The 115,343-nt window shown below is 37.1% G+C and carries 112 protein-coding genes, 1 pseudogene, 1 riboswitch and 1 other annotated feature (2 of these 115 cut by a window edge); of the genes and pseudogenes, 31 read left to right on the top strand and 82 right to left on the bottom strand.

Going from position 1 to position 115,343, the window contains the following annotated elements:
• From IGJ93_RS01180 to rlmH, 15 genes are all read right to left on the bottom strand, one after another.
• On the bottom strand, nucleotides 1-253 hold the start of the coding sequence (locus IGJ93_RS01180) for an NADPH-dependent FMN reductase (RefSeq protein ID WP_373270166.1). 353 nt of this gene lie to the left of the window's left edge; only the first 253 of its 606 coding nucleotides appear in the window; the start codon lies at nucleotides 251-253; its stop codon lies beyond the left edge, outside the window.
• 48 nt (nucleotides 254-301) lie between these two features.
• Nucleotides 302-1,234 (bottom strand): FAD:protein FMN transferase, encoded by a 933-nt coding sequence (locus tag IGJ93_RS01175; protein WP_067483233.1) that lies wholly within the window; start codon nucleotides 1,232-1,234, stop codon nucleotides 302-304.
• 425 nt (nucleotides 1,235-1,659) lie between these two features.
• Nucleotides 1,660-2,517, bottom strand: coding sequence for a helix-turn-helix domain-containing protein (locus tag IGJ93_RS01170; protein ID WP_095803370.1), 858 nt, complete (start codon nucleotides 2,515-2,517; stop codon nucleotides 1,660-1,662).
• A gap of 285 nt (nucleotides 2,518-2,802) precedes the next feature.
• The gene (locus tag IGJ93_RS01165; protein WP_285603237.1) at nucleotides 2,803-5,421 is read right to left on the bottom strand and encodes an alpha-mannosidase; all 2,619 of its coding nucleotides are present in this window, start codon (nucleotides 5,419-5,421) and stop codon (nucleotides 2,803-2,805) included.
• 20 nt (nucleotides 5,422-5,441) lie between these two features.
• Nucleotides 5,442-6,491, bottom strand: a complete 1,050-nt coding sequence (locus tag IGJ93_RS01160) for a PTS fructose transporter subunit IIC (RefSeq protein WP_270607931.1) — start codon at nucleotides 6,489-6,491, stop codon at nucleotides 5,442-5,444.
• A gap of 22 nt (nucleotides 6,492-6,513) precedes the next feature.
• A complete protein-coding gene (locus IGJ93_RS01155; RefSeq protein ID WP_067483241.1) occupies nucleotides 6,514-6,828 on the bottom strand; it encodes a PTS fructose transporter subunit IIB in 315 nt (104 codons plus the stop codon).
• 19 nt (nucleotides 6,829-6,847) lie between these two features.
• On the bottom strand, nucleotides 6,848-7,294 hold the full coding sequence (locus IGJ93_RS01150) for a PTS sugar transporter subunit IIA (RefSeq protein WP_067483242.1): 447 nt from the start codon (nucleotides 7,292-7,294) through the stop codon (nucleotides 6,848-6,850).
• Nucleotides 7,295-9,217 (bottom strand): BglG family transcription antiterminator, encoded by a 1,923-nt coding sequence (locus IGJ93_RS01145; protein WP_071868560.1) that lies wholly within the window; start codon nucleotides 9,215-9,217, stop codon nucleotides 7,295-7,297. It abuts the gene before it with no gap.
• A gap of 395 nt (nucleotides 9,218-9,612) precedes the next feature.
• The gene (gene msrA, locus IGJ93_RS01140) at nucleotides 9,613-10,404 is read right to left on the bottom strand and encodes a peptide-methionine (S)-S-oxide reductase MsrA (RefSeq protein WP_270607929.1); all 792 of its coding nucleotides are present in this window, start codon (nucleotides 10,402-10,404) and stop codon (nucleotides 9,613-9,615) included.
• 190 nt (nucleotides 10,405-10,594) lie between these two features.
• Nucleotides 10,595-11,230, bottom strand: a complete 636-nt coding sequence (locus tag IGJ93_RS01135) for a DUF998 domain-containing protein (RefSeq protein ID WP_002331196.1) — start codon at nucleotides 11,228-11,230, stop codon at nucleotides 10,595-10,597.
• A 265-nt stretch (nucleotides 11,231-11,495) separates the two neighbouring features.
• A complete protein-coding gene (locus IGJ93_RS01130; RefSeq protein WP_002291912.1) occupies nucleotides 11,496-12,548 on the bottom strand; it encodes a PTS sugar transporter subunit IIC in 1,053 nt (350 codons plus the stop codon).
• 12 nt (nucleotides 12,549-12,560) lie between these two features.
• Nucleotides 12,561-13,499 (bottom strand): 2-dehydropantoate 2-reductase, encoded by a 939-nt coding sequence (locus IGJ93_RS01125; RefSeq protein WP_071868556.1) that lies wholly within the window; start codon nucleotides 13,497-13,499, stop codon nucleotides 12,561-12,563.
• 451 nt (nucleotides 13,500-13,950) lie between these two features.
• Entirely contained in the window at nucleotides 13,951-14,601 is a 651-nt protein-coding gene (locus tag IGJ93_RS01120; RefSeq protein WP_285701205.1) for a hypothetical protein, read from the bottom strand.
• 99 nt (nucleotides 14,602-14,700) lie between these two features.
• Complete coding sequence (locus tag IGJ93_RS01115; protein WP_270492931.1) at nucleotides 14,701-15,210, bottom strand: DUF1456 family protein; 510 nt, start codon at nucleotides 15,208-15,210, stop codon at nucleotides 14,701-14,703.
• Between the two features lie 84 nt (nucleotides 15,211-15,294).
• Nucleotides 15,295-15,774 carry a 23S rRNA (pseudouridine(1915)-N(3))-methyltransferase RlmH gene (gene rlmH / locus IGJ93_RS01110; RefSeq protein ID WP_071868554.1) on the bottom strand — a complete coding sequence of 160 codons (480 nt, stop codon included), beginning with the start codon at nucleotides 15,772-15,774 and terminating at the stop codon, nucleotides 15,295-15,297.
• A gap of 433 nt (nucleotides 15,775-16,207) precedes the next feature.
• On the opposite strand from rlmH, the gene IGJ93_RS01105 reads away from it, so the two are divergent.
• A complete protein-coding gene (locus IGJ93_RS01105; RefSeq protein ID WP_067483253.1) occupies nucleotides 16,208-17,488 on the top strand; it encodes a S1C family serine protease in 1,281 nt (426 codons plus the stop codon).
• Nucleotides 17,489-17,558: 70 nt separating this feature from the next.
• On the opposite strand, the gene ytpR is transcribed toward IGJ93_RS01105, so the two are convergent.
• The 4 genes from ytpR to pepA form a co-directional block, all read right to left on the bottom strand.
• The gene (gene ytpR / locus IGJ93_RS01100) at nucleotides 17,559-18,164 is read right to left on the bottom strand and encodes a YtpR family tRNA-binding protein (RefSeq protein ID WP_071868553.1); all 606 of its coding nucleotides are present in this window, start codon (nucleotides 18,162-18,164) and stop codon (nucleotides 17,559-17,561) included.
• A 195-nt stretch (nucleotides 18,165-18,359) separates the two neighbouring features.
• Nucleotides 18,360-18,821, bottom strand: coding sequence for a universal stress protein (locus IGJ93_RS01095; protein ID WP_071868552.1), 462 nt, complete (start codon nucleotides 18,819-18,821; stop codon nucleotides 18,360-18,362).
• A gap of 21 nt (nucleotides 18,822-18,842) precedes the next feature.
• The gene (locus tag IGJ93_RS01090; RefSeq protein ID WP_071868551.1) at nucleotides 18,843-19,163 is read right to left on the bottom strand and encodes a thioredoxin family protein; all 321 of its coding nucleotides are present in this window, start codon (nucleotides 19,161-19,163) and stop codon (nucleotides 18,843-18,845) included.
• Nucleotides 19,164-19,315: 152 nt separating this feature from the next.
• Entirely contained in the window at nucleotides 19,316-20,395 is a 1,080-nt protein-coding gene (gene pepA / locus IGJ93_RS01085) for a glutamyl aminopeptidase (RefSeq protein WP_067483260.1), read from the bottom strand.
• A gap of 195 nt (nucleotides 20,396-20,590) precedes the next feature.
• Between pepA and IGJ93_RS01080 the strand changes: the two genes are divergently transcribed.
• Together IGJ93_RS01080 and IGJ93_RS01075 are read left to right on the top strand one after the other, a co-directional pair.
• Nucleotides 20,591-20,953 (top strand): PepSY domain-containing protein, encoded by a 363-nt coding sequence (locus IGJ93_RS01080; RefSeq protein WP_071868550.1) that lies wholly within the window; start codon nucleotides 20,591-20,593, stop codon nucleotides 20,951-20,953.
• Nucleotides 20,954-21,141: 188 nt separating this feature from the next.
• The gene (locus IGJ93_RS01075) at nucleotides 21,142-22,095 is read left to right on the top strand and encodes a glycosyltransferase family 2 protein (protein WP_067483264.1); all 954 of its coding nucleotides are present in this window, start codon (nucleotides 21,142-21,144) and stop codon (nucleotides 22,093-22,095) included.
• 78 nt (nucleotides 22,096-22,173) lie between these two features.
• Here the strand turns inward: IGJ93_RS01075 and pepV are convergent, their stop codons facing one another.
• The gene (pepV, locus tag IGJ93_RS01070; RefSeq protein ID WP_067483273.1) at nucleotides 22,174-23,598 is read right to left on the bottom strand and encodes a dipeptidase PepV; all 1,425 of its coding nucleotides are present in this window, start codon (nucleotides 23,596-23,598) and stop codon (nucleotides 22,174-22,176) included.
• 147 nt (nucleotides 23,599-23,745) lie between these two features.
• Between pepV and IGJ93_RS01065 the strand changes: the two genes are divergently transcribed.
• The 4 genes from IGJ93_RS01065 (at nucleotide 23,746) to IGJ93_RS01050 (ending at nucleotide 26,810) form a co-directional block, all read left to right on the top strand.
• Entirely contained in the window at nucleotides 23,746-24,573 is an 828-nt protein-coding gene (locus IGJ93_RS01065; protein ID WP_075491901.1) for an NAD(P)H-hydrate dehydratase, read from the top strand.
• 16 nt (nucleotides 24,574-24,589) lie between these two features.
• Nucleotides 24,590-25,033: an acyl-CoA thioesterase gene (locus IGJ93_RS01060; RefSeq protein WP_067483277.1), complete on the top strand. Its 444-nt coding sequence runs from the start codon at nucleotides 24,590-24,592 to the stop codon at nucleotides 25,031-25,033.
• 73 nt (nucleotides 25,034-25,106) lie between these two features.
• The gene (locus tag IGJ93_RS01055; protein ID WP_172843716.1) at nucleotides 25,107-25,274 is read left to right on the top strand and encodes a hypothetical protein; all 168 of its coding nucleotides are present in this window, start codon (nucleotides 25,107-25,109) and stop codon (nucleotides 25,272-25,274) included.
• Between the two features lie 142 nt (nucleotides 25,275-25,416).
• Nucleotides 25,417-26,810, top strand: a protein-coding gene (locus tag IGJ93_RS01050) for an IS3 family transposase (protein ID WP_095803321.1) whose coding sequence is annotated in 2 segments (ribosomal slippage) — nucleotides 25,417-25,957 and nucleotides 25,957-26,810 — 1,395 coding nt in all. Because the reading frame shifts where the segments join, the coding sequence is not laid out codon by codon here.
• Nucleotides 26,811-26,946: 136 nt separating this feature from the next.
• Here IGJ93_RS01050 and IGJ93_RS01045 read toward each other — a convergent pair.
• The 10 genes from IGJ93_RS01045 to infC all read right to left on the bottom strand — a co-directional run bounded on the left by IGJ93_RS01045 (nucleotide 26,947) and on the right by infC (nucleotide 35,225).
• Entirely contained in the window at nucleotides 26,947-27,369 is a 423-nt protein-coding gene (locus IGJ93_RS01045; protein WP_075491903.1) for a PTS sugar transporter subunit IIA, read from the bottom strand.
• Nucleotides 27,370-27,390: 21 nt separating this feature from the next.
• Nucleotides 27,391-29,196: an alginate lyase family protein gene (locus tag IGJ93_RS01040; protein WP_430596968.1), complete on the bottom strand. Its 1,806-nt coding sequence runs from the start codon at nucleotides 29,194-29,196 to the stop codon at nucleotides 27,391-27,393.
• A gap of 263 nt (nucleotides 29,197-29,459) precedes the next feature.
• A complete protein-coding gene (locus IGJ93_RS01035) occupies nucleotides 29,460-30,275 on the bottom strand; it encodes a PTS system mannose/fructose/sorbose family transporter subunit IID (protein WP_071868546.1) in 816 nt (271 codons plus the stop codon).
• Nucleotides 30,265-31,080: a PTS mannose/fructose/sorbose/N-acetylgalactosamine transporter subunit IIC gene (locus IGJ93_RS01030; protein WP_067483285.1), complete on the bottom strand. Its 816-nt coding sequence runs from the start codon at nucleotides 31,078-31,080 to the stop codon at nucleotides 30,265-30,267. Before IGJ93_RS01030 ends, IGJ93_RS01035 begins: the two co-directional genes overlap by 11 nt.
• 19 nt (nucleotides 31,081-31,099) lie before the next feature.
• Nucleotides 31,100-31,603 carry a PTS sugar transporter subunit IIB gene (locus tag IGJ93_RS01025; protein WP_067483287.1) on the bottom strand — a complete coding sequence of 168 codons (504 nt, stop codon included), beginning with the start codon at nucleotides 31,601-31,603 and terminating at the stop codon, nucleotides 31,100-31,102.
• A gap of 22 nt (nucleotides 31,604-31,625) precedes the next feature.
• Nucleotides 31,626-32,813: a glycoside hydrolase family 88 protein gene (locus IGJ93_RS01020; protein ID WP_075491907.1), complete on the bottom strand. Its 1,188-nt coding sequence runs from the start codon at nucleotides 32,811-32,813 to the stop codon at nucleotides 31,626-31,628.
• 194 nt (nucleotides 32,814-33,007) lie between these two features.
• On the bottom strand, nucleotides 33,008-33,745 hold the full coding sequence (locus IGJ93_RS01015) for a GntR family transcriptional regulator (RefSeq protein ID WP_075491909.1): 738 nt from the start codon (nucleotides 33,743-33,745) through the stop codon (nucleotides 33,008-33,010).
• A 266-nt stretch (nucleotides 33,746-34,011) separates the two neighbouring features.
• Nucleotides 34,012-34,371 (bottom strand): 50S ribosomal protein L20, encoded by a 360-nt coding sequence (rplT, locus tag IGJ93_RS01010; protein ID WP_067483295.1) that lies wholly within the window; start codon nucleotides 34,369-34,371, stop codon nucleotides 34,012-34,014.
• Nucleotides 34,372-34,428: 57 nt separating this feature from the next.
• Nucleotides 34,429-34,629: a 50S ribosomal protein L35 gene (gene rpmI / locus IGJ93_RS01005; RefSeq protein WP_067483297.1), complete on the bottom strand. Its 201-nt coding sequence runs from the start codon at nucleotides 34,627-34,629 to the stop codon at nucleotides 34,429-34,431.
• 71 nt (nucleotides 34,630-34,700) lie between these two features.
• Nucleotides 34,701-35,225, bottom strand: a complete 525-nt coding sequence (gene infC, locus IGJ93_RS01000; protein WP_067483298.1) for a translation initiation factor IF-3 — start codon at nucleotides 35,223-35,225, stop codon at nucleotides 34,701-34,703.
• 43 nt (nucleotides 35,226-35,268) lie between these two features.
• Nucleotides 35,269-35,395 (bottom strand) — a sequence feature (ribosomal protein L20 leader region).
• 141 nt (nucleotides 35,396-35,536) lie between these two features.
• Between infC and IGJ93_RS00995 the strand changes: the two genes are divergently transcribed.
• Nucleotides 35,537-36,169 (top strand): pentapeptide repeat-containing protein, encoded by a 633-nt coding sequence (locus IGJ93_RS00995; RefSeq protein WP_067483301.1) that lies wholly within the window; start codon nucleotides 35,537-35,539, stop codon nucleotides 36,167-36,169.
• A 1-nt stretch (nucleotide 36,170) separates the two neighbouring features.
• Here IGJ93_RS00995 and IGJ93_RS00990 read toward each other — a convergent pair whose 3' ends face one another.
• On the bottom strand, nucleotides 36,171-37,076 hold the full coding sequence (locus IGJ93_RS00990) for a magnesium transporter CorA family protein (RefSeq protein ID WP_075491333.1): 906 nt from the start codon (nucleotides 37,074-37,076) through the stop codon (nucleotides 36,171-36,173).
• Nucleotides 37,077-37,165: 89 nt separating this feature from the next.
• Nucleotides 37,166-37,825, bottom strand: coding sequence for a deoxynucleoside kinase (locus IGJ93_RS00985; protein WP_172843715.1), 660 nt, complete (start codon nucleotides 37,823-37,825; stop codon nucleotides 37,166-37,168).
• 329 nt (nucleotides 37,826-38,154) lie between these two features.
• Between IGJ93_RS00985 and mvk the strand changes: the two genes are divergently transcribed.
• From mvk to fni, 4 genes are read left to right on the top strand one after another with little or no spacing between them, the layout of a single operon-like run.
• Entirely contained in the window at nucleotides 38,155-39,105 is a 951-nt protein-coding gene (mvk, locus tag IGJ93_RS00980; RefSeq protein WP_086270548.1) for a mevalonate kinase, read from the top strand.
• Nucleotides 39,098-40,075, top strand: a complete 978-nt coding sequence (gene mvaD, locus IGJ93_RS00975; protein ID WP_086270547.1) for a diphosphomevalonate decarboxylase — start codon at nucleotides 39,098-39,100, stop codon at nucleotides 40,073-40,075. The genes mvk and mvaD overlap by 8 nt, the downstream gene beginning before the upstream one ends.
• A gap of 12 nt (nucleotides 40,076-40,087) precedes the next feature.
• The gene (locus IGJ93_RS00970; RefSeq protein ID WP_067483309.1) at nucleotides 40,088-41,173 is read left to right on the top strand and encodes a phosphomevalonate kinase; all 1,086 of its coding nucleotides are present in this window, start codon (nucleotides 40,088-40,090) and stop codon (nucleotides 41,171-41,173) included.
• The gene (fni, locus tag IGJ93_RS00965) at nucleotides 41,170-42,213 is read left to right on the top strand and encodes a type 2 isopentenyl-diphosphate Delta-isomerase (RefSeq protein WP_071868715.1); all 1,044 of its coding nucleotides are present in this window, start codon (nucleotides 41,170-41,172) and stop codon (nucleotides 42,211-42,213) included. Before IGJ93_RS00970 ends, fni begins: the two co-directional genes overlap by 4 nt.
• A 104-nt stretch (nucleotides 42,214-42,317) precedes the next feature.
• Here fni and IGJ93_RS00960 read toward each other — a convergent pair whose 3' ends face one another.
• The 9 genes from IGJ93_RS00960 to tgt form a co-directional block, all read right to left on the bottom strand.
• Entirely contained in the window at nucleotides 42,318-43,121 is an 804-nt protein-coding gene (locus IGJ93_RS00960; protein WP_067483314.1) for a gluconate 5-dehydrogenase, read from the bottom strand.
• 22 nt (nucleotides 43,122-43,143) lie between these two features.
• Nucleotides 43,144-43,986, bottom strand: a complete 843-nt coding sequence (gene kduI / locus IGJ93_RS00955) for a 5-dehydro-4-deoxy-D-glucuronate isomerase (RefSeq protein WP_067483315.1) — start codon at nucleotides 43,984-43,986, stop codon at nucleotides 43,144-43,146.
• A gap of 14 nt (nucleotides 43,987-44,000) precedes the next feature.
• The gene (locus tag IGJ93_RS00950; RefSeq protein ID WP_067483318.1) at nucleotides 44,001-45,008 is read right to left on the bottom strand and encodes a sugar kinase; all 1,008 of its coding nucleotides are present in this window, start codon (nucleotides 45,006-45,008) and stop codon (nucleotides 44,001-44,003) included.
• 6 nt (nucleotides 45,009-45,014) lie between these two features.
• Nucleotides 45,015-45,659 carry a bifunctional 4-hydroxy-2-oxoglutarate aldolase/2-dehydro-3-deoxy-phosphogluconate aldolase gene (locus IGJ93_RS00945; RefSeq protein ID WP_067483320.1) on the bottom strand — a complete coding sequence of 215 codons (645 nt, stop codon included), beginning with the start codon at nucleotides 45,657-45,659 and terminating at the stop codon, nucleotides 45,015-45,017.
• Between the two features lie 98 nt (nucleotides 45,660-45,757).
• The gene (locus IGJ93_RS00940; protein WP_086270545.1) at nucleotides 45,758-46,519 is read right to left on the bottom strand and encodes an IclR family transcriptional regulator; all 762 of its coding nucleotides are present in this window, start codon (nucleotides 46,517-46,519) and stop codon (nucleotides 45,758-45,760) included.
• Between the two features lie 69 nt (nucleotides 46,520-46,588).
• Nucleotides 46,589-46,687 (bottom strand): L-rhamnose mutarotase, encoded by a 99-nt coding sequence (locus IGJ93_RS00935; protein ID WP_071868761.1) that lies wholly within the window; start codon nucleotides 46,685-46,687, stop codon nucleotides 46,589-46,591.
• A 361-nt stretch (nucleotides 46,688-47,048) separates the two neighbouring features.
• Entirely contained in the window at nucleotides 47,049-49,646 is a 2,598-nt protein-coding gene (gene adhE, locus IGJ93_RS00930; RefSeq protein ID WP_086270544.1) for a bifunctional acetaldehyde-CoA/alcohol dehydrogenase, read from the bottom strand.
• Nucleotides 49,647-49,959: 313 nt separating this feature from the next.
• Nucleotides 49,960-50,337, bottom strand: coding sequence for a preprotein translocase subunit YajC (gene yajC, locus IGJ93_RS00925; RefSeq protein ID WP_067483326.1), 378 nt, complete (start codon nucleotides 50,335-50,337; stop codon nucleotides 49,960-49,962).
• Between the two features lie 99 nt (nucleotides 50,338-50,436).
• Nucleotides 50,437-51,582, bottom strand: a complete 1,146-nt coding sequence (tgt, locus tag IGJ93_RS00920) for a tRNA guanosine(34) transglycosylase Tgt (RefSeq protein ID WP_067483328.1) — start codon at nucleotides 51,580-51,582, stop codon at nucleotides 50,437-50,439.
• Nucleotides 51,583-51,793: 211 nt separating this feature from the next.
• On the opposite strand from tgt, the gene IGJ93_RS00915 reads away from it, so the two are divergent.
• Complete coding sequence (locus IGJ93_RS00915; RefSeq protein ID WP_067483330.1) at nucleotides 51,794-52,507, top strand: DUF975 family protein; 714 nt, start codon at nucleotides 51,794-51,796, stop codon at nucleotides 52,505-52,507.
• Between the two features lie 63 nt (nucleotides 52,508-52,570).
• Here IGJ93_RS00915 and IGJ93_RS00910 read toward each other — a convergent pair whose 3' ends face one another.
• From IGJ93_RS00910 to queA, 3 genes are all read right to left on the bottom strand, one after another.
• Nucleotides 52,571-55,213, bottom strand: a complete 2,643-nt coding sequence (locus IGJ93_RS00910) for a cation-translocating P-type ATPase (RefSeq protein WP_285701188.1) — start codon at nucleotides 55,211-55,213, stop codon at nucleotides 52,571-52,573.
• A 698-nt stretch (nucleotides 55,214-55,911) separates the two neighbouring features.
• Nucleotides 55,912-56,295 (bottom strand): DUF7006 family protein, encoded by a 384-nt coding sequence (locus IGJ93_RS00905; protein WP_067483334.1) that lies wholly within the window; start codon nucleotides 56,293-56,295, stop codon nucleotides 55,912-55,914.
• A gap of 412 nt (nucleotides 56,296-56,707) precedes the next feature.
• On the bottom strand, nucleotides 56,708-57,739 hold the full coding sequence (queA, locus tag IGJ93_RS00900; RefSeq protein ID WP_095803357.1) for a tRNA preQ1(34) S-adenosylmethionine ribosyltransferase-isomerase QueA: 1,032 nt from the start codon (nucleotides 57,737-57,739) through the stop codon (nucleotides 56,708-56,710).
• A 212-nt stretch (nucleotides 57,740-57,951) separates the two neighbouring features.
• On the opposite strand from queA, the gene IGJ93_RS00895 reads away from it, so the two are divergent.
• The 4 genes from IGJ93_RS00895 to IGJ93_RS00880 are packed head-to-tail and all read left to right on the top strand — an operon-like array spanning nucleotide 57,952 to nucleotide 61,353.
• Nucleotides 57,952-59,127 carry a betaine/proline/choline family ABC transporter ATP-binding protein gene (locus IGJ93_RS00895; protein WP_067483338.1) on the top strand — a complete coding sequence of 392 codons (1,176 nt, stop codon included), beginning with the start codon at nucleotides 57,952-57,954 and terminating at the stop codon, nucleotides 59,125-59,127.
• Between the two features lie 3 nt (nucleotides 59,128-59,130).
• Nucleotides 59,131-59,772, top strand: a complete 642-nt coding sequence (locus tag IGJ93_RS00890; RefSeq protein WP_067483340.1) for an ABC transporter permease — start codon at nucleotides 59,131-59,133, stop codon at nucleotides 59,770-59,772.
• Nucleotides 59,769-60,689: an osmoprotectant ABC transporter substrate-binding protein gene (locus IGJ93_RS00885; RefSeq protein WP_071868719.1), complete on the top strand. Its 921-nt coding sequence runs from the start codon at nucleotides 59,769-59,771 to the stop codon at nucleotides 60,687-60,689. The genes IGJ93_RS00890 and IGJ93_RS00885 overlap by 4 nt, the downstream gene beginning before the upstream one ends.
• A 4-nt stretch (nucleotides 60,690-60,693) precedes the next feature.
• Entirely contained in the window at nucleotides 60,694-61,353 is a 660-nt protein-coding gene (locus IGJ93_RS00880; RefSeq protein ID WP_067483344.1) for an ABC transporter permease, read from the top strand.
• Nucleotides 61,354-61,570: 217 nt separating this feature from the next.
• Here the strand turns inward: IGJ93_RS00880 and IGJ93_RS00875 are convergent, their stop codons facing one another.
• The 4 genes from IGJ93_RS00875 to IGJ93_RS00860 all read right to left on the bottom strand — a co-directional run bounded on the left by IGJ93_RS00875 (nucleotide 61,571) and on the right by IGJ93_RS00860 (nucleotide 67,909).
• Nucleotides 61,571-63,394 (bottom strand): amino acid permease, encoded by a 1,824-nt coding sequence (locus IGJ93_RS00875; RefSeq protein WP_067483346.1) that lies wholly within the window; start codon nucleotides 63,392-63,394, stop codon nucleotides 61,571-61,573.
• Between the two features lie 211 nt (nucleotides 63,395-63,605).
• On the bottom strand, nucleotides 63,606-66,311 hold the full coding sequence (locus IGJ93_RS00870) for a YhgE/Pip domain-containing protein (protein WP_218658036.1): 2,706 nt from the start codon (nucleotides 66,309-66,311) through the stop codon (nucleotides 63,606-63,608).
• 308 nt (nucleotides 66,312-66,619) lie between these two features.
• Entirely contained in the window at nucleotides 66,620-66,934 is a 315-nt protein-coding gene (locus IGJ93_RS00865; RefSeq protein ID WP_067483350.1) for a hypothetical protein, read from the bottom strand.
• A 30-nt stretch (nucleotides 66,935-66,964) separates the two neighbouring features.
• Nucleotides 66,965-67,909 carry an NADP-dependent oxidoreductase gene (locus IGJ93_RS00860; RefSeq protein ID WP_270346072.1) on the bottom strand — a complete coding sequence of 315 codons (945 nt, stop codon included), beginning with the start codon at nucleotides 67,907-67,909 and terminating at the stop codon, nucleotides 66,965-66,967.
• Between the two features lie 184 nt (nucleotides 67,910-68,093).
• Between IGJ93_RS00860 and rpsN the strand changes: the two genes are divergently transcribed.
• Nucleotides 68,094-68,363 carry a 30S ribosomal protein S14 gene (gene rpsN / locus IGJ93_RS00855; RefSeq protein ID WP_067483353.1) on the top strand — a complete coding sequence of 90 codons (270 nt, stop codon included), beginning with the start codon at nucleotides 68,094-68,096 and terminating at the stop codon, nucleotides 68,361-68,363.
• Nucleotides 68,364-68,676: 313 nt separating this feature from the next.
• On the opposite strand, the gene IGJ93_RS00850 is transcribed toward rpsN, so the two are convergent.
• The 4 genes from IGJ93_RS00850 to cshA all read right to left on the bottom strand — a co-directional run bounded on the left by IGJ93_RS00850 (nucleotide 68,677) and on the right by cshA (nucleotide 72,181).
• The gene (locus IGJ93_RS00850) at nucleotides 68,677-69,039 is read right to left on the bottom strand and encodes a type II toxin-antitoxin system PemK/MazF family toxin (RefSeq protein ID WP_067483355.1); all 363 of its coding nucleotides are present in this window, start codon (nucleotides 69,037-69,039) and stop codon (nucleotides 68,677-68,679) included.
• A gap of 10 nt (nucleotides 69,040-69,049) precedes the next feature.
• Nucleotides 69,050-70,171, bottom strand: a complete 1,122-nt coding sequence (gene alr / locus IGJ93_RS00845; RefSeq protein WP_270346071.1) for an alanine racemase — start codon at nucleotides 70,169-70,171, stop codon at nucleotides 69,050-69,052.
• A 15-nt stretch (nucleotides 70,172-70,186) separates the two neighbouring features.
• Nucleotides 70,187-70,537, bottom strand: coding sequence for a holo-ACP synthase (gene acpS, locus IGJ93_RS00840; protein ID WP_067483359.1), 351 nt, complete (start codon nucleotides 70,535-70,537; stop codon nucleotides 70,187-70,189).
• 129 nt (nucleotides 70,538-70,666) lie between these two features.
• Entirely contained in the window at nucleotides 70,667-72,181 is a 1,515-nt protein-coding gene (gene cshA, locus IGJ93_RS00835) for a degradosome RNA helicase CshA (protein WP_067483362.1), read from the bottom strand.
• A 438-nt stretch (nucleotides 72,182-72,619) separates the two neighbouring features.
• On the opposite strand from cshA, the gene IGJ93_RS00830 reads away from it, so the two are divergent.
• The gene (locus IGJ93_RS00830; RefSeq protein ID WP_075491326.1) at nucleotides 72,620-72,910 is read left to right on the top strand and encodes a hypothetical protein; all 291 of its coding nucleotides are present in this window, start codon (nucleotides 72,620-72,622) and stop codon (nucleotides 72,908-72,910) included.
• A gap of 37 nt (nucleotides 72,911-72,947) precedes the next feature.
• On the opposite strand, the gene IGJ93_RS00825 is transcribed toward IGJ93_RS00830, so the two are convergent.
• The 11 genes and pseudogenes from IGJ93_RS00825 to IGJ93_RS00775 all read right to left on the bottom strand — a co-directional run bounded on the left by IGJ93_RS00825 (nucleotide 72,948) and on the right by IGJ93_RS00775 (nucleotide 82,206).
• Nucleotides 72,948-73,157: a helix-turn-helix domain-containing protein gene (locus IGJ93_RS00825; protein WP_067483366.1), complete on the bottom strand. Its 210-nt coding sequence runs from the start codon at nucleotides 73,155-73,157 to the stop codon at nucleotides 72,948-72,950.
• Nucleotides 73,158-73,210: 53 nt separating this feature from the next.
• Complete coding sequence (locus tag IGJ93_RS00820) at nucleotides 73,211-73,684, bottom strand: DUF2975 domain-containing protein (protein ID WP_067483370.1); 474 nt, start codon at nucleotides 73,682-73,684, stop codon at nucleotides 73,211-73,213.
• Nucleotides 73,685-73,821: 137 nt separating this feature from the next.
• Entirely contained in the window at nucleotides 73,822-75,171 is a 1,350-nt protein-coding gene (locus tag IGJ93_RS00815) for a UDP-N-acetylmuramoyl-tripeptide--D-alanyl-D-alanine ligase (RefSeq protein ID WP_270346068.1), read from the bottom strand.
• A gap of 114 nt (nucleotides 75,172-75,285) precedes the next feature.
• Nucleotides 75,286-76,362, bottom strand: a complete 1,077-nt coding sequence (locus tag IGJ93_RS00810) for a D-alanine--D-alanine ligase (RefSeq protein WP_067483374.1) — start codon at nucleotides 76,360-76,362, stop codon at nucleotides 75,286-75,288.
• 260 nt (nucleotides 76,363-76,622) lie between these two features.
• On the bottom strand, nucleotides 76,623-77,072 hold the full coding sequence (locus IGJ93_RS00805) for a YaiI/YqxD family protein (RefSeq protein ID WP_067483376.1): 450 nt from the start codon (nucleotides 77,070-77,072) through the stop codon (nucleotides 76,623-76,625).
• Nucleotides 77,056-78,429: a hypothetical protein gene (locus IGJ93_RS00800; protein WP_349702632.1), complete on the bottom strand. Its 1,374-nt coding sequence runs from the start codon at nucleotides 78,427-78,429 to the stop codon at nucleotides 77,056-77,058. The genes IGJ93_RS00805 and IGJ93_RS00800 overlap by 17 nt, the downstream gene beginning before the upstream one ends.
• 332 nt (nucleotides 78,430-78,761) lie before the next feature.
• Nucleotides 78,762-79,256, bottom strand: a pseudogene (locus tag IGJ93_RS00795) (N-acetyltransferase family protein).
• Between the two features lie 55 nt (nucleotides 79,257-79,311).
• Nucleotides 79,312-79,911, bottom strand: coding sequence for a TVP38/TMEM64 family protein (locus tag IGJ93_RS00790; RefSeq protein WP_075491322.1), 600 nt, complete (start codon nucleotides 79,909-79,911; stop codon nucleotides 79,312-79,314).
• A gap of 151 nt (nucleotides 79,912-80,062) precedes the next feature.
• Entirely contained in the window at nucleotides 80,063-80,692 is a 630-nt protein-coding gene (gene udk, locus IGJ93_RS00785) for a uridine kinase (RefSeq protein ID WP_067483384.1), read from the bottom strand.
• A gap of 84 nt (nucleotides 80,693-80,776) precedes the next feature.
• Nucleotides 80,777-81,472 carry a YjjG family noncanonical pyrimidine nucleotidase gene (locus tag IGJ93_RS00780; RefSeq protein WP_430596967.1) on the bottom strand — a complete coding sequence of 232 codons (696 nt, stop codon included), beginning with the start codon at nucleotides 81,470-81,472 and terminating at the stop codon, nucleotides 80,777-80,779.
• A gap of 17 nt (nucleotides 81,473-81,489) precedes the next feature.
• Nucleotides 81,490-82,206: a 16S rRNA pseudouridine(516) synthase gene (locus tag IGJ93_RS00775; protein WP_067483388.1), complete on the bottom strand. Its 717-nt coding sequence runs from the start codon at nucleotides 82,204-82,206 to the stop codon at nucleotides 81,490-81,492.
• A gap of 319 nt (nucleotides 82,207-82,525) precedes the next feature.
• Here IGJ93_RS00775 and IGJ93_RS00770 point away from each other — a divergent pair, with 319 nt between their 5' ends.
• The 3 genes from IGJ93_RS00770 (at nucleotide 82,526) to IGJ93_RS00760 (ending at nucleotide 85,422) form a co-directional block, all read left to right on the top strand.
• Nucleotides 82,526-83,137, top strand: coding sequence for a 50S ribosomal protein L25/general stress protein Ctc (locus IGJ93_RS00770; RefSeq protein ID WP_067483390.1), 612 nt, complete (start codon nucleotides 82,526-82,528; stop codon nucleotides 83,135-83,137).
• A 439-nt stretch (nucleotides 83,138-83,576) separates the two neighbouring features.
• Complete coding sequence (locus IGJ93_RS00765) at nucleotides 83,577-83,900, top strand: DUF960 domain-containing protein (protein WP_067483392.1); 324 nt, start codon at nucleotides 83,577-83,579, stop codon at nucleotides 83,898-83,900.
• 157 nt (nucleotides 83,901-84,057) lie between these two features.
• A complete protein-coding gene (locus IGJ93_RS00760; protein WP_218658029.1) occupies nucleotides 84,058-85,422 on the top strand; it encodes an MATE family efflux transporter in 1,365 nt (454 codons plus the stop codon).
• A 39-nt stretch (nucleotides 85,423-85,461) separates the two neighbouring features.
• Here the strand turns inward: IGJ93_RS00760 and IGJ93_RS00755 are convergent, their stop codons facing one another.
• The 4 genes from IGJ93_RS00755 to rpsO form a co-directional block, all read right to left on the bottom strand.
• Nucleotides 85,462-87,408, bottom strand: a complete 1,947-nt coding sequence (locus IGJ93_RS00755; protein ID WP_086271069.1) for a KUP/HAK/KT family potassium transporter — start codon at nucleotides 87,406-87,408, stop codon at nucleotides 85,462-85,464.
• 283 nt (nucleotides 87,409-87,691) lie between these two features.
• Nucleotides 87,692-87,946, bottom strand: a complete 255-nt coding sequence (locus IGJ93_RS00750; protein ID WP_067483398.1) for a GlsB/YeaQ/YmgE family stress response membrane protein — start codon at nucleotides 87,944-87,946, stop codon at nucleotides 87,692-87,694.
• A gap of 175 nt (nucleotides 87,947-88,121) precedes the next feature.
• Nucleotides 88,122-90,245 (bottom strand): polyribonucleotide nucleotidyltransferase, encoded by a 2,124-nt coding sequence (gene pnp / locus IGJ93_RS00745; RefSeq protein ID WP_067483400.1) that lies wholly within the window; start codon nucleotides 90,243-90,245, stop codon nucleotides 88,122-88,124.
• A gap of 184 nt (nucleotides 90,246-90,429) precedes the next feature.
• Nucleotides 90,430-90,699, bottom strand: coding sequence for a 30S ribosomal protein S15 (gene rpsO, locus IGJ93_RS00740; protein ID WP_010734375.1), 270 nt, complete (start codon nucleotides 90,697-90,699; stop codon nucleotides 90,430-90,432).
• A 251-nt stretch (nucleotides 90,700-90,950) separates the two neighbouring features.
• On the opposite strand from rpsO, the gene def reads away from it, so the two are divergent.
• The 3 genes from def (at nucleotide 90,951) to IGJ93_RS00725 (ending at nucleotide 93,180) form a co-directional block, all read left to right on the top strand.
• Complete coding sequence (gene def, locus IGJ93_RS00735) at nucleotides 90,951-91,514, top strand: peptide deformylase (RefSeq protein ID WP_067483402.1); 564 nt, start codon at nucleotides 90,951-90,953, stop codon at nucleotides 91,512-91,514.
• 256 nt (nucleotides 91,515-91,770) lie between these two features.
• Nucleotides 91,771-92,274 (top strand): RNA polymerase sigma factor, encoded by a 504-nt coding sequence (locus IGJ93_RS00730; RefSeq protein ID WP_067483404.1) that lies wholly within the window; start codon nucleotides 91,771-91,773, stop codon nucleotides 92,272-92,274.
• Between the two features lie 18 nt (nucleotides 92,275-92,292).
• Entirely contained in the window at nucleotides 92,293-93,180 is an 888-nt protein-coding gene (locus IGJ93_RS00725; protein ID WP_075491320.1) for an RsiV family protein, read from the top strand.
• Nucleotides 93,181-93,245: 65 nt separating this feature from the next.
• Here the strand turns inward: IGJ93_RS00725 and IGJ93_RS00720 are convergent, their stop codons facing one another.
• The 3 genes from IGJ93_RS00720 to IGJ93_RS00710 are packed head-to-tail and all read right to left on the bottom strand — an operon-like array spanning nucleotide 93,246 to nucleotide 95,333.
• On the bottom strand, nucleotides 93,246-93,767 hold the full coding sequence (locus IGJ93_RS00720; RefSeq protein ID WP_067483408.1) for a transcription repressor NadR: 522 nt from the start codon (nucleotides 93,765-93,767) through the stop codon (nucleotides 93,246-93,248).
• 2 nt (nucleotides 93,768-93,769) lie between these two features.
• Nucleotides 93,770-94,615, bottom strand: a complete 846-nt coding sequence (locus tag IGJ93_RS00715) for a chorismate mutase (protein ID WP_430596966.1) — start codon at nucleotides 94,613-94,615, stop codon at nucleotides 93,770-93,772.
• Nucleotides 94,602-95,333 carry an NAD-dependent protein deacylase gene (locus IGJ93_RS00710; protein ID WP_067483413.1) on the bottom strand — a complete coding sequence of 244 codons (732 nt, stop codon included), beginning with the start codon at nucleotides 95,331-95,333 and terminating at the stop codon, nucleotides 94,602-94,604. The genes IGJ93_RS00715 and IGJ93_RS00710 overlap by 14 nt, the downstream gene beginning before the upstream one ends.
• A gap of 323 nt (nucleotides 95,334-95,656) precedes the next feature.
• Here IGJ93_RS00710 and IGJ93_RS00705 point away from each other — a divergent pair, with 323 nt between their 5' ends.
• The 4 genes from IGJ93_RS00705 (at nucleotide 95,657) to IGJ93_RS00690 (ending at nucleotide 100,514) form a co-directional block, all read left to right on the top strand.
• Nucleotides 95,657-95,950, top strand: a complete 294-nt coding sequence (locus IGJ93_RS00705) for a hypothetical protein (RefSeq protein ID WP_270344490.1) — start codon at nucleotides 95,657-95,659, stop codon at nucleotides 95,948-95,950.
• Nucleotides 95,951-96,232: 282 nt separating this feature from the next.
• Nucleotides 96,233-96,407: riboswitch (Lysine riboswitch) on the top strand.
• A 147-nt stretch (nucleotides 96,408-96,554) separates the two neighbouring features.
• The gene (locus tag IGJ93_RS00700) at nucleotides 96,555-98,147 is read left to right on the top strand and encodes an ABC transporter permease subunit (RefSeq protein ID WP_067483417.1); all 1,593 of its coding nucleotides are present in this window, start codon (nucleotides 96,555-96,557) and stop codon (nucleotides 98,145-98,147) included.
• Between the two features lie 12 nt (nucleotides 98,148-98,159).
• Nucleotides 98,160-98,900, top strand: coding sequence for an amino acid ABC transporter ATP-binding protein (locus tag IGJ93_RS00695; RefSeq protein ID WP_067483419.1), 741 nt, complete (start codon nucleotides 98,160-98,162; stop codon nucleotides 98,898-98,900).
• A gap of 261 nt (nucleotides 98,901-99,161) precedes the next feature.
• Nucleotides 99,162-100,514: an amino acid permease gene (locus IGJ93_RS00690; protein ID WP_285700769.1), complete on the top strand. Its 1,353-nt coding sequence runs from the start codon at nucleotides 99,162-99,164 to the stop codon at nucleotides 100,512-100,514.
• Between the two features lie 46 nt (nucleotides 100,515-100,560).
• On the opposite strand, the gene IGJ93_RS00685 is transcribed toward IGJ93_RS00690, so the two are convergent.
• Entirely contained in the window at nucleotides 100,561-101,169 is a 609-nt protein-coding gene (locus IGJ93_RS00685; RefSeq protein ID WP_071868734.1) for a TMEM175 family protein, read from the bottom strand.
• Between the two features lie 152 nt (nucleotides 101,170-101,321).
• Here IGJ93_RS00685 and brnQ point away from each other — a divergent pair, with 152 nt between their 5' ends.
• Complete coding sequence (gene brnQ / locus IGJ93_RS00680) at nucleotides 101,322-102,683, top strand: branched-chain amino acid transport system II carrier protein (RefSeq protein WP_285700767.1); 1,362 nt, start codon at nucleotides 101,322-101,324, stop codon at nucleotides 102,681-102,683.
• Between the two features lie 276 nt (nucleotides 102,684-102,959).
• Here the strand turns inward: brnQ and IGJ93_RS00675 are convergent, their stop codons facing one another.
• The 7 genes from IGJ93_RS00675 to treR form a co-directional block, all read right to left on the bottom strand.
• A complete protein-coding gene (locus IGJ93_RS00675) occupies nucleotides 102,960-103,334 on the bottom strand; it encodes a hypothetical protein (protein WP_071868736.1) in 375 nt (124 codons plus the stop codon).
• Between the two features lie 131 nt (nucleotides 103,335-103,465).
• Nucleotides 103,466-103,933 carry a low molecular weight protein-tyrosine-phosphatase gene (locus IGJ93_RS00670; protein WP_075491316.1) on the bottom strand — a complete coding sequence of 156 codons (468 nt, stop codon included), beginning with the start codon at nucleotides 103,931-103,933 and terminating at the stop codon, nucleotides 103,466-103,468.
• Nucleotides 103,934-103,970: 37 nt separating this feature from the next.
• The gene (locus tag IGJ93_RS00665; protein WP_218658025.1) at nucleotides 103,971-104,552 is read right to left on the bottom strand and encodes a TetR/AcrR family transcriptional regulator; all 582 of its coding nucleotides are present in this window, start codon (nucleotides 104,550-104,552) and stop codon (nucleotides 103,971-103,973) included.
• A 37-nt stretch (nucleotides 104,553-104,589) separates the two neighbouring features.
• Nucleotides 104,590-105,591 (bottom strand): Holliday junction branch migration DNA helicase RuvB, encoded by a 1,002-nt coding sequence (gene ruvB / locus IGJ93_RS00660; RefSeq protein WP_067483426.1) that lies wholly within the window; start codon nucleotides 105,589-105,591, stop codon nucleotides 104,590-104,592.
• A 12-nt stretch (nucleotides 105,592-105,603) separates the two neighbouring features.
• Nucleotides 105,604-106,206 (bottom strand): Holliday junction branch migration protein RuvA, encoded by a 603-nt coding sequence (gene ruvA, locus IGJ93_RS00655; protein WP_067483428.1) that lies wholly within the window; start codon nucleotides 106,204-106,206, stop codon nucleotides 105,604-105,606.
• Between the two features lie 177 nt (nucleotides 106,207-106,383).
• Nucleotides 106,384-106,833, bottom strand: a complete 450-nt coding sequence (gene msrB / locus IGJ93_RS00650) for a peptide-methionine (R)-S-oxide reductase MsrB (RefSeq protein WP_284591121.1) — start codon at nucleotides 106,831-106,833, stop codon at nucleotides 106,384-106,386.
• Between the two features lie 78 nt (nucleotides 106,834-106,911).
• The gene (gene treR, locus IGJ93_RS00645; protein ID WP_430596965.1) at nucleotides 106,912-107,625 is read right to left on the bottom strand and encodes a trehalose operon repressor; all 714 of its coding nucleotides are present in this window, start codon (nucleotides 107,623-107,625) and stop codon (nucleotides 106,912-106,914) included.
• Nucleotides 107,626-107,858: 233 nt separating this feature from the next.
• On the opposite strand from treR, the gene treP reads away from it, so the two are divergent.
• Nucleotides 107,859-109,841 (top strand): PTS system trehalose-specific EIIBC component, encoded by a 1,983-nt coding sequence (gene treP / locus IGJ93_RS00640; protein WP_285603383.1) that lies wholly within the window; start codon nucleotides 107,859-107,861, stop codon nucleotides 109,839-109,841.
• 78 nt (nucleotides 109,842-109,919) lie between these two features.
• Here treP and IGJ93_RS00635 read toward each other — a convergent pair whose 3' ends face one another.
• The 4 genes in view from IGJ93_RS00635 to IGJ93_RS00620 are tightly spaced (at most 21 nt apart) and all read right to left on the bottom strand, a layout consistent with a single transcriptional unit that may run on beyond the window.
• Nucleotides 109,920-110,480, bottom strand: coding sequence for a Maf family protein (locus IGJ93_RS00635; RefSeq protein ID WP_071868738.1), 561 nt, complete (start codon nucleotides 110,478-110,480; stop codon nucleotides 109,920-109,922).
• Between the two features lie 21 nt (nucleotides 110,481-110,501).
• Nucleotides 110,502-112,604, bottom strand: coding sequence for a DNA mismatch repair endonuclease MutL (gene mutL, locus IGJ93_RS00630; protein WP_071868739.1), 2,103 nt, complete (start codon nucleotides 112,602-112,604; stop codon nucleotides 110,502-110,504).
• A 17-nt stretch (nucleotides 112,605-112,621) separates the two neighbouring features.
• A complete protein-coding gene (gene mutS, locus IGJ93_RS00625) occupies nucleotides 112,622-115,240 on the bottom strand; it encodes a DNA mismatch repair protein MutS (protein WP_285700762.1) in 2,619 nt (872 codons plus the stop codon).
• A protein-coding gene (locus tag IGJ93_RS00620) for a YlbF family regulator (protein WP_067483441.1) crosses the window boundary here: on the bottom strand, nucleotides 115,188-115,343 show its end. Its footprint extends 264 nt past the window's final position; the window shows 156 of its 420 coding nt (coding positions 265-420); its start codon lies beyond the right edge, outside the window; it ends in the stop codon at nucleotides 115,188-115,190. Before IGJ93_RS00620 ends, mutS begins: the two co-directional genes overlap by 53 nt.

The following is a 115,343-nucleotide window of genomic DNA, read 5'->3' as shown; positions in this document are numbered from 1 at the left end:
TCAATGAAGCAGGAGCCGCATGGTCATACTCTGGTGTGCTGATGATTACGCCATCTGCTTGTTCAATTTTTCCAGCAATTTCTTTAACAACATTTGGTAGTTCTGTGTTTTCAGGTTTGTTAAATAGTGGCAGCTCCTTGATTTCGACAATTTCGATTTCTGCCTCATTTACAAAATAATTTTTCATAAACTGTAATAATTCACGGTTTGTTGACCGCGTTGAATTTGTTCCTACTAATCCAATAAATTTCATCTTCATTCTCTTTCCTTTCTAACATCGATTTCTGACTGTTCGCACGTACTAAATTTTTTCAAATCCTTTTGTATACAAGAATTGATTCTCTTTTGTTACAACTGCTCCCTCGATACCCGGCTGTTCTTCAAGCGCTTTCAACACTTCTAAAGAAGATGCTCCAAATAAACGTGTAGTCCAGATTTCTCCATCTACAGAAGAATCAGACAAAATAGTCAGGCTTGCTACGTCATTTTTAACTGGAAAGCCAGTTTTCGGATCAATGATGTGATGATACACTGACGAACCATTTTGTAGATAACGTTCGTAGATTCCAGAGGTAACTAAAGATTGGTTGCTTAATTTAACCACCGCAAGCGACTCTTCACGTGAACCTTTAGGATTTCGCAAACCAATACGCCAAGCACCATCCGAACGTCTTGGTGATTCACCAAAAACAACGATATTTCCTCCTAAGTTAACTAAAGCAAACGCTGCATTTCGCTCTCGGCAATGTGTAATTAATTTATCTGCAATGTAACCTTTTGCTAACGCCCCCAAGTCAATCATCATTCCTGGTTTGGTTAAAAAAACGGTTTTCATTTTTTCATCTAATTGAATTTGGTGTGGATCCGTTAGCGGAAGTAACTCAGTTATCTCTGCTTTTGTTGGAACCAATGCATCTTCAAACCCAATGTGCCATTTTTGTACAACCGGACCAATAGCAATATTCAGATAACTATTTCTTGCACAACTATGTGCTTTTCCTAATTTGATGAGCTCAAAAAGTTCAGGATGTACAATCACAGCTTGTCGTCCAGCAGCTTGATTGATGGCCATTAATTCAGATGTTGCATCATGTGCGCTGAAGCGATGTTCATAAACGTGCAACCATTCGCCTAACTCTGCTAGTAATCGACTAGGCTCTTCATGCCCAACTTGTAATGTAATTGTTGTCCCCATCATTTGCCAGATTTTCGTTTCTTCGATCACCTGATTCATTTTTGTACCTTCTTTACTTGAACTACGGATTACATGAGTAATTAGTTTTTATTTTTGTTACTGTTTTCACAATCAGAGGATACGCCTGCTAGATTTATTTGTCAACCAATTTTATATATTTTTTTATATAATAAGGTAATTTTAATATAAAATTTTATATTGTAAAAAAACAAATAAGGGAAACAAACAACACATTTTTGTGTGTTGCTTATTTCCCTCTAACTATCGTTTTCTATTTGATGGTTAACCTACTTAAAATAAATACTGCAACGACAAACGGAGATCAAGCATGCTTTATAACGTATTTTACGAGAATTACGACTTTATTTTATTACTCTATCTTGCTGCCATACCCGTCTATCCCTAATCATCTTTGGTGAATTTTTTCAAAGTTAGCATAACAAAAATAAGTATTTTTTCCTTCGTTAATCAATAGTATCATTTTTTTTCATACGATTTAATTCATCAATTAATTTTTTGTTTTTATTAATTTTAGCAAAAGCTAGTGCATCTTGAATCAATTCGATCACTTCTGCCTTCGACTTATTTTTAGCCTGTGCGTTCTTCGCTAATTGGGCAGCAGCTCGTGCTAAGTAATAAGTCAAATGGTTATCCGAACAAATATCGATTGCGTAATTTAGTAGTGCATCACTTGTTTCCAAATCACCGTCTTGCGCAAAAAAAACACCACAATGAAAGACGATATTTAACACCCGCCAGATATCTTCTGTTGTACGAATCGGATACGTATAAATTTTTTCAAACACTCGATTGAAATAAACTTCTGCTTTTTCCAACTCTTTTTCTCTAGCATAGACCATTCCAATACCTGTATATGCCAATAAACGAAACAACGTGTTGGCTGTTTCTGCCATCAACAACTGATCAAAATGGAACAACACATCCGTAATTGGTGCATTCGTAAAAATCATTTCAAATCCTTTTAGATAGTAGTAACGTGCAATCAGCTCAGACTCGTCAATTACCTTGGGATCAATGGCTGCTAAAATCTGTGTCAATTGTTCATATTCACTCGTAATCAATGAAAACTCTGCTTTTTCTAGCTGTTCATCAAGTTGTGTATTGATCACGTTCATCGAAGAAAAAAGTTCAACTAACGGAAGATTGATTCGATTACATAATTTGATTAAAATTTTTAACGAAGGGACTTGACCATTGTTCTCAAATTTACTTAATGTTGCTTGTGTACAAATTCCTTCAGACACTTCTTTTTGAGATAAGTTGGCAGCCTTTCTTGCCGTAATAAATTTTTCAATGTTCATTATTTTCTCTCCAATCAGACCTCACACGAAAATCATTTCTGTCTCGATTTTAGCATGTTTTCTTTGGGAATGCTTTAATTGGTTAAGATATCAATAGTTTTTTGCTTTTGTTTATTCAACAGCATAATTTTTCAGCCATACTGAAAAATTCAAGAATATCAATCTTTTTATCAGTCAGTCTTCTAGAAAACTGACTGAGAAAAAGAACAAATACAAACCAAAAAAAGGCTCTGCAGTCATCCCCACAGAGTCCTTTGTTGCTATTCATTTTTAAATGATGTTTACTTATTTTTCAGTTGTTTTTTCTATAGTTATTAAAAGAGATAAATAGTCATAAGGTTGGATCGTTGTTGACGCTTGTTTTCTTTCAATAGCATTCACCACGTCACCCATTTCCAGAATTTCTTTTGGCAAAATCACTTCCTTCGCTGTTGGATTGGCAAAACGAACCACATAATAGCCTTCATTAAAATAGGAGGGATAAATTGCTGACACGAGTAGCTCTTCGGGAAACTCAACCAATGAAAATTCTGTTGGAATAGTTAATTCATTTTGCAACGGCCAAATCTTATTATCTATCCGCTGAATAAAAACGTTTAAGTTTTGTTTTTGATAGGAAATTGATTGGTCTAATCGTGATTCGGATAGTTTCGCGACTTTCCATTCATCAAACACACCATTTCTTACCGTAAATCCAAAAGTAAAATGATATTCACCTATTTCCTGTGCTAATGGTGTTTGCATCATGATATGTCCTTCATTAGTCGTATCTCCGGAAGCACGCCCTGGACGCCATGCAAGGTTTGGCTTTCCAAGTTCACCAGTTGTTGCCATTAATGTGATGTACAATTTTTGGCCAATCCGTTCGTATTCCTTCAAACCATCTGCGTAAAAAGTTAGATAAGAATCATCCTTGACAACTGACACACTTTTATCAAAAATTTCTAAATTCACTGGCTTCTCAACCATTCGTTCTTGCCAATCTTCAGGAATAATGTCCGGTTTATTTTCGATAAAGCCATTTTGAATTTGGGCAATTGATTTTTCAGAGTCATCCAATACATTTACTACCATTCGAATACGATGTGAGTAAATAGTATTTTTTATTTTAATGGAACCTTCCACAACTTCCCCAGCACCAATGCTCAGAGTAATTTGATAGTCCACTTCTGCTTCCTCTGGATGTTTTGCTAGTCGATCTTCCAAGTTTTTCGGTAGCTTAGTCTTTCCATTAATAATCAAGGTTTCTTTAGAAGAATCAAGTAACACTTCTGCTTTGTCGAAGTTCAACGGTACCTCGTGATCTCCTTCAAGAGGTGAATAATCATAAGTGTCACCCGCATTCCCTGAATCAACCAAACGAATAAAATCAGGGTATTCAACGCTCCCGACTATCAGTTTCAGAGAACCTTTGCTGAAGGTAATTGTTAGTGCATCATTTTTGATTTCTGTCTTATTCATTTTCACAGCTGCTTCTAATTCTTCTTCGCTCTCCTCGAATTCAACAATTGTGTATCCTAACGCGGGGACTTCTACTTCTATTTTGACATCTAACTCATAGTAAGCTGGTTCGTCAAAATATTCATAGCCAATGGCGGTCATCCGATAAGCATTCTGACGTTCAGGATAAAATATTTCTTTTTCAACAATGGCATAAGAGCTTCCTTTGAATTGAATTTTTTTTGAATTAGCAACAATATGAACTGTCTTAGGACCTTGATACTGTGCAGTTGTCGTATTGAAGACCAAAACTTGATTTGCATTTAAATCTAAAGCATCTGCAATTCTTTTGACAATGAGATTTTCTATCCCATCTGCAATCTCATTAGCTTCTTTGATTCTATGGTTGATGTCCTCCATAACATTATCAGAAACACAGCCGCCGATACTGTCATGCGCTTGATTTTCTAATACCTTTTTCCATAGACGGCGTAGTAAACCTTTTCCGATACGAATTCCATTTTTTTCAGCAATCAGCATCAATGGCTCAATTCGTTTCAAAATCTTTTGCTCCAGTTTAAAATTAGCTAATTTCATCTGTGTTCGAACAGAACCAATTGAACGATGAACCCGAGAATAAACTGGTTGTCTCAACTCTCCTTCATATTGTGGTAAGTCTTTTTTACTCCGAATGACTTCCACATAAGAAGGATAATCCGAAATTACATTGTCATACTTACTCGAATGATTCATTTCATTGATGATTTGGTCAAAGTTAAGTACCATTGACTTTTGATCCACACCAGATGGAACCAAAATATCTTCATTGTTCCCATGCGTATGAAGCATTTCTACAGCAACATCCAACTTATCTTTCACAAACTTCGGCACATCATTAATGGCATCAAGATTCATCATGCCAGTCATATAACCGTATGGGAAGTTCATCGCATAAACAATTTTATCCCCTAAACCTTTCCAAATAAAATATGGTGACGATACCATCGTTTCAAAATTCAATCCCCGCCAGCACATAAAATTATCAATTTCTGCTTGATGCAACAATGTTGGTAAGTTTGCATTAAATCCAAATGTATCTGGTAAGTAGCCTACCATCATTGGTTCACCATATTTATTAATTGTGTCGCTGATGCCAATCATTAAATTACGTAAAATAGATTCTGCGTCAACTAACAAAGCATCTGTTTGCGCGTACCAAGGGCCAACAAAAAGCCGACCTTCTTTCATTAATCGTTGAATTGTTTCTAGTTTCTCTGGATTGATTTCTACATATTCATCAACAATAGATGTTTGACCATCCAAACAAAAATTCACGTTTGGATTACGCTCTAACTCATCCAAAACTTCAGTAAATACTTGATCGGATAACACGATGGCATCTTCTTTTGTAAAATACCATTCACGATCCCAATGAGTATGCTGAATAACGTGTGCTTTTACCATTTACGATTACCCTACTTTCTTTATTCTACTGATGTTTCTTGTGTCGTTTTTAGATCTTTCTTGTATTTAATTGATTTCAAAGCATTTACCATTAACGCAGTAATGATTCCGCCAACTGCAATAGATACTAGGTATAATGGAATATTTGTGACAAATGGAATCGCCATGAAAGTAGAAAGCATCGTTTCTTGCGTAATTCCAAAGAAACCACTCAATCCACAGCCGATTGAAGTTCCGACTACAATACTTGGAATAACACGTAATGGATCTTTCACCGCAAAAGGAATCGTTCCTTCTGTAATACCAACTAATCCCATAATCATGGCAGTCTTAGCGTTATCAAGTTCTGCATCATCATATAATTTTTTATTTAATAAAGTTGCTAAAAACATGCCAAACGGGGGAATGGCAATAGCTAACAGCATTGCTGTACTTGGTCCAAAACTTCCACTTGAAAATGATGCAACACCAAAAGCATACGCAATTTTATTGATTGGTCCACCCATATCAAAGGCCATCATGGCACCTAATATTGCGGACATTAGTGCTGCATTAACACCAGACATTCCTTCTAACCAAGCCGTTAAGCCAGCTGTCATTCCTTGAATTGGTGCTGCTAATACATACCATAAAACTAGCCCTACTACTAAAGTTGTTACAAAAGGAATCAGCATGATTGATTTTAAACTGATTACTTGCATCGGAACTTTCACTTTTTTCAACGCATTTGCTAAGTAACCACAGGCTAAACCAGCAACCATCCCTCCAATAAAGCCCATTCCTAAGTTTTGACACATCATACCTGTAATAAATGCAGGTGCTAAACCAGGACGATCAGCAATCGAGTACGCGATATAGGCGGAAATCATTGGCACAATAAATTGTAACCCTGTTTGACCAATCATTCGCAAGACACCCCAGAAAGTATCCGTCTGATCCCAAACACCGGTTCCACCAAATATTACAGCAATTGAAGTCAACAAACCTGCAGCTACTACTAGTGGAATCATATAGGAAACTCCACTTTGGAAATGGTTTAATATTTCTTTTCCCTGTTTCTTGATATCCATTGATCCTACCCCCAAAAAATTATTAGTTATTGATTCGTGCAATTGCTTCCTTGATTGTTTCTTCTCCATCTTTTACCACTTCGGAAGTGCTCACGGTAAGAATTTTTTTTCCGTCAAACCGGCTACGTTCTGCCACATTCGTATCTACCGCAAAGATGACTACGTCGGCGTCGGCAATTTCTGCTTCAGACAATTTATTTTCCATTCCCATTGCGCCTTGTGTTTCAACTTTGATTTCAATACCATTTTTCTTAGCAAATTTTTCCAAGTTTGCTTTCGCCATATAAGTGTGCGCGATTCCTGCGATACATGCTGTTACTGCAACCATTTTTGTCATATTCCTTCTCCTCCAATTGTTAAAAAGTCAATGCTTTGATTAACTCCTCTTTATTTTTTGATTCTTTGATTTCCTTCACAAAATCATCATCCATTAATTTCCCAGATAGCTCTGCAAGAACACGTAAATGCTCGTTTCCCTTATCAGCTTCTTTGATAGCTAATAAGAAAACGATGTTTACTGGCTGATTGTCCAATGAACCCCAGTCGACTTCATTCTTTAGTTTGGCAACTGCAACCGTTGAATCAATCACTGCTTGGCTTTTTCCGTGCGGAATCGCTATGTTGTGACCAATTCCAGTTGTCATATGTTCTTCTCGTTCAAAAACATCTTTTTTAAATTGATTAACTTCAGAGACAAACCCGTTAGTTGTCAGTAACGTTGCTAATTGATCTACTACTTCTTCTTTAGAGCCAGCCTCTAAGTCTAATACGACATTTCGTTCGTCGATTTTTTCACGTATCATCTATACCGCCTCTTTCAATATTTTTACTAATTCTTCAAAAGAGGAACTAGCTCTTAGTGTTGTTAGGGCTTGTTGATTCGAAACAATTTCATTAAATGTTTCATACAAGCTATTTAATTCTGGTTTTACTTGCTCATTTAACGCGAAGAAAAACACTGAATGTACAACAGTTCCGTTCCAGTCGATGCCTTGTGGATTAACATAGATGCTAATAACAGGTTCATTGACATAGGCTATCTCCGCATGCGGCATTGCAAAATCATTTAGTGCAGTAGAAGACAACTGCTCTCTACGGGTTGCACTTTCTAAGATACCTATCTTCGCATAGCCCATTTCTTGAAGGGTGCAAGTAATCATTCTAAGAACATTTTTCTGTGTATCCCCTTTTTGTTTGCTAAAAAAGCAAAATTTCTTATCAAGTAATGCGAAAAATGTACTTTCTGGATCTAATGAAACTTTCAAGTATCGTTGAACTCTTTTGATATCTGTTTCAAGCATCAATGGGCTAACGACTACTACCGGAAATTTAGCGTTCTTAATTGGAATCGTACTGATTACTAATTCATCTGTGATATATTCTTCCTGAAGTTCATTGATGCTCAGGACTTTTTTGATTTTTATCGAATCTGCAAAGTTTCTATTGATTCGTTGTTCCAATAATTTTGAAGTTCCATATCCACTGCTGCAAACTAACAACACTTCAGATTTATTAGGTCTGTACCTGTCCAAAAAAGATTGGATATGAAGTGTCACATAAGCAATTTCGTCATCATCAAACCTCACCAAAAATTGTTCTTCTATTTTTTCGAGTAAATCGACACTAAGAAAGAAGGCTTGTTTAAATGATGATTTAATTTTTTCTGTATATGGATTATGGATGTTCACGCCTAAACGTAATCGTTTAACAGCTGCATTGAGATGAAGCACAAGATTGTTAATGAGCTCTGCATCTGCATGAAACTCATTCAGCTCATCAAGTACCAGTTGCTTAAGTTGCTCTCCCAGATCAAGATTAGGTAAAGTGGTCTCACTCAAGTTATGGTTCATGGCATTTTTTTCGATCGCTGAGATATGAATATCAATATATTCTTGCTCATACTTTGGAATGTTAAAATGAAAGGCTTGTTCTAACATGTCAATCAAGTAGCTAGTGTTTTCTAAAATTTCTTTTTCTGTCCCGCCTTCTTGTAATAAAAAATTATTGGAATCAATTCGTTCCAGCGCAATTGCTAGATGAATAGCTAGCGTTTGAAATTCGTAATCCGTAAATTGTAACTGGGTTTCTTCCATGAAGCGATTAAGAATCATTGCTACTTTTTTCAAAATTTCTTTATCCAAAAAATTATTTGCTTCACCCAAGAGATTAATATTCAAATCCAATAAATCTGATTTATTACTAGACGCCGTAAAACCACCCCAATAATAATTCAATACTTCTGACATTAGCTTACGTTTGCCCTTCTCACCCGCATTGATTTTCAATCCATTGCGGTCAGAAATTACTGCCATACCGTGCTTCATCACTCTCTTTTTTACTTCCTTGATCGTACTTTCCATCGTTGATCTGCTAACAAAAAGCTCATCTGCAAGATCTTGTATTTTCAAAGAGCCAGTTGTATTCAGTAACTTAGCAAAGACATAAGTGATACGATCTTCTGATGTATCAACTTTAGTAATCTCAAAATCTGGCAGTAGTTTTCTTAAATCTTCTTTATCACCTACTAACGAAACACCTTTTTTTGGTTGAACAACAATTTGTAGATTTATCTCCTTTTCAACTACAGTTTTTAAATTAGCAATAGCTTTACTAATTGTTTTCGTCGAAACTTGAAGTTGCTCAGCTAATTCTTGATAAGTGGTGTGATCATTTTCCAATAGAAAATTTAAAATTCTCATTTGACGATCGTCTAACTTGATACTCACATAAGCACCTCCTGAATACATTTTTATTTTATAGTTATTGTTTGCGCTTTCATACGGAATTTAGTTCATCATTAATGTGGAATTCGATTAGGTGTCTATTAATTATCAAGATGATTCTCTACAAAATTCCATAGAAAAATCAAGATTCTACAATTCGAATTCTCTTTCACATGGAAATAAAGGCTAGTAAAAAAACAGGAGTTGTGACAAAAGACTTGTCATACCTCCTGTTTCCTTGCGACTTGAAGCTGAATGCTTTGCGCCACAACCTTTTCCTCGGTGTTCCCAAAGCAACTCCTCGAAATAATTCATAACTGTCCAAAAATATGAAAAGCTATTTTTGTCAGTTGCTCATTATTTTGTCGGAGCTGAACGCTTTGCGCCACAACCTTCCTCTATCTATGTCGCTGAAAAAATAAATGAAGCTGATGCGAATGCTTGATCTTTTTATATCTTTTAGGTTGCTTCTGATAAAATTGTTGATGATGATTTTCAGCTGGCCAAAAAGTCTTTGCTTGGCGAATCTCTGTAACGATAGGACGGCTAAATCGGTTAGATTGAATCAGTTGTTCTCTTGATTTTTCAGCCAATTGCCTTTGCTTTTCATTAACAACAAATAGAATTGAACGATATTGTTTCCCCCGATCTTGAAATTGACCAAAGGCATCTGTAGGGTCTGAAATTTGCCAATAAATCTCCAACAGCTCTTCATAGGTTATTTGACGTGTATCAAATATGATCTCAACAGCTTCAACATGCCCAGTATATCCACCACTGACTTGATCGTAATTTGTTTTTTTGGTCTCTCCACCTGTATAACCAGATAACACTGAGATTACACCTGGTTTTGTTTCAAAAGGCTCAACCATACACCAGAAACAGCCACCGGCAAAAATCGCCCGTTCTTGATATAAGGGTGAAGTTATCTTATGTTTGGCATAATCATAAACTTTTGCACTCGCTGACTCCCCTGTGATTCTTAAATAAAAATCCATCGCATCTGGTGTCAAATTATCTCGTAGTGCTAGCGGACGCAAGTTGACCTCTAGTTTTTCTATCACCTGCTTTATCGACATTTTTGCTAGGTCTTCTTTTGCCTCTTCAAATTGTGTTCTTTCCCATTCTCTTGTATTTCGATTTAAAATAATATTATAAAGGTCTATTTCCATCTGCTCCACATCTAACATGAAGTCACCCTCTTTCAAGTTTTCTTCTTATTCATTCAAAAAATGACTACCTGAAATTTAGCACAACGCATAACAAGTTAAGACTAACTTGCTTTTCGCTCTCCTCATCTCTATTCTTAGTCGAACACATCCACACGAATGGTTACCCATAGAGAAGTTCTTTTACTTAATCAGCTTCACACTGCTTTTTCTACTTTCGTAGTTGAAAAAAACTTAAACAAATCATCGGCAAATAGTTAAAGAAAAAACTTAAGCGTTGAAAGAAGCCCAATTGCTTAAAGAAGGCAAACTGACTAATCGACGGAATCCGTGCTAATCCGTAAAGACCTGCAATTAGTAAACTAATAACTGTTAAAACAAGATAAAAATGGCTAAGCGTACCTTGACCACTTTGACGATAAAGCAGAACAAGTAACAATGGGAAAAGTAGAAAGCCTGCATAGCCTAGCCCAGAACCTATATTATGGATCCAAGTCGATAGATTCCAAGAGCTTTCATTCGTATTGATACTGAATAACCCAGTAAAAATACAATCACCTATCCCATATAAACCAACTGTTGCAACAGCAAGTATTGCAAGTGTTTTTGATGTTCCAACAAATAGGTGATACAACGCAGGCAACGAAAGAACAAAAAAAAGTCCAGATACAACTGACCAGACCAAGAAAGCACGTCTGACTGGACTATCTACGTCACCAAACACACTAATTACGGTAGTCATTTGATTCAGTTTGGGATAAAAAAGGCCAAGGATATACGGTGTCGATAAATCACTAATCACACCTAATAATAAAAAATAAAAACCATATTTTTGCAAAAAAATCATTTTCTTCCCCTACTTTTTAGTGATTATTCGATACATCCAACAATCAAATTTTTTCTCATTTTAACACATATTTTTATTCTAGTTGCCTTTTGAACAACCAATAACATAAAGGTGAGTTTCTTCTACATTTTAAAAAATCGAATGGCACTGAAGAGTTCAGTTGTCAGCATCAATCTCCTACTCAAAAAAGCAAAAAAACGTAAGTCAGATGTTGTTGACATCTCACTTACGCATCCATTGATTGAAAATTTCTTAGTAAAATCTACTAGCCTAAAAATTTGAAGACTTCTTCTCGATCATACAGTTTAAATACTTTCTCGCATAAAAATTGAGTAATTAGTGCCGCAAAAACAGGGATGACTAACCAACAAAGAACAACAAGAAAGCCATTTAACCCTGCATCTAAAGAAGCCAACGGACCAACAAGTCCGACCACGCCGAAACCAGCAGAAGCAGGCGTACCTGAAATAGAAAATAGAGCGACAGGAATAGCTGTAATCACTGCACTAACTAAACAAGGAATAAGAATCACAGGTTTTCTAAATAGATTAGGCATCATCATCTTCATAGCGCCTAAAGCAATCGCAATTGTCACACCTGACTTATTAACCTTCCAAGAGTTCACTACTAAAACAAAAGTGGTTGCAGCTACGCCCATCGCAGCCGCACCAGCAGAAACACCATCTAGTTGGATTGCCATTCCGATTGCTACTGTTGAAATAGGAGAGATAATCAAAAAGGCAAAGGAACAACCAATCAAGATAGACATTAACAGCGGTTGTAAGGTAGTGAAGTTATTAATCAATGATCCAATTGCAGAAGTAATTGCTGTTACAAAAGGGAATAAATAAAAACCAAGTAAACCTGCACCTACACCTACAACAATCGGTGTTAACACAATCGACACTGACCCAAAACTATTTCCAATCAGTAAAATCAGCCCGACAGCAATCGACGCTGTCAGCATCGTATTAATAATATCGCCTGTACCAGCACCAACGTAAACACCTGTTTCACCCAAATCAGGTGTGAATTTGACTACACCAGAACCAACAAAAGAAGCTCCGGCTACAACCATCATTCTCATCGGATCAAATCCAAATTGTAAGGCAATCAAACCACCAATGATCAAAGGTGTTGCTAGTTGAAAAATAACTGCTAACTGTGCGATCGTTACCGCAAAGGGATACGCACTAAAATATTTTAAAATGGCACCTAATACTGCATTAGGAATCAATCCGATAATGATTCCTGTTGCTGTACCAGCGAGGACTTTATTCAGAAAAATTTTCGGTGATATTTTTTGTGAAGTTTCCATTCAATCTCTCCTTTATTTTACGTTCAAGCTATCTTCTTTTGCATGGACAAGCTCAGTCAAGAAATCACAATAAGGCGTCGCAACACCATATTTCTTCCCTTTTCTAGAAATTGCGCCATTGATATAATCGATTTCTGTTAATCGATGGTTCTTAATCAAGTCTTGATACATTGAAGGATAATGTAACCCAATTGTTTCCGGGTCAAAACAAGATTCACAATGTGCAATGACTTCTGGGACATCTAGTTCAATCTTCTCTACTGCTGCTACTTTGGCAAACTCATTGACAATCGTCGCCACCATTTTATGAGCAGTCGATGTTTTTCCTAGCTCAGCCATATTAACGTCTAAGATTGTGCATAGTCCGTTCATTGTTCCGTTCACACATGCTTTGCGATAAATAGAATAGTGAATATTATCAGAAAAATGAGCATTTAATCCTGATTCAGACAATTTGTCTGCTAATTTTTTTGCAGCTGCTTCTTTTCCATCACCTAAATTTTGTAATTCTACTGAACCACTTCCAAATAATTTGACCTGACCAGGACCTTCAAGACCTGCCGTCCACATGGTATTTCCAATATAGATATTTTCCATTGGTACAAATTTCTCAATAATATCTTCATGCCCGATACCATTTAATAGACATAAGACCTCTGTATCTTTTTTGATTAATGATTGGATATCCTGCAGCATTTTTTCCAGCTGCATCGCTTTGGTAAACAGAATAATCAGATCAACTTGATCTTCTTTTTCTACTTCGGATTGAAGAACGATTGGTAGTTTTGCTTCTACCTCTTTACCATTAAAATTTGCTTGTAATCCATGTTCTTTGATTTGTTGGACATGTTCTGCCCAGCCATCGATTAATAATACTTCGTTCCCACCTTGGTGAAGCATTAACCCAAAGCGACTTCCCATTGCGCCAGCGCCTGCAATTGCTATTTTCATTGATTCTTCCTCCTTTTTCTTTCTATTATACTCATTTGAGAATCATTTCACAATCTTGTTTTGTTATTCTTCTCTTATTTATCATGTTTATATCCACTATTCAAGTTATTTTATCAGCAAATCAATAAAAACTGGAATAGAATCCCAATTTCATCGTAAGAGAAACTAGACTAGCAATAAGAAAATAGAAACATTCATAGAAAAAACCTCACTCCTCTGATTATAAAAGAGTGGGGCATTAACCTCGTGTATACTAAAACCTTCCATTCATTCGATGGATGATTTTCTTTTTGTGAAAAACTATTCATTTTAGTACGATGTTGCGCAACACAGACGGATGGTATTGCTTATTATTTATTAAAATCGAACAATACACTTATTTAAAAAGTTCTTTCCCAGATTTTCTTCCATTTTTACAGTTATAACTAGTATTATCATGAAAAATAGCCTTTTATTGTCTATGGGAATAATAATTTAAAATTGGTACTTTTTTATTAATTAGTTCATCGCCCAATAATCTCTCCAGTTTCTTAGCATCTCCTGACTCAACCGGAATTATCCAAGCCCAGTCCAAATAATTTTTTAAAAGCTCATCATATTTGGCAAATATTTCATTGCCATATTCCGCCCTTAAAATTATATTTTCAGTGCCAGACAAGTGATTTGTATTGAGTTGATAAAAAAGATCTCCATCTAAAAAAATATCATTAGAAGAAGATTTCCCCACAGTAATGACCATTCCATCAGCTCTATGTGTTACATACAAATAATTGTATGACCTCATTTCACCTAATGAATCAATTATTTCTTGCCCTTTAGCTCTAATATATTGATCTCTACTATCTATCGCACTCTTATTTAACAAAAGTTTTTTCATATCAAATTTAATCGGCTGTTTTATTTTTGTAAATTCGCTTCTACTACTAATCCAATCCGAGATTAATTTTTCAACATGTCCCAGAGTAAACTCTGATTTATTCGCTAAATACTTTTTTTGTTGTATTAAAGACATCTTTCCCCGAAGCTCAAAATTGAGCCTACATCGATTCTCTATCTCTTCAAAAAGCATCTTATCTTCATCATTCTTATATTCATCATTCATAGAACCAATCCAGCTCCTCGATTAAGATAATATTTTAATCTCATACAAAAACTAGCTCTCATCGAAACAACCATTGTTTTGATTTATCATGAAATTTCTTTATACTTTTCTCCGATTATAAATTCCTAACCCCTTGAGAAAATTACGCATATATTTATCTCCGCAAGGCTTAAAATTTCGTTGGCCTTCTTTTCTCAAAAATGCCCCGATTTCGCCTTTTGATGGATAGATTTCTGCCTCAGCAAAAACGTCTAAAATATCATCAGTGGTCATAGACAAGGCGATTTTTAATTTTTTTAGCAACACATTGTTGATATATTTGATTTCCTTGCTTTTTTGCGGCGTGTCTACTATCGGCTTATCTTTTTGCATACCACGCGCCAAGAGAATCAGGCCATTTAGGAATGCGTCAAAAACTTGGTTGTTGATGGTTTTTTCATACACATTATTTTCTGCATTATCTTTGTTCTTATCCTGTACTTTGGTCAGTACCGCCTGAGCTTCTTCTTTAGTCAGTGGTACACCGCCTAGCTCAAAAGCTTTAATCAAATCCGTATCTTTCAAATCAATCGCATAACGCAATCGCAATAACCTATCATTGTTATTCATTTGTTCCTCCGAAGTATTTAGTCTTTATTTTCTTACGTACTTTTTGTCTTGCTAAGATTTTTAGGATCAATGATAACAATCGCATCACTTATGATAAGGTGCCCCAGCATTAATCCGAAACACACGATAGATTTGCTCCACTAAAATCAGGCGCATCAATTGATGTGGATAAGTCATTTTTCCAAATGAGATTTGCGTATTGCTCCGTTTCATGACAGATTCGCTTAGTCCAAGCGACCCACCAATCACAAATGTTAGATGGCTCTTCCCTTGAATACCTAACTGATCAATTTGTTTTGCAAATGCTTCACTCGTTGGATTTTTCCCTTCAATTGCCAATGCAAAGACATAATCATGTTCCTTAATCTTTGAAAGAATACGCTCGCCTTCCTTATCTTTGACCTGTTGCATCTGTGCATCGCTTAAATTTTCTGGTGCTTTTTCATCAGGTACTTCAATCAATTCCATTTTTGCATAAGCACCAAGACGTTTTACATATTCGTTGATTCCTTGAATGAGATACTTTTCCTTTAATTTCCCAACAGATATTATTTTAATATTCATGTTCTACTCCTTTATCAACACAAAATTGCTACTATTAGCACTTCACCTTAGTTTATCATGCTTCTTTCTTTTTTTCTTCAGCCCAAGTGGAAAAGTTTTACACACATACTTATGCACAACATCCACAGGTTTATCCACAGAAACTGCGCTTTTTTTCCTTATTTTATCACTATTTCTTATACAAACATATGTTTCCACCTTTTTTATCCCCTTTATCAACAACCTGTGGATAACTTTTTTATCTGAGTTTTCCTCAATAAAATGAAAAAGTTTTACACAGATACTGTGGAAAAATAAAACGCGATTTTTTCATCTGAAAACAGATATTTTTCCTAAAGTTTTTCATAAAAAGTTCACAGTCTAAAAGTAGACTAAATTTATCAAATGAGTCTATACTAATGATAGATAAAAAAGTGAACGGAGGAGGAAACACATGGATAAAAAAGATGTGACACCTAAAATGAAAAAAAATAAGTATGGATTTTGGAAGAAGTTAGGCCTCGGACTTGTTGGTGGCGTCCTTGGTGGATTGATTACTGCAGGAATTTTTTACGGCGCTATGGGATCGTCTTTTACAACTTCTTCGACAAGCGCAAGTGGAAATCAAAATTCTGCTGGTGAGACAGTCGTTGAGAATGTCAAAGTAAACGTTGAATCAGATATTACTAGCGCTGTTGATAAAGTACAAGGCGCTGTTGTTTCAGTAATCAATTTACAAAATCAAAATCAATCAAGTGAATTCGGTCAGCTCTTTGGACAACAGGAACAAAGCAGCTCTGATGAAGCTTTAGAAGCTTATAGTGAAGGCAGTGGTGTCATTTATAAGAAAGATGGCGACTCTGCCTACATCGTTACAAATAATCACGTGGTTGATGGGCAACAAGGCTTGGAAGTTTTACTGAAAGATGGCAGTAAAGTGAAGGCTGAACTAGTTGGAACAGACGCCTACTCTGACTTAGCTGTATTAAAAATCAGTGCTGACAAAGTCGACACAGTCGCTTCATTTGGCGACTCTGAATCCTTAAAAGTTGGTGAACCTGCTATTGCGATTGGCTCACCATTAGGCTCAGCTTATGCTAACTCAGTAACTTCAGGTATCGTGTCTTCTTTAAATCGTCAAGTAACTAGTACGAATGAATCAAACGAAACAGTCAACATCAACGCAATCCAAACAGATGCTGCAATCAATCCTGGTAATTCAGGTGGCCCATTAGTAAACATTGAAGGACAAGTAATCGGAATCAATTCAAGTAAGATTGCTAGTACCTCAGAATCTTCCTCTGATGTGAATGTGGAAGGAATGGGTTTTGCAATTCCAAGTAATGATGTAGTAAATGTAATCAATCAATTAGAAAAAGACGGAAAAGTAACCCGTCCAGCTCTTGGAATTACGATGGTCGATTTATCTGCTGTTTCTACACAACAACAAGAACAAGTCTTGAAGATTCCAACTTCTGTAACAAATGGTGTCATTGTAACCAATGTTCAAGCAGCTACTCCTGCTGAAAAGGCGGGATTGAAACAATACGATGTTATCACTAAGATTGATGATACCGAAGTTTCTTCTGGTGTTGAGTTACAAACTGCACTTTACAAGAAAAAAGTCGGCGACAGTGTCAAAGTGACTTACTACCGAGGATCTGAAGAAAAAACTGCTACGGTAGAGTTGACAATCGATCAATCTTCATTGAAACAAAATAATTCGAATGAGTAATGAAGTGTAACAAAAAAGGTGGGACAAAACGAAACACGTTTTGTCCCACCTTTTTCTATTCATTTAATTTCTATTTAGGAAATGCTTCACCAACAACTGTATCTTCTGGTAAGACTAAAATTCCTTTTTCTGTTGGTGCATCCGGTAAATGCAATTCACGAGCTGAGCAGATCATCCCATAGCTCTCTACGCCACGTAATGAGCCTGGCCAAATCATCAAGCCATCAGGCATCATTGCACCTGGTTTTGCTACAACTACTTTTTGACCCGCTTCAATATTTGGCGCACCACAAACGATTTGTAAGACATGTCCATTATCAACTTCTGTTTCAGTAATAGATAAATGGTCAGAGTCTGGATGTGGAACACACGTTTTGACATAACCAACAACGATTTTAGGTTCGTTATCTGCAATCAAAGTTTCAGTAAAACCAGCCTCTTTAATCAAACGATTTAATTCCGTTAATTGTTCTTCATTAATTGTTACTTGTCCATTACCTTCAATGGTCAAATGATCAGAAATATGGAAAAAGTTCCAAGCAACGATTTGACCAGAGGCATCTTTCACTTGAGCTACATTCCATTTTCGTTCAACCGTGTTCTCAGTTCCTTTATCGTCGGCTACAACTACCATTAAGGTATCTCCGACATGTGCTTTGTTATAAGCAAAAATCATGTTCTTTCCTCCATTATCTCTTGCTGAGGTTTATCTTAACAAAAAAAAATATACTCCTGCATGAGATTTTTTTCATTCGTGTCATGAAAAATGACCAAAAAAAGGGAGTGACAAAAGTCAACTTTCGAGTTTGCCACCCACTTCTTTTCAACATAATACTTTACAACAATTATTAACTAAAAGAAAGCAAAGATTCTATTCCTCGGCCTCTTTTGTTTCTGTCACAATCAAAACATCACAAGGTGCACGACGAATGACGTGGCTAGCCACACTACCAGTCATAAAACGTTCAACAGCATTTAAGCCAGATTGTCCAACCATGATCAGATCAATCTGATATTTTTTTGGTAAATTAACAGCCATTGCTTCTTTGACTGAGCCATAGGCAATAATTCCTTCAATTTTTGTGTAGTTTACAGATTTACCATAGTCTTTACAACTTTGAATCATTTCTTTGGCATTTTCTGTTCCTTGATCGATCAAGTTTTGATCCATTGGTGCATAACCCATAAAATTATAAAATTGTTGGTCAATCACATTGGCAACGTAGACTGTCCCGTTATTTCGACGAGCGACTTCTACTGCTTTTTTAAATGCTGCACTCGCTTGTTCACTACCATCAATACCTACTAAAATATTTTTATACTCTTGATCCATTTTGACCCCTCCTAATAGATGCTAATCAACTGTGACACTTTTTAGGAAATCTTCAATCTCTTGCTTGGTTTTACGATTTTTATTAACTAATCGTCCTAATTCTTTGCCATCTTCAATGACTACAAAGCTAGGGATACCAAAAATACTCCAACTTGCAGCAAGATCGATATATTTATCACGATCGACTTCAATGAAGCGCCAATCAGAAAAATCTTGTTCAATTTCTGGCATTTTTGGTTTGATAAATCGACAATCACCACACCAATCAGCTGTGAAGAAAAAAACATTTTTTCCTTTTTCTACATATCCTGCTAATTCCTCTAAATTTTCTGGAATAATCATCCGTTTTCGTTCCTCCTACTGTCACATTCTTTACCTAAATTATACACCTTTCTCACAAAGTGACAAACGTTTGAAGTTTTTTATTCTGATATAAAAAAATCTGATAAAATAGAAAGTTTCTATCTTATCAGATTTCTTATTTTAAGCTTCAATTATTTCCCGTAAACAATCGTGTTCACTGTTGATTTGTCTAAGCCTTTCAATGTTTGAATCAACATTTCTCTTGCTGCTTCAAAGTCGCTGATGCTAAACATTGTTTGATGTGTATGAATATAACGTCCAACTACTCCAATAACTGTACTTGGGATTCCTTCATTTTGAGTATGAGCAGCGCCTGCGTCTGTTCCACCTTTTGAAACGAAGTATTGGTATGGAATATTATTTGTTTCTGCTACATCTAATAAATATTCACGCAAACGTGGTAACATGATCAAGCCCGGATCTTGGATACGCATCAAAGTGCCTTCACCTAAGTGTCCAAATGTTCCTTTTTTCGTTACAGTATCATCTGCAGCAGAACAATCTACTGCAAAGAATAAATCAGGTTTAAATTTATTGACAGATGCTTTTGATCCACGCAAGCCAACTTCTTCTTGCACGTTTGCCCCTGCAATCAATGTGTGCCCTAATTTTTCATTTTGTAACGCTTCTAGTGCTTCTAAAACCATTGTACAACCATAACGATTGTCCCAAGATTTGCTAATGATATTTTTTCCATTTGCTGTTTTGATTGTTTCAGCAAAAGGTACGATTGTATCACCAGGTAAAACGCCATAGCTTATGGCTTCTTCACGTGATTCAAATCCTGCATCAAATAAAATATCTGTTACTTCAACTGATTTTTGACCGCTTGTTCCACGTAACAAATGTGGTGGAACAGATGAAGAAATACAAGGATAGTTTTTACCAGATGATGTCTTCAAAGTAAAACGTTGTGCTGAAACAACGTAAGGATTCCAGCCACCTAAAGGAACTACTTTAAATAAACCATTATCTTGGATTTGAGTTAGCATAAACCCAACTTCATCCATGTGTGCCGCAACCATTACTCGTGGTGCATCTGCATCTTCATGGTTACGTAACCCAAAAATGCCACCAAGACCATCTAATTGTAACTCATCAACTAATGGTTCCATGTGGCCTTCCATGTATGCACGAATATCTTGTTCAAATCCGCTTGTTCCTTGTAACTCTGTTAATTCTTTAATACGTTGAAATGTTTTTTCTTCCATAATACATCGTCTAAATTTCAGACTAAACTCCTCTCAGACTTTTATTTGATCCATTCAAAAAAAGTTTTCTCCGAATAAATCGACGTTTTCATTATAACTTATTTTGCTAAAGTTTGGTTATTTATTTCTGAGAAAAACAGAGAGTATGGTAGAATAAACCCAGATACATGAAGTCAAAGAAGGAGGGTTACCTGAATGTCCAAAGAAAAAGACTACAATTATTTTAAAGGCGGACTAGCGCTTGGTGTTGGCCTTGGTCTCTTGACTGGCGTTGCTTCGACAGTCTGGTATCATCGCAAAAAATCATTGACCGCTGATCAAGTCCTTTCCAAAATTAAAAATGCCTTTTTAAAAGAAGGTTCTATCGAAGGTTCATGGATTTCTTTTGAAAAAGAACCAATCAGAAAATTTGCTATCCATTCAAATGGTTATCGCGGGGGAATTTCTCGAATGGAAGATGGCGAAATCGTCTACTATGAGTTTTTAGCTGATGCTTATACTGGAACTGTGTTAGATATTTCCCGAGAGAAGTATGAATCCACAACGTCAGTTTTCTAAACTAAATAAAAGCAAAAAATAACCCACTAAAATCATGTAGTGACCCCAAAAAGTTAGACTTTTGGGCGTCTTTACATCATAGTAGGTTATTTTTTAGCACTATTTGAGCAACACATATGAACTTAACTAGCATTCTATGAAAGAATAAGCTATTCTTAAACTAGCTTTTATTCTAAGGAGAGTGCAACATGAAGCAACGCGAAAAAATTGCCGTACTGATTCCCTGCTACAATGAAGAAGCAACGATTTCAACAGTTATTGCTGATTTTAAACGGGAATTACCTGAGGCAGATATTTATGTCTATGATAATAATTCAACCGATAAAACATATGAGCTTGCCGTTCAAGGTGGCGCTATCGTCAAAAAAGAACCACGCCAAGGTAAAGGAAACGTGATTCGCCAAATGTTTTTTGATATTGATGCTGATTATTACATGATGGTCGATGGCGATGATACGTATCCAGCCGAAGCTGTTCATGGCTTATTAGAAAAATTACGTTCAGCCGAAGCTGACATGGTAATCGGCGACCGTTTATCAAACGGTACGTATTTCGACGAAAACAAACGACCTTTTCATGATTTTGGTAATAACTTAGTCAAAAACTCGATTGCAAAATTGTATAAAACAGACATTAAAGATGTTATGACTGGCTATCGTGGGTTCAATCGAATTTTCGTCAAGAGTTTTCCAATTATGAGTTCAGGTTTTCAAATCGAAACGGAGTTAACAATCCACGCTTTGGATAAAAAATTCAAACTGGTCGAAGTGCCGATTGATTACCGTGACCGCCCAGAAGGTAGCGAATCAAAGCTAAATACTTTTTCGGATGGTTTTAAAGTGATCATGATGATTATCAAAATGTGTAAAGACTATAAACCTCTATTGTTTTTTGGTATCTGGACCACACTGTTTTTCCTTTTTGGACTCTTGGTTGGTATACCAGTCATTCGTGAATTTATGCTAACAGGTCTCATCAGTCGAATTCCTTCTGCTATTTTGAGTACTGGGTTAATGACAATGGCTATGCTTTCTTTGATCACCGGTATGATTTTAGATACTGTCGTGTCTAATGCAAAAAAAGAATACGAACTGAACTTATACCATGTCTATCATGAATATCATAAAGATCGATCCGTATGATTTTATAAATATCATTAATAAAAAACAGATGCAAGACAACATTGTCTCGCATCTGTTTTTTTATGACCATACCAACTCTTACTTAGCCAAACGATAAATTGCATCCGCATAAATCGCAGTTGCTCTGAACAAGTCATCAAGACTCATAAATTCATTTGCTTGGTGCATTGTATCTGTATAGCCTGGGAACATTGCGCCATAGGCAACACCGCGTTTTAGCAAGCGACCATACGTTCCACCACCAATGATTTGTTCATAGCCTTTTTCACCAGTGTGATCTTCGTATACTTGTAATAGCGTTGCAACCAATGGATCATCCATTGGCACATAATGTGGTTCCATTACGCGTGCACCACGCGTAACAGTGGCACCTTCCATTCCAACTGTTTTTTCTACGCCAATTTCTAGCCCTTCAACAGTTACTCCTTTAGGGAAACGGAAGTTCATATTGATAAAGTTTTCTGCTTGTGTGCTGTCATCATCTGCCTTAAATGCAAACAACCCAGCATTCATTGTTAATTTACCCATTTTTTCATCTTCATAAGCCACGCCTAATTTTTCACCATAGAAATCTTCATGGACATAAGCAGCAGCTACATGGATAAATTGTTTTGCAGCACCACCAAAAGCGTAAGTGTCTAAGAATGTTGCTAAGAATGTTCCCGCATTGATTCCAGATTGAGGACTTGCACCGTGAGCCCCTTTTCCGACTAATTCGATTGATACAAATGTTTCATCCGCTTCAATCATTCCGCTAACAGGATTTGCTTCAATAAATTTAAAGAATGCTTCTTCCATCGCGATGGCAGCATCAACATTCGGTACTTCAAGTTTTGCTTCAGCTGTTCCTGGGACCATGTTTTCACGCAAACCAGAAGTGAAAGATTTTAAGACATAGTCGCCTCCGTTATTTCCTTGGAAGTGTAGTCCTAAAGAAACATTTCCTTTTTCACCATTGATAATTGGAAATTCTGCATCTGGTGAGAAACCAAAATCAGGCTCTTCTTCATGTTCGAAGTAATAAGCCATGTCGCCCCAGCCACTTTCTTCATCACTACCAACAACAAAGCGAACTTTTTTAGATAATTTTAAATCTAAATCTTTGATAATTTTCATTGCATAATAAGCTGCCATACTTGGTCCTTTATCATCACTTGAACCACGAGCAAAAATTTTGCCATCTTTGATTACTGGTTCATAAGGATCTGTATCCCAACCGTCGCCAGCAGGAACAACATCCATGTGTCCAAAGATACCTAACGTTTCATCGCCTTCACCCATATCAATGTGCCCAGCATAATTATCAACGTTTTTCACTACGAAACCATCACGTTCACCATAAGCAAGCATGTGTTTTAGTGCATCACGTGGTCCAGGGCCAAACGGTGCATCTGCAGTCACCTTAGAATCATCGCGTTCACTGTTGACGCGTAACAAATTTTTTAAATCTTCAAGTAAGTCTTCTTTACGTGCTTCTACTTCTTTTTGCCAATCAATTGTCATAAAGTTAATCCTCCACCTTATTAAGTCTTCGTGTTTTATGATACCATAAAATCAAGAAAAAAATAGTTCAAAAAGTCTGACAATTTCGTCAGCTTGTAGTTCTTTTGTGAATGCTCAAGGCATTCAACTTATTGGAGGGGATACTGAATGATTCTTGATGAGCAACTGTTACGAGAGGTAATTACAAAACGACCTAAGCACTCTCACAAAGGTACTTTTGGTCGAGTTGTGTTGATTGGCGGAAATCAACAGTATGGCGGCGCAATCATCATGAGTGCTTTAGCTGCAGTTAACAGTGGTGCTGGATTGACCACAGTGATAACGGACAAGAAGAACCATGCCCCACTCCATGTTCAGCTCCCCGAAGCAATGGTTGTTGACTGGTACGATCAAGCAACCTGTCTAACAGTCATTCAACAGGCAGATGTGTTATTGATTGGTCCAGGATTAGGTACTTCCACTTTCAGTCTAGGCTTACTCCAAATGGTCTTGAAGGTGCAAACAAATCAGCAATGGTTAGTCATTGATGGTTCAGCATTAACTTTGCTTGCCAAAGCAAAACTTTCTTTACCTTATCCGGAACATACTGTATTAACACCACATCAAATGGAATGGCAACGCCTAAGCGGAATTGCTATCGCTACGCAAACAGATCAATTGAATCAGGAGAAGCAACACGAATTAGGTGCAATTCTTGTCGTTAAAAGTCACCAAACTACTATTTATAATAAAGAAAATATCTATTATAATCAGTCTGGATCTGCCGCAATGGCAACTGGAGGAACTGGTGATACCTTGGCAGGAATGATTACGGCTTTTCTTGCCCAATTTCCTCAAAACGATCACACGGTCGCAGCCGCCGTTTACTTACACAGTTTCATTGGTGATCACTTAGCACAAACACACTATGTCGTACTGCCGACATTGATTAGCCAAGCCATTCCACAATGGATGGCACATTTTTGTACAGAATAAAAAGAGGAGTTTGATTATGGAAAAATTTACAGGATATCTGCGCACACCTTTTTATTATGAAACGGATCAAATGGGAATCATTCATCACAGCAATTATATTCGCTGGTTTGAAGAAGCACGTGTCGCACTACTTGATCATCTTGATTTTAGTTACCAAAAAATTGAAGAAACAGGGATTATTATTCCAGTTCTTGAAGTCAATTGCCAATACAAAGAAATGATTCGCTATGGCGAGTCAGTCATTATTTATCCAACAATTGAAAAATATACGGGGACACGTTTAGATTTTAGTTATCAAATTTATGGTGCTGAGGATCAAAAACTACGCACGATTGGCAGCAGTAAACATTGTTTCCTCTCCGCGGAAAATCAGCGTTTATTAAAGCTTAGCCGATTTTATCCAGAGTTGGATGCACTATTTAAAAACTATGCACAATTAGACAACGCGAAAGAAAAATAAAAAAGGATCAAGCATTTTTCTTGTTTTACGGCGTCAAGTTCGTATAATTATAAGAAAAAAGCAGGTGATGAGCATGTACGTTGTTAAAGTATTACATGGTTATATCGACAAAACTGGCTGCCGCACTCGTGAAAAGAATCCTGACAACCTACTCGTTTTTAAAGACAAAAAGAAATCTGAAACTTTCGCCAAACAAATCGGTGGTCGTGTGAAGCTTTTACAAGAAATGCGACCTGACTAAAGAAATACTTAAATCTGTCCATCAAGCAACACTCCCAGCTACTGGATGTTGCTTTTTTCTCACTTATAAAAAGCAAAGAGCCCGCTCAATGAAGTGCGCCCCCTAAGTTAGACCCAAAAATCTAACTTAAGGGGTTTTTTTAGTGGTCAAATATGATTATGAGTTTAAAAGAATCGTCGTCGAAGCTTATCAGAATGGTGAAGGTGGCTATGGAATCTTGGCTCGTCGCTTTCATATTCCAGCAGATTCAACTGTAAAAAAATGGGTAAAAACTGTTGAACGACTTGGCTTCAGCGCTCTAAATCGAAGGAAAGGCAAACAAACTTATTCTTCTCAATTCAAGCAAGATGTCATACACTATTATTTGACTAGTGGTGACTCTTACCTTGATGTTGCGTTGAACTATGGATTGCCATCTGGAGACCTACTCCAGCACTGGCATCAAGTATTTCTACGCGAAGGCATGGAAGGTCTTTCACCAAAACCGAAAGGAAGACCGTCTATGACAAAGAAAAAGAAGATGAAAACACCAAAGAAACCATTGACGCGCGAGCAGGAACTGGAACGAGAGAATGAACTGCTTCGTGCAGAACTGGCCTTCATAAAAAAGCTCCGAGCTTTAGGGATGACTATCCCGGATCGACTCAAGAACGAGACGCACGAATCATCCACGAACTCCGAAAAGAGTTCCGATTAGGGATTCTCCTTGAAGCGACGAAATTTCCTAAAGCAACGTATATGTATTGGCAACAGCGCTTTGACCGTGAAAATCCAGACGCCGCATTAGAAAAAATGATTACAGAAATTTTCGAAGAAAACAATGGCAATTATGGCTATCGTCGGATTCAAATTGTCTTGAATGAGCGTGGACTAAAAGTGAACCAAAAGAAAATCCGCCGATTGATGTGTAAGCTTGGACTGAAATGCGCGAAGTTCACACGAAAATCTCGTAAGTACTGTTCTTACAAAGGAACGGTTGGACAAGTGGCGAAAAATCGTATTCATCGCCGTTTTTATACATCGGTTCCACATCAAAAAATCACTACAGATACCTCTGAATTTAAGTATTACGAAAGGGACAATACGAAGGGAATCGTAATCAAAAAACTGTACCTTAACCCGTTCCTTGATATGTTTAATGGGGAAATTTTGTCTTACCGAATTTCAGAGACACCAACGTTAAAGGCCATTCTTGAGGCTCAAAAAGAAGCGATTGACTACACCGCAGATTGTCCATATCGTCGGACATTCCACTCTGACCAAGGTTGGGCTTACCAGTTGAAGCAATATAGAAAACCATTATCAAATAAGAATATTTTTCAAAGCATGTCCCGAAAGGGAAACTGTTTGGACAACTCACTGATAGAAAACTTCTTCGGTTTATTAAAGCAAGAAATGTATCATGGTGTTGAATATACCAGTCTTGAAAGCTTAAAAAAAGCAATTGAGGATTGGATTGATTACTACAACCATCGTCGAATTAAGACGAGGCTTGGCTGTAGCCCAGTTCAGTATCGAGAACGAATAACAGCATAATAAAAATACCGACCAGATTTTCTAGTCGGTATGTGGTCTAACTATTGGGTCTCACTTCACAATGAGCAGGCTTTTTTATTTATCAAAACAAACTCCACCAGGTTGTTTATTAAAAATCAATTTCCCATAAACAACACTAGATTCCTGCTTCAGAAATTTCTTCTACTAAGGTATCCTTGTTCTGACTAAACAATGTGATATTCTCTTTACCCGACTGCAACACTAACTGGCACAATTCAGCTGGTTCTTTAACCAATTTTCTTAACAGACTTGCTTCAAGTAACATCCCTAAATTCGTGCCACTCAATACAAAAACCTGATTTTTTGAAATGGCTAATTCTACACAGGTTTTAAACGGTGTTCCTCCTAATAAATCGGTAAAACAGATGACGCTATCATTTGTCTGTAATTCTGAATCAATTTTTGTACGATAAGCCTCAAGTTGTTCTTCTGCCTTGAAAGGAACTATTACTACATCATCAAGTGTTCCCGCAATCATCGTAAGTGCACTTTTCAATCCAATTGAAAAGTCATCATGTCCGGTTACTAAAAATTTCATATGCTGCCCCCTGTGTTTCTTCTATTTTATTCTCGTTGTTCGCTCATTCTGGTCAATCAGAATAATTTGGCCATAAAAGAATTGGTTGAACTCACTAACTAGCAGTTTATTTCCGCAAACAATATCCTCTTGCAACATAAACAGATCAAACTTCTCCTTTTGATTTTTCAATCTTAAGCCAATTGCTTGATCAAATTTTTTCGTTTCACCAACCTGTTTGACTTCTATTGGAGAAACTTCGACGTCTGTGGTGCTGATTACAGTTACCCAAGTGGTAGCTGTTTCTTGACACTGAATTTTATTTTCGATTCGTTGATGTGTAGTGAGTTGATTATATATTTCTGAACTTTCAGCAATTCCTTGCATCGTTTGTCCTTCAGTAAAATGAATCTTGTACTGTTGGGCGTTCATTTTTAAATGAAATTGATTGTTAATTTTTTGAGAAGTAACTTTCGGCGATAAATTATAGCTAGAAGTTATCTCAGTATTTTCTTGACCAGAAAAGTTATCCAAAATGATTAAAGAATTTATTTCTTTCAAATATAAAAAACGTCGTTCAAATATTGTCCATCCTTGCTTATTCCATGAAGACCAAGCACATTCAGCAAAAAAACCTTCTGAAATTTCTCGGATTTTATGAAATAACGGCTTTGGTAGTCTATCATATCCCCATGTATCCTTAATTATGGTATGTGGCTCTTTAGCAATAAATAATGTATTGTGGGCAGCCATTTCCTTTAATTGAATCCTCTTTTTGTTGTTTACATAAGTATAACGACCACTGTCAATAATCATGTCTTGTCCATGTAATTGTAAGGTAAAGCTTCCTACAGATGCATGGCCGTGTCCACTACCATGCAGACCGTTAAAGAGCGTAAAATAAATGTCTTGGTCTTTATACACCATCATTCCACTATCTTGACCAGCAAAAATAGGAGGCATTTTTGTCGCTACTGATGGAGAACTAGTATACAAGCTTCCTGTCCAAAGTACTGCCAGATTTGAATCCCTTTTGTCCTTTTTTAAGAAGCCTAAACTTTGATAAATAGCGTAAACGTAGTGAAAATCCACATGATCGCTATCATTTAAGGGAAGAAGCATCTCTTGATTATCAGCTAGATAATAGGTGGCTTGAATAGGCTGAGTTAATTTTTCCCTTAAATTTATAGGGAGTGGTTGTTCAAGATACTCTGAAATTTGTAATAAATAGGCATACATTATGATAACTTCATGTTGATAGAGTGGGCTTTGCTCCCAGTGCACCCCATCATCATAAAATTGTAAATCTAGTTGTTCTACTAATCGCTTCCAAATTAACGTTCTTTGTTCCTCTGTTACTAAATCGGGGAAAAACAAATCTACCGCAGCCATACCGCCGATTGCTAGAACACCCCAATTACTCAGACGATATTTATCAATATAACTATTCTCTAAAAATACCAAATGATCTTGAATTGATTTCTGTAACATTCTCTCGATTTTTGTATTTTTCAGGTGTGCAACAGGCAAATAAGTTAGGCTCTTCATCCAGTTAGTTAAACGTAGCCCAGTATCTAGTGGACGCCAACTATTTTCATTCGCTGGATTAGCTCTTTCACAGCTCGTGATGAAATCCAACAGTAGCGTTGTCCACTTTTCTATGAAATGCTTCTCTTTTGTTAATAGATAACCTTGCGCTAAATCTACCATAAACCCATGTCTACTCAACATAAATAGCCATTCTGGATCTTCTTCTGGGAACTTATTCCAACCAAAGTCCTTCAATGAGTAAGGCGTCGAGCATGCTTCCATGTCCATCGCATCTGTGTAAACAATTTGATCTTTCATTAAAAAATCCACTCGATCAAAAAGTGGCTCTAAAAATTTTTCCTGTTGCTCAACATAATTTGAAACCCAATCATCTTTAAAAAATTTCTGTTGGTATATCTCAATTCTTTGAAAGTCCACTATCTTCTCCTTTTTAACTTTAACCACCTAAACATAAATAATTTTTATAGCTAATCACTTGAAGAACTTATGGCGAAAGAAAAACAATATTTTCTAAAATAAAAGGAAACTTCTCGCCTTTTCCTTAAGAAACTTCAATTTATCTATGCCAAAATACCAAATACAGATGCCAAGATACCAATTGCAAATAACAGTATTAATAGCTGATACGTGTTCCATTTTTTCTTTTTAATCAGATAAAATACAAGGATAGTAAGTAGAACAGCTAACATATTGGGCATAATTTTATCCAAGATGTCTTGAATAGCAATTACTTGTTTTTCTCCTGACTCCACTTTACTAGCATACTGAATAGCAATATTAGCTTTTACAAAAGATGTAGCTAAACCCGAAATTACTGTTACCCCCACAATATTTGCCGCAGCAGAGATTTTTCCAATTCGGTCACTTAATGTTTCGATAACACTAGTGCCTAATTTGAATCCCAGATACCCCATGAGGATTTTAATTGCTAACATTGTTACAACCATTGAGAACCAGAAGCCCATTGGAGCAAAACCTAGGCCGTCTAAGGCTAAGCCCGCAAATAACGTTGAGAATAAGGGCGCAATCCCAAACTGAGCAATAGAATCTCCAATTCCTGACATCGGGCCCATGAGCGCCATTTTAATACTACGCGTATCTGAAATACTTTGATCATTATCATACATTGCTAACTGCATACTAGTAATAAATGGCACCATTTGAGGATTTGTATTATAAAATTCTAAATTTGCAGTGGCCGTTTCTTTTAACTTTTCTGGATCATCTTTATAGATTTTCTTTAACGCAGGCATAATTGTATTTAAATAACTCACACCTTGATAAGAGGTATAGTTGAACGCATTTTGTAAAAAGTATGACCGAAGAGCAGTCGTCATATAATCTTTTTGTGTCAATTTAAGTTTTTTAGATTCCATTACTGAAGTCCTCCTCTTCATCCAACAAAGTTTGATTATTCGCTACTAAGCTTTTTTCCCCAACAGGTGTCTTATCTTTCCCATAATACTGAATCAGTGCAAAAACTGCACCGACCATCGCGACTGCCATTGTGGGTAACTCAAGATACGCTACACAGACATAGCCTAACAACACATACGGAATCAAACTCTTTTCTAACATAACCGACATAATCATTGCAAAACCAATCGCTGGGATAAGTCCGCCAGCTACTGAGAAGCCATTAATCAGCCATTCGGGTAGCGCTTCCACAAATGCTTGTAATCCAGGTCGGCTTAATGCTGCAAGTATCCCAATGAGAAAACCTGCTAAAGCAAAAGCAATGTAGGTTGAGTGAGCGATAAGCGTGAATTTTTTAAATTGTCCACTTTCAATAGCATTTTTAGACCACTTAGCACTTCCTGAAAAGAATGTATATAATGCAGTCGTCACTAATTGAAATAAAACGGCAAATGGAAATGACAATGCCAACGCAGACTCAGCGGTTACGCCTTGATCTTTCAACGTGATTGCCATAATCGTTCCAACAATTCCCGGACCAACTGGATTTGGCGGAACTGTTCCACCCGCACCTACGCCAAATCCCATATAAGCTAGCTCAGCTAGTGCCCCAAATTTCAAAGCAGTCGGAATATCACCTAAAACAACGCCAACAAAAAAGGACATGACCAATGCTCGGTTCGTATAGATTCCCAATAATTGCCCAGAATAGCAAAACGCAGTAATTAATCCTATAAGTATTCCTTGTACTAATGTAATCTCCATTTTTTATTTCCTCTCTAAATTAACTGTTTTTAATTTTTTCCATTAATGTATCTAAATGCTGAGAGCCATCATTAGACATCGGTGAAGTTTTGGTAGTAAACGTCACATGGTGTTCATTCTTCAATTTTCTCAAGTCGTTTTTATCTTCTTCACCCAAATAGATAAATTGAGAAATTTTTTCTTTTCCTTCAGCAGCATGAATATTGCCAATATTTAATTGTTCCATTGGAAAACCCAACTCACAAAGTTTTAGTGCATCATGGAGATTTTCGACAACTACAAAAATCGTTTGATGAGGCGCTGCTTTCCAGATCACTTCAGCAGTACGTGCAATGGTCCAAAAGCGGACATTGATATCTTGAGGTAAGACTGTTTTCATTAACATTTGTTGTACGTTATCTTCAGCTGCCTTATCATTCGCGCAAATAACTAAATTAACTCCTAAACTTTTAATCCATAATTGCCCTTGTCCATGGATTAAACGCGCATCTACTCGTACCATTTTTACATTTGGTTTATCCATATTTTCCCCTCCTATTCTTGCTTTACCAATACATTTTCCAATCTTTTTTGAATCGAACTAAAGCCTCCAAGTAAAAATAATCTCCCCAAATATTCCCTTCATTTACTCCTTTGCCACTATGCCATGAATACACACCTTCATTCATTAAAGCTGTAATCCCTTCCGTTTTAGAATCTGTGTAATGTTCTATTAAACTTTTCAGCATTGAATGTTGCGCATACTTGTAAACTAATTTGGATTGATTTGCTTCGGGTAAAAACCTATCCATCAAATTCATTCCACAAATCGCAATGGCTGTTGCAGAAGTATCTCTAGGCTGATTGGATCCATCTGTAAAAATCAAATCCCAATAACTAACGAAATCTTTTGGTAGCCGATTTAAGAAATAATTTGTGACTGCTTCAAATAATTCAGTATTCTGTTCATTCGAACAATATGAACGAAAAAGTGCAATTCCATAAATTAACCAAGATTGTCCACGTGCCCAACTCGACGAATCTGAATAGCCTTGACGTGTTTTTCCATACAAAGGTAGTCCTTCTTTCGTATCAAAAAAGAACGTATGATAGGCAGAAGAATCTTCACGAATCGCGTGTTCAATGGTCGTATGATAGTGTCTGACTGCAACTTCACGATACTTTTTATCTTCAGTAACTTCTGTCGCCCAAAAAAGTAAGGGAATATTTAAAAGGCAGTCGACAATCAAGCGATAATTATCTTGTTTCCCTAGCTCTCCCCAAGCTTGAATAAATTGACCTTTTTCTTGGTAACGTGACAATAATTTTTCTGCCGCCTTTAAAGACACTTGCTTTGCTTGCTCATCACCTACAAGTTTGTAGGCACTCACACAAGATAGGCTATACAGGAAACCTAAATCATGATGATCAATTTCAATATCCTGATCCATTCGATGAATAAAACTTTGAACATTTTTTTCTGCAATTTTTTTAAAGTCTTCATCTTGCGTGACCTCATAGCAAAGCCAGAGAATACCTGTCCAAAAACCATTTGTCCATTCCGTATTAGCCATTGGCATATATGAATTATTTTTAGTCGCTGGTGTAGGATACTGGTCCTTCAATTGAAAAATATTTTTTTTAACTTTTTTCACCGCATCAGCTATCGCTTGATCAATCACTTCTTCCGAAAGTAACCCTTGACCAAAGTATCTCTCACTAGACAATAACTTTTCTTTCTTTTTTTCTTTCAAAAAAATCCCTCCATCACTTAACGTGTTAACCGGTGTAAAAATATCTTAGCTTATTTTTCATTTTTTGTAAACCCTTTCTTTTTTTGAAACTAAAAATAGTTTACGTATTTTATTTTTTGATACACAAAAAAGCACTGAAGAAGATTGTTAACTTCTCAGTGCTTGAGTCATTTAACTATTTTAAAAATAAAAAGTTATTCCCCAACAATTTCAATTTGATAAAAATCTGGATGAATAAAGCTTCGACTGTACTCAATCGGTACGCCATCCTTTCCTGAAATCAAACGTCTAATATCAAATAACGAATAGCTCTCCTCTTCACCAAAACGTTTCTCAATCAGTTTTAGTGGTTCAAGTTCTTCCATTCCTTCTCTTAATAAAATTGTTCGAACTTCCATCGACATCGGAAGATTCGACATGTGCCCAACCAGTCCAAGTTCTTCTGACAGGCTTGCGCCATTGACCCAGCGTTCCAAAGAATCTTTTGCTAATTTATCTCGGAAAAGATAACGGTTTTGTATTTTCCATGGACGACCATTAGTCAGTGCAATTTGGCTTATTTTCACTAACGATCTTTGCCCCGTTTTATCCCCTAATTGTTGTGCGATAAACTTGTCCTTCACTTGACCAAAATTCAAGGTGATTGTTTTTTCAACTGATTTTTTCTTAGCATCATTTGATAAAGAAAGCTGTTCAGAAAAAAAGACCTTTCTGTGTTTCAAATTTTTTCTAACAAAGGTTCCTTCTCCTTGGCGACGAATCAAGTAACCCTCATTTACCAAATCATTTAGTGCTTTTACAACCGTTGTGTTACTGACACTATAGATTTTTTTTAAATCACCTTCGGAGTAAATTTTTTCACCTGCACTAAATTCTCCTGATTCAATTTTCTTGATAATATCCTGTTTGATTGTTTCGTACTTGGATGCCATTTTATTCTCCCTTAACCTGTTAACCGTTTATTTACATAATAAATAATTTTTTGTTTTCTGTAAATAGATTGCTTGACTGTAAGAACATATCGACTGATACTTTCCCACAATTTTTACACAGCTTAACGGTTATGTAAAAATAACAATTCACATTAATTGGTAAAAAAATACAAAAAAAAATCAATTTAAGCAGTATCTGCCTAAATTGATTTTCAACTTAGTTATTTAACTAGAATTTCATCAATAAATCTTAACGAAAATCTGAATTATTTAGCTAAAGCGTCTTTTGCTTGGTCAGCTAATGCAGTAAAAGCTGCTGCATCGTTAACAGCAAGGTCAGCTAACATTTTACGGTTGATGTCGATTTCAGCCAATTTCAAACCGTGCATTAATTTTGAGTAGCTTAAGCCATTCATACGAGCTGCTGCGTTGATACGAGCAATCCATAATTTGCGGAAGTCGCGTTTCTTTTGACGACGATCGCGATATGCGTAGTTGTATGAATTCATTACTTGTTCTTTTGCTGTTTTAAATAAAGTGTGTTTTGAACCGTAGTAACCTTTTGCTAATTTTAGCATTTTTTTACGACGTTTACGAGTTACTGTTCCACCTTTAACACGTGCCATGTTTAATTCCTCCTAAAAATAAATCTTCTCATTGAAATTTTTCTAAATTTGCGTTGCTTATTTCATTTTTGCTAGTTGTTGACGGATACGTTTAAAATCGCCACTAGCAACCATACGTGCTTTACGCAATTGACGGCGTTGTTTTTTTGTTTTGCCGTGGAAACGGTGACTTGTAAACGCGCGGTAACGTTTCAATCCGCCTTTACCAGTACGTTTGAATCGTTTTGCTGATCCGCGGTGTGTTTTTTGTTTTGGCATGACTATATTTCCTCCTCAAAATCTTTCGTTATCCGACCATTGACTGTTCAACAATCAGTTAGTCATTCAAATTACTTACTGTCGTTTTTCGGTGCCAGCGTCAAGAACATGCTGCGTCCGTCCATTTTCGCTTTTTGTTCCACTGTTGCAATATCAGCAGTTTCTTCAGCTAAGCGATTTAAGACTTTTTGACCAATCTCTTTATGGGTAATGGCACGGCCTTTAAAACGGATAGAAGCTTTCACTTTATCGCCTTTTTCTAAGAACTTACGTGCATTACGAAGTTTTGTATTGAAGTCATTTACGTCAATTGTCGGACTTAAACGTACCTCTTTAACATTGATCACTTTTTGTTTTTTACGCGCTTCACGGTCTTTTTTCTGTTGTTCAAAACGGAATTTCCCGTAATCCATGATTCGCGCAACTGGTGGTTTCGCACCTGGGGCAACTAACACAAGATCCAAGTTTGCTTGTTCAGCAATCTGTAATGCTTCTGCTTTTGTTTTAACACCTAACTGCTCGCCTTCTGAACCGATCAATCGTAATTCTCGTGCACGAATGCCGTCGTTAACCATCATATCCTTTGCTATGGTCATTCACCTCCAAATATTATGAGAGAAAGAAAAGCTTACCGAATTTTCGGTAATAAAAAAACGAGTTCTTTTTATCAGAACCCGCGCATAATCCACCTAAAGAATCGGCGAAAACTATCTAGCCCAGCGACTATATCAACTAAGGCGAGAAGCGCGTGCTTCTGCTTTTATTTCTCAACTTCACTAGTTTATCAAATTTACTTGAACATGTCAACTCTTTATCTAAAATAAAGGACCTATTTTAAAAAGATATCCTAGCATTTTCTCTTTATTTTATTTATCTTTAAGATAAGAAAATAATTTGGAGGCAACCTATGAAAAAGAATGATCCTATTGCACCTATCTTATCTCACCTAGAGGAAGGCGACTTTTATTTAGAAGATGAAGAACTCTTTTCAAATCTTTTAGTCAAAGATAGCGACCAAAGTTATTTATCCGCAAAAAATTTGATTATAAGAGACAGCCACATTCAAAAATTAACCATGCAAAAAACTATTTTGGAAAGTTTTGAATGTAGCAATGTCATTTTCGACCACTGTGATTTTTCCAATTTAGAATGGATTGGTGCCAGTTTTCACCAAGTAACTTTTCAACAATGCAAGTTAACCGGAACAAATTTTGCGGAAGGCTATCTTCGTGATTGCTCATTCAATGAATGTTTAGCTTCGATGGCCTCTTTCAGCAACACGAATTTGAAAACTGTCCGCTTTTCTGACTGTCAACTAGAAGACACCGAATTTTATGAAGTTCGATGGAAAAACTTATCCCTGCTCAACAATCAGCTTACGGGATCTAATTGGTTCCGTACACCTCTAAAAGCATTGGATTTTAGAACAAATGACTTTACTAAAATTGCACTTTCTCTAGAAAATCTCTCTGGTTTATCAGTCGACCAAGAACAAGCTTTAGTCATCGCAGCTAGTTTGGGACTTATCATTGAAGAATAATTTATTTAATTCGGCGCCATAAAGCAATTAACATCCAAACGGATAAAATCAGACTGATGACCAGCGCAATTCCCCAACCAAACACAGAGTGAGTAAATGGTAACTGTAAGTTCATTCCAAAAAAACCAGTGACGATCGTCGGAACGGTCAACAATAATGACCAGACAGTTAAGAATTTCATCGTGTCATTTAGGTTGTTATTCAACAAGTTATTATAAGTTCCAGATAACTGGTCTAAAATTTGTGATGCCAGATTCGTCATCTCGACTGCCTGCTTGGCTTCAATCAATGCGTCATCCAATTGTTCCTTTTCGCCTTCAGACATTTTACGATAAATAGCTAAAGCTTTTATCTGCTCAATCAACACAGCATTTTGTTTTGTCCCTGTGACTAAATAAACTAGTCCGATTTCTAAGTCAGATAATTGCAATAAGTTTTGATTACTTGTTTTTTCTCGTAACTTTTGATTTAAGCGTTGTCGCTCGCTATTCACTTCTTCAACTAATGGGAAAAAGGAATCTGAAATCAAAAATAAAGTTTGAAATAGCAAGCTATAGACACTCATGTTAGGTGTGCGTTGTAGCAATGATTCCATGAGACGTACTACATAACCAGTATTTTCTGTAGTAAATGTAAAAATACCGTTCTCTTTCAAAATAAAGGCCATCGGTGTTGTTTCATAATGATTTTCACTTTTCCTTTGGTGAGGAACATTGTAGACAAGAAGCATTGCCTCATCAAGCACATCATATTCTACCCGTGCGCGTTCGTTTTTATCGAGAGAGTAAGTTAGCATCTCGTCGCTTAATTTATACTCTTCTTTTAAGTTTTTAACACCAATAACATTGTCACGTTGAATATTTAGCCAAAAATTTTGGTCAGAATTAAAAAAACGTTTATTACTCATTATTGACCTCCTCATAACACTTTCTCTTAACAGTATAAAGAAAAAAACTATTCAAACAAGGTAAAAGCCATTGCTTGAATAGTATTTATTTAATATACAAATTGTTCTTGACGGATTTCGGCTAATTTTTCTTTCACGATTCGGACCACTTCATCTTTTGCTTGTGGATCTTCGACAAAATTGTAGCGATCTCCATCAATTTGAATTTTAGGACTTTCATTGTAGTTTTCGTACCATTGATCATAACGACGATTCAATTCTTGATAATAATCATATAACGATGGGTCAAAAGATAATTGCTCATATGAACGACCACGTTTCTCGATTCGTTCCAACATTGTATCAAAAGAAACTCGAATATGAATCAGTAAATCAGGATTTTTTTTGTGGGCTGCATAAGGTAGCTCTTCCATCATATTTTCTAGTAATTCATCATAGACACGCACTTCTGTTTCTGTCGCTCTTCCTAAATCTGCATTCAAATGGAATAATAAAGAATCTTCATAGATTGAACGGTCCAAAACGTTGTTATCATCTTTCATTGCTTGTTTAATACTTGCAAAACGTTTATTTAAAAAATAAATTTGTAATAAAAAAGCATATTGCTCAGGGTTAGCATAAAACAAAGGTAACACTTCATTATCATCAATTGATTCATAAAAAGCCTGACTATTAAATTCTTCAGCTATCATTTCTGTTAAACTTGACTTTCCTGCACCAATTGTACCAGCTAAAACGATCACGCTCATTTACCTCCAACTCACTTCATTACTAAATATTGTATGTGTTTTTCAATCTTTCTAAATATACCCCCAATATCTAGTAGTGTCAAATGGAATTTATTGAACGCCCTTCGAAAAAAAACTCAAAAAAATTCTTAAGAAAACAGTGATTTTTTGACAGAAAACGCATTCTTGGTTTTACTTATTGAGCGGATTTAGTAAAATAGGGAGGAAATGATTTTTGGTTTGCTCTTTTTCACATCATCAAACCAAATTCTCGTTGAGTAGCGCAACTATTTAGGGCGCTTTATTTTTTGTCTAAAAGTTACTGTTATGTGAGGAAAAGGAGTTAAGTTATGGCAAACTATGGCCAAGGGGAATCAAGCGGAAAAATTATCTTGATGGGTGAACATGCCGTTGTATACGGCGAACCAGCAATTGCCTTTCCATTTTATGCAACGAAAGTCACTGCAAAATTTGAAACGTTAACTGAAGATGTTACCCAAGATCAATTGTTTTCAGCCTATTATGTAGGAAAGTTGATTCATGCACCACAAGCACTCAAAAATATCAAAGCTTTAGTCACACATTTAAAACAGGATCATGGTGTCAAGGAATCAGTCAGCCTCACCATTGAAAGTACCATTCCTGCTGAACGCGGAATGGGTTCTAGCGCTGCTGTTGCAGTAGCAATCACACGCGCCTTTTATGATTATCTTTCACTTTCACTAGCACATGAAACATTGTTAAGCTATGTTCAGATTTCTGAAAAAATTGCTCATGGCAACCCAAGTGGAATCGATGCTGCCGCTACAAGTAGTCATAACCCAATCTATTTTATCAAAGGGCAACCTTTCGAGTATTTCACAATCAACTTGGATGCTTTTTTGATTGTTGCTGATACTGGGATCAAAGGACAAACGCGGGAAGCTGTTAAAGACGTCGCTCATTTATTTGAAAAAGACTCACACAAGACTGGACAAAAAATTCAACAATTAGGACAACTCACACAAAAAGCAAAACAAGCAATCATCCAAAACAATCCCGAAAATTTAGCGCAAGTCATGAATCAGGCACAAGTTACATTAAGAGAATTAACAATCAGTAATCATTTTCTAGACCTATTGATTGAAACAGCGTTAGATGCTGGTGCTCTAGGAGCGAAATTAACTGGAGGCGGACGCGGTGGTTGTATGCTCGCTCTTGCCAAAACAAAAACAGAAGCCCAAGCGATTTGTACAGCTCTGGAAGATGCCGGTGCTGTAGCTACTTGGATTCAAGGATTAGGAGTACATACCCATGTTTAAAGGAAAAGCTCGTGCTTACACGAATATTGCACTCATCAAGTATTGGGGGAAAAAAGATGAGGAATTCATTTTACCAATGAATAATAGTTTATCTCTTACACTAGATGCTTTTTACACCGAAACAGAAGTCATCTTCTCTGATACTTTTACTAAGGATAAATTTTATTTGGATGGTGAGCAACAAGACGAAAAAGCAACGAAAAAAATCAGCACTTTTCTTGATCTTGTACGAGAAAAAGGCCAAACAACGCTCAATGCGCAAGTTATCAGTCAAAATTTTGTTCCTACAGCTGCTGGACTTGCTTCCTCCGCAAGTGGCTTAGCTGCATTAGCTGGTGCTTGTAATGAGGCACTTCAATTAGGCTTAGATAACGCAGGATTATCTCGATTAGCTCGTCGGGGCTCTGGTTCAGCGTGTCGTAGTATTTACGGCGGATTTGTGGAATGGGAAAAAGGGGTTGACGATTTTACCTCCTACGCAAAGCAAATCCCTTCCGATCATTTTGAAGATGATTTAGCCATGGTCTTTTTATTACTAAACGATCAGCAAAAAGACGTTTCTAGTCGTGATGGCATGCGTCGCACAGTTGAAACTTCAAGCTTTTATCAAGGCTGGCTTGACTCCCTAGATGCAGATTTAGCGCAGTTAAAGCAAGCCATTACTGACAAAAATTTTCAATCTTTAGGGGAAACAATGGAACGAAACGCATTAAAGATGCATGGCACTACACTAGCAGCGAACCCACCGTTTACTTACTGGTCTCCTGATAGTTTAAAAGCAATGCAAGCAGTCCGTGATTTGAGAAAGCAAGGCGTTCCGTGTTACTTTACAATGGATGCTGGACCAAATGTAAAAATTTTAGTCGAGAAAAAACATTTAGCTGCAGTTAAAACAGCTTGTAATCATTTATTTAGTGAAAAACAAGTAGTTTCAGCCCAAGCAGGTTCTGGAATTACGATTATCAAGTAAAGGGAGATTTTTATGATTGAAGTATCTGCACCAGGAAAGCTTTACATTGCTGGTGAATATGCAGTTGTAGAAACTGGGCACCCTGCCATCATCGTGGCGGTTGACCAATTTGTCACGGTAACAGTCGAAGCGGCTAGAAAAGTGGGAAGTATCCAGTCTGCACAATATAGTGAGATGCCGATTCGTTGGACTAGAAGAAATGGTGAATTAGTTTTAGATATTCGAGAAAATCCATTTCACTACATTCTGGCAGCAATTCGGTTAACTGAAAAATACGCACAAGAAAAAAATAGTTTGCTTTCTTTTTATGACTTGAAGGTAACCAGCGAGCTAGATAGTTCAAATGGCCGAAAATATGGTCTTGGTTCAAGCGGTGCTGTTACGGTCGCAACTGTTAAAGCATTAAATATTTTTTATGATTTGCACCTAAGCCAGTTAGAAATTTTCAAAATTGCTGCTTTAGCAAATCTAGCTGTTCAAGACAACGGTTCTTGCGGAGATATTGCCGCTAGTTGTTATGGTGGTTGGATTGCTTTTTCTACTTTTGATCATCGTTGGGTTCAGCAACAAGAAAAACAGCAGACAATTAGTGAGTTACTTGCAATGGATTGGCCAGGACTTTCGATTGAGCCCCTTGAGGCACCAAAAGATTTACGATTGCTTATTGGTTGGACAGGTAGTCCAGCTTCTACTTCTGATTTAGTTGACCAAGTCCATCGTTCACGAGAAGATAAAAAAACGGCTTACGAAACATTTCTTAGAAATAGTGAAAATTGTGTCAATCAAATGATTCAAGGATTCAAACAAGATGATGTGGCTCTGATTCAAAAACAAATTCGGCAAAATCGCCAATTGCTACGCAACCTATCTACCGTTACCGGTGTGGTCATCGAAACACCTGCGTTAAATGAATTGTGTAACTTAGCAGAAGAATATGAAGGAGCCGCTAAGTCTTCTGGTGCTGGCGGTGGTGATTGTGGAATCGTGATCGTGGATCAAAAATCCGGCATCTTACCTCTCATGAGTGCATGGGAAAATGCAGAAATCACACCACTTCCACTTCATGTTTATAGTTATCGCAGAAAGGATCAATCATGAATCGAAAAGACGAACATGTTTCATTAGCCAAGGCTTTTCACAATAAGCAAAAAAATGAATTTGACGCTGTTCACCTCATTCATAATGCGTTGCCCCAGCTAGCAACAACTGATGTCGACTTATCGACGACTGTTGCTGGCTTTACGTTGACCAGTCCGTTTTATATCAACGCTATCACTGGTGGCAGTGAAAAAACAAAAAAAATCAATCGTGACCTTGCAATTGTTGCACGCGAAACTGATTTGATGATCGCAACAGGTTCAGTGAGTGCTGCTTTGAAAGATTCCAGCTTAGCTGACAGTTATACCGTGATGCGTGAAGAATACCCTGAAGGAAAGATTCTTGCTAATATCGGTGCTGGAACTTCTGTTGAAAAAGCCCAAGAAGCTATTCAATTGTTCCATGCAGATGCTTTACAAATTCATCTCAACGCCCCACAAGAGTTAGTTATGCCTGAAGGTGACCGTGATTTTTCAAACTGGTTGGAATTGATTCAAGAAATCCAACAAACAATTGCTGTACCTTTAATCGTAAAAGAAGTCGGTTTTGGCATGACACGTGAAACAATTGAGCAACTTGCACAAATTGGCGTCAAAACAATTGATGTCAGTGGACGTGGTGGGACTAGCTTTACTCAGATTGAAAATGCGCGCCGAGAAAAGCGTGAATTAACTTATCTCGCTGATTGGGGACAATCAACCGTCACCTCATTACTCGAGGCACATGAAGCAAATGCCACTGTTGATATCCTTGCCTCTGGTGGTATACGTTCTGCCTATGATATTTTCAAAGCTCTTTGCTTAGGGGCTCAAGCCGTTGGTACTTCTGGTACAGTTTTAACACATCTAATGAATCATGGCGTAGAAGAAACGATTTTATTGATTAAACAATGGCAAGAAGAACTACGTTTGCTCTATACTTTAGTTGGTGCTAGAACAACAAATGAGTTAAAATATCAATCACTTATTTTTTCTGGTGCTGTTAAAGATTGGTGTGAAGCCAGAGAAATATCCTTAGTAAAATATGGCAGACGAAACTAACTGTTGCTAAAAAAAGTGACTGGGACATAATCATTTTGATTAATGTCCCAGTCACTTTTTTGTTTATATTGAAGGAAATACTCTTTTATCTCACGACTATTTTCCTATGGTTGCTTTCCAATGTATGCCAAAATACCGCCATCAACATACAGGATGTGTCCATTAACAAAATCTGAAGCACCTGAAGCAAGGAAAATTGCTGGTCCAGCTAAATCACTTGGTTCACCCCAACGCGCAGCTGGTGTTCTTCCTACGATAAATTGATCGAACGGATGGCGTTCACCATTTTCTTGTTGCTCTCTCAGAGGTGCTGTTTGTGGCGTCGCAATATATCCAGGGCCAATGCCATTACATTGAATGTTGTATTGTCCATACTCAGAAGCAATGTTCTTTGTTAGCATCTTCAAGCCGCCTTTTGCAGCAGCATAGGCACTAACTGTTTCACGACCTAACTCACTCATCATCGAACAAATATTGATAATTTTTCCGCCACCCTTTTCAATCATATCTGGGATAACGGCCTTTGCTACGATAAATGGTGCATTCAAATCAACATCAATGACTTGACGGAAATCAGCAGCACTCATTTCGATCATTGGTGTCCGTTTGATGATTCCGGCATTGTTCACCAAAATATCTACCGAGCCAACCTCTTCTTTGATTTGCTTAGTCATCGCTTGAACAGCTTCTTCATCCGTCACATCACAAACATATCCTTTTGCTTCAATACCAGCTTCTTGATAGTGTTTGATTCCTTCATCGACAGATTCTTGCGTCAAATTATTAAAAACGATTGTTGCGCCTGCAGATGCTAATGAACGGGCAATTTCAAAACCAATCCCATAAACTGCACCTGTAACAAGTGCAACTTTTCCATCTAATCGAAAATTATCCATTGTAAAATCCATAATGATTCTCCTTTATATTGGTTTATTTTAATTGATCCATTTGAACCATATCCATGTCCGTATAAGTGATATTTTCGCCACACATTGCCCAAATAAATGAATAATTACTTGTACCAACACCTGAATGGATTGACCAACTTGGTGAAATGATTGCTTGTTCATTCGCAACCACTAAATGTTTTGTTTCATCTGGTTTACCCATCATATGGAATACACGCGTGTCTTCATTTGCATAATCAAAATAAACATAAGCTTCCATTCGACGTTCATGCGTATGACAAGGCATGGTATTCCAAGCACTACCTGGCTCTAAAATTGTATAACCCATTTGAAGTTGACAACTTTCGCAAACATTTGGGTGAATGTACTGATAAATTTTTCGTTCATTCAAGGTAACACCTTCACCAGTTTCCATTGGCTTGATTTGGTCGATACTAATTTTTACATTTGGATATTTATGGTGGGCTGGTGCGCTACTCAAATAAAATTTTGCTGGGTTTTCAGCATCTTCTGAAGAAAAAATCACTTCTTTCGTTTCTTTCCCAATATAGTAGCCATCTTGTTTTTGCATTGGTTCTTTTTGTCCATCAATTTCAATAAAACCTGGACCACCAATATTGATGACACCTAGTTCACGACGTTCTAAGAAATAGTCAACGCCGAGTTCTTTATCTAATTTGACTTCTAAAGTAGTTGTTGTAGGCGTCACTCCGCCAAAGATCATGCGATCATTGTGAGTATAAGTTAAACGAATTTCTCCAGGAACAAATACTTTTTCAACTAAAAATTCATTTCTTAATTGTTCAGTTGAATAATGACGGATATCTTCCGGACTATGTGTATAACGTGTTTTCATTTCTTGCATAATAAATACTCTCCCTATCGTATAATTTTTCCAGAGCCACAGGTTAAAAATTGTGTGACTTCTTCTTGACTGAATTGATTGCAATCACCATGAACCGTATGTTTTAACGCGGACGCAGCTGTCGCAAAGTTGATTATTTCCTGCGGCGGCATGTCCGTTAACATACCATGTAGTATTCCGCCAGCAAAAGCATCACCACCTCCAACACGATCAACGATCGGTTCGATTTCATGAACTTGTGATTCAAAATAAGTTTCATCCATCCATAAGGTTCCCACTAATTGATTTGCGCTAGCTGAATAAACTTTTCTTTTGGTTGAATAGAATGCTTTAATCATGGGAAATTTCTCTTGCATTTTTTGATAATAATAAATCAGGGATTCTGTTTCTTCTTCTGGTGCTTTATCTACTCCCAACAAGTAAAGCGCATCCATTTCTCCAGCTGAACAAATGTCTACTAAAGGTAACAATTGCTTGATTACTCGGCTTGCTTCTGCTTGTGTCCATAGTTTCCCGCGATAATTGATGTCAAAACTAATCAAACAGCCTGATTCTTTCGCAGCTTCCATCAATTTTTTTGTCATCTGCTGCCATTCGCTAGACAAAGCAGGTGTGATTCCAGAAACATGAAAGATGTCAACGCCTTCAAATAAATTTTCTAATGACCATTCGATTTCCGTCATTGTCGCAAAGCTGGAACCTGCTCGATCATAAATTACCGAGGCCGCTCGTTCTCCAACCCCAGCCTCCATGTAATATGTCCCTAATCGCTTACCACCGCGTAACAAGTAATTAGTTGACACCCCATAACTTTGAAGATGTTTCTGAACTGCATCGCCTAATGCATGAGTCGGAACTTTACTAGCAAAAATAGTTTCATGTCCATAGTTTGCTAATGAAATAGCGACATTAGCTTCACCGCCACCATAATCAGCTCTGAACTGCTCACTTTTAATGATACGCGTTCCTTGAGTTGTAGATAATCGCAACATGATTTCTCCAAGAGTTACCACTTTTCCCATCATGAATTACCCCGCGATTTCTTTCATTTTCGCCGCGTACTGCTTAGCTACTTCTGTCACTTTCTCAAAATCACCTGTAGCAGCCGGCGCAAGTAAATTGCCACCCACACCAACAGTTACCACACCTGCATCAAACCAATCCTGCATATTTTCTAAGCTTACACCACCAGTTGGCATAATGTTGACTTGTGGCATAGGTGCTTTGAATGCGGAAACAATACTTGGACCAAATGCACTGCCAGGAAATAATTTCACAATATCAACCCCACTCTTCAGTGCTGTTTTGATTTCATCAATCGTCATACAACCTGGTAAATAAGGTACTTGGTACAAATTACATAGCTCTGCTGTTTCTTTATCAAAACATGGGCTCACAATATATTCTGCACCAGCTAAAATTGCTAAACGAGCAGTAACCGCATCTAACACTGTTCCAGCACCAATGACAATCTCTTCTCGTTCTTGATAAGTTGCTAAAAGTTCTTTGATTACTTGGTCAGCTTGTGGCACGGTAAACGTAAGTTCGATGCCCGTTAAGCCACCTTTGATAATTGCATGACAAGCATTCAGTGCTTCTTCACTCGTTTTTCCACGAACTACAGCAATCACACCAGCATTTTTCAATCGAGATAAAATTTCAATTTTTTTCATTTTCTCCACCCCTTATTTCCTATTTAGAAATTAAGTTTTATAATTTGGAAATCTATACTCGTATTATAAAGGAGAAAAGAAAAAATGCAAACGCTTTTTCATTTTTTTGTTAATGTTTCTTCTATTTTTTGTTTCGTTTGCTTTACTGCTGCAACAATTTGATTTTTAATTTCGCCTGTTAAACGATATTTAGGCATACTGATACTAAATGCACCAATAATTTCATTATTTTTGACAATAGCTGCACCGATACAAAAAATATCTTGTTCCATTTCTTCATCATCGTAAGCAATTTTGGACTGCTGTACTTTTTCAATCTCGCTTTTTAAACGCAGTGGATTAGTAATCGTGTATTCAGTAAATGGAACTAGCGGATGTTTCGTTAAGTATGTATCATATTGGTTCTCATCAAACTCAGCTAATACAGCTTTTCCCATAGCAGAACTATAGAGTGGTCTAGTCACACCGATTTTGGACGACATTCGGATCGTTTGGTTTTTCGCTTCTAGTTTATTGACATATAAAATTTCTTCATTATTTAAAATTCCTAGATGAATGGTTTCATCAATCGTGTCTTGGAGTTGTTCAAGATACGGACGCGTTGCTTCCACTAAATCTTGTTCCTCAATACTTTTGTTCGCATAACGGATAAATTTACTACCTAAACGATAATTTTTCTCCGAGTTTTTATTTGTATATCCTATTAAAGTTAATGTATCTAAAATTTTTAAAGCAGTTGAAGCAGTCATTCCCGTGCCTTTAGCAATTGCTTGTAATGAAGAATCTGGCGCTTCTGCTAAGTAATCTAAAATAGTTGATGCCTTAATCAAAACAGTTCCGTAAGGTTTTTTATTTTCCATATTGCACACTCCCGTTTCTTTATAGGAAAATTATAACGGAAAACTTTTGATTTTAATAGTACGACTGATTCAAACTTCAAATACAGGAGTTAGTTCTTGTGCCACAGGCGAATCCTCGTCATTGGTTTCCATAAAAGGAGCCATATACGTCCACCATTTTTGGTTAATCGGCGTTCGAGCAAAGTCTTCCTATAATTTTTCATCTGCGATTTCTAATTGAGAAAAAATATCTAAAATTGCTCTTATGTTTTAAATTTTTACATATCCTAATAATTTATAGCTAAGTGATCCTTGAAATGTTTCTCTCTTTTTTGTTAGACAAGGATTTTTTCAAAGTAATTCTAAAGGTACATATTGGAACACATATTTTTATCTTTACATAAAAAAATTGTCTGAATGAGAGAATCATCCAGACAAACTTATATGAATCAATATGATTTTAAATCCCCCACACAAATTTGAGCGGAAATTTGTGTGGGGGATTCATGTAGCGAACAGCTGCCAGCCGTACGCTAACTAGTGGTAATTATTAAGCTTTGTAAGCATCAATAATGATTTGTTTTAATTCACTAATTAATGGTTCTTTTGGATTAGCAGTTGTACATTGGTCTTCGTAAGCTAATTCAGCCATACGATCAACTGTTGTATCAAGTGTTTCTTGTGTCACACCTTGTGCTTTCAAGTTCATATCGATACCTACGTTTTGACCTAATTCATAAACAGCTTTTGCTAATGCATCTACTAATTCAGCAGTTGTTTCGCCTTTTAGACCTAAGAATTTAGCAATATCTGCATAATCTGTATCTGCACGGAAGTAGTCATATTTAGGGAACATTGCGTGTTTTTGTGGATCTTTCGCATTGTAACGAATAATGTGTGGTAACAAGATTGCATTTGTACGTCCATGAGGAATACCATATTCTCCACCAATTTTGTGGGCGATTGAATGACAAATTCCTAGGAACGCATTTGCAAACGCCATACCAGCCATCGTTGACGCATTATGCATTTTTTCACGTGATTCCATATCAGGTGTTTTTACTGATTTTTCTAAATAATCAAAGACTAACTTGATTGCTTGCAAACTTAAACCACGAGTGTAATCAGATGCCATGACAGATACATATGATTCAATTGCGTGAGTCAAGACATCCATACCAGTATCTGCAGTTACAGAGGCAGGAACTGACATAACAAATTGTGGATCAACAATTGCAACATCTGGTGTTAATGCATAGTCTGCTAATGGGTACTTAACATGTGTGTCGCTATCAGTGATAACTGCAAATGGCGTTACTTCTGAACCTGTTCCTGAAGTTGTTGGAATACATACAAATTGAGTTTTTTCAGGTTTTGCAATTTTGTACGTACGTTTACGAATATCCAAGAATTTTTGTTTTGCTCCAAAGAAAGAAGTATCTGGGTGTTCATAGAACATCCACATTCCTTTGGCAGCATCCATTGCAGATCCACCACCTAATGCGATTACTGTATCAGGTTTAAAATCAGCCATTAGTTTTGTTCCAGCGTAAACAGTATCTGTTGAAGGGTTTGGCTCAACATCAGAGAAAACTTCAATTTTTACGTCGTTTTTACGGCGAGCAAGTACTTCACGAACTGTATCACAGTAACCAAATTGGACCATTCCTGGGTCACAAACGATCATGACACGTTCAACATTTTCCATTTTTTCTAAGTAAAGTAATGAATTCTTTTCAAAGAAGATTTTTGGTGGTAATTTGAACCATTGCATGTTATTTCTCCGTTTCGCTACAGTTTTGACGTTGATTAAGTTGACAGCAGATACATTACGAGAAACAGAATTTTTACCATAAGAACCACAACCTAAAGTTAATGAAGGAATCATTTCATTGTAGATATTACCAATTCCGCCTTCAGCTGATGGTGTGTTAACTAGAATACGACAAGCTTTCATTCGTAAACCAAATTTCACGTGTAAATCTTCATTTTCTGAATGAATAACAGCTGTATGTCCTAGTCCACCAAGATTTAACATACCTTCACATAATTCAAATGCATGGTCTGTATTGTTTGCTTTAACCATTGCTAAAACTGGTGATAATTTTTCACGTGAAAGTGGGTAATCAGCACCTACACCTTCTAATTCAGCAATTAACATTTTTGTTCCTTCTGGTACTTTGATACCTGCTAATTTAGCAATTTCCATTGCTGAATGTCCAACGATTGCTGGGTTAACAGCATACTTACCTTCATTCATCACTGCATCTTCTAATTTTGCTAGTTCGCTTGGTTTTACGAAGTACACTTGATGCGCTTGAAATTCTGCTTTTACAGCTGCATAAATTTCTTTATCAACAATTACTGCTTGTTCAGACGCACAAATCATTCCGTTATCAAATGTTTTTGATACGATCAAATCGTTCACTGCACGTTTTACTTTTGCTGTTTTTTCAATGTATGCTGGCACGTTACCTGGTCCAACTCCTAAAGCTGGTTTCCCAGTTGAATAAGCAGATTTAACCATTCCTGCTCCACCTGTTGCTAAAACAATTGCAATTCCAGGATGGTTCATCAACATTGAAGTTGCATCAATTGATGGATGCTCGATCCATTGGATACAGTTTTCTGGTGCACCAGCTGCGATTGCCGCATCACGAACAACACGTGCTGCTTCTGCAGAAGATTTTTGTGCACTTGGATGGAAAGCAAACACGATTGGATTTCTTGTTTTCAATGCAATCATTGATTTGAAAATCGTTGTTGAAGTTGGGTTAGTCGTTGGTGTTACACCACAAACAACTCCGACTGGTTCAGCAATTTCGATTAATCCTTTTTGAACGTCCTCATTAATTACACCAACTGTTTTATCATGTTTAATGCTATTCCAAATATACTCTGAAGCATACATATTTTTAATTGCTTTATCTTCATAAATACCACGACCAGTTTCTTCAACTGCCATTTTTGCTAGAGGCATATGTTGATCTAAGGCAGCCATTGCCATTTCATGTACGATATGGTCCACTTTCGCTTGATCAAAGTCTTCCATTTCCTTTAGGGCTACATTTGCTTTTGTTGCAAGATCATCGATCATTGCTTGCACGTCGATCGTTTTTACTTGTTCTTTTTCCAATGTCTTAGCCATTGTCTTCCTCCTAGTGGGTATCACATTTGTTTGTTAATTATTTCACATATGTATCATACAATAATTTATTTTAGTTGTAAATAGTTTTTTGTGATTTTTTTCACAGTTTTAAAACCAAAGATAAACCTTGATATTATAAAGTTATTTAGCTATAAGCATTTTTTGAACTATCTAAGAAAAAAATATTTTTTATTTATCAATCACGTTCACTATTGAACTTATTTTCTCGCTTTTGATTTTCAAATAAAAAAAGAGACACAACTAATTAATTAGTTGTGTCTCTTCAGATGAAAAATAATTATAGAATCTATGCTTATTTCTCGTCTTTGTTTTCTTCAGAAACTTCTTCTGTTACTTCTTCAGTGATTGTTTCTTCTTTTGTTTCAACTGGTTCTTCGATAGTTGTCACTGTAGCATCGTTTTCTACAGTCACTCCTGGTTTAACCGTTTTGATTGACGCACGGTCAAACTCTAAGAAGATACCTTCACAGTCTAAAACGACTGTGCGTTTGTCTTCATCGATTTCTGAAATTACGCCATGCAAGCCACCAATTGTAACAACTGCATCGCCTGGTTTCATACTATCTAACAAGTTTTGACGTTCTTGTTGTTGTTTCTTTTGTGTACGTGACATAAAGTACCACATTGCTAACAACGCAACGAACATCACAATCATTGGTAATGATCCCATTTTTTTCACCTCACTCAATCTATCTACAAAAAACACTTTAGCATAAAAAGTACTATCTACACTAGCTTTTTACCTAAATTTCACATAAAAGTCATGAATTTAGAAACTCTTAGCATTTTCTTTGTTAAATCCGTATTCTTCAAAGAAGGCTGCTCTGAATTCTAATAAGTTATCATCCATGATTGCTTGACGAACTTGTTTCATCAAATTCAATAGGAAATAAAGATTATGATAAGAAGTTAAACGAATACCGAATGTTTCATCACACTTGATTAAATGACGAATATAAGCACGAGTATAGTTTTTACATGTATAACAATCACATTTTTCATCAATTGGACGAAAATCATGTGCATATTTTGCATTTTTAACAACTAAACGACCTTGCGAAGTCATACAAGTTCCATTACGTGCGATTCTTGTTGGCAATACACAGTCAAACATATCTACTCCACGAATTACTCCATCAATCAAGGAATCAGCTGCACCAACCCCCATTAAGTAGCGTGGTTTGTCTTCTGGAATTAATGGTGTCGTAAATTCTAAAACACGGTTCATGTCTGCTTTTGGTTCCCCAACAGATAATCCTCCGATTGAATAGCCTGGGAAATCCATGCTAACTAAATCTTTCGCACTTTGACGACGTAAATCTTCAAATCCTGCCCCTTGGATAATTCCAAATAGACCTTGTGTTGCTGGATTTGCGTGAGCTTTTAGTCCACGCTCTGCCCAGCGTGAAGTACGCTCTACAGATTTTTTCACGTAGTCATAGCTTTCATCGAATGGTGGACATTCATCAAAACTCATCATGATATCTGAACCCAATTTATTTTGGATATCAATTGCTTTTTCAGGTGATAAAAACATCCGAGAACCATTCAAATGATTTTTAAAATGGACCCCTTCTTCTTCAATGTTACGCATATCACTTAATGAAAATACTTGGAAACCACCAGAATCGGTTAAAATCGGTTGATCCCAATTCATAAATTTATGCAAACCACCAGCTTCAGCGACTAGATCTTCTCCAGGTCGCAACCACAGATGGTACGTGTTACTTAAAATGATTCCTGCACCCATCTCCTTTAATTCTTCAGGAGACATAGTTTTTACTGTCGCCAATGTTCCGACAGGCATGAACATGGGAGTTGGAAAAGTACCGTGTGGCGTAATAATTTCACCTAAGCGGGCACCCGTATGTTTTTCTTTTTTGATTAAACGATAGCGAATGGCAGGTTGTGACATTCAATTCCCTACTTTCTCTATAAAATAGCGTTGACAACTCACACAATCATAATCGTTTCGGCACTTTTTTGCAAGAGTTTATCTATTGTTTCTGTTCTATTTAATCCTCTTTTTTTAGAGACATTTCCGGAATAATCAATGCAAGATGAAAGGCAAAAAAGTGAATCTTTGTTATAATAATTTTAACTTATGGAAAAGGAGTGAAAAATAGATGAAATCTTCTGCTGAATTAAAATCACAAGCTAAGGCTAGTTTGAAAGGTCGTTGGGGGCAAGCGGTATTATTGAATTTGATTCCGTCGTTAATTGCTATTGCACTTATTCTTTTGATTCTTGTACCATTCATCTTGTTTATTGCAAGTATGTCAGATGTTTCAAGTATCCAGGAAACGATTGCTAATGATAATGGTGGATCTGGTGCTGGCGGTGGTAGTGGTGGCGGAGTTGTTTCCGGCATTATTAGCGCATTGTTCATGAGTGGTATTTCTTGGACTTATCTTGATGTATTACGTGGACAAAAATCACAAATCGAACCATTTAAAGATGCATTTCGTGGATTTTCAGGTATCTTTATCGGTGGCGTAATCGGTTTAGCCATTTTAATTTGGTTATTCACCACATTATGGACATTGTTGCTTATTATCCCTGGGATTATCAAAAGTTATTCTTACTCTCAAAGCTACTTTATCTACTACGACACGATTCAAGAAACAGGTCAAAAACCTCGTGTGCTTGATACGATTACAGCAAGTCGTAAGCTAATGGATGGTTACAAAGGGAAATTGTTCTGGTTGGATTTGTCGTTTATCGGATGGCACATTCTTGCATTAATGACTGCAGGAATCGGCTATTTATGGTTGAATCCATATATTACAGCAACAAAAGCTGCTTTCTACAATGAATTGCCTAAAGATGTTGCTTACTAAACTAAACAGGTACACAAAAAAAGCTGCGGTCAATACCGCAGCTTTTTTGCTACACTTTTTTATTTATTCTTCTTCATCATCCACATCTGGCAGTTGATGGAACTTAATCAGCTCACTCACTGCAATTGGTGTGACTGATAAAATGAAGACTAGCAACCAATGATTCAAACTAATATGAACAAGTCCAAAAAGTTCTTGTGTGAATGGGAACAGTGCCATTGCTGTAGTAATTACTACAGCTAAGACGGCCATTTCTAATAGCGATTTATTGGAGGATAGACTTACCTTAAATATTGATTGACTACTTCTCACATTAAAAACATGCAAAATTGAAGAATAGGCTAAGACTAGGAAAGCAACCGTTTGACCAACTTCTTGACTAGCATCAACCCAAGGGCTAATTGTGTCAACAAAACTTCCTAGATAGTAACCAAAAAGTGTTACAACGGTAAACACACTTGCGTTCACTGCAATTTTTTGCCACAATCCACGTGCAAAAATCCCCTCATTTCGCGGTATTGGCATTTGATCCATAATTCCTGCTTCCGCCGGTTCCCTTCCTAGTGCAAATCCTGGTAGCCCATCAGCTACTACGTTGACAAATAGTAATTGAACTGCCGTAAATGGCGCACCCCAACCTAGAAGCATCGCAATCAACACAATGAAAATTTCTGAGATATTACAGCTCAAAAGAAAATTAATCGCTTTTCGAATATTTTGATAAACAGAACGGCCTTGGCTAACTGCATCAACAATCGTTGCAAAATTATCATCCGTTAAAATCATATCTGAAGCACTTTGAGCTACATCCGTCCCAGTGATTCCCATGGCACAGCCAACGTCACTTGCTTTCAACGCAGGGGCATCATTTACTCCATCACCAGTCATCGCTACAACTGCGCCTGTTCGTTGCCATGATTTAACAATCCGAATCTTGTCTTCTGGCGTTACTCGTGCATAGACAGACAATTCTTTTACACGTTCATCTAGTTCTTCATCAGTCAACGCGTGCAATTCTGCGCCTGTTAAAGCTTCTGAAGAATGCTCCAAAATTCCAAGTTCTTTTGCAATCGCACTCGCTGTCACCACATGGTCACCAGTAATCATTACTGTTTTGATCCCAGCTTTTTTCGCGCGAGCAATTGCTCCTTTACTTTCTGGGCGAGGTGGATCAATCATGCCAATCAACCCGATTAAACGTAAATCTTTTTCTAACGCTTCTGAACTAATGTCTTGTGGCTCTTCGTCATAGACAGCAAAACCAACTGCAATCACGCGAAGCGCACGTTTTCCGAAACGGTCATTGACAACTGTGGCTTGTTCGATGTCTCCATAACGAAAGCGTGGAGCTAATACGTCAAAAGCACCTTTGGTAATGGAAATATATTTTTTTCCCATCTTATGTACCGTTGTCATCATTTTTCGCTCTGAGTCAAACGGCAATTCTCCAATTCGAGGATAATTTTCTTCCAACTCTGCTTTTGTATGATAGTTTTCTTCCACAGCACGCACAATTGCGCCTTCTGTTGGGTTCCCTTTGATAATCAATTCATCATTTTCTTTTTCAACACTTACATCTGTACATAAGGCTGCCATCTTCAAGACTTCCATTGCACTATCTGTCATAGCATCTTCTGTATCAGTAACTTCATCGCCGCGACTCCAAACTCGACGCACGCGCATTTTATTTTGGGTTAGCGTTCCCGTCTTATCAGAACAAATTACGTTAGCTGTTCCTAATGTTTCAACTGCAGGCAGTTGACGAATAATTGCATGTTTTTTTGCCATTTTCTGAACGCCAAATGCTAAAGTTAATGTCACGATAACTGTCAATGTTTCTGGAACTGCCGCAACTGCTAAAGATACAGAAGTCATAAACATTTCCAGTAGCGGTTCTCCTTGCAACTCACCGATAATAAAAACTAATGCAGCCGCTCCTAATGCAATAAAACTAATTCGTTTACCTAACTGATTCAAGCGAACTTGCAAAGGTGTTTTCTGCATCATATCGCCACTTAATAGTCCAGCGATTTTTCCCATTTCAGTTTGCATCCCAATTGCTGTAACAATTGCTTGACCACGACCGGCAGCTACACTGCACCCTTTAAACACCATATTAATCTGATCGCCTAAAGGTACCTCTTCTTTACTAACATAAGTAGCATCTTTCTCAACCGCTTCACTCTCACCAGTCAAAGCTGATTCTTCTACTCGGAGTTGTGAACTTTGAATCAACCGAGCATCTGCAGGAATGGTTGCACCTGATTCTAAAATCAAAATGTCCCCAACAACTAATTGTTCTGCATCAATTTGTTCTCGTTTGCCATCACGTAAAACCAGTGCCGTCTGCTTATTCATATCCTGCAACGACTCTAATGCTTTTTCTGCATTTCCTTCTTGAACAATTGTAAGTGCGGAGTTGATAACAACGATAGCGATAATCAACAGACCTTCAAATAAATCTCCGTGTTCTGTTGCAAAGGCCGTATAAAAAGAGATCACAGCAGCAACCAATAAAATAATCGTCGTAAAATCTGCTAAACTTCTAAAAAATTTTCTGGCTAATGATTCTTTCTTTGCCTCATCAAAACGGTTAAGTCCCTGCTCCTTGCCCCGCTTAGTTGCTTCTTGCGAAGACAATCCTTGTTCTAGGTTTGCATTTGTTTCTTCTTGGACTTCCCTCACCGTTTTTTTATATTCTTCCATCCTATTCCTCCTTCAATCTTCATTAAATAATAATCCTATATTAAATATAACATCATTTTTTTATTTTTTTCAACTTAATAAACTATTTCAGACAATTTATGAATTTTGTTCATAAAAAAGGCATAGAATCGCAAGCATCTCATTTGCAAACGCTAACATTTCGTGCTACTATATAGGTGTAAGGAAGGAGGATAACATCAAATAAGTTGAAGGATTTCTCGATGAAGTATTGTAAGCAAACAAAGTTGTTAGAAGTACAGGTTTCACCAAGTATACGTGTGAAGTACAAAGCGTCAAACTGATGAAAATAGTGAATGCGTATAAAGAGTTTGGATGATTCGTTTCCCAAAACCAGAAGTAACAAAGATACGTAAAATAAACAATGAACATCTGAAAATTGAATACTAGTAAAAGATGTGTCAATGAGTGTTGAAGATGTAACGAAAACAAGATTTTTTGTTTATCAAGAAGAAATTCAACAAGGTACTTTACATGTATCATGGAAAGTAACAAAAATTCTACTTATTTGATTCCTTCCGAAATACAGAGGCTGGACTTGTCGAGAGTCCAGCTTTTTTGTGTTGTCTACTTCCAATTATCCATGCGTTCTTTTCTCCTTACTAGTACTTCGAAAAATTTGATAGCTAAGAATATTTAGCAAAATAAACACTTCGATTCAGCCACTCTCTACAAAAAATTTAATCACGGCTACCCTCGTCTTCTGCCAAAACATAATTAAGTAACGTGTGAGGCACTGTTTCATTTAATCGGTAGCCCGCTGCTTCTTTATAAAACGTCCAGCTATCTGTTTTAGCTAATTCGAGAATCTCTGCCTCAGTAGTTTTTTCTGATTCCAATTCAAGTAAACTTTGAATGATTTGTATCCGAGCATCTAATATCAGTAGTTGTTTCAACTTGGAGAAAAAATTTTCTGAAGAAATTTGGTCAACCAGATAATAGGCTTCTTTTTTTATTTTATCGTATTCGCGATAAATGAGTGGATACTCGTATTCAGTCATCAACGAAAAATATTGGTCGTATTTATCAAAATAATGGTCGAGGCTTTTATTGGTCAAAAGCATTCCATCAGCTCCTGTCTTTTTTATTTTATTTTTTATAATCGTACCTTTTTCATTTGTATTTTTATTTACCTTTTTCCTAAAAAAAAACTAAATTCATAAAAATTATTATCAAAAAATGGCGGTTGAACAAGCAATTTTTGATACTCTCTGCACAAAAGAAACATTTATATTGAAAATGAAAAACAGACCATTTATTTGATCCAAAAAATACTGTCTTAACATTGATTGATTATTAGCCAAGGAAAATTACTCCAGCTAATTCAATTGCTCAGAGCTAGTTTAAAATTCGGAAAGTAAGCCTCACCTTGCTTATGTGATTCATTAAAAGTGGAAAATAAAAATAAGAGAGTGAATGATCGCTAAGGATCATTCACTCTCTTATTTTTATTCAAACATGTAATTGTCAACCCATTTATTTGACAAACATCGCATCTCCAAAACTAAAGAAGCGGTAACGTTCGTCAATCGCATGTTGGTATGCAGACAGAATTAATTCGCGACCTGCAAAGGCACTTACTAACATCACTAAGGTTGATTTTGGCAAATGGAAATTTGTTGAGAACGCTTGGACGACTTTAAATTCATAACCTGGTGTAATAAAAATTTCTGTCCAACCACTGTCAGCTTTGATTTCACCATTGAACTTTGTCCCAATCGTTTCTAATGTCCGAATAGAAGTTGTCCCTACCGCTACGATTTTCCCGCCATTCTCGCGAACTTGGTTCAAACGTTTCGAAGCATCCTCTGTTAACCGATAAAATTCACTATGCATATGATGATCTTCAATCTTATCTACGCTAACTGGACGGAATGTTCCTAGGCCAACATGAAGTGTCAAGTAGATTAATTCAATTCCTTTGGCTTCGATTTCTTCCAATAATTCTTTTGTAAAATGTAATCCTGCTGTTGGGGCTGCCGCAGAACCATTTTCTTTCGCGTACACTGTTTGGTAACGATCTGGATCTTCTAGGCGTTCTTTGATATAAGGTGGCAAGGGCATTTCGCCCAGCGATTCTAAGATTTCAAGAAAAATTCCGTCATATTTAAACGTAATGATTCGTCCACCATGCTCTAGTTCTTCTTCCACCACAGCTTTTAGTCGACCATCACCAAATGAAATCGTTGTCCCTACTTTGGCACGTTTAGCTGGCTTGATCAACGTTTCCCATGTATCACCTTCTGTATTCGTTAAAAGCAATACTTCTAAATGAGCGCCAGTATCTGGTTTTTCTCCATATAAACGAGCGGGTAGCACGCGTGTGTCATTCATGACCAAGGCGTCCCCCGGGTTCAATTCATCAATAATATCATGAAAATGTTTATCTTCTAACTCCCCTGTTGTACGATTGACCACTAACAAACGTGACTGGTCACGATCTTTTAACGGTGTTTGTGCAATGAGTTCTTCTGGCAAATCAAAATCAAAATCCTCTGTTGTTAACATCTTATCCACTCTTTCTAGTCATTTATCTCAAGCTATTCTAACACTTTTTTAGAGACTTGGCGAACAGCTCAGTTCAAACTTTTTTAGCACACCCCAATCCATATTCCAGTAAAAAATCTCTTCTTTCAAACCTTTCGATTTGTATGTTAACGATTTTTCAGCCATACTAGTTATGTGAAGATTAAAAAAATGATAATTTGAGGTGAGAAAATTTGATTGAATTTCAACATGTATCAAAAATTTATAAAGGAAACAAAGTTGCTGTTGATGACGTGAATCTTTCGTTTGAACAAGGAGAATTTATCTGCTTTATCGGAACTAGTGGTAGTGGGAAAACAACGACGATGCGCATGATAAATCGAATGACTGACCCGTCTAAAGGAAAAATTTTGATTGATGGAAAAAACATCCTAGATATCAATCCGGTTGAACTACGCCGACAAATTGGCTATGTTATTCAAAATATTGGTTTGATGCCACACATGACCATTCGAGAAAATATTACACTTGTACAAAAGCTACTGAAAGTTAGTCAGGAAGAACGTAATAAAACTGCCGAGAAAATGATTGACCTTGTCGAATTACCTCGTGAGATGCTTGATCGCTATCCAAGCGAACTCTCTGGCGGACAACAACAACGAATTGGTGTCGTTCGGGCATTAGCTGCTAATCAAGATATTATTTTGATGGATGAACCATTTGGCGCGCTAGATCCAATTACGCGTGACGCCTTGCAAGATCTAGTGAAAGACTTACAAGAACGTCTAGGGAAAACCATTGTCTTTGTTACCCACGATATGGACGAAGCATTAAAATTAGCAAGTCGTATCGCTATCATGAGTGAAGGAAAAGTGATCCAGTTTGATACACCAGAAAATATTTTACGTAACCCTGCCAATGAATTCGTAGAAGAACTTATCGGTGAAGATCGTTTGCTTCAAGCAAAACCGGACACGACTCGCGTCAACGAAGTCATGTTGAACACTGCCATTACGATTACTCCGGAAAAATCATTGCAAGAAGCAATCAAACTCATGCGCGAAAAACGCGTGGATACCCTTTTAGTAACAGACAACTCAAATGTATTGAAGGGCTTCATTGATGTTGAAACGCTTGACCGAAAACGTGGCAAAGTTTCGAGTGTTGGGGATATTTTAAATCCTAAAGTTTTCTACGTGAAAGAATCCGCTTATTTACGTGACACTTTACAACGGATTTTAAAACGTGGACTAAAATACGTGCCTGTCGTTGATGAACAAAACCGAGTAGTTGGTATTTTAACTCGTGCTTCACTAGTTGATATTGTTTATGATGTGATTTGGGGAGAAGATCAATCTATCACAGATGCGATTGAGTCAACGAAGCCTGTAGAAACAAAGGAGGTCTAGCTCATGCAGCAGTTTTTTAATCAGCATGGCGCCGAAATTTTAACAAAGAGTGCTGAACATCTTTATATTTCTTTTTTCGCTCTAGCACTTGGTATTTTGGTCGCAGTTCCGCTAGGGATTCTCTTAACTCGTTTTCAAAAAGCGGCAACGATTGTGATTGGTATTAGTAGCGCACTTCAAACGGTTCCCTCTTTGGCGCTGTTAGCTCTGATGATACCCTTGCTAGGCGTTGGAAAAACACCCGCAATTATTGCTCTCTTTATTTATTCGCTATTGCCTATTTTACGAAACACCTATATTGGGATGAAAAATGTGGATTGGAACTATCGAGATGTTGCCAAAGGAATGGGCATGACCAATCTGCAGTCCATTCTTTCAGTGGAACTTCCAATCGCGATGCCAACGATTATGGCTGGGATTCGTTTAGCTGCAGTCTATGTGATTGCTTGGGCAACTTTAGCCTCTTACATTGGTGCAGGCGGTTTAGGTGATTTGATTTTTAGTGGACTAAATAATTATCAACCAGATCTGATTTTTGCTGGAACGATTCCGGTAACGATCTTAGCTCTGCTTGCTGATTTCTTACTTGGTTTATTAGAAACACATCTCACTCCGATTGCGCTTAGAAAGGAGAATGATGAATGAAACGACTTAAACAACTCATTTTGCTTTTTGGACTCTCACTCATTCTCGGTAGCTGTTCTTTGCCAGGCTTAGCAAGTAATACGGATGACCAAACGATTTCGATTACTGGTGGCATTACTTCAGAAGCACAAATTCTTGCAGGGATTGTCGCTGGAATGGTTGAACATTATACAGACAAAAACACAACGATTATCAACAATTTAGCAACAACAACGATTAATCACCAAGCTATGATTAATGGGGACGCTTCGATTTCTGCGGCACGCTATACAGGAACGGACTTAACAACTACCTTAGGGCTACCGCCTGAAAAAGATCCTAAAAAAGCATTTGCCATAGTGAAAGAAGAATTTGAAAAACGGTACAATCAAACATGGTTTCCTTCTTATGGATTTGAAAACACGTATGTCTTTCTCGTTCGCAAAGACACAGCTGAGAAATACAATCTAACGAAAGTCAGTGATTTGAAAAATGTAGCGGATGAACTCGTTGCAGGTGTCGATACTTCTTGGATCAACCGTAAAGGTGATGGCTATGATGGCTTCCAAGAAACATATGGCTTTTCGTTTGAATCTATCTTGCCAATGCAAATTGGTTTAGTCTATGACGCTGTTGAAGCAGGAAAAATGGACATCGTATTAGGTTATTCTACTGATGGACGAATTGCAAGTTATGATTTGGTGATGTTAGAGGATGATTTAAGCTTCTTCCCACCTTATGATGCTGCACCGGTCGTCGCAAACCAAGTGTTGAAAGACACGCCTCACCTAGAGGAAGCCTTACAAAAATTAGGTAGTACGATCACTACAGAGGAAATGCAAAAATTAAATTATGAGGCAGACAACAATTTGGTGGAACCTTCTGTTGTTGCCGAACGCTTTTTGAAAGAACATCATTATTTTGAGGAAGGGAAGTGATTGCATGGATAAAATGAATTTATTTCAACAATTCGTCTATTATTTTCAAGAAAACGGCGCCTATGTCTTTAGTCAATTTATCCGTCACTTCTTGATTTCAATTTACGGTGTCTTTTTCGCCGCTGTTGTAGCGATTCCGATTGGGATATTGATCTCTCGTAAACGCAAACTTGCCAATTGGGTCATTCGCTTAGCAAACATCATTCAAACTGTCCCCTCTTTAGCAATGCTTTCTATTTTGATGATTGGACTGGGGCTAGGTGTTAACGTAGTTATTGTTACGGTCTTCTTGTACTCCTTATTACCAATTATCAAAAACACTTATACTGGTATGATCCAAGTAGATAAAAATATTTTGGATGTCGGTAAAGGAATGGGTATGACTGCTCGTCAACGTTTAATCATGGTGGAACTACCTTTATCTGTTTCGGTCATTATGGCTGGGATTCGTAACGCTTTGGTTGTTGCGATCGGAATTACTGCGATTGGTGCATTCGTTGGTGCCGGCGGCCTTGGTGACATCATTATCCGCGGGACCAATGCAACAGACGGTGCTTCAATCATTCTTGCAGGTGCGTTACCAACAGCTTTAATGGCGATCATTACTGACTGGGTACTTGGTATCGTAGAACGACGCTTAGATCCTGCAGCAAAAAAAGCTTAGTGTACGAAGCTGAACAATAGAAAAAAGGCCCTGCGACAGTTTGTCACAGGTCCTTTTTTTCTATAAACAGTGTTCCCAAAACAACTCCTCAAAATAGCTCACATTCACTTCAAAATATGAAAAACTATTTTGAGTGTCTGCTCGCTATCTTGTCAGAGCTAAACGTTTTGCACCACAATCTTTGTTTATTGATAAAGTAATCGCTATGCTCCATTACTTATTTTTTCAGATGATAACTATAGGTACTGATAACAATATTTTCTCGCCAAGAAAGTCGCAAACGTAAACGCAAACTTGTTTGGTTGTGCAAAATATTTTGCCAACGACGGTTTGGTACAAACTGTGGAATCAACACCGTTGTCGTATAGTTTTGTTTTGCTGCATTTTTGCTCACTAGATCCACATAGCGAATAATTGGGTTTTCAATTGAACGATACGAAGAATGAACAACCGAAAAACGAACATCAGGAAAATGTTTTTTGAATTCGGCTTCGATTTCTTTTTCCTTCGCCACATCTTCATCTAAGGATACGTGCATTGCTACTACATAGTCCCCAATCGAACGTGCATAATTCAACGCTCCAATGTTTACACGAGTAACATTTCCCACTAAAACTAACACCGTATTTCCATCAAAATCATGTAACTTAGCATCTTCTTCTAAGCGAAGTTGTTCTGCCACATTTTTGTAGTGTCCATGAATTTTGTAAAAAACAAACAAAACAATAGGCATAATGATAAAGAATGGCCAGATATCACCTAAACGATAGATGAACAAAATAATAATAATCGAGTAAGAAATAAATGCTCCAACAATGTTTGCAATTGATTTTTGCAACCATTTCTTACCTTCTTTTCGCCACTTGATAACCATCCCTGTTTGAGAAAGAGCAAATGGGATAAATACACCAATCGAATAAAGTGGAATCAATCGTTCCGTTGATCCTTGGAAGATAAACAATAAGATGATTGAACCAAAGGCTAAAGTCATGATCCCATTTGAATAACCTAAACGGTCACCACGATCTTGATACATATGTGGCATGAATTTATCTTTTGCTAAATTAAACGCTAAAACTGGAAACGCAGAGAAACCAGTATTTGCGGCTACTGCTAAAATCAAAGCAGTTGCAAATTGTAAAACGTAATACAACACACCATGTCCAAAGACAGCTTTACCGATTTGAGACAAGACCGTCACTTCTGTTTCAGGTACGATGCCATACCAGTAGTTAATGAATGTAATTCCCACAAAGAAAAATCCTAAAATGACAGCCATCATTGTTAACGTACCCGCAGCGTTTTTCGCCCGTGGTTTTTTAAAGAACGGTACCGCATTACTGATTGCCTCAACCCCAGTCAGTGAAGAGGAGCCAGATGAAAAGGCACGTAAAATCAATGCAATCGAAACACCTGGAACAGCCGCGCCTGGCAAGGCAGTCGCATTTAACGGTACTGCACCAGTCACAATGTTGAACAGACCAACGACAATCAGCAAGGTAATGACAATAATAAATGTATAAACAGGAACTAATAAGAAAGAGGCCGATTCACGTAACCCTCTTAAATTCAGCATCATCAATAACAAGACAATTGCGACGGAAATACCTACCTGATGACCATACAAAGCTGGGATTGCCGACGTTATCGCCTCTGCCCCAGCAGAAACAGATACCGCAACAGTCAGCATATAATCGATCAACAATGATCCCCCAGAAATCAGACCAGCGTTTTTCCCTAAGTTTTCACTACTTACCACATAAGCACCACCGCCATGAGGATAAGCATGAATAATTTGTCGATAAGATAAAGTTAATGAAATAAGTAAAATAATAACAAATGCTGCAATAGGTAATGAATACCAAATTGCTGCGGTAGACAAAGCAACCAACACAACAACGATTTGTTCTGTCCCATATGCAATCGAAGATAGTGCATCAGAAGACAATAATGCTAGCGCAGCAAATCGACTCAATTTATGGTCGTCATTTTCAGCAGACTTTAACGGCTTACCGACTAACAACCTTTTTAAGTAATCCAACTCTTAAACTCCTTTACACTTTTTTTCATGTTAAATATTGTTTTTGAAAATTTACAGTAAACAAGATGATATAGTACGCTCATCAAATATAAAAGTCAACATTCTACTAAAAAAATCTTTCAAAAAACGAAAAGATTTTTAATTATAGAAAAACTGGAATCTCCATTCACTCAAGAGATTCCAGTTCAATTTTTGATTCATCGCAACATACTCAGTGGAAAATATGACTTTCGTGTGAGTATTCCTGCAATTTTTTCATTTTAGATTCAATAAATGGATAAACAGCCGTTCCGACAATCCCAAAGACGATGAACAAACCAATCATAATCCAAATCGCATTCGTTGCCGTTGGCCAGTAAATACCACCAGCTGATTCACGCAATAAATTCACCGCGTGAGTGAACGGTAAGAATGGATTGATCATTTGGAAGAATTTTCCAGAAACTTGAATTGGATAATTCCCACCACCACCTGAAATTGACAGCACGAGGATGATAATCGCCAGCCCTTTCCCTACGTTGCCGAATAAGGACGCTAGCACATAAACAATCATCATGAAGGATAAGGACACTAATAACGCAAATAACACGCTATACACTGGATTATGAGCGTCTACGCCCAATAGGAAGATATTTCCAAGAGCAACGATCAATCCTTGTGCCAAACCAATCGTTAAGAATGTCAACATTCGAGCAACATATTGTTCTCGCTTCGTGAATTTTGTTTTATCTTTTTTCTCAAGATAATAGTCAGTAGTTGCTACACTTGAAAGTAAGACTGCACCAACCCAAATACATAATGCCGTGTAGAATGGTGTACTTGCTGAACCATTATTGGCAATTGGATACAGTTGATTTGTTTTCAATTCAACTGGGTTTGTAAAGAAATCACTTTCTTTTGTCGCATCTAATTTCAATAATTTAATTACTTCACCAAGATCGACTTCTTCTTCCCCTTTACGGATAGCATCAGCAGCTTTTTCAATTCCTGCCTTGATACTTGGCCAATCATTTGTAATCAAGTCTGCGGCAGCATTAACAGCTGTCTCAACTTCTGGCATCTTTTCATTGACCGTTGTCAACGTGCCCGTTAATTCACCTTTTAAAGTTGGCCAATCATTCTTAATAAAATCAGCAGCTGTGTTTAATTTTTGCGCAACGACTGGCAAATCATTATTATACAAGTCAGCGCCTTTATTGATGCCGTCAACGATCGTATTCATGTTTCCATTCAGCATGGTGTTCGCATCATGGACTTCTTGACCAATTGCGGGCATTTCTTTTTGATATTTTTCTAGGATACCAACTGCATTTGAAACAGTTGTCTTTGTCGAACTTAATAACGAATCAAAGTCGATTTGGTCTGCTTTGTCTAAGACACCATTTGCTGTTTGAATCGTGTGAATCAACTGATCTAAGATTGATTCAACAGTTGAGCCAACTGCATTAACATTCAAATCAGTCGCTGCTTTTCCGATCTCTGAAGCAATCTCTTGGATGCCAGCTAATAATTTTTTTACATCGTCTGTACTGCCGGTTTTAACAATCTCATTTAAATTGCCCACATGCTCATCCAAATCAGCAAGCATCGTCTTAATACGATTCAATCCAGCAATAACGTCGTCTAGTTTATTGTTTCCAGCACTTGTTTGTAAGTCTGTCATAAATTGGACAACTTGATCAATGGCTTCTTGTTGACGACCCAAACTAGCAGAAAAATCAGTTAAGATTTGACCGATATTCGCTTTTTCTTCAGTCGTCGGTTCACCATCTGCAATCGCTCCTTCGATTGTTTCAATAATCGAATTTGTCGTAGTGGCAACTTCGCCAATTGATTTTAAAGTCACTTGCACGCTGGTCACAATACTTGGAACAGCCTCTTTTAATTGTGTCGCACCATTTTCAGTTGTCGACGCAAGATTACTTGCCTGTGATTCCAATCTTTTGATATCTGGCAAAGCATCTTGCACTTGACCAATAATCACTAGTCCTTGTTTTGCTTCATCAATTCCTTGATTCATTGTATCTTGGATTGAAGCAAAATCTTCATCAATCATCGCTAATTGTTTCCCAGCGTTTTGGATTTCAGGAATTTTTTCTTGTAGATCCAAAATAATCTTCGCTTGTTCTTGAAGTTCAGGCATCTTGTCATTCAATGCAATGACTTTTTCACCCATTTCGTCTACTTTTGGTAGATAGTCAACAAATTCATTTGCTTTGTTGAGCTTTTCTTTGATGCCAGGAAGTTGGCTTTGAAGTTCTAGCACTTTTTTGGTATACCCTTCAATGTCATCCAAGTTTTCATCAGTAGAAAGAATCATATCTTTTACTTTATTGATGCTCACTAAGTTGGAATCAATATCGTAACCAATTTCGTTAAAAACTTTTAGCAAGGTTGAACTTGCTGTGTTAATAAATTCCTCTGTGATTTGTGACTGAATCGAACTTGCACCTTTATCAGTGATTTTCGGCGCAATCGCGTTAATTTTTTCATTAACGGTGTATTCGATTTTTGGTTTCTTAATGTCCCCACTGGTAAAACTTAATAAGTCTTCAGAAAAATCAGTTGGCAGATAAATACCTGCATAATATTTTCCTGAACGAACACCAGATTCTAATTCAGCTTTTGAGTCAACAAATTGCCAACCCAGCTGGTCATTTTTGTGTAGTGACTTTATTACTTCTTTCCCAATAGCTACTTCTTTTCCTTGAAATTCAACTGGCTTATCCGCACTGTATACGGCGATTGGTAACTCTCCAGTATTTCCATATGGATCCCACAAAGCTTTGATATTAAACCATGCGTACAGTGAAGGGATAATCATGATAGCGATAATCAGAAGTGTCGCAATCGGGTTTTTAAAGATTCGTTTCCAATCAAGTAAGTAAAGTTTAAATGTATTTTTGATTGATCCCATAATTTTCCCCTTCTTTTTTTCTAGCTGAACTACTTTACCATGCAATTCTCTATGATTTCAATGAACATTAATCAAAAAAAGCAAGAATTTTGACATATAAGGACAACTGTCGAACTGTAATCTCTTACAATTTAAAAAACTATTAAATTTTATTTCCTTCACTTTATCATGAAATAACGTGGAATGATAATTTTATGATAAAAATTTAGCCCTAATCCATGAAAACTCTTTCGCAAACATAAAAAAAGTGAGGACAAAACTTTTTTCTTGTTTTGTCCTCGCCAAAAAGTTTCTGACAGAATTAAAAATTATTTACCTATTTTTTCTTCAAGATAGGTTTGCATCAATTGTTCAAATATTTCATTTAACTGTTGTTGATTACTTTCATCTCTTACGAAAGATTGGACAGAAGAGCCACCATTATCAAAACATTTGATTGGAACTGGTTCATTTGCTATTTCTTGAACAGTGATTTGCGGGTGATACATGAAATCACCACAGGGACCTGGTTGTAAAAAAGCAAATTCATAGTATTCTCCTTGTTTACGTAAACGATAATAACCATTCGTTAGCCATTCTTTTTCAGTTAACTGTTGTTTGATTGCTTGCCAATTTTTATTCATCCTCTCACCTCATGCGAAAGTATAGCATAACTAAGCGAGTGTCAATACAATTTTTCCAGCAGGAGGATGGCCTTCCACTAACTGATGTGCATGGATGACATTCTCTAATGTTGCTGGCAACAGTTGACTAATAGGTACAGTGAATGTTCCTTTTTCATATGCTCGTAATAAATAAGAAAATGCTTCTTGATCTTGATATTCCTTTCTTGGAACAAATGATTCATAAAAACCACTTTTTTTCTCTCGTAGATCCAAATCTGGTAGTTGCGTCAATGCAACATAACGCCCCCCTGGTTTCATAATCTCGATACCCGAAGTCCCGCGTTTGCTACCTTTTGTTGCATCAATTACAATATCTGCTTGATTCGCAAAACGTCCGCCGGCATCTTCTTGATCGTAAGCAGCGAATTCCGCTACTCCAAGCTCACGTACTTTTTCTTCATTTTTTTTGGAAGCACTGGCTAACACTTTGATCCCTTTAGCATGCAATAACTGGACAAGGCTTGAACCAACACCGCCAGAAGCTCCTTCAATCATCACAACATCCGTTGGTTGTACATCAAGTAAATGTGTCAATAAATTATACGCAGTCAATCCCGTTGTTACCATACCTGCTGCTTGCGCCCAATCCATTTTCTCAGGAATCTTTGCTACTTTTTTCGCGGGAACAACAATTTCTTCGCCATAGGTCCCTCCAACTGCGTGGACAACTACTCGATCACCAACAACAAAATCAGTCACGTCTGAAGCAATTTCGGTTACAATTCCGGCACCATCATTTCCCAAAACATAAGGAAATTTTAACGGACGAACCTCTTTCATATTTCCAAGTCGAAGAGATACATCATATGGGTTGATACTAAATGCCTTTAACGCTACTCGGAGGCGTCCATCCTTTACTTCACGTGGACTCGCATCGATTTCTTCAAATACATCCTGTGCTAAACCATACTCTTTTATCGCAAATCTTTTCATACTTGTCACACTCCTCTTTATTAGTTTACGTGGAAGTGCTATTTTTTACAAAAAAAGTGTATGAGTAAAAATAGTTGTCTTTTTTAATCAGACGTGCTAAATTATGAACGGACATCTCATAATCGTAACAATTACGATTTATATCAAAATAAAAAATAAATTTTAAACAATTGGAGGAAACACAATGGCAAAAAAATCAAAAATTGCAAAAGCAAAGAAACAGCAAGCAACGATTGAACGTTATGCGGCAGTACGACAAGAATTAAAAGCGAACCATGATTATGAAGGCTTGCGTAAGCTCCCTTTAGATGCGCGCCCAGAACGTTTGAAAAATCGCGACTTAATTGATGGTCGTCCACGCGGATACATGCGTAAATTCGGAATGTCTCGCGTGAAATTCCGTGAATTAGCTCATAAAGGATTGATTCCCGGCGTTAAAAAAGCTAGCTGGTAATTACAAAGTTCTGCTTTGAATAAGTTGAAGAATTTCCTTTCACGGAAAAAATGCGGTTCAAAAGTTTTGCGCTTCAAAACTTGCGGGTGACTACTTTTGTCCCAATCTCTTTTTCGTATACTTTGCAAGCAAGACTGACTGAAGAACTAATTAAAAAGGTGAGGGCAAACGAGATTTCGTTTGCCCTCACCTTTTTTTGCCTTCATATCACAATTGTTTGCGAACACTGCTTATTCTATGTAAATATAATTTATCAAGTTAGTCAGAGCTGCTACATATCGACTAAATTTCATTCAGGCAAGTCACATCATCGTTACTTTGATACTGGAGCGATTGCCTCCACACCAACACTGATTTTTAATGCGCGATCGACATCTTGCATAATTTCACGATCTAAGTGACACACTTTTTCTTTCAATCTTGATTTATCAATGGTCCGAATTTGTTCTAATAAAATGACGGAGTCTCGGTCTATTCCTGTTCCCGTTGCTTTGATCCCTATATGCGTGGGTAATTTAGGTTTCGCCATTTTTGCAGTAATTGCTGCCACGATTACCGTTGGACTAAAATGGTTTCCTAAATTATTTTGAATAATCAGCACAGGGCGTGTTCCGCCTTGCTCTGATCCCACAACTGGAGAAAGATCAGCAAAGTAAATATCTCCTCTTTTTACCATAGGATCCTCCTTATTTTTGATATTCTCTTGGTATCCGTGTTCCTAGTATACAAGCTACTTCATAATGAATCGTTTCTAATTGATCGGCTACATCTTGCATCGCAATCACCTGATCCTGGTTTTTCCCAATCAGAGTCACAGTTGTTCCTACAGGTAATTCATAAGGTAAGCGAACCATCAATTGATCCATACAAACTCGCCCCACTATTTCACAAAATTTTCCATCAACTAATAAAGAAAATCCTTGCATCTTTCTCAACCAGCCATCTGCGTAACCAATTGGTACGGTTCCAATCCATTCTGGTTTTGATGTGATGTATGTTTCACCATAGCCAATTCCTTCATTAGCAGCTAATTCTTTCACTTGAATCAATTCAGAAACAAGTTCGAGTGCTGGTTGTAATGGATAAACTTCTGGTAACGCATGACCAGATGGATTCAATCCATACATCGCAATTCCGTAACGAATCATATTCCCAATTGATTCGTCGTGCCACAAAGCTGTTGCACTGTTACTAACATGCACATAGCGAGGTAACTCTGGTAATTCTTCAAGAACAGCTAAAAAACGATTTTTTTGTAAATTCCAATACGTATCATCTTCTTGGTCAGCAGTAGAAAAATGTGTAAATAACCCTTCCCATTCAAAATACGATATTGCTTGAGCAAATTCAACTGCTTCTCTGATTTCTTTTGGTGTTAAAAAACCAATTCGTCCCATTCCTGTATCTGCTTTTAAATGAATTTTCAACTGGCCTTCAATTGCATGTTCTGAAAAATATTCTTTGGCGTCATCTAACCATTCTTTGGTCCCCACCGTTACTGCCAAATCATTGGCAATTGCCAATTCGATTGCGGTAAAAGGAATCATATTTAAGACTAAAATTGGCTGAGTGAAACCTGCTTCTCTTAATTCTAGACCTTCATCTAAGTTAGCTACACAAAAGCCTGTAGCACCTCCCGCAATCGCTGCATGTGCCGTTTCAATCGCACCATGTCCATAACCATTTGCTTTCACAACTGCAAATAATTCTTTTCCTTTTGGAAGTCTTGCTAATTCATTTGCCACATTCTCTGTAATAGCTTGTGTATGTATAATTGCTTTTGTCGGACGATTCCAAGCGACAACCATTTTCTTTCCTTCTTTCTATTCTTCCAAAATAATTTGTGCAAAAGCCAATTCATCTGTGTGTGTGATACTTACCCAAACAGTTCCTTGATGTGGGGACTGTGTGACAACAGGCTGACCGAGCACATCTTTTAAAATTTCAATTTCTTGAAATGTTACTTTACCGATTCCTGTTCCCCAAGCTTTTGAAAAAGCCTCTTTACATGCATAACGCCCACCTAAAAATTCTACTTGGCGATGGAAGGGCAATACACGAAACAATTCAATCTCATTGACTGTTAGTACGCGATCAATAAAATTTGTTTTTTCTTGAATAATTTTAGCAATCCTTGGTAATTCAACTGCGTCGATTCCAATCCCTTTTATCATTTATCTTCTCTCTTCATCAAATTTCGAACAATCTCATTCTACCAAATTCCTGCCAATTTACCACAATTAAGTCTATATATAACAAAAATGAAAGCTCCTCTTAAAATAAGAGAAGCTTTCATTTGTTTTTTAATCGTTATTTGAGCGAATTACAAATCCACGTTTTTTATCGTTTTGACGACGACCGCCGTCTTTATGATTTCCGTTGTTTTTGTTATATCCGCCTTTAGATTTATTTCCACGGTAATTTCCGCCTTCGCCTCGACGATTGCGATTATTGCCGCCACCACGTTTACCATTTTTATTGAACCCTTTTTTCTGAGATGGTAATGGACGTTCTGGTGTGATTTTCACTGGAATTGCATCTGAAGGATCTTTTGCAACAGTTTTTAATAATAGTGCAGCCAAATCTTGTGCTGAATATTTTTCCAACAATTTATCTGCTGGTGACAAGTATTTGTCCAAACCGTTTTCTTCAAGTTTTGCTTCAACTTCTTCAAAAGCAGCGCCTAGTTGGCCTTTAAATGCTTCTTTTTCGGTTGGTGGACGCAAAGCAGTCATACGTTTTTTCGTTAAGTTTTCAATTACGTGTAAGTAACCCATTTCGTTTGGTGTAACAAAAGTAACTGACATTCCGCCTTTACCTGCACGACCTGTACGTCCAATACGGTGAACGTAGCTTTCTGGATCTTGAGGGATATCATAGTTGTAAACATGTGTCACGCCAGAGATATCTAATCCACGGGCAGCTACATCGGTTGCAACTAAAATATCTAAATGACCGCTCTTGAATGAACGTAAAACGCTCATACGTTTTTGTTGTGATAAATCACCGTGAATTCCTTCTGCGCGATAGCCACGTGCTTCTAATCCACGAGCTAATTCATCTACACGGCGTTTTGTGCGACCAAATACAATCGTCAATTCAGGTTTTTGAACATCGAATAAACGAGTCATGATATCAAATTTTTCATATTCTTTTGCACGTACATAATATTGATCAATCAAATCAGCTGTCATTTCTTTTGCTTTGATTTTTACGTGTGTTGGATTTTTCATGAATTTGACACCAATGTTTTTGATTGCTGGTGGCATTGTTGCAGAGAATAATAATGTTTGGCGTTCTTCTGGAACAGTTGAAATAATTTTTTCAATATCTTCCAAGAAGCCCATGTTCAACATTTCATCTGCTTCATCTAAAACTAATGTTTGAACAGTTCCTAATTTTAATGTGTGACGGTTAATGTGATCTAACATACGTCCCGGTGTCCCAACAACGATATGTGGACGATCTTTTAAGCCACGGATTTGACGACCAATATCTGCTCCGCCGTAAACAGCTTGTACACGAATTTTTTTATCGCGACCTAAACGATAAAGTTCTTCTTGTGTTTGGATAGCTAACTCACGTGTTGGTGAAATAACTAAACCTTGTAATTCATGGCGTTGAGGGTCGATTTTTTCTAACATTGGTAGCCCAAAAGCAGCTGTTTTACCAGTACCTGTTTGTGCTTGACCAATAACGTCTTTCCCAGCTAATGCTAAAGGAATTGTTTCTGATTGGATCGGTGTTGCTTCTTCAAAACCAGCACGTTCAACTGATTTCAATAATTCTGGTGATAATTCTAATTCTTTAAATTTCAAATGAATCCTCCTATGTGGTTGTTAACTGAGGATGTAGCTTCTTTTTGCTACCCCGTCGATTTGTTCGGTCAAAGTGAAGTCGTTCTCTTTTTGACAGTGGCCACTATAACTATTTATGCGCAGAGCCGCTGTGACACCACCGAAAAATCACTTTGCGAAGTTTAGTTAGGCATTAGAAAAGCCAAACGGGTCACGTTCAGCTTTATCATTGTTATGACATCTGATCTCCGGATGTAACGACATTCAAAGTCAGTCCAATTTATCTTCATCTTTCGGCAATAGGTTATTCTACCATAGTAACTTGTTTTCTGCAAGTTTCCAGTTTTTATTTCAAGCAAGAACAATCTTTTTACAAAACTAGTTCTGCTACAAGAGAAATAAACTTCTTTACTTCTTTTTTTGTTATAATTCATAAAAAACTGAAAGGAGATCTAATTTATGCTAGTTCTCGCACTTTTGACAGGTATTGGTACATTTTTCAATTACTCTGCTATTACGAACCATACTTATTCATTGTCTTTAGCGATTTTTTTCCAATTAATTCTTTTTGGCTTAACATTAATTCCTTTGCTTAGTTACAAAGGTAGACGTTCTCACCCAAGTTATGATGGCGGCTGGTACACGATTTGGACGATTCCTTTTGCACTGATTATTCTATCTTTTCTAGGTAATTTAGCTGCGCTAGTTATCTTTTTGTTGAACCAATTTGGTTATCTCTCAGGCTTCTAGAATTTTCTAGAAGCTTTTTTATTGGCATGCAATATCTCTACGATGTTTCGTCAACATATTCCAATAAGTCAGCAGGTTGGCATGACAATACCTGACAAATTTTTTCAAGAGTCGAAAATCGAATTGCTTTTGCTTTACCTGTTTTTAAAATGGACATGTTTGCTTGGGTGATTCCGACACGCTCAGCCAATTCTGTAACACTCATATTACGTTTGACTAACATAATATCAAGATTCACTTTTATCATTTTTGTTCACCTCTTCAGTCTGGTTAAGAAATCGAATACTCATTCTCTGTTGGTTAAATAGTCAACTCATAATCTAACTTCAACTCAATTGCATTTTTAAGAAGCTTTTCGATAATCGAAACGAAGGTCGCTACTGCTAGTGGAATAATCAACATACCCAAGCCAATAATCATCACGCCTGGTGCATCATCATTGTCTGCAATATAATAAACAAAAGGTACAGTCCCTATAAGTACGATAAATTCCATGATTGTTAAACGAAAAATTGCCCGAACGTAAATCAAGCTCATCGCCGAGAATGCACGATCATTATCCACTAAACCTAACATTCGATACATGTAATAAATGATTAAAAGGGAAGCAATCGCTGACAAATAAAGTGAGATGCTGGCAAGTACTTGCTCTGGAAACACGGAATGCTCATTGATTGAAAACAGTAGTCCCATGGTTAGTAAAAAGCTGAGAAACAGAATAAATGCCACTAAACCTGCTAAAATAAATTTTAAAAAAGTTGTTTTTGGTTTCATAAATACAATCTCCCCTACCTTTAAGATAAAAATAGTATAACGTTCTCTATATCGTAAAACAATATGTACATATTGAAAAACAATAAAATTTTAAACAAAAAAGAGTACGATTTCTCGTACCCTTGCTATTACTAAATTTAGTTGAGCTTTTGTAATCTTTCAACTACTTCATACAAGCCCATTCCATTACTTCCTTTTAAAACAATACTGTCTTCTGCTTCCAATTGTGTTTCAATTTCTTGAATTAAAGCTTGCTTATCCTTTTCAAAATAAAAAACAGGTAGTTCACCACTTACTTGTAGGGCATCACGTAAATTTTCCATTTGACTACCATATAAAAAGATTCCCGCGAATTTATCAGGATCGATATGCTCACTCATTTGGGCATGCATTGTTGGAGAGTCCGGACCAAGTTCTAACATGTCAGCAAGAACCGCAAAACGGCGACCATTCGTTGGTAATTTTTGGAAAGTTTCTAAGACTAATCCCATCGCTGTTGGATTTGCATTATAAACATCGCTCAAAATCGCTGCTCCATTTCCAGCTGTTAACCATTCCGTTCGATTTTGCGTTATTGCAACTGTCGCAAAGCCTTGACGAATTTCTTCAATGGATAAACCAAAGAAGCGACCAACTGTATAAGCAATCAACGCATTCGTTACATTGTAACTTCCTGGTAAAGGTATCGTGAATGATTCGCCTGCAACTGTAAATGTCGTAGCTGTTTTTTCTTCCCTTGTTACCTCGCCTCGCACGTCACCCTCAGCAAGCCCAAATGTTGTTACTTCTTGTGACAAATTCTGACTTAGTGGTTTCAATAATGGCTCATTCGCTGGAATGATCAATAGACCTTTCTTCGACAAACCATCAACGATTTCCATTTTTGCTTTTGCAATCCCTTCACGAGAACCAAGATTTTCAATATGGGCTTCTCCAATCATAGTGATTGCAGCAACTTTTGGCTGTGCCATTTGAGATAACTCCGTGATCTCATTAGCATGATCCATTCCCATTTCTAAGACCAATTTTTCTGTTTCTTCCGGCATATGCAAAATAGTGTACGGTAAACCAATATTGTTGTTATAGTTTCCTTGCGTTTTATACGTCCGATATCGTTGTGCTAAAACGGAAGCGGTCAAATCTTTCGTTGTTGTTTTTCCGTTACTTCCTGTAACTGCAATTACTTCTGCGCCAACTTTTGCTAAATAATATTTTGAAAGTGCCTGCATTGCCTTCAATGTGTCTTCGACTGGAATCACTGAAATTTCTGTAGGTGCTTGAGCCATGTCCCAACTCCAGAAAGTGGCTGTTGCTCCATTTTCAATGGCTTGTTGAATAAACTCATGGCCATCACGCGCACCCGTAAGTGGTACGAACAAACTACCTTCAGTGACTTTTCGACTATCAAATTCAACATTTGTGATTTCAACGCTCTTCTCGCAATGACTTGAAAGTGCCTCTGCAATTTCTTGACTTGTTACCTTCATGTATTTTCTCTCCTCAGAAGAGGTCACTCCAGAAAAAAAACAGTTACTCCTTTCTGAAATGCCTGTCTATTCATAAAAAGGGGTTGCGACAATCATTGTCACACCCCTTCTTTTTTATTCGTGTGCTTCAAAAAAGCCTTGTCTTTGTTCATAGCGGTTCATTCCTAATTGAATCAGTTCTTCAATTAAGTCACCATATTTTAATCCCATGTTTTCCCATAATAAAGGATACATACTGAATTCAGTGAATCCCGGCATTGAGTTTAATTCGTTTAAGAACAACTCATTTTTACTTGTCAAGAAGAAGTCACAACGGCTTAAGCCACTTCCACCAAGCATTGTGTAAGCCAATTTTGCATATTCCTGTGCTTTTTGATGTACTTCTTCAGGTACTTCAGCAGGAATTTTCATTTCGATTTTATTATCAATGTATTTTGCATCATAGTCATAAAAAGCAACATCTTTCACGATTTCTCCAGGTAAAGTTGTTCGCACATCTTCATTACCTAAAACAGCTACTTCAATTTCACGCGCTTCAATTCCTTGTTCAACGATTGCACGAGAATCAAATTGATAAGCTGTTTCCAACGCATTTTGAAGCTCTTCACGATTTTCAGCCTTTGTAATTCCAACACTTGAACCCATATTTGCTGGTTTAACAAACATTGGATACAACAGAGAACCTTCACATTGATCAAAAATCTTTTTCGGATTTTCTTTCCATTGATTTTTTAATACGGGTACATAAGGAACTTGTGGAACACCCGCAGCCTGTAAAATGTACTTCGTCATAATTTTATCCATTGCACAAGCACTTGTCAGTACGCCTGCACCAACATAAGGCAGATTTAACGTTTCCAAAAATCCTTGAATCGTTCCATCTTCTCCATTCGGACCATGAAGGACTGGAAAAACGATTGTTCCTTCTTCTTTGATTTCACCTGGGTTAATGACTTTCCCAGTGAATCCTTCTGTTACTTTTCCACTTGGATCCCATGTCAAATGTAATAATTCTTTGTTATCAGGTTTTTCTGTTAATAATGGGCCCTTGACCCACTGTCCATCTTTGCTAATAAAAACGAGTTGAACTTGATAATATGCGTAATAAATGGCATTTAAAACAGAAAACGCCGAAAGAATAGATACGTCGTGTTCTGCACTACGTCCACCATATAGTAAAGTAATCTTCAAAAGATTGTCCTCCTGTATTTTCAAATCATTCAGTGATTTACCTCCATATTTTAGCACAAAATGAAAATAATCGACCAACTTATTTGTAAAAAAGTGCGACAAAAATCATTCACAACTTTTTTTCACGGTAAACTCCTTTGAAAAAATTTTTTCTTTTCTTCCTTGCTTAAAGCAAAAGAAAAAGACCAAGTAATCTTTCAACTTGATCTTTTTTATTTTATTCAATTAACATTAAAAAAAATCGTACAAAAAAGAAATTTTTATTTGCGTAGCTCTTTCATTGCATTCGTTAACGCGGACAAAAAATCTTCATGTTCTTTTTGCGTAAATGGTTTTGGTCCTTTTGTTCGCAGACCCGCCTTCCTTAATTTGCTACTGTGATAACGTTGTTCTAATAAAGTATCTATATTTGTTTCATCAAACTCTTTACCTGTTTGGTGAAATACACGAACACCTTTAGCTAATACTAGAGAAGCCAATCCATAATCTTGTGTCACTAAAAAGTCCCCTGCATGGATTAAGCCAACAATTTTATAATCTGCACTGTCTGCACCACGATCAACATAAACAAAGCGCACATTTTCCGGATATTCTTTCGTCGTATAGTGATCCACGCTCGTTACAATTACGACTTCTAGATTAAAAGCTCGTGCTACTTGAATCGCATCATCTTTGACTGGTGAACCATCTCCATCAATGAATAGTCGCATTCTTTTTCGCTTCCTTCCATAAATAATAAACAATAACTGTCAGCAGAATCAGCACACTTAGGTTAAACCACTTTGCCTGCTCTACTAGTTGAATACTTTCAGCAGATTGCCTCATGGTACCTGTCATTCGTAGTAAGAAACGAATAGGCTGCCCCAACTGTTTCGTTAAGAAAAGTAGGACACCCATCAAGAAAAATTGATGGGTCAAACTCCCTTTATTTTGCGTCGTATACTTCACGATTAAACGTTGATCTGGCGAAATTTCTTCCAACTGCTCATACAATCGATTTAAGTGACTACCAAGTAACGTATGTACCAAACTCAGCAGAAGGATGCCAATTGAGAAAGCATTGGGGCTAAATAATACGCCAAATGAAACAAGTAGTCCTAAGCAATAACTAGCAATCGAATGACCTTCAGGTAATTTTTTTGTTACAACTGGTCCGACTATCTTTGCCAAAATCAGCCCAACGATATATGGAAAATAGAGCGTCGTAGCTAATTGATTAAAGCCAGCAATGATTCCTAGATAAAAAGTGCCGAATAAAAATAAAAAATTGCCAAGCATTCCATCTAAAAACGTCAATAAATTCAGCCAACTAGGTAATACCCATGTCTGCTTCTTTCGGCTTAAGTAGAACGTAATCAAAATATACAACAATAAGATACTGAAAAGAGCAACATCAAATAATACCGTATCCATCAATAGTCGCGCAGTTCGCAACAAAAAAAGAGAAATAAAAAAGCCAAAAAATAAAATTAATTCCTTTTTTTCAATCAAATTTCTTTGCACGTCTTTAAAATCTAACTCATAACGTGGGTAATGTTTGACTGTGTGATAAGCCATCACGTAAAGCAACGTATAAAAACCTAGTGTTGCTGCTAATTGTAAAGGCATTGGTAAGCGAACAGCTTCATAAAGAAGTGCCAGCATAATTAACGCATAAATATATTTTTTGCCTTTAATATTGATGAATCCCTGTTGTTTTTCATGGAAGTTAACAGTGACATTTGCGGGAACGAGCCAAGCAGCACTAAGCCCTAGGCAAATCGCCGAAAGATAAAACAAAGGGAACGACAATAACCCGAACAAGCCAAGCAGTGAACCTGCACCTCCAACCAAAAGTGAGATCATCAGCAAAGTGTAACTATCTAAACCAGCATGAATTCCCCGAATCAAAAACAAACCAGTCATTCGGAACGTATAAAACAAAGTAAATGGCAAAACGGTTGCCCAATTGTAACCGTTATTCAAACTCAAAAATAAAAGATACGGAATAAAAATCACCGTATTACTCAAAATAAAAGGGGTTGTCTCAGTAAAATTACGACCAAATTGTTTCAGTCTGTCTAACATAATCAAAACTCCTCGAATGGTCAATGACAAGTTTGTCGACCTTTAGTTAGTTCAAGTTTATCATTAAAGAGTGGACAAACCAATCTTATCAACCTCTGATCACACCCAAAATAATCTTGATTAAAAAAAAGAGGCACGACAAAATGTCGTGCCTCAACTGGTACTTGAATAATCAAGTAGATAAGCCCTTCTCCACAAAAGTCTTACCCGACACTGCCTACATCCGGTAGGTGATGAAAATCATCGCGTGCCTCCAAAATCAATTAGGTACTCTGTAAACCAGAGACCTTCTCGACCCGTCGCATGTGACTACTTTATCACAAGTTACACTGTCATGCGAGTTCTTTTTTCATTTTATAGTCAACCATTTGAAAACCTTCGCCAATATCTGAGATTAATTCTTCCTCCAACTGAAAGCCTTGGTGCTTATAAACATCTATTGCATGAAGGTTATCTTGATTCACACGCAAAAAAATTTCGGAGACTTTTTCTTTTTTGGCAAGTTCTTCTTACCAATCGAAAACGGCTGAAGTTAGCCCTTGACCACGCACACTCGCCAATAAATATAATTTGCTTAAGTAAATGCTAGACTCAAATTTTTCATAGGCTGTGTATCCAACAGGTTGATCATCTTTCATTAATAAAAAATAATACACATCATTGCCTAATTCTTTTTGAATTTGTTCTTTTGATTGATAAGTGGCTAGCATGTAGTCCACTTGTGCTTGACCAATAATTGGCACAAACGCTTCTTGCCAAACATCATGAATGATTGGTAAAAGCTGATCAAGCTCTTCTTCTGTTGTCACACGCTTTTTTTCTAACATTGACTAACTTCCTTTCCGTACAGGTTGTTGCTATTATTCCATGAAAAAACAAATGCTACAAACCTTGTGCTTTTCTAAATAAATAAAGCATCATAAGTCCATATATTCCCACTGACCACGGCTTTAAAATCAAAATAATTCGCATGTATTCACGAAAAGACATTTTTGTTAAGCCGGCTACTAAGCAAACGAGATCGTCTGGTGCAAAAGGTAAAATCAACGTCCAAATCAAAAAACGGCGGATGTTTTGGGTATGTGCAGTCAATAATTGATCAAATTTTTGATATTTTTTTGGTGATAAAATCAATTGAACGAAGCTTACGCCGTAGTAACGCACAAGTAAAAAGCCAAGTGCTTCACCGATTACTAATCCAATGTAGCTATAAACTAAGCCCCACCCAGTGCCAAACATCAGCATCCCTACAACAGATGAAATACCACCAGGCAAAATGGGAATGATTACTTGGATAATCTGTAACAAAATAAAAATCAATACCGCATATTGACCAAATTGTTGAATAAATACTTGCAACGAATCCGTTGATTGAAAAATTCCATGGCGATACGCATAGATGGCAAGTATGAAAAATAAGCTAAAACCAATTATAGGTAAAATTTGAAAGATTCGCCGAATCGTTGATCGATAATTTTCCATAGCAGGTCTCCATCTCTTTTAAATTTTGTTTTTTCCTATACCTACGTTTTTAGAAAAAAGTTCCACAGAAAAAAGCAGCTGCTGAATCTTCTAGTCAAAACCCAACCGGAAATGTTGATTCAGTCAACTGCTGTGTATTAAAAAGTCTTACTTAATTATGGTTTAAGAAGCTAGCTACTTTTGTATTGATTAAATCAATTGCTACGTGGTTTTCGCCACCTTCTGGAACAATAATATCCGCATACCGTTTAGTAGGTTCAATGAATTGATGATACATCGGTTTCACTACCGTTAAATATTGTTCAATAACAGAATCCAACGTGCGGCCTCGTTCTTCCATGTCTCGTTTGATGCGGCGAATAATGCGAATGTCATCATCCGTATCAACATACAATTTTATATCCATCAACTCACGTAAACGTTCATCTTCCAAAATCAAAATTCCTTCAAGAATAATGACTTCTTTTGGCTCTTCAACAATCGTTACTTGACTTCTAGTATGTTCTACGTAGTCGTACACGGGTTTTTCAATGGCTTCATAATTCAATAATTTTTCGACATGCTCAATTAGTAAGTCGTTATCAAAAGCAAATGGGTGATCATAGTTCGTGTTCAATCGTTCTTCAAAACTAAGATGACTTTGATCTTTATAATACGAATCTTGTTCAAGCATCATGATCGAGTGATCTGGGAAATTACTAAAAATCGCACGACTGACGCTCGTTTTGCCACTTCCTGATCCGCCCGTCACACCAATGATAATTGGCTTGCTTTTTGTCATTAACTAAAACCTCTTTCATATCCTATTTTTCATTCCTATCTATTATAGCGGAAAAATATGAAAATGCTACGATTTTTCTGAAAATTATTCATTTCCATTCTCTAAAATAGTATAAATTTCAGCTAACGAATCAATTCGGTAAGTCGGTGTGATCTTCTCGATTTCTGGTAATTGATTTTTATTGAACCAAATCGTATCAATCCCAGCTTGATTACCTCCTTGGATATCTGAGGTTAGTGAATCACCAATAATTACAGTTTTTTCTCGATCCAACTCTGGAATTCGATCAAACACATAATCAAAAAATTCTTTCATCGGTTTTTGTGCGCCTACATCTTCAGAAACAAAAATTTTTTTGAAATAAGGCAATAATTCAGCATCCATTAAACGTTGATACTGCGTTTGTGAGACGCCATTCGTTACAATATAAAGATCCGCTTTTGGTGCCAAAGAATGAATCAGCTCTCGACTGCCTGCTACTAAATCATGACCTTGATTCAAATAATGACGATATCTTGCTTCCATTTGAGGACCATCCACCGTTTGACCAAATTGTTGGAACAACAAGCCAAAACGATTTCCTGTTACTTCTTCTCTCGTCATGTTTCCCTTTTCAAATTCTTGCCATAGATGATGGTTCAATGCTTTATAACTCGTTTTTACTTCTGGCGTAAGCGTAATGCCTTGTTCAGCGAATAATTCATTGAGCGCACGTTCTTCTGTTTTTTGAAAATCCAATAAAGTATCATCTACATCAAATAATAAAGTGGTATATTTCATTTGATTGCCTTCCTCTCTCATTTAAAATAATTGCTCAGTTGTCGTAGCTCAGTCAATGTCAGCGCACGGTAAGCGCCTGGTGCTAATTGTTCATCTAACGTCAAAGGGCCCATTGAAATTCGGGTCAATGCACTCACCTTTTTCCCTTGCGCCAAAAACATTTTCTTCACTTGGTGAAATTTTCCTTCTTGAATCGTCAGGAATGCCTGACTTCCTTTTGAAGTAGCACAACTAATTGTTAATGTCGCTGGTTGACACTTTGTTCCATCTGCAAAACGAATTCCTGAAGCAAAAGCACGAATATCTTCTGCACCTAATTTAGCATTTACCGTAACCTGATATGTTTTTTCTACTTTTTTATCAGGCAAAAGTAATTCATAACCCAGTTGACCATTGGATGTCAGCAGTAATAATCCTGTCGTGTCTCGATCTAGCCTGCCAACAGGATAAAGTGACGGTTGCTGATCTGCCGATGCAATCAAGTCGATGACTGTTACCTTATTTGGATCTTTCACAGCAGTTACGACACCACTTGGTTTATTCAAAAGATAATACACTTCATTTGTTTGCAATCGCTCGCCCGCTACTTCAATTTCGTGCAATAAACTATCGACATTCCGATTTTCTTGAAATTCGACTACGCCGTCTACCTTGACTTTTTTCGTCGTAAACAAGCGTTTCATTTCTTTTCTCGTTGTTTGTAATTCTTTCTCAATCAATTTATCTAATCGCATACAAGTTCCTTTCTTACTAAAAAGCATTATAACTTGAAATCAGTCGCTTGCAAATGAACAAACACCTTATCCCTTGACTTAACTTTTGATTCGCGCTACGGTTAATAGGTAAAGTGAATCGGATTTCTCATACACAGCGTAATGACCTGGTGGAGAAAAGTTGAATCATAACTTTCCTTAGACAGATGTACGCATCTGTCTTTTTGCGTTTTTCAAACGCACAACCCAATAATGTGCAAGAGATTAGCCATGCAAATTCACTTAAATAAAACTTGTCTTATGACCTAAGACAATCACATTTTAAGGAGGAATTTAGGTTATGTCAGTATCATTAGAAGTAAGTAAAAGAGCAGTACGTCCCCGTTCATTAAGAAATCAATTGCGTCACGAAGGAAAGGTGCCTGCAGTGGTTTATGGCTACCAAATGGAAAGTACCCCTATTTCATTTGATGGACAAATTTTCAGCAAAATGTTGCGTGAAAATGGTGCTAACACAGTTATTACCATGGACGTTGACGGCAAAAAAGTGAACACTTTAGTTCATAAAGTTCAAACAAATACATTCAACAATCATTTTGAACACGTTGAATTTTTATCTGTCAACATGACAGAAGATACCGAAGTTGAAACAGAAGTTGTTCTTGTGGGTGAATCTGCTGGTGTTAAATCTGGTGGTGTATTAGCTCAAAACTTGTATACAGTAATTGTTTCAGCTACACCAGATAAATTACCAGAACGCATCGAAGTTGATGTAACTGATTTGAATATCGGTGACTCAATTACAGTTGCTGACCTTCCTGCAAACAAAGACTACGCAGTGATTACTGATGGAGAAGAACAAATTGCAGCAGTTGTCGAAGCACAAGTGGAAGAAGAAGCTGAACCAGCTGAAGCAAGCGAACCAGAAGTAATTGGTTCAACTGAAGAATAAAAGTTGTGGCTCCAAACGGCCAGCTCCGACAAGCTAGTGAGTAATCACTCAAAATAGCTTTTCATATTTTGAAGTGAATGCAAGCTAGCTCGAGGAGTTGTTTGGGGAACACCGTGTATGAGGTTATAAAAGAAATGTTCAACTCCAATAAATAAAAATAAATTTCCAGAAATCACTTCTCAAATTTTTGTGAAATTTAGACTTATTTTGAAGATTACTTTGAACAATACACACATTTCGGAGGAGGTCGACGTAACACGTCCGACCTCCTCTACTTTTTTAAAAATCATTAAAAAAAAGATCCTTTAAGACAAACTGACTACTTATTGTTGCATTTTTAACTAATCTTTATTAGAATAAATCCTCACAAAAGCAAGTTTTTTCAATTTGTCTTATACTATTTAATAGAAGGATTGAAGAAACAAAGGAGGTTAAACAGATGTTTGAAAGTTTTGACAGCGAACGCAATCGTTATGCCTCTGTCGGTGTAGTATCGAGTATGCCCGGTGAATTGATCGACAGTATCTGGTTTATTATTGACTTAGACCTCAAAGGAGTTATTCCGTTAGACAATATCCTTGCCTTTGATATTGTTAACAATCATGGAAAAGTAACTATGCACTTTTCTCAACCAGGAAGTTCTGTTGAGATGGACATTGATTTACCTTTTGCATATTCTAGTCAGTTTCCTACACAAGTTTATGCTTATGATGATGGTACAAGAGAAACGATTCTTTTACCTAGCGAAATCAAACAATACTAGTCTAAAAATAGTTTAGGTTTTAATGAAAAAAGAAAGCTGAGAACTTGGAGAAAATTCCAAGCCTTAGCTTTTTTTATTTTCACGAATTTTTTATAGTATTTCCACGATAAAAACTCTATACTACTAACTAAATATGTTACGAATAGGAGTTGTACAGATGCGTGAATTAACCAAAGGGAATCCAGCGAAACTAATTTTTATTTTTACGATTCCCCTCTTGATTGGGAATATTTTCCAACAATTTTACAATATGGTCGACATGATCATTGTAGGTCAAACTTTAGGAAAGAATGCCTTAGCTGCTGTTGGTTCAACCGGAAGCTTAACTTTTTTGATTATTGGTTTTGCTCAAGGGCTAACAGCAGGTTTAGCAATTATTACGGCTCAACGTTTTGGTGCCCAAGATTATCGTGGTCTAAAGAAAAGTTTTGCTACCAGCATCATCATTAGTCTCGTCGTTACAATCATTTTAACCGTTCTCAGTCTCTTATTCATTCGTCCGATGTTACAGCTCATGCAAACTCCTCCAGAAATCATTGATCAAGCCCAAGCATTTATTTCAATCATCTTAATGGGGATTTTCGCATCCATGAGCTTCAATTTATTATCAAATGTCATTCGTGCATTGGGTGACAGTCGTACACCCCTCTTTTTCCTGATTATCGCTGTGATTATCAATGTGATTTTAGATTTAGTTTTTATTATTCACTTCGGCATGGGCGTAGAAGGTGCTGGGATTGCAACAGTGATTGCTCAAGTTGCGTCGAGCTTGCTTTGCTTGATTTATATCAAAAGAAAGATTCCGTTACTTCAATTACGCAAAAAAGATTTTGTTTTTGATAAAAAAGAAATTCGTACTCATTTAAATATTTCGTTACCCATGGCCTTTCAAGCATCAATCATCGCTATTGGGGCAATCATTTTACAATCAGCTCTCAATAGTTTAGGGACAGATGTTGTTGCCGCTCAAGCCGCAGCAGGTCGGATTGATCAATTCGCTACGCAACCAATGATGTCTTTTGGAATCACAATGGCGACATTTACTGCCCAAAACTATGGTGCCAAAGAATATGGCCGCATATTAAAAGGGGTGAAGCAGTGTCTCCTGATGAGTGGTGGCTTTAGTATCATTGCAGGAGCAGTCGTTATTATCTTTGGTCACTCTTTTGTCCACCTATTCGTCGATGCCAGCGAGACGCGTGTGTTTGAGTTAGCACAAATTTATTTTAATATTAATGGTTCGCTTTACTGGATACTAGCCATTTTATTTATTTTACGCTACACGTTGCAAGGACTTGGTCAAAGTAAGATTCCAACAATTGCTGGGATTATGGAGCTTATTATGCGTTCATTCGCAGCCATTTTTCTAACAGCTTTGTGGGGCTATCCTGGTGCTGCTGCGGCTTCACCTTTAGCATGGATTGGTTCTGTTGCCGTATTACTTTATTCTTATTTCAAAGCAATCAAAAAGCTACGAAAATTGGATGAGCAACAACAATTAGAGCGTACTTTAGAAGCATAGAAACAAAAAAGGTTGGGACAAAATTTTGTCCCAACCTTTTTACTCGTTTTCTTTTCGTTCTTTCAACCAAGTCTTACGTGTATGTCCAATAAATAATGGGACTGTTTCATGTTTGACTTCACTATATTCTAAACCAAACCATGTTTCTGGTGACGTCGTGTATTTTTTGATAGCTAATTTTGCTTGCATAATTTGTCGATCCCACTTGCTTAATGATGTGACATTCGACAAAACTTCATCAATCAAAATAAATTGGAAATCGCCCACTTCTCTGCCTGGTGTGAGTGAATAACGTTGTGGTTGTTTCGGTAATCGGCCTTCCTTCATCAAATCGTGAATGATTTGACGAATATAAACATTGATTTCCTGCTCTACACGAAAACCAAGGAACAGTTTTACTTGAACAATGAAATCAGTATCCATCATTTCGATTTGATACTCTTTAGTATAAGGCTCATCCGTAACTTCTACATGCACAAACCAATAGACACCCGCACGCTTTGGTCGCTTATCTAAAATCGAATAAACAAATTGTTTCCCAATCTGATCGTCTTCCATGTTAGGTACCAAAAAGACGACGTTTGTTTGATAAACAGGTAACGACGTATCTTTTCTCAATTGTGCTAACTGAGGGATATATTCGCGAAGTGGAACATCTTCAGCCACTGACTCTCGAATAATATTTCCTCTTTCCCAAATAAACATGACAGTCAAAATAAGTAACGCAATCAAAACTGCCACAAAACCACCATGGAAAAATTTCACAATACTTGATAAAAAGAAAACTATCTCAATCGCTCCAAAGAAAAATGTTACAAGATGCGCTAACCAATGACTATGTCCACTTTGAATCAAATAAAAATAAAGTAGTGCTGTCGTCATCAACATCGTAACCGTAATTGATAACCCATATGCTGCTTCCATACGATGTGATGTTCTAAAAGTAATCACGATAATCGAACAAGCCAGCCATAGCATAAAGTTCACTGCTGGAATGTACATTTGACCAATACTGCTTCCGGGGTACATAATTTTCAATCTTGGTAATAGTTTCAATTTGATTGCTTCAGAGACTAACGTAAACGAACCTGAAATCAATGCTTGTGAAGCGATCACCGCAGCAATTGTAGCAAATACAACGCCAAAACCAGTTAAACTATTTGGCATCATTTGGAAAAATGGATTCAGATTTTCAATTTTTTGAATTTCTGGATTTTGATACACGTTGATTAACCAAGCTGCTTGTCCAAAATAATTCAACATCAGGCAAAGCTTGACATATGGCCAGCTCAAACGAATATTTAGTTTACCAACATGACCTAAATCTGAATACAATGCTTCTGCCCCAGTTGTTGCCAAGAAAACATTTCCTAAAATAAATAAACCTAGCCGATTATCTGGACTAAGTAATAACTGAATTGCGTAATAAGGATTGATTGCACGCACAACTGTCCAGTCTTGACTAAAGTTCATGACACCCATCACGCCCAAAAAAGTAAACCATAAGAACATGATTGGGCCAAATGCTTTCCCAACTAATTCAGAACCAAAGCGCTGAACCATAAATAAAGTCAAGATGATCACTAAAGTAATGATTACGATAATTGTTTGATCATTTCCAAACCGTTCAAAAAACAGCGGTATACCTCTTAATCCTTCAATTGCGGTTGTAACTGTTACTGCCGGCGTTAAGACACCGTCAGCAAGTAATGCCGCTCCACCTATCATTGCTGGAATAATTAAATACTTGCCACCTTTTCTCACTAAAGTATACAAAGAAAAGATACCACCTTCTCCATGATTATCCGCATTTAGTGCAATCACAACGTATTTAATCGTTGTTAATAAAGTCAATGTCCAAAAAATTAGTGAAACTGCGCCAATGACAAAGTCAGGATTTATTCCTTGCAGTCCCCCGTTATCACCTACAATTGCCTTCATTACATACAATGGACTAGTTCCGATATCACCGTAAACCACACCCATTGCTACTAAAAGACCTGCAGCTGACAATTTTTTGACATTCTTTTTTGTTGTCAACTTTTCTCCCTCATTTCTGTCCCCAAATTAGCATTTAGAAAACAAAATAAAAAAAAGATTCAAGCAACAGCCAAAACAACTATCACTTGAATCTGATAAAAAGCATCAAACCAGCGATATCTTTGCTACGCTAGTAACCTAAAATCATTATTTTTTATCGTTTATTTCCTAAACTTCTTCTTATTATCTTAGGAAACATCCTACGTGTCAACCACTTTTAGTAAGTGATTCAACTGCGAAATAATCGCTCAATAATGAAGTAATAAATGACTAAGCACAAAATTGCGCCAAGCAAAGCTGGAATTAAATAAACGTCTATAATTACTGGACCAAATTCACCTAAAATCAATTCACCCAACCAGCTACCCAGAGCACCAACGACAATATTTCCTGTACAGCCACCGGGAACATCTTTTCCCAAAATCGCTCCGGCAATCATTCCTAATACGCTACCAACAACAAGCGCACCCAAAAAGCTTAACATGTCGCGTCCTCCTTCAGTCTTTATATACTTGATTTTACGCTTATTTAGTTAGTCTTACCAATGGATAAGCTTTTTTCAGTAAAAATTCTACCGGCGATTTCTGTTTTCTCACATAAAAAAGCTGAAAGCAGAAACATTTATAATGTCTCGCTTTCAGCTTTTAATGAATCAGTTTTTATTTCGTTTCTTTTGAAGCTTCATCGTCGTTCAACAAAACTTTTCTAGATAAGTTTACACGACCTTGTTTGTCGATTTCTGTTACTTTCACAAGAACTTCGTCACCAAGTTTAACGACATCTTCAACGTTGTTGACACGTTCGTTTGCTAATTGAGAAATATGAACCAAGCCATCTTTTCCTTTAATCAAGTTAACGAATGCGCCAAATTTTTCAATTCGGACAACTTTACCTAAGTAAACTTCGCCAACTTTTACTTCTTTTGTAAGATCTTCGATGATCTTAATGGCTTTTTTGATCATTTCTGAATCAGCGGAAGCAATACTTACTTTACCATCTTGATCAATATCAATTTTAACACCTGTTTCTTCGATGATTCCGTTAATCGTGTCGCCACCTTTACCAATCACATCTTTGATCTTAGAAGGTTCAATTTGAATCATTTCGATTTTCGGTGCGTATTGGCTTAACTCTTCACGTGGTGCAGCAATCGTTGAAGTCAATTCTTCTAAGATTTCCATACGCGCTTGTTTTGCTTGAGCCAATGCTTCTTTTAGAATTTGTTCAGTGATCCCTTGAATTTTGATATCCATTTGTAAGGCAGTGATTCCGTCTTTTGTTCCAGCAACTTTAAAGTCCATGTCGCCAAGGTGATCTTCTAGCCCTTGGATATCAGTTAAGATTGTGTAGTTTTCGCCATCAGAAACAAGTCCCATTGCAATACCAGCAACAGGCGCTTTAATTGGAACACCTGCATCCATCAATGCTAATGTACCTGCACAGATACTTGCTTGAGAAGAAGAACCATTTGATTCTAAAACTTCTGCTACTAAACGAATTGTATAAGGGAAGTCTTCCTCAGCAGGAATAACTTGTGCCAATGCACGTTCACCTAAAGCCCCATGTCCAATTTCGCGACGACCTGGTGAGCCTGCGCGACCAGTTGAACCAACAGAAAATTGTGGGAAATTATAATGATGAATGAATCGTTTGCTCACTTCAACCCCTAAGCCATCAATGATTTGATGTTCTCCTAACGGCGCAAGTGTACAAGCAGATAATGCTTGCGTTTGTCCACGAGTAAATAAACCTGAACCATGGACACGTGGTAATAAGCCAACTTCTGAAGCAAGTGGACGAATTTCATCTAATTTACGACCATCTGGACGAATTTTGTCAATCGTGATTAATTCACGAACAACATCTTTTTCTAGATCTTCTGTAATTTGTTTCACTTCTTTAGCTAGATGTGCTTCATCTTCGTGATCGGCAAATTTTTCAGCGTATGCTTCACGAATATCAATTTTTACTTGTTCGATATTGTCTTCTCGTGCAAGTTTTTCTTCCGTCATAACGGCAGTTTTCATTGTTTCGTATGAAGCAGCAAAAATTTCGTTTTTAAGATCTGCATCTACTTGCAATAAAGTAACTTCCATTTTTTCTTTGCCGACAGCTTGAACGATTTCTTCTTGGAAAGCAACTAATTCTTTGATTGCATCAAATCCAAAAAGCAATGCACCTAGCATATCTTCTTCAGAAACTTCTTTAGCGCCACTTTCAACCATGTTAATCGCTTGTTTTGTTCCTGCAACAGATAGCTCGATATCCGTTTGTTCTGCTTGTTCAACAGTTGGGTTCAAGACATACTCGCCATTTACACGACCAACTTCAACACCTGCGATTGGGCCATCAAAAGGAATATCAGAAATTGATAATGCTAAAGATGAACCTAGCATAGCAGCCATGGCTGGTGAACAATCTGTTTCAACACTCATTACGATGTTTGTCACTTGAACTTCATTACGGAAGCCTTCCGCAAACATTGGACGGATTGGGCGATCAATCAAGCGTGCAGTCAATGTTGCTTCTGTGCTTGGACGACCTTCACGTTTGATGAAACCACCAGGGATTTTACCAGCCGCATACATTTTTTCTTCATAGTTGATTGTTAATGGGAAGAAATCTGTATCTTTTGCTTCTTTAGAAGAAACTGCTGCACTTAATACTACAGTGTCACCATAACGAACTAAAACAGCTCCATTCGCTTGTTTTGCTAATTGACCGACTTCTACTTCTAAGGGACGGCCTCCCCATGTCATTTTAAATACTTGTTTTTCTGACATAACTTCTCCTTTTCCATTTCGTGAAAGCAAGACGCTACTAAACAAATGAAAACCGCCAATCCTTTTTGGCGAGTTAGCAACTTTCATTTGGTTAGTAGGAGTCCATCATGCTTAATCACAGATTCTTTTGGTTTCACAGTAAAAAAAGTGAGATTCATGTGAACCTCACTCTCTTTAAATTAAATTAACGACGTAGACCTAGACGTTGGATTAATTCGCGGTAACGTTGAACGTCAGTTTTACGTAAGTAAGCTAACAAGTTACGACGGTGACCAACTTTTTTCATCAAGCCACGGTATGAATGGTGATCTTTTTTGTGAACACGTGCATGTTCATTCAAGTGATTGATTTCTTCAGTTAATACAGCGATTTGTACTTCTGGAGAACCAGTATCTCCTTCATGGCGTGCATAGTCTTTAATGATTTCGTTTTTACGTTCTTTTGAAATTGCCATTGTTTCCACCTCTTTCGAATATTTCCCTGTGACTGAGTAAAACGTTGGTGATTCGCTTAACCAAGTGACAGGACGCGTGCTTAAACACACAGCTATACTTTACCTGAAATGATGCTATAAATCAAGTAAAGAATCATTAAGAAAGAATAGTTTTCAAACAATCTAACTACTACTTTTTTTATTTTATGTTACACTATAGTGCGAAAAGTGACTTGTCATATTCAAGTCTTAGATGAAAGGAGTCATTTTCCATGATTACAATGGATGATATTATTCGTGAAGGCAATCCAACTTTACGTGAAGTAGCAAGCGAAGTTTCTCTTCCACTTAGTGAGGAAGACATCGCATTAGGAAAAGAAATGATGGAATTTCTAAAAAACAGCCAAGATCCTATTAAAGCGGAAGAATTAAACTTACGTGGAGGTGTTGGTCTAGCTGCACCACAATTAGATATTTCAAAACGGATCATCGCTGTTCATGTGCCTAGTGCAGATCCAGAAGTAGCCGAACCCACTTTAAGTACAGTGATGTATAATCCAAAAATTTTAAGCCACTCTGTTCAAGATGCTTGTCTTGGTGAAGGTGAAGGATGCTTATCTGTTGATCGTGAAGTTCCAGGTTATGTCGTTCGTCACGCAAAAGTAACGATTTCTTATTATGACGCAGACGGACAAAAACAAAAAATTCGTTTAAAAAACTACGAAGCTATTGTTGTTCAACATGAAATTGATCACATCAACGGGGTTATGTTCTATGACCACATCAATGAAGCTAATCCATTTTCTCTTAAAGAAGGCGTGCTTGTTATCGACTAAGATAGCAGATTTTAGCTAGCACTTCTTGCTTCAACAGAAAAATTTATCGTCGAAAAATAAACTCGTCTCACCTCATTTTTGGTTGACGAGTTTATTTTTTTGTCTTTTATTATCAAAGAACAAGTCTTTCTGTCCTAATGCTGCTTGGCCCGTTACATAGAATCAATTCAGCTTAAATAAAATGAAAAAATATGAAACTTTTTAGCAATCTAATTCGTCTATATAAGTAGATGAGAAAGGAGGGTGACCCAGACACATGGTTTTCGATGGTTGGAAGAGAAGAAAATATATAAAAGCGTTAGAAGAACTGGCGGACACACAATATGAAAAAATGTATCGTCTAGCTTTTAACTATTCCCATTCAAAGGAAGATGCACTAGATATTATCCAAGAAAGTTTTGAAAAAGCATTGAAAGCTATTCAAAAGAAAAATTTCCATGAAATCGAAGAATTTAATGCTTGGTTTTTTCGAATCCTCATTTCTGTTTCTATTGATTTTTGGCGAAAAAACAAACGCGAAGCCGAATATCTCGATCAAAATGAACAGTCATGGTCTTTCTTGAACGACTCGCAACATAGTTATCTCGAAATAGAAGAAATCATCAATCAAATCAGCAGCCCTAATCGTGAAATTATTTTATTAAAATTTTTTGAAGGCTTTACCCTCAAAGAGATTTCTGTCATTTTAGCGCTGAATGAGAACACGATCAAAACAAAACTATATCGAAGCTTGAATGAATTAAGAAGCAAACTAGAATAATCAAAGGAGAAGATTTTCATGAAGGATTTTGTAAAAACCGTAATCAGAAATTTTTCCAAGCAATATCGTCAACAAACATTACCAGAAGACTTACACACACAAGTGACCAACCTCTTTCATAAAGAAAAGAAAAAATATTCCTGGAGACGTTTCCGAAATCGTGCCACTCAAAGTGCCTTAGCGCTCGCCCTGACATTTATACTGGCTGTCAACTTATTTCCGGGCGTTGGTGAAGCTGCTAGTGTCCTTCCAGGCTTCGATAAGTTAGTTCAGTTGGTTACATTGCAAACATTAACAGCAAAAAAAGAAGCTAGTGAGATAGCAATTGACGTACCAAAAATCGAAACAGCTACACCAACAAAAGTTGCTACTGCTTTAAACAAAAAATACTTGAAAGAAGCTCAAGCTGAATTTCAACAAGTCAAAAAACAATTCTTTGATGGCTCACGTGTTTCTGTTACTGGAGACTTTGAAAAAGTTGTGGATGACTCTCGTTTCTTAGTAGTCAAACGAACGTTGACTCAGATTCAAGGAAGCTCTGCCACAACGACCCAATACGATACGATTGATAAAAAGTTGAATGTCGTGGTTTCTTTACCATTGATTTTTAAAAATGAAGACTACCTTTCTGTAATCAGCGAGGAAATCAAGCAACAGATGAACGAGCAAATGAAAGCTGATCCGAATCAAATTTATTGGTCTGAAGCAGATGACCAACCAACTGATGTCCAACCATTCAAACAAATCAAGCCTAATCAAACTTTCTATATCAACACCAAACACCAATTGATTATCACTTTTGCGCAAGGCGAAATAGCTCCTTATTACATGGGAACACCTGAATTTGTGATTCCAACCAAAATTATCAAGCAACAATTGGCTTCACCTAATTATTTAAGTAATTAACAAAAAAGTTCGCTTAAAATCTCAACTTAAATAGTTGAGTTTAAGCGAACTTTTTTCATTTCTAACTAATCCTCATAAAGAATATGTGCAGTTGACAATGCACGTTTGATTTTTTTTAACGTGGCTTCATCAGGATAGCGAATGGTGTGTAGATGAATGCCTGCGGTTAGCTCTGATAGTAACGTTGCTTGGCTTTTTTCATAACGTTTCATGAAAGAAGCTATGTCTTGCTTCGTTTTTAAGTGCAACATACCTACAAGTTCACCATAAAGAGGATGCTCTACAATAACATCCACTACTTCTCCACCATGCTCAATGATAATTTGTAATTCCTCTTCCGTTTGTTGGCGCTCATGTTGTACAGCAATCTTGCTAACAAAGCCTGTATTTGTTTCATTTGATTCCAAAATGTACCCACGTGCTGTTGCAACCACCTCTTCTCCTGCTGCGCGGAGCAAGGCAATATCTCCTACGATGATTTGGCGGCTAACCCCAAATTTTTTAGCAAATTTGCTTGCACTAACTGGTTTTTCTGCACTTGCTAATGTCTGCATGATTTGTTGTCGCCGTAATTCTCCTTCTACCATTTTCACTCCTCCCCACGTAATTTTGCTTGATATCCGCGAGACTGCTGCATCAAATCAGTATACATAGCTACTGCTGTTTCTTCATAATCTGGATTCTTTACCCATTTTTTGACCTTTGCTAAAACTTCTCGTTCACGGCTCTCATCGAAAATGGCTTGCTGAGTTTCTTGTTTTAACTGACTGATTTCGGTAACTACATCCAATCGTTTTTCTAGCAACTCAATTAATTTTTCGTCGATAATATCCACTTGTTCACGTAAATTTGCTAATGACGGTGCTGCTTTTTCAATACTGATCGTTTTAATTACACGGGCAGGATTTCCCGCAATTACAACATCATCCGGAAAAGACTTGGTCACAACTGAACCTGCACCAACGACTACATTGTTCCCCAAAGTAACACCAGGTGTAATGATAACTCCTCCACCAAGCCATACGTTGTTCCCAATTTTGATTGGCTTTGCGTACTCTAATCCACTATTTCTTTTGACTGGGTGTAGCGGATGCGTTGCCGTATACAGTTGAACATTCGGTGCGAACATACAATTATCACCAATTTCAATCGTACTTACATCTAAAAATGTATTATTAAAATTCGCATAAAAGTTTTCGCCAACAAAAATATTGTATCCATAGTCAAAGTTGACTGCTGGTTCAACGTAGATATTTTCACCTGTTTTACCAAAAGTTTCCTTAACTAATTGTGAACGGATCGCTGTGTCTTCTGCTTGATTAATTAATTTTGCTTGTTCTCGTGCAAAACTTCGATCTGCCACTAATTCAGGATCACCTGCAAAATAAAGTTCACCCGCAATCATTTTTTCTTTTTCTGTTTTAAACTCTGTCATTATTAATCCTCGCTTCATGAATTTTTTGAAATACTTTTGCGCCATCTTCTTGGATAAACGAATGTTCTGCGGAAAGTAAAATTGGTGTCTGGTTGATGACGATTATCTGAGCACCTTTTTTTCGGTATTGAATCAAATCACAAAAAGGATGTACTTGAAAACTTGTTCCTACAATAACGATTAAATCAGCTTGCTCCACAGCAAAAACGGCTGCGTCAATCGTCGCTTGCTGGAATCCTTCACCATATAAAACGATAGTTGGGCGAACTTGCCCACCACACGCTTGATGTCTGTCACTTTCTAAATAAGCTTGCCATGCCACATTCTTACCACACTTTCGACAATGACAATGATACAAGCTCCCATGAAAATTGACTAGCTGCTTGCTTCCTGCTCGCTCGTGCAAACCATCAATATTTTGTGATACAACAGCAACTTGCTTATTCGTCGCTAGCTGTGCCATTTCCAAATGAATAATATTAGGTTCTGCCTGAGGATGATATAATTTTTTTACAAACGAATAAAATTTTTCTGGCTCATGTTCCAACGCTTGAGTACTTAATAAATACTCTGGCTGTTCCATTCCTGCATACACACCTTTTAACGAACGGTAATCTGGAACTCCCGAAGGTGTCGAAACGCCTGCTCCTGTTAAAAAAGTAATCGACTGACTAGATAAGACTTCTTGAACTATTTTATCCATTATTTGGTCATTCATGTTCCTCACCTCATCTTTATTATACTGAATTCAACAAAAAAGAAAGCACGAGAAAAGAATGATTAAAAAATTTGTTGAATACCTATACCAACAATCATCTTTTTATCGATACACATCCGTTTTCAAAAATGTGTGCTTCTTTTATTTACAATTTGCTACATTTCACCTACCATTTTTTGATTGGTAAACAATTAAATTTTAACATGAAAACACGCACTAAAAGTAAAACGATTCCATTTCTTGCGAATTTTATCACAATGACAACTGACAAAGAAATGAAAACGTGCTACAATACAGGCTGTATAAAAGAGAGGTGAATCAATATGGTACCATTTTTCATTTACTGGGGCGTTATTTTAGCGTGCATCGCTTGGTTAGCCTTAAGCGTCTTTTTCTCTATCTTCTATTTCGTACGTAAAGAAAACGGCAATCTATGGGCATTCGCGTTATTTAACGTTATCGCTGCAATTGTTTTAGCCATTACATTAGCTATTTATCGCACATGGGGTTGGGGAATCACTCAGTATTCTAGCCTGATTTATTTAGTGTTAGCAATTTATGGTGTAACAGTTATTTTACAAGCAATCTTAGGTCGCGAACCAAAAGCCGCAGCCTAACAATTGATAAACGATCAATTTAGTTTGACTAACTACAGCAATTTTCGTTTTTTGATGATTGCCGTAGTTTCTTTTTTGTCTCTTCCTATTCACTCATTGCATATTTATTCTCTTTCAACAACATACACCTTTCCTCCTCTTTTCATAAAACATTTAAATTCATCCTATATTCCCTATATTTATCAACAATTTTCAGAAAAATAATGGTAATTGATTGACAAAGCCCCCAGAATAACGTAAACTTCTTTTTGTATAAATAACTGAATACGGGATTACCTCAATCAATGAGGTAGAGGTCGCGAGAATCATTACCCCTGTGGAGTGAAGCAAACATGTTGAAACAGGACTAGGGAGGATCGCCGAAATGTACTCTTTTTTGCTTAAAGTTTACGTTGGGACGCAAGTTAACAGCTTGCGGACTGTCTTAGCAGTGATGCTAAGTTGCGCTATGGTTTGTGTGGGGTTTATCGACCGATAATTTTAACGACCATTTTGTATTTACAAGCTTGATGGTCGTTTTTTGTTTTTTTAGATAAGCAGCTGCAACTCATTGTTCAATCAGACCGCTCGTTCAAGATGTATCAGAAAGAAGAGGAGAAAGAACATGAATAAAAATTTTGTTTCAGTTACCGTATTATTTGCATTTATCTTTTCATTATTTAGCGTAAGCACATCTGCTTTTGCCGATGAAAAAACACCCGACAACGAATTTCGCGTTGGGATGGAGGCAGGTTACGCTCCGTTCAACTGGTCTCAACAAACGGATAAGAACAACGCATTACCAATTGACGGACAAAAAAGTTACGCTGGTGGCTATGATGTTCAAATCGCAAAAAAAGTTGCAGACGGCTTAGGAAAAAATTTAGTTATCGTCCAAACAAAATGGGATGGTTTAGCCCCTGCTCTTCAATCAGGAAAAATTGATGCAATCATCGCAGGGATGAGCCCGACTGCGGAAAGAAAAAAAGAAATTGATTTCACTGACCCTTACTATGAGTCTCAATTAGTTGTGGTAGTTAAAAAAGACGGCAACTTTGCGAATGCAAAAAAACTAGCTGACTTAGAAAATGCGAAAATCACTGCACAATTAAATACCTTCCACTATAGTGTCATCGACCAAATTCCAAATGTTCAAAAGCAACAAGCAATGGATAATTTCTCTGCTATGAGGACTGCCTTAGCTTCTGGAATGATTGATGGTTACGTCAGCGAGCGACCTGAAGGTGTCACAGCTACTAGCGTGAATAAAGACCTAAAAATGTTGGAATTCACAGGCGAAAATGGTTTTGAAACAAATGCAGAAGATGTTCAAATTGCCATCGGGATGCGCAAAAATGATACTGATATTCAAAAAGTCAATGAAATTCTTTCAGGTATCTCACAAGATGAGCGTACTGCAATGATGGATCAAGCAATCAAGGACCAGCCTGCTTCAACTGACGAAGAAGAACAATCAGGAATCTTTACCGATTTCAAAAATATTTGGAACCAATATGGGGAAATGTTTCTTCGCGGTGCAGGTCTTACATTATTCATCGCATTGATTGGTACAATTGTCGGAACAACCCTTGGTTTATTGATTGGTGTTTTCCGTACAATCCCTGAATCAGATAATAAAGTTACGCAGTTTTTCCAAAAAATCGCAAACGGTCTGCTTTCAATTTATATCGAAGTTTTCCGCGGGACGCCGATGATGGTACAAGCAATGGTTATCTTCTATGGATTAGCTTTAGCATTTGGTATTTCATTGAACCGGACAATTGCAGCATTATTTATTGTTTCAATCAACACAGGTGCTTATATGACAGAAATCGTTCGTGGTGGTATTTTCGCCGTAGATGAAGGCCAGTTTGAAGCCGCACAAGCAATCGGGATGACACATGGACAAACGATGCGTAAAGTTGTGATTCCTCAAGTCCTACGAAACATCTTACCAGCAACAGGTAATGAATTTGTAATCAACATTAAAGACACAGCTGTATTGAGTGTAATTGGTGTAGCAGACTTGTTCTTCCAAGGGAACTCTGCTTCCGGGGCAAACTTCCAATTCTTCCAAACCTTTACGATTGTAGGGATTATTTACTTAGTTATGACCTTTACAATTACGAGAATCTTGCGTTTTGTTGAAAAGAAAATCGATGGCCCTTCAGCTTACACAAAAATTGAAGAAGTCGAAAATTCAAACTTGCAAGAATAAGGAGGAAGAAACATGAGCGAAACAATTATTGAAATCAATCATTTAAGAAAAAGTTTTGGTGAAAACGAAGTACTAAAAGACATTAACGTGACGGTTAATAAAGGTGAAGTTGTAACGATTATCGGATCTTCTGGTTCAGGTAAATCAACCTTCTTACGCTGTATCAATCTTCTAGAAAAACCAACCGGTGGCGAAATTATTTACGAAGGTGAAAATGTCTTAGCCCCTAAATATAATTTGCCGAAATACCGTACACACTTAGGTATGGTGTTCCAATCGTTCAATTTATTCAATAATATGAATGTTTTAGAAAACTGTATGTCCGGTCAAGTGACCGTTTTAAAACGAGATAAAGAATCTGCACGAAAAATCGCCATTGAAAATTTAGAAAAAGTTGGCATGGATCGCTACATCGAAGCGAGACCTTCTCAACTATCTGGTGGTCAAAAACAACGTGTCGCTATCGCACGCGCGTTATCTATGGATCCGGATGTTTTATTATTCGATGAACCAACTTCAGCATTAGATCCAGAAATGGTTGGTGAAGTTCTAAACACAATGAAAGATTTAGCTCACACTGGGTTAACAATGATTATCGTGACACATGAAATGGAATTCGCAAAAGATGTTTCGGATCGCGTCATCTTCATGGATAAAGGGATCATCGCAGAAGAAGGCTCGCCTGAAGATATCTTTGTTCATCCAAAAGAAGATCGAACAAAAGAATTCTTATCACGCATTTTAAACAAATAAATCTTCAAACAAAAAACTAGGATCAAGCAAGATCCTAGTTTTTTTGTTGTCATCCTTCATTGAAGTCCAAAGATAGTTGATTAACCTGCGTTTTCATTTCTAACAATCAGAAAACTTTTTTGAATAGCTATACCCTATCTTGACGGAGCTTATTTGTTTATTTTAGGAACTTTTTTCCACCTATTTAGAAAACAAAGTTGTCATTTTCTGAAAACTCTCTTAAACTTAAGATAATTACTTTTTAGTTAGGATGATTATTTTATGGACGAAAATGAACAAGAACTACAGCGGGGACTTAAGAATCGGCATGTCCAACTGATTTCAATTGGGGGAGCAATTGGGACTGGCCTTTTCTTAGGTTCCGGAAAGACGATTCAGTTAGCGGGGCCTTCCATTTTACTCGCTTACTTGATTACTGGTTGTATTTGTTTTTTCATTATGCGTGCGCTAGGTGAGTTGCTTTTATCCAACACAAACAATCACTCTTTCCTAGATTTTATTGCAGAGTATCTTGGAAAAAAAGCGGCGTTTGTTACAGGATGGACTTATTGGTTTTGTTGGATTGCAATTGCTATGGCAGATTTAACCGCAATTGGGATGTACGTTCGGTATTGGGCACCTGGTGTTCCTCAATGGCTTCCAGAACTAATTGCTCTCATTTTACTGCTTGCTTTGAACATGGTCGCTGTCTCACTTTTTGGTGAACTAGAATTTTGGTTTGCACTAATCAAAGTGGTTGCCATTATTGCCTTCATTCTTGTTGGTGTCTACATGATTCTCACCCATTATCAAACAAGTGCTGGCCCTGCTGCTCTTTCAACTCTGTGGTCACATGGAGGATTTTTTCCAAAAGGTGCAAAAGGATTTATTCTTTCCTTTCAAATGGTTACTTTTGCCTTCGCTGGTATCGAATTAGTTGGTTTGGTTGCTGGTGAAACAAAGAATCCGGAAAAAGTCTTGCCAGAAGCAATCAATAATATTCCAATTCGCATCATTTTATTTTATTTAGGTTCTCTATTTGTCATCATGTCAATCTACCCTTGGAACAGTCTAAACGCAAATGAAAGTCCGTTTGTGGAAGTATTTTCTGAAATTGGTATTACGATGGCTGCTTCAATCATCAATTTGGTCGTTTTAAGTGCTGCGGCATCTGCCTGTAATAGTGCAATTTATAGCACTGGACGAATGCTTCGTTCTCTTTCACAAGAAGGGAGCGCACCTAAACGATTTAAAAAATTAACCACTCATCATGTACCAGGACAATCATTGGTCTTTTCAACAATTATTATTTTTATTTCAGTTGTTCTTAATTACATTATGCCTAGTGAGGTCTTTACTTTAGTCAGTAGCATTGCAACCACTTGTTTCTTATTTATCTGGAGCATGCTTGTGTATACTCATTTAAAATATCGTCGGAGTATCTTAGGGAAGAAGTCACATTCATTCAAGATGCCTTTTTATCCGATTAGTAACTATCTTGTCTTTCTCTACATGTTATTCGTCTGTGGTGTATTGATCTTAGGTGAAGATACTCGACTGGCATTTTTCTTAACTCCAATTTGGTTTATTGCTTTATTAACCATTTATCATTTGAAATATGAACGAAAAAAATAAAGAAACTCTTTTTCCAAAAGAAATTAGATTTGGAAAAAGAGTTTCTTTATTTGCTCACTTCTTTTCTTTTGTGTAAAAAGATTTTCTGATAGTAATAGTCTGATTTTTTATAGGACAATACCCATAAACCAGATACAAGGAAACGTCCAAACAAGCCAATCAATGGTTGAAAAAAGACCCCAATAATTAAACCAATATTGATAATCATCGAAATCATGCTTCGATGATCCTTAGAAACTGTTTTGACTACATGAGAATCTTTGCTATTTGCTTTCAAAACTTGTTTGATTAAAATGCCGAAAGATAGACTCCACATTGTGTAAACAATGACATAAGACATCTCAGGCCAAAATGCTGTCGGATTTCTCCCGACCCAGCTTGTAACTGATGGACAAAGTGTCAGCCAAAACAGCCAAAAGATATTTGCCCACACTACTCGATAATTAATTTTATCTGCCATTTGAAAGATGCGATGATGATTAACCCAAATCACTGCAACAAAGAGAAAACTGATTGAATACGCAAGCAAAGTATTTCTAATTCCCCACAACGATTGAAAATTAGCAGGATCAGGAATTTCAATATCTAACACCAATACGGTCAAAACAATGGCTACCACACCATCTGTAAATGCCTCTAACCTTGATTTTGTCATTTTTTCCTCCTTTACTTCAACGCTGATTTCATTTTAGCACTGGTTCTGCAAAAATACTTACCAATAATACTGTATAAATTTTCAGAAAATTGTTGCGTACACACACAATTTCTGTTACCTTAAAAAAAATGAATTTTAAAGGAGACTCGTCTATGACAAAAAAACTGTCATTTAAAGAAAGTATATTTATTGGTTCAATGCTTTTTGGATTATTTTTTGGAGCAGGAAACTTAATATTTCCTGTTCATATGGGACAAGAGGCTGGCTCAGCCGTTTTTTGGGCAAATCTTGGATTCCTAGTTACCGGAATTGGCTTGCCTTTCTTGGGTGTTATTGCCATTGGTGTATCAAAAAGCTCTGGTGTTTATGAACTGGCCCAACGCGTGAATCGGAAATATGCAATTATTTTTACTATTTTACTTTATTTAGTAGTTGGCCCCTTTTTTGCTTTACCACGGTTAGCCAGCACTTCGTTTGAAATTGGCTTGGCACCTTTCATTGCACCAAAGCAGCAATCACTTTTTCTAGCACTTTTTAGTATCTTATTCTTCTTTACTGCTTGGTGGTTATCACGTAGACCAACCAAAATTTTAGATTACGTTGGTAAGTTTTTAAATCCAATCTTTTTAGTTTTACTAGGAATCTTACTTTTATTAGGATTTTTGAATCCACTTGGTTCCATTCCTGATGCTCCAATCCAACCTCATTATCAAACACATGCCTTCTTCACTGGTTTCACTCAAGGCTACAATACGTTAGATGCACTTGCTTCTCTAGCTTTTGGAATCATTATCGTCACAACGATTCGTGGAATGGGCATTACCAAATCATCAGATATTGCAAAAGGTACAATCAAATCGGGTGCAATCAGTGTTCTTTTGATGGGAATCATTTATACTCTGCTTTCTTACTTAGGAACGATGAGCTTAGGTATGTTTCCTTTAAGTGAAAATGGCGGAATCGCTCTAGCTCAAATCGCTGATTATTATTTAGGAACTTACGGAAGTATCTTGCTAGCATTGATTGTCATTCTTGCTTGTTTAAAAACTGGCATTGGTTTAATCACGGCATTTGCCGAAACTTTTTCAGAACTTTTTCCAAAGAGAAGCTATTTATTTTTCGTAACACTAGCAAGTGTCCTTGCTTGCTTGGTTGCTAATGTCGGCTTGACAAAGATTATCCAGATTTCTTTACCTGTTTTAATGTTTATTTATCCTTTAGCAATGACATTGATTTTATTGGTATTATGCGAGTCTTTGTTCAAAAAACGAGCATGTGTTTATCGAATGACTACGTACTTTACTTTGATTGCATCTGTTCTTGACGCATTAAATGCGTCACCTGCTCTCATCAAGGATACACCGTTTGTTCAAACGATTTTACGATTTGCTGAAAGCTATTTGCCATTCTTTTCCTTTGGCATGGGCTGGATTGTTCCAGCAATTATCGGTTTCGTTATTGGATTAGGCTGGAGCTTTATAAAAAAAGAAACTGTCACATCAGTAAATGAGTAACACTTTTTTGATTACTTTACGTGCGAAATTAGAAAGACATTTTTTTATAGCTAAAACTTAACAACTTTCGAAAAAAATCGTCACAAAATATTCACAACTTCACTCTATTATATAGACATACCAACAAACAACCCTAACAACACTTTTTCATTTTTAACTCCTTTCCTGCTAGCCCCCCAGCTAGCAGGATCTTTTTTTATAAAACAAATCAAAAAAGAGCTTTTCTATCAGCTGATAGAAAAGCTCTTTTAGTTTCCTTAAAATAAAACACCAATCTTAACGTGATAAACGTTCTTGTTCTCCACTTGGCGATAAGCTCGTGATTTTTTCAATTTGCTCAATGGGAATCATCCGAATTTGTTGCTCTTCATTTCGTAAACGAATCATGACACGTTCTTTTTCAACGATTTTTGTCGCTACCCATCCAGATACTGTTTCATGCTTATTACTTAAACGATTTTCTCTCACTTGCAAAACAACTAGACTATTTTGTACCGCAGCTTTTTGAAGCTCAAGAACAAACTCTCCTTGTTTACGTACATTCTTGGCCTTTTCTTCTGTATCATTGACAAAAGAATCAAAAAACTGATACGACGTATGCGTCACTAACTTGGTAAGTTTCTTCATTGGTGATACTGTTTCCTCGTCCATCGAATGTACTCCTCCTTTTGCTAAGAAAGTAATGAATTAAGTAATTTTATTTTACCTAAATCTAATGGAAAAAACAAGAAAATAAGCTTTCTGATTAAAACCTTCTCGTTCATTTTTTAATATACAACTCGTTATTTTATGTTTGCTTTTGATGTGAAGTCCCAATGGTCTAATCCCTCATTAATCAACTGAAATGTTTCCTCAAAGTTATTTGTAAAGTAAGGATCAGGAACATCTTCCATTTCTTTTCCAGGGACAACACTCATAAATAATTTGATTTTATCTTGTGCATTTTCAGGTGCGATTCGTTGTAATTCTCGTACATTTTCTTGATCCATACCGATAATCCAATCAAACGTTTCAAAATCTTTTGGCGTAATTTGGCGAGCAATCATATTACTTGTATCAATCGCTTCTTCGTCAAGGATTCTTTGCGTTCCTGGATGCGGTGCAGAACCAATTTCATAAGAACTGGTAGCAGCAGAATCGATCAAAAATTCAGCAGCCTGTTTTGTTTTCTGTACTCGTTTTTGTAACAAACCTTCTGCCATTGGCGAGCGACAAATATTTCCTAAACAAACAAATAAAACTTTGGTCATTTTTTCCCCTCCATTTTATAAAAAGACAACTATTTCTTTACTCATCCGACTCTGATTCTTCCTGTGCATATAGACGGTAAGAATAGAGTTCCGTGTCTTTTGCTAAGCGAAATAGTTGCATCGCGATTTCCATCGGTGTTTCCTGGTAATCATGCGTTATCCAATTGACTAAAACACCGCTGCAACCATAAGAGAAAAAGCGGGCATAAAAAAGTTTATCTTGTTGCGACAATTGTCTTTCTTGGTCCATTTGGTTAAAAATGCTGATAAACGATTGCTGGATAATTGTCGAAAATTCTTGTTGCAATACTTCTTGGTCTGACGCCACCGTATTGCTATAAAATTCTTTGTCATCAGCAATAACTTTCAGCATTTTTAGTGCTTGTTCTTCCCAATTATCTAATGATAAATTATGAGGATCTAAAAAGTGAAAGGCATCTTCAAAGTACACCCAACGAAGTAAGTCATACTTGTCTGTAAAATGATAATAAAATGTTTGACGGTTGATGTTCGCTTCATGCGCGATTTCCTGAACACTTATTTTACGAAATGTTTTTTGTTGGCATAGGTGAATCAATGCCTGTTTGATTACTTGTTTTGTGTGAATGGAGTCACCCATTTTTTCTCCTCCCATCTCAATAAACTTGTTACTTCGATTAATTATTATACGGATAACCAAAGTGCTCATAGGCGTATGCGGTAGCAATTCTTCCACGAGGTGTTCGCTTCAAAAAACCTTTTTGAATCAAGAATGGTTCATACATATCTTCAACCGTTTCACGCTCTTCTCCAATATTTACAGACAACGTGCTCAAGCCAACTGGTCCACCGCCATACAATTCAATCATCGTTCGTAATAATTTTTGGTCAACGTAATCTAACCCGGCATGATCGACTTGTAAAAGAGTCAGTGCTTGATCGGCGATATTTCGGTCAATTTTTCCATCTGCTTGGACTTGTGCAAAATCACGTACTCTTTTTAATAAACGGTTCGCAATTCGTGGGGTTCCTCGCGAACGACGTGCAATTTCAATTGCCCCGTCTTCGACAATGTCCGTTTGAAAAATAGAAGCAGAACGCTGAACGATTTCTCGTAAATCACCTTCATCGTAGTATTCCATGTGTGAAATAATTCCAAAGCGGTCACGTAACGGTGCCGAAAGCATTCCTGCACGCGTCGTTGCCCCAATCAATGTAAATGGGGGTAAAGGAAAATGTACGGGGTGTGCTGTTGGTCCCTGCCCAACCATGATATCCACGTAAAAGTCTTCCATTGCTGAATAGAGCGTTTCTTCTGCTACTCGTGGTAGGCGATGGATTTCATCAATAAACAATACATCCCCTGCTTCCAGTTCGTTCAAAATCGCGACCAAGTCACCCGGTCGTTCAATCGCTGGCCCGCTTGTGGTACGAATGTTTACAGACATCTCATTTGCAATCACCATTGCCATTGTCGTTTTTCCTAAACCCGGCGGACCATACAATAGAACATGATCGAGTGGTTCCTCGCGGTTACGAGCAGCTTCGATATAAATTTGGAGTTCCTGCTTCACCTTATCCTGTCCAATGTATTGTGATAATAAATGTGGTCGGAGAGATTTTTCCAAACTAAGTTCATTCTCGCCAGTTTCTGGTGATAGAATATGTTCGTCTGTCATCATAGTTCCCTCCTATTTTTTCATCATCAATTTCAGTGCTTGGCGTAAGTATTCATCGGTAGTCAAGTTATCTTGTGCTTGTAGTTGTTTTTCTACACGTTTCACTTCTTTGGCACTATACCCCAACGCATTTAAAGCTTCCATTGCTTCAGCTAATGCCGTTGTATCTTGCGTGTTTGCTTCATCAAATAAATTGATTGGTGCTTCAATACTGATTTCACCTAGTTTTCCTTTTAGATCCAGAATCATTTGTTGTGCAGTCTTTTTACCCACACCGGGAAACTTCGTTAAATAAGTGACATCACCCGACTCAATTGCATGAATCAAACCTGAATGATCATCGCTTGCCATGATTGCTAACGCACTTTTTGGGCCAATTCCTGAAACACTCACCAGTCTTAAGAAAAGTTGCTTCTCTTCTAAACTAGAAAAGCCATAAAGTAGATGGCCATCTTCACGAATAACCTGCTGGATATAAATAGTGATTTCTTGGTTCATCTTACTACTATAACGATAAGGATTTCCTAAAGCGATTTGGTAACCAATTCCTTGATTTTCTACCACAATATAATAAGGGCTGATAAATGTAACCGTCCCTTTTAGATATTCATACATTCCATTTTCCTCTTTCTTTCACACACATACGTTCGCTTTATTGTAGCACATTTCAACGGCCGAAAAAAGTAGCTTCCTCTTAAGCAAGTTCAAACAAAAAACTGAAAAATGCGAATAAAAAAGAAACCTCGTTTGGTCTTACCTATTCCGAGGTTTCTCCTTCTTTCCTTAGTTGAATCATTCAACAAGTGATTTATATTTTTCGTAACCATTTTCAGCCATTTCATCATATGGAATAAATTTTAATGAAGCCGAGTTAATGCAGTAACGCAATCCACCTTTTTCTACCGGACCATCATCAAAAACATGACCGAGATGTGAATCGGCACTTTGACTTCTAACTTCTACTCTGCGCATCCCATGTGAGCGATCGGTTTTTTCAGTAATTTCCTCTTCACTAATTGGCTTACTAAAAGAAGGCCAGCCACAACCTGCGTCATATTTTTCTGTTGAACTGAATAAAGGTTTACCACTCACGATATCAACATAAATTCCCTTTTCATAAAAGTCATCATATTTTCCGCTAAATGGACGTTCAGTCGCATTTTCTTGCGTCACTGCGTAAGCAATTGGTGATAATTTTTGTTTTAATTCTTCATCAGGTACTGGATTTGTTTCTTTTGACATTGATGCCATCCCCTTTTTGTCAATTTTACTGACTAACAACGAGAAGAGGCAACTAATCTGCTCACTTCTTGCTAAGAATTAAACTTTGCGGCGACGAGCAAATTCAACAAAACGAAATTTATCTAATCGATGAATTGATTCTGTGTATTCAAAGCAACGCGTGTCTTCCAGATGCACTAATCCTCGGACAATTACCACATACGGATCGTCTTTTAAGGTCATGGCTTCATGGATTTCTGGTGTCACAGGCTCTACTGTGATTTCTTTTTGGGCATAAGCAATCGTCAATCCAAGGTCATTTTCAAAATAATCATAGATAGATGCCTTTGCGTGTTCAATTGACAAAGTTGGTACGACTTCCTTTAGCAAGTAATCACGATCTAAAATGACAACTTCACCTGCAATTTTTCGTTGCCGAACTAAATGCCAAACTGGTGTCCCAATTTTCCACCCAGTAATTTCACTTAACTCCTTATCCACTTTTGTTTCACTTAGTTCTTGAACAATGGTTTCACTTGGAATATTTTGGGTTTCTTGCAATTCTTTATAACTCGTCAAACCAGAAATTGGAAAATCAAAACGACTTCGCTCTAAGACAATCGATCCTTTTCCCTGTTTTTTTTGAATATAACCTTCTGTTGTCAATAATTGTAATGCTTTTCGAATTGTTTCTCGAGAGACGCCATAAATTTTGATTAATTGATTTTCACTTGGTAAAAGTGTGTGCGGAGGATACTGCTTTGCTAAAATTTTTTTCTCCAGATCCAAAAAAATTTCATTAAATTTATTCATTGTTTTGATTCCTCCACCCAATTATTTTTTCGATTATTGCTTCACTATACTATAGCTTTGTTTTCATTTCAACGTTCAAAAAAGACGAAAAAAGACGCATCTTAACAGAAAAGAAACCGATTCCGGCGACCAATGACAACATTCGGAATAAAACGCTTGCATTTTATTTTTGATTCCAGTATAGTTGATTCAAGAAACTTGCATAGACAAGTTGAACGAAAGGAGTTTTTCTTATGACAAAGTACCAAGCAGATGCCGAGAAATTATTAAAAGAAATCGGCGGAAAAGAAAATATTGCTGCAGTCAGCCATTGTGCCACTCGAATGCGTTTTGTTTTAAATGATCCAGCAGTCGCAAATGAGGAAGCAATAGAAGATATTCCAAGCGTAAAAGGAATGTTTACTAATGCTGGACAGTTTCAAGTTATCATTGGGAACGATGTAGCAACTTTCTACAATGATTTTGTTGCTGTATCTGGTGTAGAAGGCGTTTCAAAAGAACAAAGTAAAGCATATGCAAAACAAAATCTGAATCCTATTCAACGAGCAGTCGCTGTCTTAGCTGAAATTTTTACTCCATTGATTCCTGCAATTATTGTTGGTGGACTGATTTTAGGATTTCGAAATGTATTGGAAGGAATCCAATTTGATAGCCTTGGTGGAACAATCGTTGAGCACTCACAGTTTTGGAGTGGCGTGAATGCGTTTTTATGGTTACCTGGTGAAGCAATCTTCCATTTCCTACCAGTCGGAATTACCTGGAGCATCGCGAAAAAAATGGGCACTACGCAAATATTAGGAATTGTTTTAGGTATTACCTTAGTTTCTCCGCAATTATTAAATGCTTATGGCGTTGCCTCTACTGCAGCTGCAGATATTCCATTTTGGGATTTTGGGTTTGCACAAATTGATATGATTGGTTACCAAGCACAAGTTATTCCTGCAATGTTGGCCGGATTCATGCTTGCATACTTAGAAATCTTTTTCCGAAAAATTATTCCACAATCGATTTCGATGATTTTTGTTCCACTTTTCTCTTTAGTCCCAACTGTTTTAGCGGCTCATGTAATTTTAGGACCAATTGGTTGGACAATCGGAAGCTGGATCTCAACTGTCGTTAATGCTGGTTTAACTTCTTCAATCAGCTGGTTATTCAGTGCTGTCTTTGGTTTCTTATACGCACCACTCGTAATTACAGGACTTCACCACATGACGAATGCAATCGATATGCAATTGATTGCAGACTTTGGCTCAACAAATCTTTGGCCAATGATTGCTCTGTCAAACATTGCACAAGGTTCAGCCGTCTTAGCAATTATTTTCTTGCATCGTGGAAACGAGAAAGAAGAACAAATTTCGATTCCTGCTATGATCTCTTGTTACTTAGGAGTTACTGAACCTGCTATGTTTGGTATCAATTTAAAATATGTTTATCCATTTGTTGCCGCAATGATTGGTTCTGGTTTAGCTGGCATGTTTGCCACATTGATGAGCGTTCGCGCAAATGCAATTGGTGTCGGTGGCTTACCAGGAATTTTAGCAATTCAAGCAGAGTCTTGGGTACCGTTCATTATCGCAATGATTATCGCCATCTTTATTCCATTTGGTTTAACAGTTATTTTCAGACGCCAAGGAATCTTAAACAAAATTGATCCTGTTTCGCCAGCTACTGAAGCTATCGGTGCACAATTTGAAACGGCAAACGGTACAACAGCTGTCCCAGAAAAAACGCAATTTGAAGCTACTACTACTACGCTTAAAACAGAAAAATTATTTGCAGTTGCTGCAGGTGAACTAAAAGAAATCACTCACGTAGATGATCCAGTTTTCTCACAAAAAATGATGGGTGACGGCTATGCTATCGTACCAGCTAACAATAAAGTTTTCTCACCAGTTACTGGAACAATCACTAACATTTTTGAAACCAAACACGCCATTGGTATTCTTTCTAAAGAAGGTATTGAAGTTTTAGTACACATGGGCTTAGATACAGTTGAGTTAAAAGGCACTCCGTTCACTGTTCATGTTCAAGAAGGCGAGTTAGTAACACCAAGTTCACTGATTGCAGAAATGGCTGTCGAACAAGTAGAACAAGCAGGCAAGAAAACAGACATTCTTGTTGTCTTAACAAACACCGAAAAAATTGACAGCTTCTCACTTGATAAAACTGGACTTGTTCGCCCAGAAGAACAAGTTGGTCAAGCTGAAGTTCGCTAAGTCTTTCGCTCTTTGATTCATAAATAGTAAAAAAATAAGAGCCACGACAATTGTCGTGGCTCTTATTTTTTTATTTCTTTAAAACACAAATTTTTTCAGCGACTGATTAACTGCGCCAATTGGAAAACCAACAATGCTGTAGTAATCGCCTCTTATTTCTTTGACAAATGCACCCGCAAAACTTTGAATGCCATAAGAACCTGCTTTGTCTTGATAATCTCCTGTCGCCAAATACGTATCGATTTCTTGTTCTGTTAGTGGATAAAAGGTTACTTCTGCTTGTGCTAAAATCTTTTCTTCACGTTCTTTTGATTTTAAGACAACAGCAGTATATACCTGATGTGTTTCCCCACTTAATGATTGAAGCGTTGCTTTTGCATCCGCTAAATCTACCGGTTTCCCTAAAATTTGTTGTTGATGAACAACCGTTGTGTCACTAGCAATTACTAATGTTTGTTCCGTTTGCTGTTCCACTACTGCTTGTGCTTTTTCATATGCCATTCGCTGAACATACGTGACAGGATCTTCACCCTTAATCGGCGTCTCATCAATAGCAGCTGGTTGAATTGCAAACTCAGAAACTAAACGACCAAGCAGTTCCTTTCTTCTAGGAGATTGAGAAGCTAATACTATTTTCATTTTCTGCCTCTTTCCTATTTTTTAATGTGGATCTTGGATACGTTTAAACATCCGTTCCATATCCGAATTAGTAAAATGGATCAATACTGGTCGGCCGTGTGGGCAATTGAAGGGATTTTCACATTGCGCTAAATCTTTTAGCAATACGCGAGCTTGTGCTTCATTCAAATAATGATTTGCTTTGATTGAACGTTTACAGCTCATCATGATCGCCGTTGCTTCACGGAATTTTTTCACGCTAACACTGCCTGTCGTCAGCAACATATCAATCATTTCTCGGATGATCGATTCTTCTTCTCCATTTGGATACCATGTTGGATGAGCCCGTACAATGAAACTATTTTGCCCAAATTCTTCCAAATAAATACCGGATTCTTCAAGTAAATGTTTCTTTTCTTTTAGCTTCAATGCATCATTGTTGGGATAGTCCAAAACAAAAGGTACCAACAATTCTTGCAAGTCATTTGACACTTCACCGATTTTTTCACGGAAATATTCGTACTTGATACGTTCTTGTGCCGCATGTTGATCGATAATGTATAAGCCCGTACTACTTTGTGCAAATAGATAAGTGCCATGCATCTGTCCAAAATATTCCAGTTGGGGAAAACGTTCAGTTACTTTTTCTGTTTCTAATTTTTGAATGGCTTGATCCAATGCCCGACTATTCCCTTGACCAAATTCTGGATGCAAGGCAAGCTCGTCTTCGTAAACTTGTTCTGAGGCGTTCATTTCAACAGTTGGGGATAGTTCTTCTTGAAATTCAACATTATCCACAGTGGATAATGTCTCTTCTGTAATTTTATCAACAGACTTTTCTACAAAGTTTTCCACAGAGTTCTCGTGTTTATCCACCGTTTTTCCACTATTTTCTGGATAATTTGTCAATTCTTCAGAAAACGGAGCAAAGTTTTCAACATTTTCCACAGAGTTATCAACAACTTTTCCAAAACTAGCTTGTTCGGTTTCTTTCACGTAAAAACTACTTGTTTCTCGATCAAAATTTAAACTTTGTGGTTTTTGTGGTTTTTCATCTTCAAACGCATAAGATAAATCAATTTCTGTTTGTTCAACTTTTGGCTGATCTGTTACTTTCTTTTTAAATCGTAAATTATCTGCAGCACTAGGAATCAAATTTTCTTGACTCAGTGCTTCTTGTATTGCATTTGCTATCAAATCAGTCAATTCTTTTTCTTTGGATAAGCGAACTTCTTGCTTTGTTGGGTGAACGTTCACATCAACTAATAGTGGATCCATTTTGATTTCTAAAACAGCAATTGGATATCGACCAACCATCAATTTTGAGCCATAACCAGCTACAATTGCTTTATTCAAAGCAAAGTTTTTGATATAACGTCCGTTGATAATCGTTGATAGATAGTTTCGGCTGGCACGAGTTACCTCTGGAAGCGAGACATAACCCAGCAGCTCAAAGTCTAAATCTTTTGCTTCAATTTTTAGCATTTTTTTGGCAGTAGCTAAACCATAAATACCAGCAATGGTTTGTTTGAGTTCCCCATTTCCCGCTGTTGCTAACATTTTATTGCCATCATGAACGAGGCGAAAAGCAATGTTTGGATGGCTTAACGCCAAGCGATTCACAATATCTCCAATATTTGCGAGTTCTGTATGCAACGTTTTGACATATTTGAGGCGAGCAGGTGTATTGAAAAAAAGATTGCTTACCGTAATCTTCGTTCCTTGGCGTAATGGTGCTGGACGATGTTCCATAATCTCGCCACCTTTTAGCGCTACATAAGTGCCTTGACTTTCTTCTTGATTAGCTGTTTCGATCGTTAATTCAGAAACAGAGGCAATACTTGGAAGTGCTTCGCCACGAAAGCCAAGTGTACGAATCCGAAATAGATCATCTCGATTATGAATTTTACTTGTTGCATGACGCTTAAATGCACTTTCAACGTCATCGGTCAAAATTCCCTCACCATTATCTATCACTTGAATTGTTCGCAGACCAGCTTCTTCCACTAAGATATCAATCTGACTGCTTCCTGCATCAATCGCATTTTCAACCAATTCTTTCACAACCGATGCAGGTCGTTCGACGACTTCACCGGCTGCAATCTGATTGGCTAAACGTTCTGATAGTTCTTGGATTTTCGCCATGGGTCTACGCCTTCTTTCTAAAGTTGTTTTTGCAATTCATATAATTTATTCAGTGCGTCCATTGGCGTCATTTCTAATAAATTAAGTTCTTTTAATGACGTAACAACCCCTTGTTCTTCATCAGTCAGCTCAGAGAATAGAGAAAGTTGCTGTGTTTCCTCATTCACTTGTGCTTTCGAAGTCTGTGCAGGCTCTTCCTGTACCTTCACAACAGATTTAATTGGTTCAACAGGGATTTGATGATGTTTTTCTTCCCCAGATTCAAGTGTTGCTAAAATCGTTGATGCTCGTTTCAACAAATCGATTGGTAGTCCCGCAATTTTCGCTACATGAATCCCATAACTTTTATCTGCTGGTCCTTCCATCATCTTATGAAGAAAGACGACTTCTCCATCTTTTTCGATTGCTCCTACATGAACATTTTTTAATTGAGATAATTCTTGGTCTAAGACTGTTAGTTCATGATAATGCGTCGAGAAAAGTGTTTTTGCCTGAACATTTTGATGAATATATTCAATGATTGCTTGTGCTAACGCCATCCCATCATATGTCGCTGTCCCACGACCAAGCTCATCAAATAGAATCAAACTATTGGGTGTAGCATTTCGCAATGCTTGATTGGCTTCCATCATTTCAACCATGAAGGTACTTTGGCCAGCAATCAAGTCATCACTTGCCCCAATACGAGTGAAGATTCGATCAAAAATCGGCAAAATGGCTTTTTGTGCCGGAACAAAGCAACCCATTTGTGCCATAATGACGGTTAATGCAAGTTGGCGCATATACGTGCTTTTCCCTGACATATTCGGTCCTGTGATTAATAAAATCATCTCTTGTTCATCCATCTCAACACTATTTGGAATATATTCTTGATGTCCCAGTACTTTTTCAACGACTGGGTGTCTGCCATCTTGAATGCATAATTGTTGACTATTATTCGTTAAGATTGGACGAACATATTGGTAACGTTCACTGATTGTTGCAAAGCTTTGCAACACGTCCACCGCACTGATTGATTTTGCCAACGTTTGTAAAGGTTGAATGGCTTTTTTGACCTCTTCGCGAACAGCTAAAAATAGTTGATATTCTAAATCAACAGATTTTTCTTCTGCTTCAAGGATTTGAGTTTCTAGTTCTTTCAACTCTGGCGTAATAAAGCGTTCTGCATTTGCTAACGTTTGTTTACGCTCGTACTTTCCTTCTTCTAAGTTTGCTAAATTTGATTTTGTAATTTCGATATAATACCCAAACACACGGTTGAAACCAACTTTTAAATTTTTGATGCCTGTCTCTTTTCGTTCACGGGCTTCTAGTTCGGCTAACCATTGTTTCCCGTTTTTCATGGCTGAACGATAGGCATCTAATTGTTCATTGAACCCATCGCGAATCACGTTACCTTCTGTGATTTGTAATGGAGGGTCTTCTTTTATTGCATGGCTGATTAGTTGAACTAGCCCTTCCATTGGTTGCATTTTTTCTAATAGCGATTGCCATTGTCCTTGGTCGATTCCTTCAATCAGTTGACGGATCATCGGCACTTGTTCAAGTGACGTCTTCAACTGAATCAAATCACGACCATTAACATTTCCAAATGCCACTCGGCCAGCTAAGCGCTCCAAATCATAAACTTTGGTCAAAGAACTTTGTAAATCAATTCGTTCAAAGTAGCTATCAACTAAGGAGGCCACCATCTCTTGGCGAGCGTTAATCGCATGCGATTGAATCAATGGTCGATCAAGCCATTGTTTTAGCATTCGGCCGCCCATTGCGGTCTTTGTTTCATCTAATAGCCACAATAAAGTGCCATGTTTTTTACCCGTTCGGATCGACTGGCTTAATTCCAAATTGAATTTGGAATAATAATCCATTTTTAAATAGTGATCTGGTTGATATTCCACCGCATTTTGAATATGCGCTAAGCTCCGCTTTTGCGTCACTGCCAAGTAAGTTAATAACTTACCTGTAGCTTCTTTTTCAAGATCATCCGTTATTTCGCGAGTCAAAAAATTAAATTCGGCATTTTCCTCTAGTGTTTCTTGAGAAGAAAAAACTAAGCCCAGACGAATACTTAGTTGTTCACGTAGGCTAGCAGAAATTTCTGTACCCAGAACTAATTCTTTTGTCTGTAATGCAGAAGTTTCATTTAAAACGCCTTCTTCATCAAAAAGATGCGCTGTTTTTAACTCACCTGTGCTTAAATCAACATAAGCAAAACCAAATTCATTGTCTTCTTGTACAATAGCAGTCAAGTAATTATTATCTTTTGCAGAAAGTCCCTTACTGTCCATGACTGTTCCTGGTGTAATTAACTGAACAACTTCACGTTTGACCATACCTTTCGTTGTTTTCGGATCTTCAACTTGCTCGCAAATCGCCACTTTATGTCCTTTTTCCACTAAACTGTCGATATACCCTTGGGCTGCATGATGCGGAACGCCACACATTGGGATCGGATCATCTGCGTTGCGATTTCGACTCGTTAGCGTTAGCTCTAATAGCTGTGAAACTTGGATTGCATCTTCATAAAATAGTTCATAAAAATCACCAAGACGATAAAACAAAAAAGCATCTTGGTATTGCGCCTTAATGCTTAGATATTGTTCCATCATTGGTGTGTTCTTCGTTTTTTGAGGCATCGTTTTCCTCCTCTAATAATTCATTGATTTCATCTTGAATCAACCCAGTTAAATGGTGCAAGAGATCATTTGCCTCGAGCAATTGGCGACGATAGGCAACCAC

It is taken from the genome of Enterococcus sp. DIV0174, assembly GCF_050529065.1.
GTDB classification, from domain to species: domain Bacteria; phylum Bacillota; class Bacilli; order Lactobacillales; family Enterococcaceae; genus Enterococcus_B; species Enterococcus_B thailandicus.
Note: the sequence above shows the minus strand (reverse complement) of the source record. Positions and strands in the feature narration are given on the sequence as shown.

Excerpts from the sequence above, each read along its gene's own strand:
- IGJ93_RS01175 (WP_067483233.1), bottom strand. The coding sequence starts at position 1,234 with ATGAATCAGGTGATCGAAGAAACGAAAATCTGGCAAATGATGGGGACA.
- IGJ93_RS01170 (WP_095803370.1), bottom strand. The coding sequence starts at position 2,517 with ATGAACATTGAAAAATTTATTACGGCAAGAAAGGCTGCCAACTTATCT.
- IGJ93_RS01165 (WP_285603237.1), bottom strand. The coding sequence starts at position 5,421 with ATGGTAAAAGCACACGTTATTCAGCATACTCATTGGGATCGTGAATGG.
- IGJ93_RS01160 (WP_270607931.1), bottom strand. The coding sequence starts at position 6,491 with ATGGATATCAAGAAACAGGGAAAAGAAATATTAAACCATTTCCAAAGT.
- IGJ93_RS01155 (WP_067483241.1), bottom strand. The coding sequence starts at position 6,828 with ATGACAAAAATGGTTGCAGTAACAGCATGTATCGCAGGAATCGCGCAC.
- IGJ93_RS01150 (WP_067483242.1), bottom strand. The coding sequence starts at position 7,294 with ATGATACGTGAAAAAATCGACGAACGAAATGTCGTATTAGACTTAGAG.
- msrA (WP_270607929.1), bottom strand. The coding sequence starts at position 10,404 with ATGTTAGATGTGGAGCAGATGGAAATAGACCTTTATAATATTATTTTA.
- IGJ93_RS01135 (WP_002331196.1), bottom strand. The coding sequence starts at position 11,230 with ATGATTTTTTTGCAAAAATATGGTTTTTATTTTTTATTATTAGGTGTG.
- IGJ93_RS01130 (WP_002291912.1), bottom strand. The coding sequence starts at position 12,548 with ATGGAAACTTCACAAAAAATATCACCGAAAATTTTTCTGAATAAAGTC.
- IGJ93_RS01125 (WP_071868556.1), bottom strand. The coding sequence starts at position 13,499 with ATGAAAATAGCAATTGCAGGCGCTGGCGCAATGGGAAGTCGCTTTGGG.
- IGJ93_RS01120 (WP_285701205.1), bottom strand. The coding sequence starts at position 14,601 with ATGAATGATGAATATAAGAATGATGAAGATAAGATGCTTTTTGAAGAG.
- IGJ93_RS01115 (WP_270492931.1), bottom strand. The coding sequence starts at position 15,210 with ATGAATAACAATGATAGGTTATTGCGATTGCGTTATGCGATTGATTTG.
- rlmH (WP_071868554.1), bottom strand. The coding sequence starts at position 15,774 with ATGAATATTAAAATAATATCTGTTGGGAAATTAAAGGAAAAGTATCTC.
- IGJ93_RS01105 (WP_067483253.1), top strand. The coding sequence starts at position 16,208 with ATGGATAAAAAAGATGTGACACCTAAAATGAAAAAAAATAAGTATGGA.
- ytpR (WP_071868553.1), bottom strand. The coding sequence starts at position 18,164 with ATGATTTTTGCTTATAACAAAGCACATGTCGGAGATACCTTAATGGTA.
- IGJ93_RS01095 (WP_071868552.1), bottom strand. The coding sequence starts at position 18,821 with ATGGATCAAGAGTATAAAAATATTTTAGTAGGTATTGATGGTAGTGAA.
- IGJ93_RS01090 (WP_071868551.1), bottom strand. The coding sequence starts at position 19,163 with ATGATTATTCCAGAAAATTTAGAGGAATTAGCAGGATATGTAGAAAAA.
- pepA (WP_067483260.1), bottom strand. The coding sequence starts at position 20,395 with ATGGAAGAAAAAACATTTCAACGTATTAAAGAATTAACAGAGTTACAA.
- IGJ93_RS01080 (WP_071868550.1), top strand. The coding sequence starts at position 20,591 with ATGTCCAAAGAAAAAGACTACAATTATTTTAAAGGCGGACTAGCGCTT.
- IGJ93_RS01075 (WP_067483264.1), top strand. The coding sequence starts at position 21,142 with ATGAAGCAACGCGAAAAAATTGCCGTACTGATTCCCTGCTACAATGAA.
- pepV (WP_067483273.1), bottom strand. The coding sequence starts at position 23,598 with ATGACAATTGATTGGCAAAAAGAAGTAGAAGCACGTAAAGAAGACTTA.
- IGJ93_RS01065 (WP_075491901.1), top strand. The coding sequence starts at position 23,746 with ATGATTCTTGATGAGCAACTGTTACGAGAGGTAATTACAAAACGACCT.
- IGJ93_RS01060 (WP_067483277.1), top strand. The coding sequence starts at position 24,590 with ATGGAAAAATTTACAGGATATCTGCGCACACCTTTTTATTATGAAACG.
- IGJ93_RS01055 (WP_172843716.1), top strand. The coding sequence starts at position 25,107 with ATGTACGTTGTTAAAGTATTACATGGTTATATCGACAAAACTGGCTGC.
- IGJ93_RS01045 (WP_075491903.1), bottom strand. The coding sequence starts at position 27,369 with ATGAAATTTTTAGTAACCGGACATGATGACTTTTCAATTGGATTGAAA.
- IGJ93_RS01040 (WP_430596968.1), bottom strand. The coding sequence starts at position 29,196 with ATGAAAGATCAAATTGTTTACACAGATGCGATGGACATGGAAGCATGC.
- IGJ93_RS01035 (WP_071868546.1), bottom strand. The coding sequence starts at position 30,275 with ATGGAATCTAAAAAACTTAAATTGACACAAAAAGATTATATGACGACT.
- IGJ93_RS01030 (WP_067483285.1), bottom strand. The coding sequence starts at position 31,080 with ATGGAGATTACATTAGTACAAGGAATACTTATAGGATTAATTACTGCG.
- IGJ93_RS01025 (WP_067483287.1), bottom strand. The coding sequence starts at position 31,603 with ATGGATAAACCAAATGTAAAAATGGTACGAGTAGATGCGCGTTTAATC.
- IGJ93_RS01015 (WP_075491909.1), bottom strand. The coding sequence starts at position 33,745 with ATGGCATCCAAGTACGAAACAATCAAACAGGATATTATCAAGAAAATT.
- rplT (WP_067483295.1), bottom strand. The coding sequence starts at position 34,371 with ATGGCACGTGTTAAAGGTGGAACAGTAACTCGTAAACGTCGTAAAAAA.
- rpmI (WP_067483297.1), bottom strand. The coding sequence starts at position 34,629 with ATGCCAAAACAAAAAACACACCGCGGATCAGCAAAACGATTCAAACGT.
- infC (WP_067483298.1), bottom strand. The coding sequence starts at position 35,225 with ATGACCATAGCAAAGGATATGATGGTTAACGACGGCATTCGTGCACGA.
- IGJ93_RS00995 (WP_067483301.1), top strand. The coding sequence starts at position 35,537 with ATGAAAAAGAATGATCCTATTGCACCTATCTTATCTCACCTAGAGGAA.
- IGJ93_RS00990 (WP_075491333.1), bottom strand. The coding sequence starts at position 37,076 with ATGAGTAATAAACGTTTTTTTAATTCTGACCAAAATTTTTGGCTAAAT.
- IGJ93_RS00985 (WP_172843715.1), bottom strand. The coding sequence starts at position 37,825 with ATGAGCGTGATCGTTTTAGCTGGTACAATTGGTGCAGGAAAGTCAAGT.
- mvk (WP_086270548.1), top strand. The coding sequence starts at position 38,155 with ATGGCAAACTATGGCCAAGGGGAATCAAGCGGAAAAATTATCTTGATG.
- mvaD (WP_086270547.1), top strand. The coding sequence starts at position 39,098 with ATGTTTAAAGGAAAAGCTCGTGCTTACACGAATATTGCACTCATCAAG.
- IGJ93_RS00970 (WP_067483309.1), top strand. The coding sequence starts at position 40,088 with ATGATTGAAGTATCTGCACCAGGAAAGCTTTACATTGCTGGTGAATAT.
- fni (WP_071868715.1), top strand. The coding sequence starts at position 41,170 with ATGAATCGAAAAGACGAACATGTTTCATTAGCCAAGGCTTTTCACAAT.
- IGJ93_RS00960 (WP_067483314.1), bottom strand. The coding sequence starts at position 43,121 with ATGGATTTTACAATGGATAATTTTCGATTAGATGGAAAAGTTGCACTT.
- kduI (WP_067483315.1), bottom strand. The coding sequence starts at position 43,986 with ATGCAAGAAATGAAAACACGTTATACACATAGTCCGGAAGATATCCGT.
- IGJ93_RS00950 (WP_067483318.1), bottom strand. The coding sequence starts at position 45,008 with ATGGGAAAAGTGGTAACTCTTGGAGAAATCATGTTGCGATTATCTACA.
- IGJ93_RS00945 (WP_067483320.1), bottom strand. The coding sequence starts at position 45,659 with ATGAAAAAAATTGAAATTTTATCTCGATTGAAAAATGCTGGTGTGATT.
- IGJ93_RS00940 (WP_086270545.1), bottom strand. The coding sequence starts at position 46,519 with ATGGAAAATAAAAAACCTTACGGAACTGTTTTGATTAAGGCATCAACT.
- adhE (WP_086270544.1), bottom strand. The coding sequence starts at position 49,646 with ATGGCTAAGACATTGGAAAAAGAACAAGTAAAAACGATCGACGTGCAA.
- yajC (WP_067483326.1), bottom strand. The coding sequence starts at position 50,337 with ATGGGATCATTACCAATGATTGTGATGTTCGTTGCGTTGTTAGCAATG.
- tgt (WP_067483328.1), bottom strand. The coding sequence starts at position 51,582 with ATGTCACAACCTGCCATTCGCTATCGTTTAATCAAAAAAGAAAAACAT.
- IGJ93_RS00915 (WP_067483330.1), top strand. The coding sequence starts at position 51,794 with ATGAAATCTTCTGCTGAATTAAAATCACAAGCTAAGGCTAGTTTGAAA.
- IGJ93_RS00910 (WP_285701188.1), bottom strand. The coding sequence starts at position 55,213 with ATGGAAGAATATAAAAAAACGGTGAGGGAAGTCCAAGAAGAAACAAAT.
- IGJ93_RS00905 (WP_067483334.1), bottom strand. The coding sequence starts at position 56,295 with ATGCTTTTGACCAATAAAAGCCTCGACCATTATTTTGATAAATACGAC.
- queA (WP_095803357.1), bottom strand. The coding sequence starts at position 57,739 with ATGTTAACAACAGAGGATTTTGATTTTGATTTGCCAGAAGAACTCATT.
- IGJ93_RS00890 (WP_067483340.1), top strand. The coding sequence starts at position 59,131 with ATGCAGCAGTTTTTTAATCAGCATGGCGCCGAAATTTTAACAAAGAGT.
- IGJ93_RS00885 (WP_071868719.1), top strand. The coding sequence starts at position 59,769 with ATGAAACGACTTAAACAACTCATTTTGCTTTTTGGACTCTCACTCATT.
- IGJ93_RS00880 (WP_067483344.1), top strand. The coding sequence starts at position 60,694 with ATGGATAAAATGAATTTATTTCAACAATTCGTCTATTATTTTCAAGAA.
- IGJ93_RS00870 (WP_218658036.1), bottom strand. The coding sequence starts at position 66,311 with ATGGGATCAATCAAAAATACATTTAAACTTTACTTACTTGATTGGAAA.
- IGJ93_RS00865 (WP_067483350.1), bottom strand. The coding sequence starts at position 66,934 with ATGAATAAAAATTGGCAAGCAATCAAACAACAGTTAACTGAAAAAGAA.
- IGJ93_RS00860 (WP_270346072.1), bottom strand. The coding sequence starts at position 67,909 with ATGAAAAGATTTGCGATAAAAGAGTATGGTTTAGCACAGGATGTATTT.
- rpsN (WP_067483353.1), top strand. The coding sequence starts at position 68,094 with ATGGCAAAAAAATCAAAAATTGCAAAAGCAAAGAAACAGCAAGCAACG.
- IGJ93_RS00850 (WP_067483355.1), bottom strand. The coding sequence starts at position 69,039 with ATGGTAAAAAGAGGAGATATTTACTTTGCTGATCTTTCTCCAGTTGTG.
- alr (WP_270346071.1), bottom strand. The coding sequence starts at position 70,171 with ATGGTTGTCGCTTGGAATCGTCCGACAAAAGCAATTATACATACACAA.
- acpS (WP_067483359.1), bottom strand. The coding sequence starts at position 70,537 with ATGATAAAAGGGATTGGAATCGACGCAGTTGAATTACCAAGGATTGCT.
- IGJ93_RS00830 (WP_075491326.1), top strand. The coding sequence starts at position 72,620 with ATGCTAGTTCTCGCACTTTTGACAGGTATTGGTACATTTTTCAATTAC.
- IGJ93_RS00825 (WP_067483366.1), bottom strand. The coding sequence starts at position 73,157 with ATGATAAAAGTGAATCTTGATATTATGTTAGTCAAACGTAATATGAGT.
- IGJ93_RS00820 (WP_067483370.1), bottom strand. The coding sequence starts at position 73,684 with ATGAAACCAAAAACAACTTTTTTAAAATTTATTTTAGCAGGTTTAGTG.
- IGJ93_RS00815 (WP_270346068.1), bottom strand. The coding sequence starts at position 75,171 with ATGAAGGTAACAAGTCAAGAAATTGCAGAGGCACTTTCAAGTCATTGC.
- IGJ93_RS00805 (WP_067483376.1), bottom strand. The coding sequence starts at position 77,072 with ATGCGACTATTCATTGATGGAGATGGTTCACCAGTCAAAGATGATGCG.
- IGJ93_RS00800 (WP_349702632.1), bottom strand. The coding sequence starts at position 78,429 with ATGTTAGACAGACTGAAACAATTTGGTCGTAATTTTACTGAGACAACC.
- IGJ93_RS00790 (WP_075491322.1), bottom strand. The coding sequence starts at position 79,911 with ATGGAAAATTATCGATCAACGATTCGGCGAATCTTTCAAATTTTACCT.
- udk (WP_067483384.1), bottom strand. The coding sequence starts at position 80,692 with ATGACAAAAAGCAAGCCAATTATCATTGGTGTGACGGGCGGATCAGGA.
- IGJ93_RS00780 (WP_430596967.1), bottom strand. The coding sequence starts at position 81,472 with ATGAAATATACCACTTTATTATTTGATGTAGATGATACTTTATTGGAT.
- IGJ93_RS00775 (WP_067483388.1), bottom strand. The coding sequence starts at position 82,206 with ATGCGATTAGATAAATTGATTGAGAAAGAATTACAAACAACGAGAAAA.
- IGJ93_RS00770 (WP_067483390.1), top strand. The coding sequence starts at position 82,526 with ATGTCAGTATCATTAGAAGTAAGTAAAAGAGCAGTACGTCCCCGTTCA.
- IGJ93_RS00765 (WP_067483392.1), top strand. The coding sequence starts at position 83,577 with ATGTTTGAAAGTTTTGACAGCGAACGCAATCGTTATGCCTCTGTCGGT.
- IGJ93_RS00760 (WP_218658029.1), top strand. The coding sequence starts at position 84,058 with ATGCGTGAATTAACCAAAGGGAATCCAGCGAAACTAATTTTTATTTTT.
- IGJ93_RS00755 (WP_086271069.1), bottom strand. The coding sequence starts at position 87,408 with ATGGGTGTGGTTTACGGTGATATCGGAACTAGTCCATTGTATGTAATG.
- IGJ93_RS00750 (WP_067483398.1), bottom strand. The coding sequence starts at position 87,946 with ATGTTAAGCTTTTTGGGTGCGCTTGTTGTTGGTAGCGTATTAGGAATG.
- pnp (WP_067483400.1), bottom strand. The coding sequence starts at position 90,245 with ATGTCAGAAAAACAAGTATTTAAAATGACATGGGGAGGCCGTCCCTTA.
- rpsO (WP_010734375.1), bottom strand. The coding sequence starts at position 90,699 with ATGGCAATTTCAAAAGAACGTAAAAACGAAATCATTAAAGACTATGCA.
- def (WP_067483402.1), top strand. The coding sequence starts at position 90,951 with ATGATTACAATGGATGATATTATTCGTGAAGGCAATCCAACTTTACGT.
- IGJ93_RS00730 (WP_067483404.1), top strand. The coding sequence starts at position 91,771 with ATGGTTTTCGATGGTTGGAAGAGAAGAAAATATATAAAAGCGTTAGAA.
- IGJ93_RS00725 (WP_075491320.1), top strand. The coding sequence starts at position 92,293 with ATGAAGGATTTTGTAAAAACCGTAATCAGAAATTTTTCCAAGCAATAT.
- IGJ93_RS00720 (WP_067483408.1), bottom strand. The coding sequence starts at position 93,767 with ATGGTAGAAGGAGAATTACGGCGACAACAAATCATGCAGACATTAGCA.
- IGJ93_RS00715 (WP_430596966.1), bottom strand. The coding sequence starts at position 94,615 with ATGACAGAGTTTAAAACAGAAAAAGAAAAAATGATTGCGGGTGAACTT.
- IGJ93_RS00710 (WP_067483413.1), bottom strand. The coding sequence starts at position 95,333 with ATGAATGACCAAATAATGGATAAAATAGTTCAAGAAGTCTTATCTAGT.
- IGJ93_RS00705 (WP_270344490.1), top strand. The coding sequence starts at position 95,657 with ATGGTACCATTTTTCATTTACTGGGGCGTTATTTTAGCGTGCATCGCT.
- IGJ93_RS00700 (WP_067483417.1), top strand. The coding sequence starts at position 96,555 with ATGAATAAAAATTTTGTTTCAGTTACCGTATTATTTGCATTTATCTTT.
- IGJ93_RS00695 (WP_067483419.1), top strand. The coding sequence starts at position 98,160 with ATGAGCGAAACAATTATTGAAATCAATCATTTAAGAAAAAGTTTTGGT.
- IGJ93_RS00690 (WP_285700769.1), top strand. The coding sequence starts at position 99,162 with ATGGACGAAAATGAACAAGAACTACAGCGGGGACTTAAGAATCGGCAT.
- IGJ93_RS00685 (WP_071868734.1), bottom strand. The coding sequence starts at position 101,169 with ATGACAAAATCAAGGTTAGAGGCATTTACAGATGGTGTGGTAGCCATT.
- brnQ (WP_285700767.1), top strand. The coding sequence starts at position 101,322 with ATGACAAAAAAACTGTCATTTAAAGAAAGTATATTTATTGGTTCAATG.
- IGJ93_RS00675 (WP_071868736.1), bottom strand. The coding sequence starts at position 103,334 with ATGGACGAGGAAACAGTATCACCAATGAAGAAACTTACCAAGTTAGTG.
- IGJ93_RS00670 (WP_075491316.1), bottom strand. The coding sequence starts at position 103,933 with ATGACCAAAGTTTTATTTGTTTGTTTAGGAAATATTTGTCGCTCGCCA.
- IGJ93_RS00665 (WP_218658025.1), bottom strand. The coding sequence starts at position 104,552 with ATGGGTGACTCCATTCACACAAAACAAGTAATCAAACAGGCATTGATT.
- ruvB (WP_067483426.1), bottom strand. The coding sequence starts at position 105,591 with ATGACAGACGAACATATTCTATCACCAGAAACTGGCGAGAATGAACTT.
- ruvA (WP_067483428.1), bottom strand. The coding sequence starts at position 106,206 with ATGTATGAATATCTAAAAGGGACGGTTACATTTATCAGCCCTTATTAT.
- msrB (WP_284591121.1), bottom strand. The coding sequence starts at position 106,833 with ATGTCAAAAGAAACAAATCCAGTACCTGATGAAGAATTAAAACAAAAA.
- treR (WP_430596965.1), bottom strand. The coding sequence starts at position 107,625 with ATGAATAAATTTAATGAAATTTTTTTGGATCTGGAGAAAAAAATTTTA.
- treP (WP_285603383.1), top strand. The coding sequence starts at position 107,859 with ATGACAAAGTACCAAGCAGATGCCGAGAAATTATTAAAAGAAATCGGC.
- IGJ93_RS00635 (WP_071868738.1), bottom strand. The coding sequence starts at position 110,480 with ATGAAAATAGTATTAGCTTCTCAATCTCCTAGAAGAAAGGAACTGCTT.
- mutL (WP_071868739.1), bottom strand. The coding sequence starts at position 112,604 with ATGGCGAAAATCCAAGAACTATCAGAACGTTTAGCCAATCAGATTGCA.
- mutS (WP_285700762.1), bottom strand. The coding sequence starts at position 115,240 with ATGCCTCAAAAAACGAAGAACACACCAATGATGGAACAATATCTAAGC.